The organism is Aporhodopirellula rubra (assembly GCF_014192335.1).
Taxonomy (GTDB): domain Bacteria; phylum Planctomycetota; class Planctomycetia; order Pirellulales; family Pirellulaceae; genus Rhodopirellula; species Rhodopirellula rubra.
In genome coordinates, this window is sequence record NZ_JACHXU010000022.1 from 57,672 (window position 1) to 142,730 (window position 85,059).

Consider the following 85,059-nt stretch of genomic DNA (forward strand, 5'->3'; position numbering starts at 1 on the left):
CTGCACGCGATCGACTCGCCTTCTTGAACGGTTTGAGGTTGCGAGACGCCGCCGCTGCTCTCGCGTTCGACCGAGACGCTGCCGTCGAACACCGACAGATCGACATCGCCGTTGACTTTGGCCGTCAGCCCGAAAGCGGTTCCACGGTCACGCACGGTCGTCCCGCCGCTGTGCACCACCAATGTGCTGTCTGCGGTAGGCATTCGAGCGGCAAGCTTGCCCATTTCGAGTTCAATTTCATCGGGCCCGATCCCGGTAAACGAAGCTGGGCCGGCGAGAGAAATGATCGCCCCGCTGTCCATCGACAAACGCACCGCCCCTGATGACAACCGGTAGGTCACCCGCTTATTTAAAGGGATGGAGGTTAGCGTTGCGTTCGGGATTTGGCCGTCCCATTTCGCGTGACTCGCATAGGTGATCGTTGCAAAGGTGTTACCCTCTGAACCGACGTTTGGATCGGGTGAGCCAGGTGGCGTGAGATGAGCAACCGTGGCATTCTCACCGCGAGGCTTCGGCGTCAACAACGCAATCGCGATCGATGCAGCCACGGCCACAGCGGCCGCCAACATCCAAACGCTGCGGGGTGTCCGTGGGGTAGTCGTGACGGGCGGAGATGGTGAGTGCGGAGAACCCATCGAGAACGCCGCGGTGCGAAACCGTTCACTGATCGCGGCACTTCGCACCTGCATCTCGGCAAACAAACGACGACGCTGTGGGTCGTCGAGCAGTTCTCGTTCGAATCGTGCCAACTCGGATTCGCTCAGGCCACCGTCTTGGTAAGCGGCTACCTGCTGGAAAAAAACGTCGAGTTCCTTTTCTGTCATCACTTAGAAACCTCAAATTGTTGGCGAACGCATTCACGCAGTGCTTTGTGAATCCTCGCGATGGCTTGATACGCGGAACCGATTTTTGCACCGATCGAATCGGCGATTTCGCGGCCAGACCGATTTTCGAAATAACGCATTTTTACAATCTCACGACTGCGAGGACTTAACGAGTCGAGGCATTTCGCCAACGCCTCACCGCGGTCGTCGCGTGAATACAAGTCCTCATCTTCCCATTCCTGTTCAAGTGCTTCCATCGCTTCCTCGCCCAATCCGACGTAGCGACCTTCTCGGGCTCGGATGATGTCAATCGCCCGATTCCGAGCGCTGACGCGAAACCATCTTCTCAGATGCACATCGGACTCGAAAAAATCGATCTGTCCGATCGCCTTCACACAAACTTCCTGGAAAACGTCCTCTGCCAAGTGATAGTTTCGCGTGACGCAGGCGATGTATGCCGTTAGCGCGAGCCGATCCTCGAGGAGGCGTTCAGTCGTTTGGGCGGTCGTCAGTTTTGTCATTACGCCATCAATACGGACGGGCGAGGCCGGATCTCGACACGCAGGTGTCTCTTTTTCGGACAATGTCATGGGGAAGCGACGTCCGTTGCACAGGGGGAGACTCAAATCGGCTCGGCGTACCAACGCCTGATTAGAGCAAATCACGGAGACGCCGGAGTGGCAGACGCCTCGCGCTGCGAGATTTCGAATCGGGCCACCAGTCGGTTGCCTGCCGAAAAAGTTGCTGGCGCCGGTAAGATGGGTTAGTTTCTTCCACCCTCGCCCTTCGCTAACCGGACGCAATCATCCGCGGCGGCTGATCCCAACCTGCCCCCGTTCAACCTTCCTTCGGATCCCCCCATGTCCCGAATCACCAATTTGGCAATCTGTGTTGCCGCGTTTGCGATCACGCTCGGCTCACCGCGTCTTTTGACCGTCGCTTCGGCCGCCGACGACCCGCCGCCGAACGTGTTAGTGATCCTAACCGACGACCAAGGATGGGGGGATTTGAGTTTGCACGGGAATCCCAATCTGCAAACACCGAACATTGATTCACTCGCTCGGGACGGTGCCAACATCAAGAACTTTTACGTCTGCGCGGTATGCTCGCCCACCCGTGCCGAATTCTTGACCGGTCGCTATCACACCCGCATGGGCGTCTACAGCACATCGCAGGGCGGCGAACGATTTGATCTCGCTGAACGCACGATCGGGCAGGCATTTAGCGACGCGGGATATCAAACCGCCGCATACGGCAAATGGCACTCGGGAATGCAAGCTCCCTACCATCCGAACTCACGTGGTTTCGGAGACTTCTACGGGTTCTGCAGCGGACACTGGGGTAACTACTTTTCGCCCATTCTCGAACACAACGGAAAGACCGTTCATGGGAATGGGTTTATCACCAACGATCTCACCGATCATGCGATTGAGTTCATTCGCGGCCATCGCGAAGCTCCGTTCTTCGTTTACCTGCCGCTGAACACTCCACACGCGCCGATGCAGGTTCCCGACGAAGATTGGAAACCGTTCTCCGACAAAGAACTCGTTCCTGACCCGCGTCCTGAGAACGCGAAGCGACAAAAGCTCGACCACACGCGTGCAGCATTAGCTCTGTGCGAGAACATCGATCGCAATGTCGGTCGAATTTTGGAAACGCTCGATTCACTTGCCATCGCCGATGAAACGATCGTCGTGTTCTTTTGTGATAACGGTCCCAACGGCTACCGTTTCAACGGCGGACTGCGGGGCGTCAAAGGTTCTGTGTTCGAGGGAGGCCTGCGCTCGCCATGTCTTGTTCGCTGGCCTGCACAAATTCCCGCCGGCACGGAAGTGGAATCCGTTGCCGGTGCGGTTGATTTGTTGCCGACGCTGACGCAACTCGCAGGAGTTGAAATCAGTGCGACTGCCGGGCCTCTCGACGGTGTCTCATTTGCCGACCAACTGAGCGATGAATCACAGGAAACAAACGAAGCCTCACCGACGAAGCGTTTGCTCTTTTCGTCATGGAAAGGTCGGTCGTCGGTGCGATCGCAACGATTTCGATACCACCTCAACGGAACGATGTACGAAATCGCGAGCGACCCGGGCGAGCAGATTGATGTATCGAAAAAGTATCCCAACGTTGCTGCCCGTTTGAAGAATCAACTCGAGCGATGGCGAGACGAAACCAACGCGGGTGCCTCACCGTCGGAAAGCGAACCCGTCTTTGCCGTCGGACACCCCGATGCACAGTGGACGCAATTGCCCGTTCGCGACGCGACGTCGTCCGGCAGCATTCGCCGAAGCAGCCGACATCCCAACAGCACTTACTTCTTCGATTGGACTGACTCGAAAGATACGATCGATTGGAATGTCGACGTCGTCGCAGGCGGAACGTTCGAGGTTCAACTGTGGTACGCGTGCGATGAAACCGCCCTTGGTACCGAGTTGGAATTGTCGTTTGAAGCCGATGGGCATTTGATTGGCGAACCAACAAAGGCGCGAGTCAGCCAAGTCACTCCATCGGGATTTGTCGCCGTCGAGTTTGACCGAGCACCACGCACCGAGGGGTACGAGAAAGATTGGCGACCGATGTCACTCGGCACGATTCGATTACCCGAGGCGGGCGGCACGCTGCGGCTGCGTGCGCCCGATATCCAAGGTGAGACGGGCGTCGAAGTGCGATTGATGGTTTTGCGTCGCGACTCGTAACAGACGTGATCGACGAAGGGATAATCAGTCGCTACGCGTCGCTCGATAAATCCAAGCCGCCGCCTTGCGGACGCGGTTTCACGCTGCCTCCGTAACCCGCAGCGGCGCGACGAGCTCCGTCACCCCTGACGAGTTGTTCGCCGATCTCATCGCGACTCGTCGTCAGTGTTTCCTGACACTTCGCTTCGCGAGCGAGCAACTCCTGATGCATCGAGTTACAGGCTTCGTTTCGCTCTCGATACACATCAGAGAACGAGGGCCGGGTCGCGAACGAATCAAAGTCCCGTTTGAATTGATCGGACAACGAAACGAACTCTTCGATCAAACGTTGTTTGACCCCGAGGATTCGCATCAGCTCGTTCATGTGTCCCTGTTCGATCGTCGCTTCTTGCTGGGTCGTCAGTTCGAGCAGCACCGTCAATTGCTGGTGTCGGGTGTCGATCGTTTGCTCTAGCTCTGCGATGGTTGCCATCGTTTGGCTCTCCAGAAATGCGTGATCACGACGAGGGTGTGGACGGCAGGATAACGCCTCGCCGCCTCAGACCTCAATACGCTTCGGGCTGTTTCCAGAAAACAAGCATTGTTCGGGCGAGGATCCGGAGATCGAGCAACAACGACCACGTGCGGATGTACTGATGATCGAATTCGACGCGCTTTTGCATCTTATCGAGCGTTTCGGTTTCGCCACGACAACCGCTGACTTGGGCCAATCCGGTGATTCCCGGTTTGACTTTGTGACGCATCATGTAGCCGCGGATCAGTCCCCGGTATTGCTCATTGTGGGCACTCGCGTGGGGCCGTGGGCCGACGAGGCTCATTGTTCCTTCAATAACGTTGAACAATTGGGGTAGTTCATCCAAACTCGTCCGACGCAAGATTCCGCCCACACGGGTGATGCGTGGATCGTTAGCTGTGGCCTGTTTGACCACAGGACCGTCATCGCAGACTCGCATCGACCGGAACTTCCAAACACGAATTTCTTGACCATCCAAACCGTATCGTCGTTGACGGAAAAAGACGGGGCCCGGGGACGTGACCTTGACCAACAAAGCGATCAAGCAGAACGGAATCGAAATCACGATCAATCCGGAAATCGCGATCACTAAATCGGCCACCCGTTTGGCCGCACCATCGATTCCGAATAACGGATTCTCAAACACGCTGACCGCCGGTAGTCCGCCAACCTGAGTCCAACGCGAATGCAACAACTCGAATACAAAGAAGTCGGGAACGATGTAGACCGACGCCGTTGAATCACTGAGTTCGTCGAGCAGAAACCGAATCCGTTTTTCGGCACGCATTGGCAGGGTGATCAACACGGTTTCGACTTCGCCAGAGCGTGCCGCGGCAACGAGATCATTCAAACTGCCATGCAACAACGCCGGTGACGACTCGTCGAGTTCCTCGGCGCCGGGGGCTCCCTCGATATCCGCGATCAGACGGTCGGAACTGCGGTCGTCATAAAAGCCTGCGAATTGCAATCCGAGCGCCGGTTCGTTTTCCACGTTCAGTTTCGTTTGCTGACCGAGTTGATTCCAGCCCGCGATCGCGACGCGACGCGATCCGATCCCGCGGCGCAGCAATCCGACTTGGACGATACGCAAACACATCCGCGTCAGTCCGATCAGGGCGGGGCTCGTCATCACCCATGCAAACATCACGCTGCGCGCAAACTGCTCACCGTAACGAGTCACAAACGCGGCCACCGCGAGTACAAAAACGGTCAGCGCCCACGTCGTCATGATGCTGACGATTTCGCCATCGACCGTGATCTGTTGGTCGGGACGTTGCAAACCGGTCAGTTTGCTGCTCAGGAAGAAAACAATAATAGCGAGCAAGCCCATCGCCCAGGCTGCGTCGTCGACGTAACCTCGCGCGAACATTTTCACCGCGATCAATGCGGCCATGATCGATGCGGCGTCAAGAAGTGGTTGCAAAAACTCGAACCAGTGGCGTCCTCCCATGATCGATGTGGAGGGACGCGAACCCACCGACGGGGATAGCGATGGGGTGGCCGTAGGAGTCGAAGCCATGGTGAACAAAAAGCAATGCGTGCGGGAACAGTTTGATGGACTGCACTACCCTAGGTCGTAAAACCCTCCGTCCAATCCATTCCCAAGTCCAGTGAGGTGGCTTGGTGCGTCAATGCTCCACTGCTGATTCGGTCCACACCGGTCGCAGCAACGGTAGCGATCGTGTCGATATTGATGTTCCCGGACGCCTCCAGTTCGACGCTCACGCCCGCGGCGTCCCGAGCGGCCACGGCGGTTCGTAAATCGTCGAGCGAGAAGTTATCCAGCAGGATGATGTCGATGCCCGTATAGAGAACTTGCTCGAACTGCCCCAACCCGTCGACTTCGATTTCAACAATCGACGGTGCGACCAACTGGTTCATCAATCCGCCCCGCATCGCCACCGCCCTCTGGGCTGCTTCCGCCGCGGTGAGTCGGTTACCCACGACCGGTTTGCTTGTTGTTGGGTCGCTCGTCATTGCGTCGCTTGTCGTTTGGTCACTCGTTTGTTGAGATCGGCCGAGCGCGAGATGGTTGTCTTTGATCAGGAAACCGTCGAACAGTCCGGTCCGGTGGTTGTGCCCGCCGCCGCATCGGACCGCGTACTTTTCCAAACGTCGCATCCCCGGCGTCGTTTTTCGCGTGTCATAAAGACGAGCGGACGTGCCCGCGATCAGATCGACATACCGACGTGTCATCGTCGCGATGCCGCACAATCGCGACAGCAGATTCAACGTCACCCGTTCGCTCGTCAATAGATCGCGAGCCGAACCCGACAGACGAACCAGCGGTGTCCCCGGTGAAAACGTCTCGCTCTCTCTGACGAGCACCTCGACGTTGAGGTCTGCATCGAATTCGTCGATAATCCACGGTACCAATGCCACCCCAGCGGCGATTCCATGCGCCCGCGAAACGATTTGGCACGCGCCGCGTCGGTCGGCGTCAATCATTGCAACCGTGGTCCAGTCGACCGCGACGTCGAGATCTTCGGAAATCGCCAGACGCACCAATTGCCGGAGATCGTTCTCCAATTGATCGTTCATCTCGACTGGCGCCCAATCGCGACGTGCGTTCTCGGAATCGGGTGTGTTGCTATTTTCGGGTTGGTTTTCAGCGTTCAACGTCTATCTTTCATTCGGAGAGAGAGATTTGGTAGTAATGTAGCAGGCCCGCTGCAGTCTTCCTGCCACCCCTGTGTTTGGACATCCGATGATAGGCGAATACAAAATCAGTCGCACCACACGCCGTTGCAGCGTTGGTAACCGGCCGCTCGAACCGGGCGAATATTACTATTCCGTGGTCACCGAAGGCGACGAAGAATTTCGGCGCGTCGACATTTCCGCCGACGCCTGGACGGGCCCGCCGGAGGGATGCATCGGACACTGGAAAAACCGTGTTCCGCTGCCCGAAGAAAAGAAACGCGAACTCGCACCGCCTGAGGTCCTCATCGAATTGCTGCGGTCGATGGCCGATCAGCCCGCGCAGGCGAAGATGCGGTATCTCCTCGCGCTCATGCTGTTGCGAAAACGCAGTCTCAAACCACACGAATCCGCCACCCTGATCCAGAGCGAATCGTCGAAAGAGTCGTCCGGGGCCGACGTTCAGGACGAGAACGACGAAGGAACAGACGCGGGAGACTCGCCCGAAAATGCGTTCGACGCGAGCGAGGATGGAACCTCGGAAACGCCCACCGCACGCCCGCCGAAGACGTCTCCCGCGGATTGGTTGCAATTGGAATCCAATATCGACGGCACCATTTTGTCGATCGAAATATGTGACATTGCCGCGGGCGAAGCAGAAAGCCTACAAGATCAGCTCGTCGACCTTTTGTACCGCGACGTGGAATAAACAGAACGCAGTGGCAGGGAGCCCGTTTTCGCAATGCATGACGCACGCACCGGCATGATCTACGCACTGGGATTTATCCTCTGTGCCGGATGTGCTCGGACCGTCACGGTCTCCAACACGCCACCGCCACCGGTTGTTTTCCAAGAAACGCCAGACATCAACGGCCTCGCCGCCGCGATCAACCGATCCGACGCCATCCGAGAGCTTTCGACCAACTCGGCCAAAGTCGACGTGCTCAGCATGTCCGCCGTGCCGACGTTGTCTGCGACCATGCATCTTCAGCGTGAGCGCAATTTTCGCTTGAAAGCGAGCGTGCCGATCATCATGGGCACCGGCATCGATCTCGGCAGCAATTCGCAAGAGTTCTGGTTCGAAGTCCCCGAGGGCATGACGCAAACGCTTTACCACGCCAACCACGATCAATACTCACGAAACCTCGATCGAGCGATCTTGCCGGTCGACCCGAGTTGGATGATGGAAGCCATCGGTCTGGCGAGGTTGGATCCCCACACCGTTATCTCAGGCCCCGTCACCCGAACCGACGGCCTGATCGAAGTTCGCACGGCCGTCCCGAGTGCCGTCGGAACGTACCAACGCGTCTGCTTCATCGAACCTTCGGCCGGGTATATCACGCATCTGTTCCTTTATTCGCCTGATCAGCGTCTCGTTGCGAAGAGTTTTGCGAGCGAGCATGAATACTTCAGCGAAGTCGACACGGTGCTGCCGCATCAAATCAAGATTGAACTTTTCCCCGCGAGCGGTCCACCGCTTGCGTTGCAGTTGAGCGTCGCGTCCTACAGCATCAATCAATTACTGTCCGGCGACCCACAACTCTTTGCGATGCCCACCACGACTAATCGGGTTGACTTGATGCAGCTCGCCGGTGGGCAAACACCGTTTGGCAACGCGACCATTGCTGGCGTCCCCGCGTCGTCGCCGGTCCGCGGAACCTCCGCGTGGGCCAGCCCCACGACGACCGCCGCAGGAACGCCGAGCACCTACAGTGCAACGGCCCCCACCGGTCCCCCGCTTCGCGGCATCCGCTACGAATGAGCCCGCTGGGTTAATCTCTCGCTGGCCAGTGAATTTAGCTAGCGAATTCGGTTAGCGAACTCGGCCAGCCGGTGGAGTCGAGCTCGGACGATCGTGTGGAAGCGATATCGGCTGCGACGAGCTTCTACCTTGGAAATCGGTCGGGATGGAGCCACTTGCTCGTTGGCCTCGCGAAGCCCCCATCCAGTCGATGCAAGTTGACTGAGCAAGCGAAACACGGGGATTTGTCGTGTTTTGCGAACGCCTGGGGACATTTCTTTTGGAAAACGGCTAAGAAATCACAGGCGCGGGCGTCTATCCTTTTGAGAGGATGAACGCGTCTTGATCCACAACGGCCAATCCCATCGATTTGAACTCATGTTGCAACAGACTCCTCGAGTCAATCGTTCTGACGAAGCGGGGCTGAGTGAACTCAGCCTTCGGGAGTTGTTCGACGCCGAGGAAACGACGCTGTTGCGATATGCGTTTTCGCTGACCGGGCGACGGGCAGTGGCGGAGGAGATTGTGCAGGATGTGTTTCTTCAACTGCACATTCATTGGGAAAACGTCGAGTCCCCTCGGGCTTGGCTGGTCCGAGGGGTGCGAAACCGCGCGTTCGATCTTCTCAAGAAGCACCAACGAGAGGTTCTCGACGGCGTTTCGCATGAACCGGACTCCGGCGCAGGCAATGAGTCGCCTGAGTCGATGTTGTCACGGATTGAGTTGACCGCGGCGCTGCGAAATCTCGTTGCACAACTCGATGAAACGGATCGCCAATTGGTGACGTTGAAGTATTTCGAGAATCTGTCGTATCGCGAAATCAGCGAAAACACCGGCTTGAGTGTTGGCAATGTTGGCTACCGACTGCACCACATTCTGAAAGACCTTGGTGTCAAAATGCGTCCTTTGGGAATCGACAATCTGTCATGAATGATCCTTCTCACCTTCCGCCGATTGACCCCGAACTCGAAGCACGAATCGTTGCGTTCGTTTTGGGTGAAGCGTCTGATTTCGAACGTGAGCAGCTCGTTTCTCTGATCGAGCAACGTCCCGAGCTGAAGGCGTTTCTAAACGAAATGGAGTCGCTGCATGGATTGATGCATGGCGCCGCTTCGCAGGAACCCGATCCAGCCGAAGAGGACTGGCAACTGCCGAATCAAAAGCGTGCTGCCGTTCTCGACGTCATCGAAGGCACCGCCGCGAGTGATGACGTGGTTGTTTTTAAACCAGTAAGGGGATCATGGCTTCTCGAGCCAAGCGTGATTCGGAAGTTCTGCGCCGTCGCCGCAGCTGTCTTGATCGTTGGATGCATGGGCACGTTTGCGTACATGTCGGTTCGCGAGCCGTTCGCGATGCATGCTGGCGCAGATATGAGCGTTGCATTGGATGCTGCCGCTGTGACCGCAGTACCGCTCGAGAACGCAGAGCATCAATCGGCCGCGTCACAATCGGCATCGGATCACTTCTATTTGGAGGAGCGTGAAACCGCTTTACCGATGGTCGCAAACTCGCGTGAGGAACGATTGTCGGAGATGCCAAGCAACCGCCCCGATCTGCTTGAAAGCGCGGTCGTCCCAGGAAACGCGATTACGATGGATTCGATACGACGCCCGCGAGAGGTGTGGCTGGAACTCGGCGAAGAGTCGGCAGGCGGCTTTGCGGGAGGAGCGTTGTCCGATGACGACGTCGATGCCAAAGACATGTCCATGTTTGGCGACGGTGTTCCTGGCGGCAGTGTTTTTGGCGACGATGATCAGTACTTTGATGATGAGATCGCACTCGGCGTCACGGAAGGATTGAGCCTCGAGATGGAGCCCGCTGCGGAGCGACAAAGCAAGGTGTCCGAAGACGATCAAAGAGCCCTGTATTTCGGTCGGTCCTCACGCGACAAGTCGGCGGCGGATTTGCAGCGTCAGATTCAGAGCGGTCAATCCGGAAGGCTTGCAGGAGGTGGTGAAGCCGACTTTGGGATGTCCGATAGTGCAAATGACGCGAACGGGCGTGGCGACAATGGTCTGTTGCGTTTTTCTATTCCGCAAATTGCGGAAGCCGGAAAACCGGTTCAAACGCGTGGTCTCCGAGTTCAAAGCGAAGATCGGTTTTACTCGGGTGCGGACGCTAACGTTCGTCGCGATTGGATGTATGACGACACACCGAATGCCTCTCTTCAAGATTCGTTGGGACGATCGATCGAAGGTAAGGCAGAAGCCAGCAAAAAGACTGCGGAGACAAAAGCCGACTCTCGATTTGATTTTCGGGCGGGGCAGCCAACCGAGGAATTTGGGGACGTTCTACATGACCGAGCGAGCGTTGGTTTTGAGATTGAGGAACTGGAGACCGATGGCATCGCCAGCATCGAGATTTCCGATGAAGTGCTCAAAAAGGACATTGTCGCCGCTGGGATCGTTCCGACACGGTTGCCATCGTCAGGCCTCGTCGATATACGAGCGGCGAAGCAACGTGAATTGTTACGAAGGTCTCGCTCGCGAATTGATTTGAACGAAAAGATCGCCGCGAATGAGCCGTTCTCTACCTTCTCGCTGCACGTCAGCGACGTGTCGTTCAAGCTCGCCCGCAATGCTCTCGCCAATGGCCAATGGCCTGACGCCGAGAAGGTACGTGTTGAGGAGTTCGTCAACGCGTTCAGTTACGGGGATCCGATGCCGACGCCCGACGAGAAGGTCGCCTGCCAAATTGAGCAGTCGATCCACCCGTTTGTGCAGCAACGCAACCTATTGCGAATTTCGATGCGAACGGCTGCGGCGGGGCGTGCTGCGGAAACGCCGTTGCGATTGACGTGCTTGTTAGACAATTCAGGTTCGATGGAACGCCTCGACCGACAAGAAACGGTTCGCCGGGCGTTCGCATTGTTGGCCGGTCAGTTGAAACCGATCGACGAGATCACCCTAATCAGTTTTGCTCGACAACCGCGATTGTTGGCGGACAAGGTCGCCGGCGATAAGGCGGACGGGTTGGTCGCGTTGATCGATGAATTGCCGAGCGAAGGCGGCACGAATCTCGAGGCGGCGTTGCAGTTGGCGTTCGAGAAGGCGAGCGAGCGACGCAGCGACAACGCTCAAAGCCGAATCGTGTTGCTGACCGACGGTGCGGTCAATCTCGGCGATGCCGATCCGAGCAATCTATCGCGGATGATCACGTCAATTCGTGATTCCGGGATCGCGTTTGACGCGGCGGGAATCATCGCCGACGGTTTGAACGACGAGGTGCTTGAGTCGATGACCCGACAAGGGGACGGGCGTTATTATTTGCTCGACTCGATCGAATCAACCGACGATTCGTTTGTAAAACAAATCGCCGGGGCGCTACGTCCGTCGGCGAAGAACGTCAAAGTGCAGGTCGAATTCAATTCGAATCGTGTCGGCCGTTACCGGTTGCTCGGGTTTGAAAAGCATCGACTCAATCGAGAGGACTTTCGCAACGACGCGGTCGATGCTGCCGAAATGGCGGCGGAAGAAGCAGGCGTCGCGGTTTACGAGTTTGAAGCGATGCCAGGCGGCGAAGGCGACGTGGGATCCGTTTCGGTTCGTTTCCAAGATCTCTCGACGGGTCGAATGATCGAAAATCGATGGCCGATCCCGTACCAAGCCGACGCGCCACGATTGGCTGAGTCGCAAACGTCGATGCAGATTGCCGCATCGGCCGCGTTTCTGGCCACGAAACTGCGTGGTGAGCCACAGGCGGAGACGGTCGAACTGAGTGACCTCTACCAAATGATGTCATCCTTGCCGGAGCGGTCGCGTCAATCGTCTCGCGTCGGTGAACTTCAACAAATGATCCAACAGGCCCAGCAACTCGAACGCTAGAGCATTTCAATCGACGACGTGCCCGTTAACCGTAGCGAGATGTCGCCGAATTCCAGACCCCAGTGTCTGGAGACATCCTTGTCAGGAAACGCTTCAACAGGAACAGAACCTCATGCCCCACTCTTCTTTGCCGATGTTACCAAACGTTTCCCGATCGCCATGGATCGCTGTGCCGCTGTTGCTGACGTGTTTCGCGATCAACCTTACCATGACGACGTCGTCAACGTTCGCGGACGATTCCGAAGCGGCCGCGGGGTCCGGCATGTCGATCGGAGGCGAACGCACAGGTGTGATTGTGATCGAGGCACGCGATCCGAGACGCGCACCACCTCTGCTGCATACCGGACAATCCGAGGCAACGGTTCGTTTGAACGCCAAAGGAATCGCTCAGAAGATTGTGCTGAACGTGAAAGTCGTCCAAGGAAAAGCCGAGACGTTGAGTTATGGACTGAACGGATCCGGCGAGGTGACCGCCGTTGAAGGGGAAAACCTTGAATCATGGTCCATTCGCCGAGTCGGTGAGGATCGGTTTCTCGATTTGAGGATCAAGGAGAACGCTGAATCGTTGACGGCAACGGTCCACCTGGAAACGAGCCTCGAAACGCTCCCCGCGTCGATCGATTTAGCCCATCTGAGCCAAGGCGACGCGATCGGTTTTGACTCGATGGTGACGATCCAAGAATCGTCCGATGTGAAAGTGTCGGTGTTATCCGTTGAGGGATTCGTCCCGTTAGAGTCCGCCGACCGCACTCCTCGCTTTCGAACTTCCTCGGGTGGTCTGATTCGATTGAAGATCAGTCGAGCCGGCGCTGCACCAGCGGCAATCGAATGGGGACAAACGAGTTTAACCGGGACCGTGAATTCGGATGGTCGATCGGCACGCTTTCAGTTTCGCGGCACCGCTCACGTTAACGAGGATGACGCCGACGTCACGATTTTGTCGGGCGACGCAGCGGTCAGTCAAATGCCTTCGGATCCGAACTTCCGTTTGCGACTGAGTTCGCAGGGTAAGAAAAACGTGTACCAGTTGGTGTTCCCCGAGACAGGAACCTATCCGGTTGCGATCGAATTCGTCGCCCGTCTGAACGTGGCGGGCGACAACCTTCACACGATGGACTTTACCGTCGCCGGTGGGGCAGTCGTGCCGATCGAGGTAACGGGGCTCGGCGAAAATTTGGAGTTCCAGCGAGACCAACATACCGTCGTGCCGCAGCGGTCCGATGAACGTTGGATCGGTTTTCTCCCTGCGACGGGACGGGCCCATCTGCGATGGAAAACGGCCCGACAAACGGGCGAGGGAAAACTGTTCTTCACTACCTCGGGGCATGTCGAGGCGACAGTCGGCGCGGGATTGTTGCGTCAGGATCATCAAATCGACTTTCAGATTTTGCAAGGCGAGTTGAAGTCGATTCAGATGCGATTGAAAGGCCCCGGCGAGATTCTAGACGTTCAGGGTAATGATCTCGTTTCCTGGAAAGTGACCGGTGAGTCGGGCGACCGGATCCTCGACGCGACGCTGAGCCAGCCGATTACGGCGTCAAGCCGAATCAACATTCGCAGCCAAACGGCACTCAGCGCGTTTCCTATACGTGTCGAAGGAATGTGTTTGCAACCGGTTGGGGCGATTCGGCACTCGGGTTATGTACGTTTATCGAATTCCGGTTCAGTGCGGATTGAACCGACCGAACTGACGGGGCTGACGCAACTGTCTCCGGATCAATATCCCGGTAGCCCGCTCGAAGCGAGGCAAGTGTTTGTGTACCGCTTTCCCGCCGCCGATCACGCGTTCACGATCATTGCTGATCGGATTCAACCGGAAATCAGCGTTTCCGAAGCGGTCCAGTACCACCTCGCGGAGACCGATCGCACGATCATGGCTGACATAGAGTTAGACATCCGTGAAGCGGCGATTCGGGATTGGGATTTGGAAGTCCCCTCGGACTATTCCGTCGTCGCGGTTACCGGAGCGAGCGTGGCGGATTACATCGCATCGACGGCGGCCGAGAATCAATATCGCAACTTGAAAGTAATCTTTGGCCAGGATGTCATTGGGCGTCAGCTCGTGACGCTGCATTTGGAGAAAAACCAAGCCGCGATCGCCGGACCGTGGTCTCTGCCTGCGATTCGATATCCCGAGGTCAAGTCGGTTCGCGGGGATATCGGAGTCGTGGCATCACCAGGCTTCCGAACCGTGGTGGAGCAGTCGCAGCTGTTGGTTGAAAAGCCGCTGTCGTACTTCCCCAAACCCAATGCGAACTTGCAGCATGCCTTTCGTATTCGTGAACCGGGTTGGTCTGCGGTGATGCAGATTGAACCGCTGGATCGTAACGTGCAATCGGACGCCTTCCACCTCTATTCGCTGAGCCAGGGCACGATCTATGGGAGTGCGTTGATCAACTACTTCGTCACCGGTGCCCCGGTTTCGCAGTGGCGTCTCACAGTTCCGGAGTCATTAGGCAACGTGATGGTGGATGGACAAGACATTCGCACATGGCAACGCGAGGGCGACACACTCATCGTGTCGCTGCATCAACCCGTCATGGGCGCGTTCACGTTACTGGTCACGTTCGAAGAACAGCCGGACCAGGACGAGAGCAATTTCAGCGCGGGCCGCGTAACGCCGTTGGAGGTACAAAGCGAACGTGGATTTGTCCAAGTCGTCAGTCCGATGCAGGTCGAAATCACGACTCGCGCAATGAATGACGGGATGCTGATTCTCGATCCGCTGGAACTGCCCGCGGAGTTTCGCTTGCTCAGCACGTCGCCTTCATTGGGAACGTGGCAGTACACCGAACGACCGTTTCAATTGGATTTGCGAGTCAAATGGTTTGAACCGGGGACCATGGTCACGCAAGTGGTCGAGTTTGCCGAAGCGAACAGTCGGGTTTCGAAAGACGGAGAGTTGGTCACCGATGTGGTGTACTTTGTGAAATCACGCGGGCGGCGAACGTTGCAAATCAAGTTGCCTGGAGAGCCCGTTCGGTTGTGGGCGGTGTCGGTTAACGGTCGCCCGGTCACGGCGAGACAATCGGAGGAAGCGACGCTGATCCCGTTGCCCGGTGGAACGGATCCCAATGAACCGGTGAAGGTCAATCTGCGATTGGGCAAGCCTGCCGTGAGCGCGTCGTCGGCACAACTCGCGTTGCCGACCGTGATGGCGCCGGTCCTGAAAACTCAGTGGAAGGTTGTCGGTGACGAGAAATCGGTGCTCGTGCCCAAAGGCGGCACCGTGGAGCCGACGACTCCCGTGTTGCGTCCGACGGGATTCCATTGGGTGGCGAAATATGGACTGGTTTCGCTCGCGCTGATCGTCGGCCTGACCGGGTTGGGAATGTGGGTTTCGGGGCGCGGCGGATTTTGGACCGGCGCAGATATGGTCAGTTTTGTGATCGCTATCGTTGTGGCGGTGTTCACGTCGCTGGCGGCGGTACTCAGTGCGGGCGGAACCTCAATCCTGCAGTTGAGCGTGCCAATCCTGGCAGCGGGCGAATCGGTCGTGTTGGATGTCGACAACATTCCCGTTTGGCGCATCGACTTCTCGTTGCTAGGTCTTTTGATTGGTTTGCTCGGTGTTGCCTCCGTGATCGCGTCGCGGTTCTTTTCCGATGCGAATTGGATTCGCCCGGCCGCACGGGTTGCCGGTGGAGTTCTAATCGGGATCGGCGTGCTGTTCCAAGGTGCGAGTGCCGCGGTGTTTTATGCGTTACTCGCGTTGTCAATCTTCGCGTTGTTGTTCATCCCGCAAGCTCGAGATTCGTATCGACGAGTGAGTCACAAATGGCGGCGGTGGAGACAATCACGAGCCAAGTCGAATGCGGACACGACGCCCGAAAACGCGTCGGGAATCACAACTTCGATGATCGTCGGGATCGCATTGACGGTTTCGTCCTTCACCTCGCACGTGATCGCCAACGAGGCCGACACGCCCCGCTTCGTCGCTGCCGATTCGATTCAACAAGAGTGGCAGATTGCGCATGACGATGAACGTCTTCGTGCGACGGGAACGATTACCCTGGCAGGTCGTCCGGGAGATCAGTTCTTGCTGTTGAAAGCTCCGGCCACGTTGACTGAGTTCGCCAGCGATGCCCTGCGGTTGACCAAAACGAGTGTCCCGGGAATCGGTCTGTCTTACGTGATTAGCATTCCCATTGTGGAAGAAGACGCGGGATCGGAGTCGAATGTCGATGCTGAGGAGGAGGAGGCAGAAGACGACGAGAACGCGGACGACGAAACAGTGGACGCGACCGAACGCGATGCTGAAGATGATGGCGAATCGGGATACGCCATGCGGCAATACAAAGCGACGTTTGAATATCAAATCGAATCCGTCTCCACATTGAAGGGAATCCCCGTCTTGACCGGTGGCGCCTCAGTCGCCGAATTGCAAGTGCGATACGACGAGGCGGGGTGGGAGGTGTCCTGTCCCGCGGCCGTTTTGATCGAAAAGAATGGAGACGAAAATTCCGAGGGCACTTCCGCGAATGTCCTGCTCGGCCCGGGTGATGCGACCGTGCTATTGAAGCCAAAGGCACGCGACGTCGCGTCCGAGCAGACTCGGTTCTTTATCGAATCGTCGAATCTCTATCGTCCCGGTCCCGGTGTTGTCGATGGTCGCCACCGGATTCATGTCCGCCCCTCACAAGGACAGGTCAATGAGCTAAACGTGTCTGTCCCCGAAGGCTTGACGGTCAGCGATGTCACGGGCTCGGTCGGATCGTGGCAATTCGATGCCGATCAAGGACGCTTGCATTTGCAGATTGAGCCGACGCAGTCGTCTGCGTTTTACGTCAACGTCAACACGCAAAGGAGCCTCGGAAAGCTGCCTGCTGAATTCGAACTGGAACCGCTGCGGGTCGCTGACGCGGGCGGCGAAGTGGGATTGTTGGCGATCGCATTCGGGCCTGACGCTCAACCGGAGAAGGCGGAACCCGAAACGATGTCGGCGGTGAACCTTGGTGACTTCGACAGCAAGATGATGTTTCAAGAATCCGACGTGTTGCATCGGGTTTATCGCTATGGTGCCGAAGGTGGCACTGTAAGACTTCGCGTCGTGCCGGTGGAACCGGAGGTGCGCGTTGCAAGCCAACAGGCGTTGTCGCTCGGTGACGAACGGGTTGTTTTGAACATCAACTGCATCGCCGATATCACCCGAGCGGGTCTGTTTCAGTTGAGCTTTCCCTTGCCCGCGGGGCTCGAAGTGGAATCGATTTCGGGGTCGGCCCTGCATCACTGGTCAGAGTCGAACGAGAACGATGGTCGCGTGATTGTCCTTCATCTCAATGGTAAAACGATCGGCACGCAAAACTTTGCGATCGTATTGTCCGGTGCGTCACCGTCTGCGGAACGCGAATGGGAAATCCCTCGGTTTGCGTTCACCGAAGCGAATCGGCAAACTGGCGAACTGGTCGTACGTCCGACGACGGGCATTCGATTGCGAACCGTGACGCGGCAGAACGTTTCGGAGACTGATCCGCGTGCGATTAAGGATCAAGTACGAGGCAGCGTCTCCGGTGGACTGGCGTTTCGCCTCTTGCAGCGTGATTGGAAACTGACGTTGGGCATCGACCAACTCGCCCCGTGGGTGACGGGGCAGGTGCTGCATGAGATCACGATGCGAGAAGGTCAGACACGATCAACGCTGATCGCAAATTTCAAAGTTGAGAACGCCTCGATTCGGCAAATGCAAGTCGTGCTGCCGATCGACGATGAAAGCGAAATCAAGACGTTACGGGCGAACGGAAAAATTGTCAGCGATCTCGTCCGGACGCAACCCAATTCCAATATCTGGGAAGTCCAGTTCAAGCGCCGAGTCCTCGGGAAGATTGACTTCCGGATTGAGTACGAGCGACGAGGTGACCGCGACAACGACACCGAATCGCTGGTCCCCGTTCAGTTTCCTCAGGCGAGGCAGCTTTCTTATTACTACGGCATTCGCGCCGGAGGTCGACTCGAGATTGATCACGAGGAGTTGACGCAGGGATGGCAGCGTGTTGATTGGAACACGATCCCATCGACGCTGCGTAATGCGGAAAACCACAGCGTCCCGTCGTTGACCTTGCGAGCGGTCTCGCCTGAGTCGCCGTTACCGATTCGAGCCAACCGGCACTCGCTCGCGAACGCATTGAAGTTGCGAGTCGCCGACGGAACGCTCGCTACGATTCTTTCGCCGACCGGCGATCAATTGACGGCCGTCGACTTAACCGTCGAGGTGATCCAGCGAAGTAGCCTGAGCGTGGGACTGCCCCAGGGCAGCGAGTTGTTTAACGTCTTCGTCAACGGCGAAAGCGTGCACTCGATCCGTCAGGGCGGAAACGTTAACGCGTGGCAGTTCTACATCCTGCCGGGGATCGATGACCGCACCGCGAAAGTTCGGTTTGTGTATTCGGTTCCAGGCGACCGGATCAAACGCATCCATTTGCAAAGCCCGGTGCTGAACGTTCCGCTGGAAAACATTCGATGGAATGTGCTCGCGCCGGAGGGATTCCGAATGGTTGACTCGGATGGCAATTTGGAATTGATTGAACAAGCCAACCGGGACGTTTACGATCGCGCGTCATATCTTTCCAAAATGAAGGGCAAACGTCAGAACCAAGCTCAGGAGGCAGCGAGTTTGCTCGAACAGGCTAACGAGCTATTGCAGGCCGGCGAGCAAACGAAAGCGAAGTGGGCGTTCAACAGCGTCGCGAATCAATATGGTCTCGACGCGGCCTCAAACGAAGATGCTCGGGTGCAGCTAGAAAACCTGCAAACGCAGCAAGCGATCGTTGGCCTCAACACACGGCGTCAACGTCTCTACATGGACAATTACAAAAACGATGCCGTGCCACTGGGTGACGAACAATTGAGGCAAGCGGCGGCGGACAATCCGATCTTGCAACAGGAAGAACTGAATTTTCGGCCGCAACAACTCAGTGAATTGCTGCGTGGTAACACGACGGAGGACAACGCGGTATTGCAGGCAATCGCATATCGCCTCGTTCAACATCAGCGGGCAACCGAAACTGCTCCACAAGCGATTCAGATTAGTTTGCCGGAGGAGGGCACGATGTATTCGTTCAGCCGAACGGTGCAGGTGACCGAGAACGCACCGTTGGACCTCGATCTCAAGTTCGAGTCTCGCTATCGGATTCCGTTCTGGCAATCAGGATTGCTGGTACTTTTGCTGGCGTTGACCGCCGCGGTGCTAACGTACGCCAGCACGGTCCCGTGGCGTAAAGAGTTTGTGCCACCATCGGCGGACGCGGCATGAGTCGGGCGGCGTTGCTAATGCGTGGGCGGTTACAATTGCCTGACACGTGACGCAAATTGTTATGATGCTGACGCATTTCGGGCTCGTTTCGCCTGCCGATTGATCGACAGTGTATTTGGACTTGCGAATTCAACAAATCCAATTCACGAGATTGAGCAGATGAAACGTAACGACCTTCTGCATTCCATCGCGTTTGCGGCGATCGCGGTGGCACTTTCGTGCCTGCCAACTCAGGCAGATGATTTTGAGCGTCAGCGGCAGCAGGTCTTGGATCTCGGCAAGCTGACAGGACAACCTAAGACGCATGTTTATGACGAAGTCCTTGCCCAACAGGGCGACGGAAACTTGCGTGCGATCTACTTTGACGGTTTGCCGTGGAAGGGAACGCCAACCCGCGTTTTCGCTTGGTTAGGCATGCCCGCCTCGAAATCCGGCGAGGCCCTCGCCGGATCAGGAGAGAGGGTTCCTGGCGTGGTGCTGGTGCATGGCGGGGGCGGCAGCGCGTTCAAGGAATGGGTGCAGAAATGGAACAGCCATGGTTTCGCAGCTATCTCGATCGCTGTCGAAGGGCAAACGGACCAACGATCGCCCGGTGGCAAAGGTTGGCAACGACACGAGTGGGGCGGCCCACAACGTGATGGGATTTATGGCGACTCGTCGAATCCGCTCGAGGACCAGTGGATGTTCCACGCCGTCGCTGACACAATTCTCGCCAATTCGCTGTTACGTTCGCTTCCGAACGTCGACGCGGACAATGTCGGATTGGCAGGAATCTCGTGGGGCGGCGTGATCACGAGCACCGTGATCGGAATTGATTCGCGGTTCCGGTTCGCTATCCCGACGTATGGATGCGGGCATTTGTTTGACGCTGAAAATCAGTACGGTCGTGCGTTGGGCCACAACGAACTTTACAAGCAAGTTTGGGATCCGTTCGTGCGGATGGGGCGCGTGCGAATGCCTGTGCAATGGCTCTCATGGCCGGGTGACAAGCACTTTCCGCTCGACTGCCAAGCCAAGTGCTATCACGCCGCGAAAGGTCTTCACCTTCTGACACTTATTCCCGGAATGCGTCACGGGCACGGCGCCGGATGGAATCCGCCGGACAGTTACGCGTTCGCAAGGAGCGTCGTCGACGAGGGACAACCGTGGTGCCGGCAACTGTCCGCGTCGTCCGCCAGCAACAACGTTAGCGTCGTATTCGAATCGTCAAAAACAATAGACTACGCCACACTCGTGTGGACGTCCGATTCCGGAATTACCGGCGAACGAAAATGGAACCTGTCACCGGCAACCTTCGCGGCGTCTAACGATGATTGGAAATTGTCGGCGACGCTGCCCAATGATGCGACCGCGTGGTTTCTCAACGCCCACAGCGGTAAACTGATTGCCAGTTCGGACTATTCTGAACGCCCCTGATTTCGATGCGAGTCCAACGTATAGAGTTGGGTCGCTATTCCAATTCGCATTTCACGCCAACCCTCCCTCCTTCAATCCCTCCGTTAAGCAGTTTCTCTATGCAAACGATCTACCGCGTCACGCGGATCCCCGCGTTCGTACTTCTCGCTGTGTTCAGCAGTCAATTATTTGCCGAAGATCGTGAACCCAAAACGAAGACCGGTGTTGTTAGGTCAACCAAGACCAAACCGATTTCTTGGGAGACCATACCTGATCCGAAGCTACCGAACGTGTTAATCCTTGGTGATTCGATTTCGATCGGCTACGGGCTCCCGTTGAAACGAAAGCTCGAAGGCATCGCGAACGTCTACCGCCCGATGGCCACGAAAACAAAACCGCAAAACTGCGGTGGAACCACACGCGGCGTTGAGCAGATCGACGCATGGCTCGCTGAAACCGAATGGGACGTCATTCATTTCAATTGGGGATTGCACGATCTCAAGCACGTTACGGAGCCCGGTGGTTCGAGTGTATCGAAAAAGGAGAGTGACCCAGTTCAGGCGACCGTTGAACAGTATGGCAAGAATTTGGAATTGATTGTTGGAAAGTTAAAGGCAACGGGGGCAAAACTTATTTTTGCGACAACGACGCCCGTCGTCGCCAATAGCAGCGGCCCGCTTCGTGAGGTCGAAGCGCCGGCGCAGTACAATGAGGCCGCTCTCGAAATCATGAAGAAACATGATGTCGAAGTGAATGATCTCTACGCCGCATGTTTTGACAAGTTAGATCAGTTGCAGCTTCCCAAGAACGTTCACTTCAAAAAGGAAGGTTCCGAGTTCTTGGCCGACGTGGTCGCGTCAAAGATTGAAGCCGCCTTGCAATAAGCTCCGCCCACATCAGCAGGCTTGTATCCGTCCCCTCCGGATTTCCGACCGTGAAATCCTCCTCTCCACGAACGATAATCAATGAATCAGATCAAATCGGAACACTGTGCCACTCGTTTGCTCGCGGCGATATTCGCCCTCGCGCTGTTGAACCGTGCACCGGTTGCACAAGCTCAAGTAGAGCGCCAATCGCGTCCGAACATCATTTTTGTGTTGACGGACGACCAGGGCTACGGCGATCTCGGCTGCCATGGGCATCCATTTCTGCAAACGCCCAACCTCGACAAACTGTACGAGCAAAGCACACGGTTCACCGATTTTCACGCCAGCCCCACTTGTGCGCCTACGCGGTCGGCGTTGATGTCGGGGAAGGCGCCGTTCAAGAACGGTGTCACCCACACCATTTTAGAACGAGACCGGATGGCACTCAGCTCGACGACGATTGCGGAAGTGCTGCGTTCGGCGGGCTACACGACGGGCATCTTTGGAAAGTGGCACTTAGGTGACGAAGATCCTTACCAGCCACAGAACCGTGGGTTTGACAAAACGTTCATTCACGGTGCGGGCGGGATCGGGCAAAACTTTGCCGGTTCCCAAAGCGACGCTCCCGGCACCAGCTATTTCAACCCAATCATCAAACAAGACAATCGCTTCGTTCAAACACAAGGCTATTGCACGGACGTGTTTTTTCAGGAGGCATTGGGTTGGATGAAGGAGCAGAAAGACGGCGAAAAACCGTTCTTCGCGTACTTGGCCACCAACGCGCCGCACGCTCCTCGCAAGGTTGATGCGAAATACTCTGATCTCTACAAAGACAAATGCAACGCAAACGCGGCAGCCTTCTTTGGAATGGTCACCAATATCGATGAAAACATGGGCGTTCTCATGGAGAAACTCGATCAATGGCAGATCGCCAACAACACGCTTTTGATTTTCATGACCGACAACGGTTCCGCCGAAGGCAGTTTCAATTGCGGCATGAAAGGCAAGAAGGGTTCACCGCATGAGGGCGGTTCTCGCGTTCCGCTGTTCATGCGAATGCCGGGAACCACGACGGCCGGTGTCGATATTGATCGTCTCACGCGGCACTACGACCTATTTCCAACACTCGCCGAAATTGCGGGAGCGTCGGTGCCTAAGGATGTGGAGCTAGACGGGCGTAGCTTGCTACCATTGCTCAAGGATACAAACGCATCGTGGCCAGATCGTAATCTCGTCTTCCACGGCGGTCGTTGGAACAAAGCGGGTGCACCGAGACGTTGGGGCCAAGGAGAAACGGGGCCCGAGTCGGGGAAATACGTCAATTTCGCCGTCCGCAATGAGCGTTGGCGTTTAGTGGGTTCGGAGTTGTATGACATCGAAAACGATCCCGGTGAGACAACCGACGTCGCGAAAACACATCCGGAAGTCGCGTCGAAAATGCTGGACGTTTTCAACGCATGGTGGGACGAAGTGCGCCCCATGATGGTCAACGAAGATGCTCCGTTGGACGTCGAGAAACCCTTTCAAACTCAATTCAACAAACAAAAAGAGAGCGACGGCATCCCGGATTGGGTCGCCCCAGTCTTGTAGTTCGCGTCCTATCGAAGTCTCGCCCACACGTCGTCTCGGAGTTTTTAGATGAAATCAAGTTTGTTTGTTGTAATGCTCGGTTTATGCGTGCTCATTCAGATTACGGCTGCTGTCCCGACCGGCGCCGCGAGTCCTGAGGATGCACGACCGAACATCGTCTTTTTGCTTGCCGACGATCAATCGACCTATTCGGTTGGCTGTTACGGTAACCCCGACGTGAAGACGCCCAACATGGATCAGTTGGCTCGCGACGGAGTTCTGTTTGACAATCATTACAACACGACTGCGATTTGTATGGCGAGTCGTGCGAACATTTTCACCGGCATGTATGAGTACAAGACCGGCTGCAACTTCATGCACGGCGACATGCGGCAGGACGTATGGAATCAGAGTTATCCGGTCGCGTTGCGCAAGGCGGGATATTTAACCGCTTTCGCCGGCAAATTTGGACTCGTCGTCGATGGCAAAGGACTGTGCGAGGAAGATTTTGATTTTTGGGGAGGTGCACCAGGGCAAACGAGCTTCGACACCGCCAAAAACAAGTCGATGAAGAAGTATGCGGAGGAGTTTCCGCACTCCACGTTGTCGTATGCGGCGTTCGCGACAGACGTAATTCACGAATCGGTGCAACGCGAACAGCCGTTTTGCCTTTCAATCAGTTTCAAGGCGCCTCACAAACCGGCGATTGCGGATCCTCGGTTTGAACACGTTTACGATGGGAAAACGTTTACCAAGCCAGCTAACTTTGGTCGCGAATACAGCGAACATCTGTCACCTCAGAGCAAGATGGGACGCCAGTACCCTCGCTTCCACGATTGGAAATACGACACCGATTATGACGGTGAAATGCGAAAGTACCATCAGCAGATCTACGGCATCGATGTGGCTCTCGGAATGATTCGCGATACCTTGGCTGCCGAAGGCGTTGCCGACAACACGGTTGTGATATACACCAGCGACAACGGATACATTTGCGGATCGCACGGATATGGATCCAAGGTTTTACCCATGGAGGAATCAGCTCGCGTGCCAATGATCATGTACGACCCTCGCAGTCCGCTCAATGGGAAACAGATTCGTTGTCAAGCATTGACCGGCAACATCGACTTCTCCCCATCAATTCTCGAACTCGCGGGGCTAGCTCCAACAGAGAATGTCGACGGACTGAGTTTGTTGAGTCTCCTTCAGGATCCGACCGATGGCGGACATGAGCAGTTGGCGTTCATCAACACTTGGGGGCCGCAGGCGACGACCAGCATGACCTGTTTGACCAAGCAGTTCAAATACACGTATTGGTGGTTCGGTGATAAGAATGTCAAACCGGTCGAAGAATTGTTCGACACCGAAAACGATCCGCTGGAACTGAACAACCTCGCTGCGAACCCTGAGTACAGCAACGTGCTCGAGGCGATGAGAGGACGTTACGATCACGAGCTCGACCATTGGAAATCAGAGTCGGTCGACTACAACGACTATCAACGGTACGGAACGCTTTTTGACCGCACCATTGAGTTGAACGAGAAAGCCTCGCTGATGGGCAACAAACCACCGGAGAACAACGCAAGCCAGGCCAAGGACCCGAACCCGGCCAAAGAAAATCGAAGAGCACGCAGGAATTCTGCCAAGTCCTAATCGCCCATCGTTTCAATCGCTCCGTCTAAGACTACAGCGCGCAGATGCGGTTAAGCTCGGCAAACGAGCTGTGAGTGCTCCCTTCGTTCCTCTGATTCACGCGTACGCGTGTGTCGGAGCCCAGTTTATCTCCTCTTTTGCGGGATAAACGACCGTGAATTTGCTGTCGCAGGCCGCGAGCGAATGGTGGGCAGACGCACCACAGCGAAGCGTGACGCAGTAATCCTGAACTTTCTTCTGTTTTCCGACTCCAGATTCTCACCCGCCTTCACGTTACCTTTACAGACACGTGAATTGAACGGTTTTTAAACGAGAGGAGAGGCGGAAACAATGGACTCACGACAACAGCAAGCTGAGTTCGTTCGTCTCCTGTCGGCGAATCACCGGCGAATCCAGTCCTTCATTTTGACGCTGTTGCCCGACCAGGATCTCGCTCAAGACGCGATGCAGAATACGTCCGTCGTCATGTGGCAGAAGTTTCAGCAATTCGAAGCGGGCACCGACTTCAGCGCATGGGCGTTTCGCATCGCACGTTATGAAGTGATGGCACTGACGCGAATTCGTGGAAAAGTGCGAATGATCTTCGACGAATCGCTCTGCGAGAGCATCGCCGATGACGTCGAGCGACACGGTACCAACGTGGACGTCCGAATGCAAATTCTGAACGAGTGTCTTTCGATGTTGAGCGCGAAGGACAGCGAGTTGCTGACACGTCGTTACGAGGAAGGTGCCACGATCAAATCGGTCGCCGAGGCGGTCGGACGTCCTGTCGAAGGCATGTACAAGGCGATGTCTCGTATCCACCGTGCGTTGTTTGAATGCACACGTCGCAAATTGGCAACTTCGGAATGAACGCTCGCGAAATGAATAACGTGGTGAATCAGCACGGTTCTAGCAAATTTTTGAGTATCAGATGATGGATCAACAACGACGCACTGAGCTATACGAATTGTGTGAGGCGGTGCGGGAACAGACCGTGACCGACTCACAATGGACGCGATTGCAAGAACTCGTCGCTGATGATGAGAGTCGCGAGTTTTGCGTTGACTACATGATGATGGCCTCACACCTCGGCGAGGTGCTGGAGGGACATGACGCCACGTCCAAAGAATACACGAGCGCGGCCGGGCAGCAGACATTGGATGCCCTATTCCAGCGAGCAAATGCAGGGCACGGAGAAACGATTGTTCGGTCGAAGCAACGCTCTTGGTCAACGGTTCTCGTCTACGCGACCGCAATGTCGCTCGTGTTGGCAGGATTCTGGTGGGGTGGTTTTTCTAGCCGCAGATCCGTTTCGAATGCCTTCGCAACCGTCACGAATTTGTCGCACTGCAAATGGGGAACGAGCACATTGCCGACCCATCCCGGTGCTCGTTTGACGGGAGGTGAACTGGAACTGCTCGAAGGTCTTGCCAAGATCGAACTGGACAACGGCGTGAAATTGTCGCTCGAAGGTCCGGTGTCACTTCGACTGGTCTCACCGACGCAGTGCGAGGTCGCGACGGGATTGTTGTTGGCCGTGGTGCCAGGACCTGAAATCGGCTTCACGGTTCTCACCCCAACGAGTGAAGTCTTAGACCTGGGGACGGAATTTTCGGTGCGAGTCGAAGAGAGTGGTCGCACGGGAGTGCGTGTTTTGTCCGGTGAGGTGGATGTTACCAACCGGTCATCCGGAGCGTCGCAACGACTCATTGAGAATCAGATAGTCAGTGTCAACGCGACGCAACTCGATCGATCCGACGAAGCCATGGAAGTATCTATTTCCTCGCAAGATCCGCGGGTTGAACCGTTGCAAGAGTCCACGACCCGATTGATAACGACGGCCCAAGGTCGCGGGCAAGATGCATTTGTTTGGCGGGAACGTAGCAGTGGTTATGAGTCCGATCAGATGTTGTTGCTAAAGCACTGCGTATCGCATCGTCCCGAGTGGGATCGCAAGGTTTATGTTTCGTTCGACGTGAGCTCTGCCAAAGATCTCGAAATCAACTCTGCTGAACTGCGTTTCACCCTCGTCCCCAGTGAACTCGGGTACGTGACACGGCAAAAAAATGCGGTTTGTCGTGTTTATGGAATCATCGACGAGTCACTCGACGATTGGAACGAACTATCGATCAATTGGCGAAACGCCCCCGCGAATGCTTACGCGGCAGACGCGGTTGATCCAAACCTAACTCGCGCGCTGGGATCGTTTGTAATCCCACAAGGCGTTCAAACCGGATCCGTGGGACTGAAGAGCGATTCGATTCGCGAGTTCATCGAATCAGACACCAACGGCGTCATCACGCTCATCATCGTTCGGCAGACCCGCGAAGACCACTGGGATGGTGGTGGGTTGGTACACGCATTCGCAAGTAAAGAACATCCCACCGCATTCCCTCCTGCCATTCGTTTGGTAGGTCGTCAATCGAGCTCAACGGCTGAGTAGCCATTGTTTTTTAGTGTTGTCTTTCTGTTTTTTGTCCCTTATTGGTATCGGAGTAATCCTATGAAGCGAAGAGCGTTTACGTTAGTCGAGTTGTTGGTGGTGATCGCCATCATCGGCGTCCTGGTTGGCCTGCTGTTACCCGCCGTTCAAGCGGCCCGAGAAGCGGCTCGTCGTATGTCATGCAGCAATAATTTCAAGCAGCTCGGGTTGGCAATGCACAACTATCATTCTGCTTACGATCGCCTCCCGTCCAACGGAACGGGCACTGGTATCGAGTCCTCGGGACTCGTTAATCAGCGACGTCTCGGAGCGATGGCGGGCTTTCTGCCGTTTTTCGAACAGCAGGCAATTTGGGAACAATTGTCGAATCCGCATCAACCGGAGGCGGGAGAAACGCCCGCTCAGCCGACTATTTTGACCGCCAACGGATCGTGGCCTGCCTTCGGCCCACGGGTTTGGGAAGATCTGGATATTTACGATCCTTGGCAAACCGAAATCCCAACGCTGCGTTGCCCCAGTGACCCGGGAACCTTACCGACCGGTAACGGCATGACGAACTACGCGTTCTGCCATGGCGATGCGATTCTGCGGGTTGGTTACAACTCCACCAACGCGTTCTTAGACCGAGGTGCATTTCGAGGCATGTTCCGTCCGCAAGTCGCAGGACGTTTTCGTGACGTGCTCGACGGGTTGGCAAACACGGTCGCGATGGGTGAAATCGCAACCGATCTCGGCGATCGCCAAATCAACGGTTCAGTCGTCAACAAGTCTCATCTCGGAAACAGCGCCGCGTTAGGAACCAGCGGAAAACTCTGTCTCGACGTTGCCGATCCACAACGTCCACAGTTTGTCGATGATTCGGTGCCGTTGTGGAACACCGGTGGTGCATCTCGAGGTGCCCGGTGGTTCGATAGCTTCTTGATGATTAACGGTTTTACGACCGTCCTGCCGCCCAACTCGCCTACCTGCCCGTTGGACTGGGGCGTGGCATGGCAATCAGGGATCTACAGTGCCGGCAGCCGGCACCAAGGCGGTGCTCATATCTTAATGGCAGACGGCAGCGTCACGTTCATCACAGACTCAATCGAAGCGGGCAACACCGAGGCAGACAGCATCTCGAAGAACTACAACAACGTTGGGCAGCAAAGTCCGTACGGTGTTTGGGGGGCTCTCGGAACGCAAGCAGCCAAAGAGACCGTTTCTCTCCCATAGTTCCGCATCTGATACGAGTCGTTACGAACGCCTCGATAGAAATGACCGCCGCCGGTACGCGCCCTCGTATCGGAGGCGAATGGATCGATTTCCGAATCGGATCATCGTTTCGACCGACTCAAATGGTCGGAATCCGGGTCGTGCATGGATTCTCCGATGCACCTCCGAACAAAAACATCTCTATCCCGACTGACGCAGCGAGTTCCTCACCAAAAAACTTCCTCCACAAAACGCAAGCAGTTCCTGAAAATGTTTAACCGAAATCGCACCATTACCATCATCGCCGGCTGTCTCGTGCTTTGCGTTCTGTCCGTCCACACGGGATGCTCGCGTGATACCACCGCTCGCAAGCTCGATACACCCGAAGGTGTTGATTGGGACGCCATTAAAGCTCAAAACGAATCTGATAACGCCGGCGCAGCGAAGGCGACCGAGTAATCTCTACGACCTTTTAGAGTGTTTCAGCCAATGACGAAGGTTATCAATAGTAGCTACGTTCGCCAGAGCGTGATCCACCGTCGGGCGACGGTGGCTACAACCAATAGGAAATGCTCTAACCCCACATCCCTCTGCCCCTCAATCGTTTGGACGGATCCCATTCCGATTAGCCCTCCAAAATCGCATCTCCATGAAATACCTATCCCTCTCCATCATTCTCACCTGCCTGACGATGCTCTCAGTCGTCAAGGCAACTGTTGCAGTTGGCGAAAGTGACCGACCGAACATCGTGTTCATCTTGACCGACGACCATCGTGCGGACGGTTGGAGCGCAGCAGGAAATGAATTGTTGTCGACTCCGAATCTCGATCGAATCGCGAGTCGCGGAACACGATTCGAAAACGCGTTTGTCACGCTGGCGATTTGTTCGCCTAGCCGTGCGGCCTGTTTGACGGGGCGTTACGGCAGCAAGAACGGCGTCACCGCGGTTGGAATCGTAACGATCAACGATGGCGCGGCGACCTTCGCTGACGCACTTCGTGATTCGGGTTACGCAACCGGCGTGACAGGGAAATGGCACCTGAAGACGAAGCCGGAACAATGCGGCTTCGAGTTCATTTCGACATGTTGGGCCAATGGACCTTGGTACGATCGCCAGTTCAATATTGATGGCGAATCCAAGAAGATGCCTGGGTTTGTCGATGATGTGACGGCGGCCGAATCGATTCGGTTTATGCAACGGTCCGTGGTGGACGAAAAGCCGTTCGCCCTCTGGATGTGCACGCAGGTTCCACACATGGACCACAAGCACACGTGGCCGGCGGAACAGAAGTATCTTGACGCTCACGACGCAGAAGCGATGCCGCTGCCGAAGACCTGGAATGATGACTTGTCCGGGAAGCCGGAGTATCTCAAAACGTCTCGCAATCGAACCCAAGCGTTGCATTACGGATACGATTCGCCGGAGAAGATTCAGGGACACACTCGCGATTACTACGCCAGTGTCGAACAAATGGACCGGGCGATCGGCCGCGTTCTCGATGAAATCGACCGACTCGGCGTGCAGGACGACACTTGGATCCTCTTCGTAGGCGACAACGGATGGCTGTTGGGTGAACACGGCATGACCAGCAAAGTGCTGCCGTACGAAGAATCGATGCATGTGCCGATGGCGATCGCGGGACCACGAACCATGGCCAAGGTCAGCGATGCGTTGGTGCTGAACATCGATCTCACGGCAACGATTTATGAACTCGCGGGCTTGCCGGTTCCAAAATCGATGGACGGTAAGAGCCTTTTGCCGATTGTCGAGAACGACTCGCCGTCGGATTGGCGAACGAGCTTCCTGTACGAAGCCCCCACGCCTCAATTAGGCAGCCAGCCATTGTGGGCCGTCCGCGATGATCGATGGAAATATGTCGAAACGCATCCCGACGGTAGTGCCGACGGCGTGTTCAAGGAACTGTACGATTTGCAATCCGATGCAATCGAACAGACGAACCTCGCTGAGAATCCCGAATACAGCGAAAAGGTTCAGGCACTCTCCAAGCAATTGCAGCAACAACGTGCTGGGCTCGAATCGAACGCGGTTCAGTTGACTGCCCGGAATCGTATGAAAGCACCTTCGGAATCGGGCGACATTCGCACTGATATCCTTCTCAGCGGCGTTTACCCACACCTGACCACCTATGGAATCTACAGTCAAAACGGCGGTCATTACAAATCAGGGCACAACGAATGTGGCATCGGTGCGATCGTTCCCTGGGCGGGCAAACTATGGATGGTCAATTATGCACCGCATCAGCCCAAAGGTAGCGAGCACAAACTATTTTCGGTTGACCCGGATCTCACGCAACCGTTGACGATTCATCCCGAAAGCGTTGGCGGGACGCCTGCCGGTCGAATGATCCATGAGGAGTCGAACCAGCTCCTGATTGCTCACCACTTGATCGATGCTGAAGGGAATGTTCGCACAATTTCGCCTAATGACATGCCGATGAGAGTCACCGCGATCGCGCGACACCTGAAAGATCCTGAAAATATGGTTTACTACATCGATATGGAAGGATCCATCTGGGAAGCCAACGTTCATACACTCGCGGTGTCGCGGTTATTTAAAAAGCCAGTGCCGGGATGGCATGGAAAGGGTGGATACACCTCACAGGGTCGGCTCGTTGTATCGAACAACGGCGAGTTGCACGTGGGAGATTACGGGGATGTCTTGGTTGGCGGGAAAGCTCGCAACGAGGAAGAACGTGGCGTGCTGGCGGAGTACGACGGCGAGAACTGGAACATCGTCGAGCGCCGTCAATTCACGGAGGTCACCGGGCCACGCGGTATCACCGGTGGTAGCGATGGCGACGATCCGATTTGGACGATGGGATGGGACCGTCGATCGGTACGTCTGAAGGTTCTCGACCAAGGTAAATGGCACACTTACCTGCTCCCCAAGGCCGCGTACTGCAACGACGCTCGCCATGGATGGTACACGGAATGGCCGCGGATCCGCGAAATCACCGATGGCCGTTGGATGATGGACATGCACGGGATGTTCTACGAATTCCCTAAAACGTTTTCCTCTCAGAACTCGGCCGGCATCAAACCGATCGGCAGTCACCTCCGATACGTTCCAGACTTCTGCGAATGGAATGGCAAGCTCGTATTGGCGAGTGACGAGACCAGCATTCAGGGCAACCCTCTCGCCGGACAACCGCAGAGCAATTTATGGTTTGGCGAATTTGACGATCTGAAATCATGGGGCCCCGCGTCGGCCTACGGTGGTCCGTGGATTGAGGACTCGGTAGCAGCGAATACTCCATCGGATCCGTTTCTCGTCTCCGGTTTCGATCGACGTGTTTTGCACTTGGCGGTCGGTAAATTGTCACCGGTCACTGCGCAAATTTTGCGTGCATCGGACGAGCAGACGATTCACGGGTTACCACCCGAACTCGCGAAACTCCCCCGCGTCTCGATTCCGCGCGGAAATTGGCGTGAGCCCGCACCGGGGTTCGAGTTCAACGTCGATATCGCTGTGAATGTTTATCTCGCAGTGGACAAACGAGGTGATCCAAAGCTGCCTTCGTCGTGGCGTCTCACCGATCTCGACGTGACCTGGGGCAGCAACCATGACGACCGAGTCTACGTGCGACAGTTCTCCGCTGGAACGGTTTCCATTCCCGCTAACGACATCGAACACAGCAAAGGTGCGTATGGCATGCCCCACCTCGCGTTTGTTCAGTCGCCCGATGGTGAAACCGTTTCGATCACGGCAGAGGGGCTGGCCACCGTCTCGGAACCAGCAACGCAGGAACCGAAATCGGAAACATCAACCGATCCCGTCGTATTCACCTTGCAGGTCGATCGTGACGGCAACGGCGAGTGGACAAGCCTCGGCGAGGTTCGCGTCGGCGACGACGGCTACGTTGCTCATCCACTACCAAACGATCTCGATGCAGTGTGGCTCCGGTTAGTGACGAATCGTGACTGCATCGCGACCGCGTTCCTGCACCAGACAACGAGTCGCTTTGTCGATGGAGCATCGGCCGAGAACCAAGCGTTGTTCGCGGGATTGGCCGATGTCGAAGATGTGAACGCGACATCAGCCCTAATCTACCCGGCCCAACGCAATCGAAACCTTCGAGTCATCGCCGACGACAAGATTGAGCTCGAATTTACGAAGGAAGGGTTCGATTTCGTTGCGACCGAACCGGACACGAATTTGCAACGTCGGTTGCACGTCGAGCCGGAATTCACGGTCGACGACGCTTCGGTAATTGTGTCGCATCACGGGAAGAAATTTCGGTTACCGAAGGGACACGTCGCGTACGACCGCCCATTCCGATCGGGAAGCCCACGCGATCTCCGCGAGGTCGAGTCAGAGCGTATCCTGGCCAATATTCACGGTACGTTCTACGAGTTGCCGTTGGTAACCAATGGAGCCCCGCCGGCATGGAATCAAGTTCGCCCGGTGTCGAGCCACTCCAAGCAGATCACGGACTACTGTTCGTGGAACGGGTTGCTCGTCCTCGCCGGTGTGAAGCAAGACGTATCGGATGACGAACACGTCTTCGCCGCGGCCGATGGCACCGCTTCGTTGTGGTTCGGCGGCGTTGACGATCTTTGGAAGCTCGGCAAACCCGTCGGTCAAGGCGGTCCGTGGAAAGACTCCGATGTTCAAAACGGCAAGCCTTCGGATGCCTATTTGATGACCGGCTACGATCGCAAATCGCTAACACTGCAACACGATCGCACGGAGCCAGTTGGCTTTACCATCGAAGTTGACATCAATGGCGACGGACTCTGGTGCCCGCTAGACCACGTCGAAGTCAAGCCCAGCGAAACGTTGCAGTATTCGTTTGCCGATGGTTTCTCCGCGAGCTGGGTGCGTTTGGTTTCCGACGCAAATTGCCAAGCGACTGCAACGTTCACGTACGAATGAGAGATAACCGAATCATTGTCCTCGGTTCCGCTGAGGGCAAACGGGTAAGGCAACCACCGGGCGAAATGGTTTTGTTCGGTGGGAGCCAGCCTGACTCACGGTATCATTCTTCGATACTCGTTATCGGCTCAGCTTTGAGAAGCCGACGATCAGCTCACCACCCCGTGTCTCACCGATCAGTTTGCCGGCGAAATTTTGCTCGGTGAGACCGGCGGACTCTCCTTCGAAGACGAGTACCAGACCTTGATCGTGTTTTTCCGTCGTTACGACCAGACTTCCTCGGCCAAAGTCGACCTCCTCCGCAGCGCCATATCGAAGGCTGCCAAAGTTCATGTCCGTCTGAGCGTCGAAGCCTTCCTCTGAGTGCACCAGAATTCGTATTTCAGCAGTTTGAGATGATATCGGTGAATCGTTCTGGACGCTGAGACGTTTGTGGACGACCAATGGAATGATCAAATTCTTCGAGCTGTGTTGGTCGTTGGCGTAATCCTGTCGCTTGACCGTATCGATCGCCGCGAGCGAAAGATGCGTGGCACGACCGAATTCATCTTGCAGGACGTGTGGTCGCTCGAGCTTATGCCAACGCGTGCGGGTGCCGTCTTCGTACGTAGTACAATCGGGCGTGTATGCCAATCCCGTGTCGCACTTCCAGTGTATCCCGTCGGGTGACCTGAGATAGATCGCACGGTAGTTTAAAAAGGCATTGATGATTTGATGGAACTGAACCTCATCCCGCCACATGACAGGATCTTCATAATTGGAATGGCGGTATCGATCGGGAATCGATTTGTTGTTTTGCACCACGTCGCTGAGGACTTGGTAGGGGCCGAGCAATCCGTTGGTGCTGTGAATCATGCGTCCAAATTTCGATACAAACAACATGCTGCCGTCGTCGAGTTGCACACCTGATAAATTGCGTTGCACCTGATACTCACGGTTGTCGCCAAGAGACTCGGCGTCGTACTCGACACTCATTTCACCCACTACCTCCCACGGACCACGCATGGATTTCGAACTCAGTAACGTAGGTTTCCAGTGGATGAGCGAGTAAAGCAGGTAGGTGCCGTCGTTGAGTCGAACGACATCGGCGTTATGTCCGTGCCCGTCCTGATACGCGTAGGCGGTTTCCCCGGTCGGGCGGTACGGGCCCGTTGGTTCGTCCGCAACGGCATGAACCACGGTGGACGCCACCCATTCCCAGTGACCTCGCAGCGCGGCTTCGGGCCAGCGTACGACGAGCATGTGATACTTTCCATCGTCATCCTTAACGGGACGCCCACCCCAGTAGGACCACTCTGGATGTTCGATTCCGTTATTGGGATCACGTGGCAAAACTTCCTCGGCCCCCCACAGGTCTCTGCGTAATTCCGTGTGAATCGGCATCGGCAAAATTAGATCGCTGAAGGACGCACCACGCATCGCTCGGACTCGCCCTGACGCGGTGTTTGATGGTTCGCTCTCGTTTCCGCTGTGGTCGATTGCGCGAACAAAGTACGTGTTCCGTTCGCCTTTAACAGGGGTGATGTCAGTGAACGTGTTTTTGGTAACTCCCGTGGCCAACGCAATTGAATCAAGTTCGTCGTTCGTTTTTCGATAAACGGAGAAGGAGGCGACATCCTCATCATCGCATTCCCACGCCAATTCGATTTCCGCATCCAATGACACCGCATCGAACAGTCGAGGGGCGGGTGGTGGTTGCGAATCGAGACGTCTCGCGGTCGCCAACGGGGACGCGGCAGACTCAACGCCATCCAATACGCGGGTGACGATGTAGCTGTACTGAATGCCGTTGACGATCGATTCATCGAGAAACCGGTGCGTTTTGTTCGCCGAACCAAGCAGCGTGAACTTCTTTGCGTCGGACGATCGTCGGTAGACTCGATGTTCGGCATCCGCGAAATTTCCGCGCGGTGACCATGTTAACGTGATGCCGGATTCATCCGCTGTAGCGTTTAACGCGGACGGTCCCGCGCTTGCCCTATCGAGAACACGGAGGTTAACGTCATCCAGGGAAACAGAAATCGGTGCGGTGGTTCGCAGGCTAATACGAACAAACGGCATTCCCTGATCTGCATCATCGGCGGTTACTTTGTAATCACCTGAATAGAAATCCGCCGGCGCCGCACCGCCGTTAACCGGAACATCGTCCGCCAATAATCGAACGTGATCACCGAACACCAAACTGAACGATACGAACGCGGGGATCTCGTATCGAGCATGTGCGGTGAAGCGATACTCGAAAACATCGCCCACGAGCGGTTTCGAATAGGTGGGAATGTTGTCGAGTTTGCGTGACTCGACAACCGTGATCTCATTGCCGGCACTTCGGAATTCTCCCAACGCAACCCCCGCGATGTGGTTCCCCTTCGTCAATTCAGCGTTGACGGTCCAGCATGGAGAAGAATGCGTTTGCCATCCTGGAACCAAATCAAAGTTCCCATCGTTCACATTTTCGTTGGGCGGATTCTCTCCGAGCAAAACAATGTCCGCATGGGTGGATGAGATGCTGAAAACGAACGCGGCAACGATACTAAGAAATGATCGAATGGCGGGGCGGCGAATGGAGCTAGGACACATTGGAATTCGTCGTGATTGCTGTCGAGTAAAAATGCACACTTCGCTCCGAGCGGAGCGGCCAATCGTTGTCGTGAGACGCCGCTCACCTGATGGCGAACGCACCAGACGAGCATCTCTACCGTTGATCACGCTGATCGGCCGAGGATTGGAATCGCGATCGGACGCCAGAGAATACAGTATTCGCGACAGACGACTTACTTACGCACGAGAATGTAGGAACGAACCCAATCGTAGAGCGTGCTGCTTTGATTTTCGTCGTTGAGCATTTCATCCGTTGGCTGTCCTGGTTCCCAATCGTAGGTTTCGGTAACCAAGTGCATGTACATCGGGCGGGCGAAGGGCAGCGGGTTGTAATCCGTTGCCGGTTTAACGGTGAACAGGTATTTGCCGTCGTAGTAGAAACGCATTGTGTTCGGATCGATCCACCAAACGCCGTAGGTGTAAAAAAAATCCGCGGTGTTTTCAATTTTTGCCCGCTCATCACGAGGAGCGCCCACGCTCACGTTCGGCGGATCGCTGCGGCGACTGACGTTCACCTGATAATGCGTATTGGCATGGAACTCTCGGTTCCAACTCGGCGTTTTGGTTGGCGCACCGATAGTCTCGATGATGTCGAGTTCTTGTCGATGACTTTCATTCACCATTGATCCGTCTTCTTTGATGTAGCGGACGGACTGTGGAAGGTTTTTCAACCAAAACGTCGACGACATCGGAGTACGCGACGCTTTCATTCGGGTCTCGTAGTAGCCATACCAAGCTTGATCGCTTTTCGACGCGACGGCGCCACCGGCGAGTGTGTATTTGTCGCCCGGTTTTCCGTCATTGCCTTCCGACGGAATCAACCGACGATTTCGAATCCGCAAAAAACCTTCTCGCACCGAAACGGTGTCCGCTTTGAACGTTGCCGGTGGCCGTCCGTTCTGCCAATAGGGACTCTTGTCGTACCACTTGCGTTGATCGAGTGAATCCCCCTCAAACTCGTCAGTAAACGTGGGATTCACCGCCCACTGGAATCCCTCGGGCGGCGCGGGCAATGTCTTCATGTGTTCGATTGCCAACTCGTACGGCGAACCGTCGGAAGTCTGATTGCGAATATTCGCATTGACGACAGCCATCAAGAGCAGTGGCAGCATCGTGAGGTGAGACAGAATCATGGAACTGGGGCTCTCAGAGTGGGGATTGATGGAGTTGGCATAAACGTTGTATCCGTGCTGCTTTGTTCGATGGACTCGGCGTTGATGCCGAGTTGGTGCGTCAGCGAATCGCTAGGCTTCGATCTCGTATCCTTCTCGGTACGGTCGGCTCATCATGCTGGCGGCCAAATCGTCACCAACAATCATCTCGGTTGATTGATCCCAGTGGATCGTTCGGCCTAGACGGCAACAGATGCCGGCGAGATGGCAAACATTGAGCATCTTCATGTGCGAGTGCACATCCGAAATCGGCAACGTCCGGTGCTCGATCGAATGAACGAAGTTCGCCCAGTGTGCCGGTCGATCGTTTCCGACAATTGGCATGCCGCGATAGACTTTGTTGATCGCATCTTCGGGCAACGGATTGTCCGCGAGTTCCTCAATCGGTGCCCCGACGAGTTTCCCACGGTTGACAAAAATCCGTCCGCGTTCGCCGTCAAAGAGGATCCCGTTATCGACATCGTGCCGCACATTCATTGTGACGTCACCATCGGCAAACGCGACATTGAGGTCGAACGCGCGGGCGGTGTTGTATCGGTTGTGTTGAACGGGCATGCCGTCTTTAAATTCGACGTCGTGATGGGCTGTTCCGCCAACCGAGACGGGGTCGTTGTTCTGCCCTGCCGCTGCGATGCCCAACATCGCGATATCGATGTGGTGTGCGCCCCAGTCGGTCAGCTTGCCACCAGAATGCTCATACCACCAACGAAAATGGGTGTGCCCGTTGGTGTACTTTCGATCGACGCCGGGTTTCGGGTCGGCCATGTAGCGATATTCCATCACGGGAGTCGGCCCCAACCATCGGTCCCAATCGAGTTCCTTTGGAACCGCTGCGACGGGAATCTCAGGGCTCCAACCGCCCGCGTCGATACCGACGATGATCCGCTTCAGTTTGCCGAGTCGTCCATCCGCAATCACAGCAAGGGCTTTGTTGAACAAGTTGAAACTGCTGCGTTGCTGTGTTCCGACTTGCACGACGCGTCCCGTTTCCTTCTGCACTTTTCGAATCAATTTGCCTTCGTCGATCGTGAGCGTCAAAGGTTTTTCGCAATACGCGTCTTTCCCGGCACGCATTGCCTCAATAAGGATTTTGGTGTGCCAATGGTCCGGCGTGGAAATCTGCACCACGTCGATATCGTCACGTGCGAGTACCTCACGGTAGTCGCTGTAGAGATCCGCCTTACCGTCGCAAAGCAAATCGTTTCCGTACGCTAAGTGCGAAGAGTCGACGTCACAGAGCGCGACCAAGTCGGCGAACTCTTTGCCGACGGGGGCGGTACGTGTTCCGTTGCCTCCGACACCGATCAACGCGAATCGCAACCGTTCGCTTTTTGATTGTGCCGATGCACGACGTGCCGTGAACGTGTAGGGAACGGTGACTGCCGCGGCGGCCGCGCTCGCATAAGTAAGAAATTGGCGCCGATTGCCGGTCACGCGTTTTACGCTTTTCATCAGGAGACTCCTCCGCTGAGCGTGACAACCAAGGGTCAACGCGGTGCGGGAACTGAGGTGGGATGTGGGGAAGGTTCGTGGCGAGACCGCAAAGTCTTCACGTGCGTTTCCCTAGTCTCTGCTAGAACTGTCAAAAGATCAATGATTGATCGTTAACAAGATTGCAGTTGAGTTCTGTTGCGAGGTCTATTGAGCTAGCGAATGTTTGTCTGTCATCTCGCTCCAGCGGTCTATGGATTAAGCAAGCAACATATGCATGGCGCGTCAGACATGGTGGCCGTTTAGGAATACGATTTCGCCTATGATCGAAGTGGTAACGTAGAAACCAATCTACGATTGGACTCGATCACCTTTGAAGAACCGTTATGCGTCCATCTGACGCAGCCCTAAAATTCCTCACGAATCATATTAGGATCCATCGCATGCAACACATGCAAAGCATTCGCGAAGAATGAGTTGCACGCCAGATGACTCATTCGATGCCCGTTGTTTGGTCCTATGCTGTTTAGCCGAATACTCCTGTCTCTGATTCCCCACCCGTTTTGTCTTCGAGAATTCTTATGATGCGTCTTGTCGTCGGATTGTTATCGTCCACGCTGTTTTGCGTCGTTGCCGCCTCGGCCGCGGAAAAGCCAAACATCATTCTGTTGTTCGCGGACGACATCAGTGCGCGGGAGTTGCCGCCTTATGGCTCCTCCGTATGGAGTCCGCCCGAAGGTGGCGATACCAGCGACATGAAGTACCGTGCGAAAACGCCCGTGCTGAATCGGCTCGCCGAGGAAGGATGTTGGGTGACGACTGCTTGGGCGACGACGGTCTGTTCGCCGAGTCGTGCCATGATGATGACGGGCCGGTATGCCCATCGTCACAAATGGTGGACCAACGGTGATATCGGCGAAGTGCAACGACGCGACGGCGTTTATGAGAAGTGGCCGTTGTACGAGAGTTCGCCGCTGCAAATCGGACACATCGCCCGACAAGCGGGCTATGGGACCTACTGGGCAGGAAAGACGCAGATGGTCGGCGACTTGCAAAAGTTTGGATTCGACGAAGGCTGCTTCACGCCCGGCAATCTGTCCGACAAAGACAACCCGTACACTGATTTCAAACACACGTATGTCAATCGAGAGGGGCAACGGGTCCTGCTCAATGTCGACACAGGCGAACCAGCGGACACGTACATGCAACACGGTTGGTACTGGTATCCGCACGTTAGGTTGATGAATCACCCTGACTCAGATCAAACGTTTCAGTGGTGGCCCAACACGCCGGAATCACGCGAGAGTTTTGGACCGCACACATACGGGCCCGACGTCGAGTTGGAGTTCGTGTTCGACTATATGGATCGGCAACATGCCGCGGACGCACCATTTTTCATCTATCACTGCTCGCACCTCGGCCACGACGCATTTGATTGGTTCCATCCAGACGTCAACACAAAGTGGCCGGGGGCGCCGATCGTAAAATGGGACGGTAGTGCGTACGAGCGTGTGGAGCCCCAGATTTCGGGCGACGAGGGTGTGTATGACACGCACGGCACCGTTTCGGAACCGGGGATTCACAACCACGTGAACTATCTCGATTATCAGATGTGGTTGTATCGAAAGAAGCTCGACGAACTTGGGATCGCCGACAACACCATTGTCATTTTCTGCGCCGACAACGGCACCAGCGGTTACGGGAAGCATCAATCCGATCGCCAAAAGGGCACTCACGTTCCGCTGATTATCTACGCCCCGGGGATGACGAAGCAGGGGCGGCAAGACATTCTCGTTAATCTCGCGGACTTTTTGCCAACAATTGCGGAGATCGTCGGCGTTGAGATTCCCGCAGATTATCCAATCGATGGCGAATCGCTTTGGCCCTTCTTGACGACCGATAAGACGACGCACCGCGACTGGATCTACGCCTACCGCGGTGCTGATCAACTCATCCGTAGTCAATACCTGATGCGTGACGGTTGGGGACGTTGGTGGGACGTGCGTGAACAACCCGAAGACTTGATCAGTTATCCCCAAATCGATGACTGGAACGATGCTCTCGAACTTCATCGCAGCGAGCGCGAGCGGCTGATGAAAATCATGGCACCGTTTGATATGCATGCCACCGAGCACGATGCTCCCGGAACACCGCCCAATCCGAACGCTGTCCGAGGCAAAAAATCCAAGTCGAAAAAGACGAACAAGTCGGTTAAATAGCGTACGCGTTAACCGTAACGGGACGACGTGGTACGCCAGCGAAGGCTCCTTGGTGTGATGCGACACGCGTCCTGATTTATGAACTCTTGTGTTCGCGTCGCCGTCGCTAGGGATGGCGACGCGTTCGAGTTGGGGTATAAACTGCCTCCCACGCTAGGAACGAGATATATTCGATTGCTAGCGTTTTCCCTATAGATTTGACACAGCGGTCAGTAGCTACGAGTATTTCCCCGTTCGGTTTGGAATCGAAACATGAGGAAAGGGTGGCGGGCAGCGTCACCAACCACGCTCGTTCCGTTACGAATGGTCGGCGTATTTACGCGTCTGTTTGCCAACGCGAATGAAGCCGGTCCGTCGCTTTCCTATTCCTGCCCCACCTGCTCCGCTCCCACCTTTGAACTTCAAGAGCCCCTCGATGCGCGTCATTGCACCTTTCCAAATTTCTTCGTTGCGGATTGCCCGCGTTGCCCTCAGCGGACTCCTCGTGGGTTCGATCGCTTCGGTAGTAAACGCCCATGAAGGGCATGATCACTCGGCATCGCAGCTCACCGCGACTACCAATGCAGCGGAAGCAGCCACCTCGAGCACATTCCAAGTTGGCGACAAAACGTACCGCTGGGAACACCGCGAAGACTTGGGCAAGATGTCCGACAAAATGATCGCCGCAGCCAAAGGCGGTCTGCACAACAACGCCGACCAAGACCAAAAAACTAACGAGATGGTCACCGTGGTCAGCCGCTACGGTTTGGTTGCTCTGGATCCAGAGATGAAAGAGTGGAAATTGGTCGACGACCAGGATCCCAAATTTGCTTCGGGGATGAACTCGCACGGTGCCGATTGCTTCCTGTTCAACGGTGAATCGCTGTGGGCGTTCTCATCGACGAATACGGGCGAAGTCGTGATCTCAAAACGTGGTGAAATTTTGGCGTCGTTGACCTCTCCCAAAGGTGGCGAGTTTGATGACGAAAAAATTAACGAGTACTACCGAAAGGGTGGCAAATTTGCTCCCTGCGACGTTGTCTTCGCGCCCGAAGCTCAATCGTTGATCGTCGTGACCGGCTATGCACCCGGCGATTATGCGTTGACGGCCAAAAACGTCGACGGCACATGGAAATGGAGCGGCGCGGCTTGGGGCGGAAAGACGAATCAAGGTGGACCGTTTTCGACCGCTCACGGCGTCGAAGTGACAAAGATCGACGGAAACGAAGTCGTCGAAGTCGCATCGCGTGCTCACGGTCGCATTTATGGTTTCACCGCAAGTGGCGAGATGATTCAAATGCCAGGTGCTTTCGACGAGAAGTTCATCCAACTGCCCGCACGATCGAATCCCTGCAACCTGTCGCTGCACGGCAACGAAATGTTCTTGCCTTTGTTGAATCCATTGGCAGATAGCAACGGAGTGGCTCCCGTGCTGATCGTTTCGGACGGAAAACCCGTCGGACGATTGGTGCCCGCCGAGTATGAAGGTCTGAACTACATGCACCACATGCACGGTTTTTGTGCCGTTGAACGTGATGGGAAATTGTTCGGCATCGCGCTGTCGTGGCCGAATGGTGGCGAGAACAATAACGGCAAACGCAACGACGGACGAATCGCAATCTTCGAAGCCGTTGCGGCAGAGTAGTCCGCCGCACGTACGGTTATTTCGAGAGCGACGCGGCCGATCGCGGGGTCTGAATCCGAAAGAATTCAGACCGTCCAAACCAGGCGAGATCGGCTGTCGTCGTTTGCATCGTTTCCGCAAATGAAATTGCGCTGAGGAAGTAACTGCGTTAGCCAGAACGCGGCCCATCTCCGCACTGCTGTCGCCGTCACGATTCTCTCGCCTCTTCGATTCAATCGTGAGCGAGATCGACCATCTTTGGAAGCATCCTTTTTAATCTTCGCCAGATCGATGCTGGACTCGTCCAAGATGAAGTGTTCTTTCCGGTTGCTGCAAACCTAGCGTTGGCAGTAGCCGCTCACGCCGAGAACAGAACAGAACTGTCGACACGACTGTTTGAGGGACGGTGGAGCACAACCGAGGGAAGAACATCCTGGTATGCTACTGATAAACGTGCTTCTCACATGACTCGAAAGACGGCTCTCGCATCGCTATTTGACAGATAGCTGCTTTTCGAGTCGCCGTGCAGGTTGCCTCCATCCCCACGAATGTTCGCCATGAAAATCCTCGTCGCATCCATCGTTCTTTCTGTTTCAATTGCGTGTGTTGGTTCAGCTGAAGATCGTCCCAATATCGTTGTCATCATGGCGGATGACATGGGATACGCGGACACCGGATTCACGGGCGCGACGGACATCCAAACGCCGCATCTCGACGCACTCGCTGCATCGGGCGTTGTTTTCACGAGCGGCTATGTGACGCATCCGTATTGTGGTCCGAGTCGTGCGGGATTGTTGACGGGCCGCTACCAACAACGCTTTGGATTCGAAACGAATCCCGCCTACGATCCGGCGAACCCGTATATGGGACTCGATGTCAACGAACAACTCTTTCCCAAGCGTCTGCAAAAGGTGGGGTACCGTACCGGGGCGATCGGCAAATGGCATCTCGGCGCGGCCGCGCCGTTTCATCCGAACAACCGAGGGTTTAATTACTTCTACGGGTTCCTTGGCGGTGGTCACGACTACTTTACGATCGACCTTCGAAAGCCCGTCAAGGAAGGCTACACCGAAGCACTCGAACGCAACGGAAAGCCTGCCGTTTTCGATGGCTATCTCACGACCGCGTTGAGCGAGGACGCGGTCGATTTTGTCGAATCCAACAAAGCATCGCCGTTCTTTCTCTACGTCGCCTACAACGCACCCCATGCCCCTTTGCAGGCGCCCGATGAAGCGATCGCAAAGTATGCAGACATTGAGGACTCAAAGCGACGACGGTATGCCGCAATGGTTGATGTCATGGACGCCGGAATCGGAAAGATTCTCGACGCACTCGAAGAACATGGACTCCGTGACAACACGTTGGTGTTCTTCCTCAGCGACAACGGAGGTCCCCAATCGACCAAGAGCCAGCCCTCGAAATGGAACGGGTCGTCCAACGGTGATTTCCGCGGCGGAAAGGGCAATCTGTACGACGGAGGTGTTCACGTACCGTTCATCGCGTCGTGGCCGAAACGAATCGCGAAAGGTTCGGTCTACGAAATGCCTGTTATCTCGCTGGATATCGCCGCAACGGCCGTATCGATCGCCAGTGGTTCCGATCAACCGCCTACGGATCTCGAAGGCGTTAACTTGATGGGACTACTCTCAAACGCCAATCAAACATCAACTCAGCGATTCCTCTACTGGCGTGATGGCGGGGTGCGTTGGTCCATTTTGGATTCGAATCGGAACAAACATATTCTCGATAATCCCGGTCGCACGCCTGAGCTGTTTCATTTGTCGACTGACATTTCCGAACAAAATGACCGGATGAACGCAGAGCCTGAGTTAGCCGAGCAACTGCGACGCGAATGGTTGTCATGGAATCACAGCAACGTGGCCGGCCGTTTGGAACCCTACAAGAACTACCACAAAGAGCGTGACCAGTTCTTCCTGGATTCCATACCTGAAGGTGCGAAATCGGAAGGCTATCCGGCCACGCCCGTTCCCACGTTCAAATAGAACAACCGAATGGACATCTGACGCGAGTTCCGCGGGTCATTCGAGTCTCAACGAAATCGATTCATTGGGAGCTTGATACGATGTCACCCAAACGTGCGGTGTAATCTCGGCACTGCCACCGGCTAGCCCCAACACGACGACATCAATCTTCTTGCCACGCATGTCGTCGGTGATCGGGAAATAGTGAGTGTCATTGCTCGCTTGGCTTCGCCCCGGATACTCCCACGCAACGCATGGGAACGAAGGCGCCCGTTGTGATGCACCGATCCATTTCCCGTCGACCCGCAAGGCCGCGTACGCTTTGTTGGCTCCATGTTTGCCATCAAGGGCAACACACAAATAGCTGCTCTCGGCGACGTTGTCCGCGATCTCCGTTTCAGCTTGCCAGGCCGCCACGGGAGCTGCCGCACTGAACGGAGCAAAAAGATTGGTCGCGTGCCACTCGGACGCCGCAATCTTCTCGTCTGCGTTCCACGCTTCAAACTCGGCGACCCGTTCGGGTGCATTCGGAATTCTGACATATCGGAATCGCATTGCTTCGGGCAGCGTCGCCTCCCACGTGAGGACGTTGGCATCCATCAATTCGCAGGTGCCACCGTTCTGTCCGATGTCCGCGACTCGAGCCGTTCGCGTTGGCCGGTCAGCTTTCTCAAGCGTGATTGATTTCCACGTGACCAAGTCATCCGACACGTCCGCATTGAGCATTGACGCGGGTTGGTTCATATCGGTTGACGGAAACAACGCATCGATCGACAGTCGGTCCACCGCTTCGAGTTTGCCCATATCGACGCGAAGCGATCCGCCGTCGAGACGTTTGTCGCGACCGTAATGCAATACGCTGAAGAAGGTTTCCGGATTGCCATCGAACAGGTACTTGTCCCAAATCCCCCGCCGCCAAAAAAGTTCTTGATCAAAGAACGCGTCACGTGCCGCTTGAACTTGCGGGATCGATGTCGGGCCTGAACGGTGCAGTGACTGAACCTCCAGTGCGTTGTTTTCTGCGCTGAAGCAGGTGGCTTCATACAACTGTTGTGCGTCGGACGGGACGTCCACCGGCTCGAGTTTTGTCATCAGTTTGTGCCAGGGCATCGCAATGGGCTCGCCTGGGAATTTCAGCGTTACCTCACCGCGGAGGAGATCTTTCGATTCCTCTTCGCCGAGAAACGCACTGCCGAACGAGCGGTGTCCAGGCTTGAGCGAAACGGTTGTCTCGGCACCGGGCATTCCGAGCAGTTTGATCAAGATCGGTTTGTCCTGTGTGTCTCGGACGACTTCGTAGTCACAGCCGACAACTCCAACTTCTTCACACGGTTTCGTCGTCGCCATCATCAGATACGAACGAAAAGGTGGAACCTCCACCGCCACGCTCTGGCCGTGATCGAACGTGCCTAGGATTCGTTCCGAGGGATGGTAACGCCGCACCTCAACAGGTCCGTCATCGGTGAGACCGATCTCCTCATCGAGTTTGACCTTGTAGGTCACTGGGCTCCACGAAAGGTTTCGCAGCGTGATGAAGCGAGTCGACTCATCACCCCGTGCGACCGCATTGCTTCCATATGTTTCGGGGAGCACCATGCCGTTGACCAAGATCTCTCGGTTACGGAAATGAAGGTTGAAGATACGGCTCAGCTTCGCGAATTCGTCATCTCGGAGGAGCCATGGGTTTCCGTAGATTTCGGGAGCGAGGATCAGGCTGCGGTTGAATCCCTGCAGCACGAGATCGTCTTCCCAAAAATCGAGACACGACGAGATACAGACACCATGGTCCTCGGTGAGACGTTGAAGCCCGGGTGGCAATCCGCGTGACAATGCACCGGCTCGGTTATGCGGTGCGGTCGTCTGATTTCGCATGTGGACGTCGATGTAGGTTTCCGCACCGCCCCAAAGAAACGTCGTCGCATGCGGTTTTGCCACACCGAGATTGAGCCGGTGGTTGAGAACAACGAGATCCGGTGCGTACTTCCGGCATTCGGTCATCGCTTTGGCAAAACTCGTCTGTTTCTCGTCTCGCAATTGCGTGCAAACGGCATCAAATTTGAAAAGCTGTAGACCGTAGTCACGACAAAGGCTCACTAAGAGATCAATGCGTGCCTGTTCCTCTTCGGGGGTGTTTCCGAATCCATCAGGACCGCCCCAAAGTCCAAGGCGGCAAGAGAATGATTTCGCGAGACCGCCGATTTCGTCCCAGCCGTTTGGAAACTGACGGTTGAACCTGTCGCTCTGCATGTTCCCGTAGTAGTTGGCGCTGTCGATGTTGCCCGCATCCCAGGCATAGATGCCGAGGTTCATGCCGTATTCATCATGCAACCACTTAAAGAACTCCAAATTGGTAAGAGTCTGTGACTCGGTCGATCCTTCGTTGGTGTTATTGATCCACGAAAAGTACTGCGGGATCGATGGAGTCTTTTCAGTAATCGTTCCGTAGACGGATGCGTCTTTGGCCGCGTCGCCTGCGTTGCGAGTTCCATCGACGGGGCTCTCTGCACGAGCCGGTCCTATCACCATCATCATGGCTACGTAAGTGAAAATGAATCTCTTCAGAAGTTTCATGGAATGCTATGTGGGATGGTGAAAGGGGGCGAACGATCGAGTCACATCCCGACAGAGTAGCACGTCGAAGAGCGGCTGAAATACCATTGCCGCCACGTTCGTTCAAAAGACTTTGGCGCTGTGCGCAGACACGCACCAGCGTTGACATCGAGGCACAACCGAGTGAGAAGCTTGCACAAACAACCACTCGCGCGAGTGTCGTGGCAGACTCGGTTTGTTTCAATGCGAGATGGAACGTGTTCCGGCTAAGGAACGGCCACAACGTGAAGTGCATAGACGGGCTGGATTCGGAGGCGGCAAACGCGTCGGTTCAATCGACGCGATGGAAGTATGTTCCGACCTCAAAGGCGTTGTCACCACCAAATGAATACGCCTCGCCCCAGATAGATCGTCCGGCCCCTTATTCTGCCAGCACCCCGAAAATTCTCCCCCTTGTTCTCGCATTGTGATGAGCGAACGAGCACGTCGCATCTAATGCAACATGCGTATCCGAGCGAGAACGACAACGCCCCGATGACCGGTTCACGTGTTAGGATTTTCTGCCTTGAGCGATTCGGCATCGTGCCGTGCCGCGATCAACTTCATCGCATGTTGCTCACCCCAATCCTTGAGCGCGTGCAGGATCGGTTCGAGTGATCTGCCTTCCTCGGTGAGTTCGTATTCGACGCGCGGTGGCACCTCGGCATAAACAATTCGATTCACCAGCCCACCTGCCTCCAGGTCCCGCAGTTGCTTGGTCAGCATTCGCTGAGTCACGCAACCGACAAGGCGTTTCAATTCGCTAAACCGGACCCGGCCGTCGAGCAGATAGAACAAGATGATGCCTTTCCATTTCGCGCCGATCAGCTCGAGCGTCGCCTCGACGGGACACGCGGGTAACTCATAGTTGACGTGGCGAGCCGCTTTCGGCGTCTTTTCTTCATTAGTATCCATTGTGTGCCTACGTGTCTTTGTTGTGCGTACTTGCTCGATGGCGTTGTATGCATAGTATCTCAGCGGGCAAAGTGTTTTGCAATGCCGACGCTCGCGAGGCGATGACTGAGATAGCGATTTACTCAGCATTCAATCTGCCGATCTACCGAAAATTTCCTGCGGTTGTTTCCACGACGAACGAGCATCCTCGTCGCAACCGGTTGACGAAACACTCGACGCCAATTCGGATGTCGTCGTCTCGATAACTGACGATGCACTCTGCAGGAAAATGATCGAATGTCAAAACTCACCATCATCGCAAACATCACCGCCAAAGAAGACAAAATCGATTTTGTGAAGTCGGAACTGGAAAAGCTGATCTCGCCTACCCGAGCGGAGAACGGCTGCATTCGATACGACTTGCATCACGACAATGAAAGCCCGGCACATTTCCTGTTCTATGAAAATTGGGAGAACCGAGAGCTTTGGTTGGCACATACCGAGACTCAACACTTCCACGACTTTGTTGCGGCAACGGAAGGCTCCATCGAAACGATCACCGTTAACGAAATGACGTTGATCGCATAAGCACTCTCCGAACGCATGGGACGGGATACCGCGACGATCAAGTCCAACTAATTCGGTTCTGTTCGAACAGGCATTCCGCCCGGACGAACCGTTCCATCACGCCAAAGAGTTCACAATGAAAAAGCGAATCCTGATTACCGGCGCCACATCGGGCATTGGATTTGAAACCGCGAAGTCACTTTTGTCTCTCGGTCACCATGTGATGTTGCATGGGAGGAATGCCGAGAAACTCGCCAACGCGGTGAGCGACATCGGAACGCCCTCTTACGGTGGCAGCGTCGAAACGATCGCGGCCGATCTTTCTCGATTGGCTGACGTTGACAAACTGGCCGTGGACGTGCTGGAACGATGCGACCATCTCGATGTGCTGATCAACAACGCTGGAATTTACAAAACATCACAAACGATCGCGTCGGATGGAATCGACGTCCGCTTTGTCGTTAACACGATTGCTCCGTATTGGTTAACACGGCGACTGCTCCCACTCATGAACGGAGACGGGCGTGTGGTCAATGTTTCGTCGGCTGCGCAGGCTCCCGTTAATCTCGCGGCATTTTCGGAGCCCGTGCCACTCGATCACAACGCAGCGTACGCCCAAAGTAAACTCGCGTTAATGATGTGGTCACGTGAACTGGCCACGACGCTGGGAGAGAATCAGCCGCTGGTGGTTTCCGTGAACCCCGGATCTTTGTTGGCTACCAAGATGGTCAACGAAACATTCGGAATCCCGGGCAGCGATGTGATGATCGGGGCGGACATTCTGACGCGAGCAGCGGTTTCCGATGAGTTCGCCGACGCGTCAGGAAAATATTATGACAACGACAGCAAGCGTTTCGGGACACCCCATCCCGATGGCTTGGATTCGCATTTGAGCCGTCAAGTCATCGAAGCCATGGACGCGTTTCTGGCGAGCAAAGGAATCGCGATTGCAAAGGTATCGGCATAAGCATCGCGACCGAAACCGCGAAGACTCGGAAATAAAACCTCGTCTCCGCCGTTGAACCTGCAACGCGCAGGCGGACTATTCGCTGCTCGTTGGATTGACATTTTTCAGGAATTTGAAAATATCACTGTCCGTGGTCATGACCATCGTACTGTCGCCGCCGAGCATTTCCTGATACGTCTCCATCGTCTTAATGAACGCATAGAAATTTACTGATTCTTCGCTCTGGTTATACGCCGATGCGTAGATTTCCGTCGCCTTGGCGTCCGCGGCCCCTTGGACTTGCTGCACGCGTTTGTAGGCCTGTGATTCAATCTCGAGCAGATCACGTTCTTTCTTACCGATGATCTTGGCCGCTTCGCCTTCGCCTTCGGAGCGGAAGCGTTCAGCGATCTGTTGGCGTTCGCTGATCATTCGATCGTAAATGCGTTGTTGAACGCTCTCGTTGTAGTTGATCCGTTTGAAACGCACGTCGAGCAGTTCGATTCCAAAATCGGTGAGCTTCACCGCGGCTTTGTCAAAGATCTCTTGCTCGATACGAGCGCGTCCTTTGGAAATCGGATACAACACACCGACGTTACCCGGAGCGTCGACGAGAACCGCATCGCGGGCCGGTTCACGATCTTTGGTCGTTCGGATGACTTCGATCAGTTTGTGCTTTGCGATCGCGTTACGTGTTTCGCTGCCGAGAATGTCATCGAGCCGTGACTGGGCGCTCCGTTCATCCCGCAAACGTAAGAAGAACTGCTTCGCGTCGTTGATCCGCCAACGGCCGAACGTATCGACCACGATATACGTTTTATCTTTGGTCGGCATTTCATTGGGACGACCATCCCATTCGAGGATCCGCTTTTCAATGCTGGTTACCTCTTGGATGAACGGGGTTTTGAAATGCAGCCCGGCTTCGCCGATCGGATCACCGACGGGTTTCCCGAACTGCGTGATGATGACTTGCTCGGTTTCGTTAACCGTGTAGGACGCGTTGTAAAGTAAAAACAATGCAAGCACGCCCGCCGCAATCAGTGCGGGGAGGGGAAGATTTTTCATGTTTATTTCTTTGAAGAGGCGGCAGACATTTGCAGCATTGGAAGGAGTTGGCTGGCGTCTTCGTCAAGAATGATTTTCTTGCCGAGGTTGGGAACGATCTGACGCATGGTCTCGATGTAGATCCGTTGTTTCGTCACTTCGGGTGCTTTTAGATATTCCGCGAAGACGGCGTTGAATCGTGCGACGTCACCCTCGGCTTCGTTCACACGCTTGAGAGCGTAACCCTCCGCCGCCTGAATCATCTGTTCGGCTTCACCACTGGCACGCGGAACAACCTTGTTGTATTCACCGTTGGCAACGTTGATGAGTTGTTCGCGTTCCTGCTGGGCTTGGTTGACTTCGTTGAACGAACGCTGCACCGCCTGGGGAGGATTCACGTTCTTCAACTGGACTTGGTCGATGCTTAGACCGAGTTCGAATTTGTCGACGAGTTCTTGAAGTTGAATTAGCGCGTCGGCTTCGATCTCTTGTCGCCCAACGGTGATGACTTCATCGACCGTACGATCACCGACGACGGTTCGCATGACGGATTCGGAAATGTCACGCAGCGTGTTGTCTGGGTTGCGGACTTTGAACAGATACAATTCTGGTTCGCGGACGCGGTACTGGATAATCCATTCGACCGTCGCGGCATTCAGGTCACCGGTGACCATGCCTCGTTCGAGTTTTTGTTCGGACGAATACTGCGTCGGGTTGGTGGAACCCGGGGTGCCGAAGCCGAACTCTTGTTTGAGTTGCCGTTTGACGGGCACCATCTCGACCTTCTCCATATTGAACGGCAGTTTGAACCGCAGTCCCGGTTCGGCGTTGCGGACGTATTTTCCAAATCGCAGCACGACGCCCTGCGATTCCGCCTGGACGGTATACACGCTGGTGAAGACAGCGATCCCCAGAAGGAGAATCGGAACCAGCCAAAGTACGGGCAGTCGTCCAAAGTCGATATTGCGCCAATCGATGTCGCGCCAGTCATCAGGGTCGAATTTCATGAGATCGTGATTTCGTGTTGATTGTACGGGTATTCGGGAAAATGCCCGCTGGGTCGGTCTCGGAAGGTTCCGGACCTGGGAAGTATAGCTTGCTGGTAGGGCATGTTTCCGAACCAAACGAGGCGCTTTCCATGATGAAAACACGATGATTCCCGCCACCGCGTTGCCGAGGGTGTAGAGTTCTCAGACGCTGGTACGCAACGCGACGCATCTCACGACAGCGTCAAAAGACGCCCCGAGCCTCTCGTTCAACCCGAATGCGGTCATAAGTTATGATGTGAGCGTGAATTACGACGGCTAATATTCGCCCCACTCCCCTTTTGACTTCGCCAGCGGTGGGAGTCATACTGACCGCCCCGCCTTCCTTTCCCACCCGCCACTCTCGGCACCCAATCGACATGAAGTTTTTGGTCAACACTCTCTTTCGAGTGCTCCTTCCCATTGGCATTTTGGCCGCTGGAGGATACGGGTTTGCTGTTATGTCAGTGGAACCCGCCGATAAAGACAGCGAACCGCCACGGGAGCAGGTTCTGCGAAGTCGAGTGAGTTCGCTGAGCATCTGCGACTATCCGGTACGAATCGAGACGCACGGCGTCGTTGGGCCACACAACCGCGTGACGTTGAGCGCCGAAGTCACCGGCGTGATCCGATCAACCCAGCGTGCGTTTGAGGCGGGATCTTTCTTCAAAAAGGGCGAGTTGTTGGTCGAAATCGACGACCGCGATTATCAAACCGCGTTGAAGATTGCCAAAGAACAACATCAGCTCGCGAAGGCGACGTTGGCACTCGCCGAAAACGCCCATGAGCGGATGAAACAACTCGCTCGCCAACGCAGCGCCTCCTCGTCGGAGGTCGACGGCACGTACGCGTCGCTCGTTCAAGCGGAGTCGGAAGTCGAAATTACGGCGTCCTCGATCGAAATCGCCGAGCGAGATTTGGCTCGGACCAAAATCTACGCTCCTTTCGATGGCCGCGTTGTCGCCAAATCAATCGGAATGGGACAATTGGTCAGTCCCGGAACGATCCTCGGGGATGTTTTTGCCGTCGACTATGCCGAGGTGCGGTTGCCAATCGCGGGACGAGACTTGAGACATTTGCAGTTACCGGAGATGGAGGGAGATCCGCCGGTCGAAGTGGAACTACGCGATGCGATCGATTCGTCCGAGGGTGCGGTATGGAAAGCGAACATCGTTCGAACCGAAGGCACACTCGACGCCGACTCTTTAGAGTTGTTTGCGATCGCCCGGATCGACGACCCGTTTGCGTTGCAACGTGAGAATCCGGTGCTGCGAATCGGGCAACCGGTCGTTGCCACTATCTTTGGCGAAACGCTTAATGACATCGTCGTCATCCCGCGTGCAGCCGTGCGACGATTGGATCGAGTGTATTTGATCGACGAAGACAAGCTGACGCTGCGATCGCTGACGATCGACCCGCTGTGGTCGGATTCGGACAACGTAGTCGTCTCGGGGCATTCCATCTTGGACAACGAGTTGCTCGCGACGACGATGTTGGTCTACGCCCCCGAAGGCAGTCCGGTTGAAATCATTCCGGAGGATTACCCCGCATCGTCTCTCGCTGGCGAGCCACCGGAATTGGAAGCCACGCCGTGATTCGTTGGTTTACGGTCAACGGGATTGCTGCCAACTTTTTGATGTTGGCAATCATTGTCGCGGGGGGATACGTCGCGATCAATCACGTGCCCTTGGAAGTCACGCCAGCGCTCAGTTGGAACACCGTGATGATTCAAATGGATTACCGGGGAGCCACAGCAAAAGATGTCGAGCGTGCGATCTTGATTCCGGTGGAAGCGGCGCTGGAGGGCGTTGACGGAATCGAATCACTCAACGCCGACGGATATCGTGGCGGGGCCAGGTTCTTTCTGCGAGCGAGTCGCGGAACGGACTTGCGGAATTTGATGGACGACGTCAAGGCACGCATCGACACGATCACAACGTTTCCCGATGAAACGGAACCGCCTCGCGTGTTGATCCCCGAATCAACGAACGTCTTTGACATCTTGCAAATCGCAGTGATGGGCGAGTTGTCACCACACGACATGCGCAAAGTCGCTCGACGGGTGCAGCAAGATCTACTGGAGATGCCAGGTATCAGCCGCGTCGATATCCGCGGCGAAAAGGTCTCCGAAGTCTCGATCGAGGCAAATGTTGAGAAACTACTTGCCTACAACCTGAGTTTTCAGGATCTCGCAGACGCGATCCGCGGTTTCTCGCTGGACCTGCCCGCCGGAGCGATCGATAGCGATAGCGGCACGTTTGTCGTTCGGACACGCGGTCAGGCTTATTCCGAAGACGAGTTTGAAGACATCCCGATCCGGTCGGCCGCTGGTGCCGAGGTGCGACTAGGCGAAGTCGCAACGATCCGAGACGGTTTCGTCGAAGGCGATCAGAAGATGTTCTTCAACGGGAAACCCGCGTTGTTCGTGCCGGTGATGCGGGTCGGCGATGAGAGTGCACTGGCGATCTCCAACCGAGTGCGTGAGTACATTCGGACGGTGCGGACGCGTTTTCCCGAAGGCATCGAATTGGAGATCTGGGACGACGAGTCGCTGGCAATACGCCATCGTTTGAGCACGCTGGCGTGGTCGTTGTTGCAGGGCGGGCTCTTTGTCCTGTTGATTTTGGGCTTGTTCATCCGACCCGCACTGGCGTTTTGGATTGTGATCGGAATTCCGGTCAGCTTTGCCGGGGCGGCCCTTTTCATGCCTTGGTTCGATCTGACCGCGAACGTGATGAGTCTGTTTGGATTCATTATCGTGACAGGCATTGTTGTCGACGATGCGATCGTCACGGGCGAAAACGTGTACTCCAAAATCAGGGAAGGCGTCGATCCGCTCGAGGCGGCAGTCGAGGGCACACGAGAGGTCGCCACGCCCGTCACGTTCGGCGCTTTAACGACCATGGTCGCGTTTCTTCCGCTGATGTTTTTCGACGGAACGTGGGGCGACTACGCTCGGCAAGTTCCGCCTGTCGTTGCACCGGTTCTATTGTTCTCGCTGGTCGAATCCAAACTGATCCTACCCGCCCACCTCAAACACATTCGGCGTGCCAGCGGAACTGGATTCTTCAATCGCTTCCAGGCAGCGGTCGCAACCGGATTGGAAACATTTGTCGCTTCGGTTTACCAACCATCGCTTCGACTCGCGGTCAAAAATCGATTGTCGGTGATCGCAGGATTTCTGGCGTTAGCTCTGTTGATGGCGGGATACTGCGTTGGCGGAAGAATGGGATTCGTTGCGTTCCCCTCGGTCGATAACACCCGGATCAGTGCCCAGCTGGATTTGCCCGACGACACGCCACTGGAAGTGACGGAAATCTACGTTGATCGCATTTCTGACGCCTTGGACCAATTGAAAACGGAATTTGTCGATCCCGGTACGGGCGAGTCGTTGGTGCAAAATGTTGTTCGTGTGACCGGCGCCAAACGCCCCGGGTCGCATTTCGACAAGTCTCGCGGTTATCTCGCGTTCGAGGTCATGCCACCTGAAAAGCGATCCGTACCGGGACCAAAGAACAGCGAATTGGCGACGCGGTGGTCGGAGTTGGTTGGCGAGATTCCCGAAGCTCGACGCTTTGAAACTCGCTCCGAGTCATCGATCGTTCGCGAAAGCGAGTATTCGGACGAAGACCTGAACATTGAATTGCGTGGGCCCAATTCACCCGAGAAGCGACAAGTGGCGCGTGACATCAAGGCCTTACTCGACGAATACGGCGAACTGAAGGATCAATGGGCGAAGGTCACCGAAGGGCAAGACGAACTCGAGTTAAGTCTCAAACCGCGTGCCGCTGAGCTCGGCCTCACGCAATCAGCCTTGGCGAGTCAGGTGCGGCAGGCGTTCTTCGGCGAAGAAGCTCAACGGTTACAACGCGGTGTCGATGACATTCGCGTCATGGTCCGCTTGCCCTTGGAAGCTCGTCAATCGTTGCACACCCTCGACCGGATGAAGATCCGCACGCCTCGTGGGGCGGAAGTCCCGTTGGACACCGTCGCCTCAATCAATCTGGTGAAGGCTCCGTCTTTTGTTGAACGAAACGACCGAGCCGAGATCATCCGTTTGGGTGCACAACCGATCGATGAAGCCGTCGATGTTGTCGGAATCTCGAAGGAGCTAGCTCCCAAAATCGAGGCGATGTGCATCGAGCACGGATTGTCGTATCAGTTCCTCGGCTACGTCGCTGAGGCGGAAGCGACCAAACGGCAAACGATTGTGGGTGCCACGTTGTTGATGCTGACGCTGTACGGGTTGCTCGCGATCGCATTGAAATCGATGACGCAGCCCATCTACGTTCTGCTGGCGGTTCCCTTCGCGATTATTGGCGCGTTGGTCGGTCACATTTTATTAGACCTAACGCCGTCGTACCTTTCGATATTCGGGATGCTGGCGTTAGCGGGGATCGCGGTGAACGACACGTTGGTGATGGTTGATTTCATCAATCGCCGCTGTGCCGCGGGGGCTTCCTTGACAGATGCCGCCTTGGAAGCGGGCGGAAAACGTTTTCGGCCGATCTTCCTTACCTCGATCACGACGTTTGTGGGCCTGTTGCCGTTGATGCTGGACGAATCGATCCAAGCTCAATTCTTGATCCCGATGGCGGTATCGCTGGCGTTTGGAGTTCTTTTCGCGACAGCGATCACGCTCTACATGGTCCCCTGTGCCGTATTGATGGGCGCCGATTTCGCGAGAGCGTTGAGCGCCGCCGCGCGGTGGTACTGGAATCCGTTGGGCAAGGAGTCAAAATCGACGGATCAAATCGACGGCACGGAAGAAACCGCCTAAGCCGAAATTCTGAGTCGGATTCACGATCCCGATTACCGATTGCTTCTTCGCTTACCCGGTTGATGTCACTCCCAAGGCGTGCCGATACGCACGGATCTATTTGCGTGAGTGTGCATTCATGACACAAGTTCACGGAACAATCGATGGCATCATGGATGCATTCGCACATGCGTTTGCGAATCGTTTTGCAATCCGTGTCGCGGAACGTTGGATATTAAGTACTGCCGCCAATGACGGGTATGCGACTTGCATCCCCGCAAGACGTTTTTGGTTGTAACGCCGCTTGATTGGACGGCGAACGAAGTTGGTGCGATGTCAATTTCGCCAACCAATTGCATTGCGACAACTCGTCTCGGGGTGTTTTCGCCGCGAGGCTGGCCTGCCAGGATTTGTTTTACGGTCGTTCTCACAGACGCCGTGTTCGCTACGCTGAACTAGTGACCTCAGGACGAAAGGACACATTCGAGAGTGTGTTCCCTTTGCGTGCAGTCATTTGGTTCGGCGAGCGGGATCATCGGTTGGATGTCGTTGAACAAGAAACGCGATCGAAGAGTCGATCTGGCGGTCTCTCAAGATGAGAGCGACCGAGATTGGTGACGACCGTCGCAGGCCCTCAATATCCCCGCAGCAGGAAACCGAACGATGAGCGATCGATTCGCGATGATGGATGGCAATGAAGCTGCGGCGCGGATCGCGCACGCAACCAACGAGGTGATTGCGATCTACCCGATCACGCCTGCCTCGCCGATGGGCGAGTTGTCTGACGCGTGGTCCGCGGCGGGGCGCAAGAATATCTTTGGCGTCGTTCCGGAAGTAATCGAAATGCAAAGTGAGGGCGGAGCGGCTGGAGCGGTCCACGGTTCGTTGCAAGCCGGCGCTTTGACGACCACCTTCACGGCGTCGCAGGGATTGTTGCTGATGATCCCGAACATGTTCAAAATCGCTGGCGAATTGACGCCGACGGTCTTCCACATTGCGGCGAGATCACTGGCCACTCATGCACTTTCGATCTTTGGCGATCACAGCGATGTGATGTCAACTCGTTCGACCGGTTGGGCGATGTTGGCATCGAACAACGTGCAAGAGGTTCACGACATGGCGATGATCGCACATGCGGCGACGCTGGAGTCGCGAATCCCGTTTTTGCACTTCTTCGATGGTTTTCGCACCTCGCACGAAGTCAACAAGATCGAGTTGATTCCTGACGACGTTGTCACATCGATGATCAATGTCGAACGCATTCAAGAACATCGCCAGCGGGCGCTCGATCCAGAACGCCCTGTTCTTCGGGGAACGGCACAGAACCCGGACGTGTTCTTTCAAGCGCGTGAAGCAATCAACCCGTACTACAACGAATGCCCCTCGGTAGTGCAGAAAACGATGGATCTCTTTGCGAGCAAGACAGGACGGCAGTACCACTTGTTTGACTACGTGGGTGCGGACGATGCCGATCGCGTCATTGTGATGATCGGGTCCGGGTGTGGGGCAGCCGAAGAGGCCGTCGAACGACTGATAGACAGCGGTGAGAAAGTAGGGCTATTAAAGGTCCGGCTCTTCCGACCGTTCTCGGTGTCTGACTTCCTCTCCGCCCTGCCCGCGACGACACGACAAATTGCCGTGCTCGATCGAACCAAAGAGCCAGGAGCGATCGCGGAGCCGTTGCATCAGGACGTTTCGATGGCGTTGGCTGAATCGTGGAGCGACATTCACCCCGGCGCGCCGACACCTCATGTCATCGGTGGACGCTATGGACTGTCATCCAAAGAGTTCACTCCGGCGATGGTCAAATCGGTTTTTGACGAACTTGCTCGAGAAGACAGCAAGAAACGTTTCACCGTCGGGATTATCGACGACGTCACCCATTTGAGTATCAAGTGGGACGACGCGTTTTCAACCGAACCAGATGACGTCACGCGCGCAGTCTTCTATGGGCTCGGCAGCGACGGAACCGTCAGTGCGAACAAGAGTTCGGTTAAGATCATTGGCGAAATGACGCCCATGTACGCACAGGGCTACTTCGTCTACGACTCGAAGAAGTCCGGTTCGATCACCGTCAGCCACTTGCGGTTCGGGCCTCGTCCCATTCATTCGACGTACCTCGTCAAACGAGCCAATTTTGTCGCCTGTCATCAATTTCAATTCCTGAAGAGCATTGACGTTCTCGAGATGGCCGAACCAGGGGCCACGTTCCTGCTGAACAGCCCCTACGGTGCGGACGAGGTTTGGGAGAAGCTGCCGTTTGAGTTACAACAGGAGATCATCGATAAAGGATTGCGAGTCTTTGTCATCGACGCACTCTCAGTCGCTCGCGAAGCAGGTTTGGGAAATCGCATCAACACGGTGATGCAAACTTGCTTCTTCGCTCTGACGGGAATCCTGCCACGTGACGAAGCGATCAGTCACATCAAGAAGATGATCCAAAAGTCGTACAGTAAGGCGGGACAATCCGTAATCGATCGCAATTTCGACGCGGTCGAAAAATCGTTTGATGCTGCGAGCGAAGTCACCGTCCCAACGAACGCGGACGCGACGAACCATCGACAATCTCCGATTCCAGACTCGAGTCCTGATTTCGTCAAACGCGTCACAGCAATGATGATCGCGGGCAAAGGCGACCTGTTGCCCGTCAGTGCTCTGCCTGTGGACGGAACGTTCCCGACCGCAACGTCGAAGTATGAACGCCGCAGCATTGCTCACGAAATTCCGATCTGGGATGCCGACATATGCATTGAATGCGGGCTCTGCGCGATGGTTTGTCCTCACGCTGCCATCCGTACGAAAGCCTATCCTGCATCGTCGCTCAACGGCATTCCCGACGGATTCCAATCGAAACCGTGGACGGGTAAGGAACTCGATGAGCATTCGCTGACGATCCAAGTCGCACCGGATGATTGCACTGGATGTGGTGTTTGCGTCGACGTCTGTCCGGCAAAGAGCAAAGAGGTTGCCCGCCACAAAGCCATCAACATGACGCCCAAGGACGATCACCTTGTCGCCGAACGTGAAAACTTTGAATACTTCAAATCGTTACCCGAAGTCGATCGACGACAGACGAAGATCGAAACCGTGAAGGGATCGCAGTTATTGTTGCCGTTGTTTGAATACTCCGGCGCCTGTTCCGGTTGTGGCGAGACGCCGTACCTGAAACTGTTGACGCAGCTCTTCGGTGACCGCATCGTGGTGGCGAACGCGACCGGGTGCTCTTCCATCTACGGAGGAAATTTGCCGACAACTCCATGGGCGGTCGACTGCAACGGGCGCGGCCCAGCGTGGAATAATTCTCTCTTTGAAGACAATGCCGAATTTGGTCTGGGCATGCGTTTGGCGGTAGACCAAAAGGAAGAGACCGCTCGGGAGTTACTCGTTCGATTGGCACCGCAAGTTGGTGACACTCTCGTCCGCGCGTTGCTCGAAACAGGCACCAACGATGAAGAAGCGATCGCGGCCCAACGTGAGCGGGTTGCGGAACTCAAACGAATTCTGATATCGCACGATACCCCTGACGCGAAACTGTTGCTGACACTTGCCGACATGCTCGTGCCTCGGAGCGTGTGGATCATCGGTGGTGATGGCTGGGCCTATGATATCGGTTTCGGCGGGCTCGATCATGTGCTCGCGTCGGACCGAAACGTCAACATCTTGGTGCTCGACACGGAGGTTTACTCAAACACCGGCGGACAAGCGTCCAAGGCGACACCGCGTGCTGCGGTTGCCAAGTTCGCGGCGAGCGGAAAGTCGATCGGACGCAAAGATTTGGGCATGCTCGCCGTTGCGTACGGGAATGTGTTCGTTGCTCAAATCGCGATGGGAGCTCAACCTCTGCAAACGTTGAAGGCGTTCCGCGAAGCCGAGTCTTACCAAGGTCCGTCATTGATCTTGGCTTACAGCCCTTGCATTGCACACGGGATTGACATGTCGAAATCGATGTCGCACCAGAAAGATTTGGTCAAATCCGGCTTCTGGCCACTATACCGATACGATCCCCGGACGGCTCACGATCACGGACATCCGTTCCACTTGGACAGTCGCAAACCGACCGTTTCGTTCCGTGACATCGCGATGAGAGAAGCACGGTTCGCGATGTTGACTCGCACAAACCCGGAACGTGCGGCTCACCTGTTTGATTTGGCGCAGCGTGAGATCTACGACCGCTGGCAATACTACGAACAGATGGCAGGTGTTGAACGCGAAGCCGTTGAATCGGACGAAGGAGCAAAACGATGAGTGTGAATTTGACAACACGGTATCTCGGATTGTCGCTAAAGAATCCGTTGGTCGTTTCCGCATGTCCTTTATCCGGCAACATCGAAACGCTCCGTCAACTTGAAGATTGCGGTGCGTCCGCCGCGGTGCTCCCATCACTTTTCGAGGAACAGATCGAGCACTTAGACAGCGAACTCGCTCATCTGTATGACTTCAGTGCCAACTCAGGTGCCGAGTCACAGAACTATTTCCCGGAAATGGAAAACTACAACGCCGGACCTGATGGATACATCGATCACCTGAAGGCCGCCAAGGCCGCCGTCGACATGCCGATCATCGCGAGTCTCAACGGCACGACGGTCGGCGGATGGATCCGGTATGCAAAAATGATCGAAGACGCGGGAGCCGATGCTCTCGAACTCAACATCTTCTTCGTTCCGACCGAACGTAACCTTTCGGGCGAGCAAGTCGAGCAGCGTTATGTCGATCTCGTTTCGACAATTCGGGGGGCCATCTCGATTCCGCTGGCCGTTAAGATCGGACCTCACTTCAGTTCGCCCGCCGACATGGCATTACGATTGGTTAACGCGGGTGCAGACGGATTGGTTCTCTTCAATCGATACCTGGAACCTGATATCGATCTCGACACACTCGAGGTGGTTCCGCGACTCGTGCTCAGTACCGAACAGAAGGATCGCCTTCCGCTGCGATGGATTGCGGTCCTGCGAAGTCGCGTGATCGCGTCGTTAGCCGCCAACTCGGGCATTCACGAACGCGACGATGTCATCAAAGTGCTGCTCGCCGGTGCCGACGTGGCGATGATGGCGTCCGCTCTACTGAAGTACGGGCCGACTCACATCACCAAATTACTCGAACAATTGCAATCATGGCTTGAGGAGCACGAATACGAATCGGTGAAGCAGATGAAGGGAAGCGTCAGTCAAGCTAACTGCATCGATCCGTCCGCATACGAACGAGCCAACTACACACGTGCCCTCGTTTCGTATCAATCGAAATTCGTATAACCGCACGAGAGCATATCGATCGTTAGACCTGCGCACCCACGGCATCCATTGGGGGAGAGATGAAAGTCTAGCCATTCATGGCAAATTGAGTGATTTTCTCCCCGTTGAGCATTCCCGAATGCCGAGAAAACTCTCTGCCATTCTTAAACAGAATGATGGTGGGAATGCCAGTGATCGCAAACTGGGACGCCGTCGAAGGCTCGGACTCGGTATTAAGTTTCGCCAGAATGACATCGGGCGACAACGAGGCGGCAGCCTCTTCAAATGCGGGGGCCATCATCCGACAGGGGCCACACCATGGCGCCCAGAAGTCGACCAAAATCGGCGTTTGCGTCTTCGCAATGAACTTAGCGAACGACGTGTCTGTCAGTTCGACGGGATGATTCGGCAGGAGTGATTGCTTGCACTTTCCGCAGACCGGTTTGTCGTGACGTTTGGAATCGGGCACACGATTGACGGCGCCGCATTGTGAGCAAACAAGAATCATGATGCGAGTCCCAAAAATAGAGTTTCTATGAAGCTTAGCAAACGTTCGCGCCGCCGTTGACCACTCAGGCTTCGCGATTCCCGGTCAACTTCTCTCGTTCGTCAGCTTGGGCTTCCTCGACGCCCGCGAGGATAAACGGCAGCTCGATCAACAGAGTCATTAAGAGAAACGCAACCGCAGCGATTGCAACAGCAGCCGCGTCGAAATACATCGTCGCAATAACGAACGTTCCCAACGCCAGCACGCCGAAAACCTTGACGATGGTCATGATGGCGACCATCTGCAAATCGGCCGCCATTTCGTCCTTCGCGACCGAGTCTTGGTCACCATGCCTCAATTCAGAGGCGGTCGTTGACACTTCCATGGCTTTGGCAACTCCACGTCCGAGCATTAGGAACGGAATTGGGATAACCGCCAGATACGTGTAGGAAGGCGCGAGGAACAGCAACGCAATGGTTGCCAACGTAAACCCAATTAGCAGTAACAGCAGTGCTGTTTGAAGGTGCCGCGAAACGACGTGTGCGTCTGGTTCCGCTCCTCGCGCGGCGGACGAAAACGTAGTCGAAGTCGCGGTGTGCGTTGTCGAAGAGGGGGCTGATGCGTTCATGGGACTTTTCCTTGGGAAGTAGATCGCCGAGTTGTCATGAACTCGAAAGCAGCAAGTCCGATGCCAGATCCCAGTCCGATGGAATCAGTGCATCAATATGAGAAGGGAATGGAAAACCGCGGAAGACTAATTGGTGGTTGCATTCGGCGGAACGTCGGTCACGCTCCGGCTACAACCGCAACTGCAGGTATCGAATTCCCGTGATCTCGGCAATAACTACGTCAGAAACCTTCCCGCGTTGTGCATGAATCGCACGGTGGTCGGTCAGACTGCGCGTTGGTGCCCACTCGAGAACGGTCACTCGGAAACATTGTCTAATCCCGAGCCTGGCAGCGGAATTGACCGGGCGTGACCCCAAACGTTTTTCGAAACTGAGCGGACATGTAGGGTGTGTTCCGGAATCCGCTGTGCGCGGCAACCACATCGAGTTTCAAATCAGTTTCGATAAGAAACTGCTTCACGCGAGTCATCCGCACGTGTCTGATCTCCGCTAACGGCGAACGCCCAACCTGCTCGCGGAAACGACGCTCAAACGTACGACGAGACAGGGGCACCCGGTCAACGACATCGTTCACTTCAATTCCGTCGCACGCGTGACGTCGAATGAACGCGACCGCCGCAGCAATGTCACGGTCTTCGATTGCCAACGTTTCGGTCGAACGCCGTGTCTTGACTCCCGTCGGCGCGACGATGACCGATGGTGAAACGGTTTCGCCTCTCATTAGCTTGTCTAGCATGGCGGCGGCTTCGAACCCGATCTGTTTCGTATCGTGCATCACACTCGACAAAGGCGGTTGACTGACCTCGCACAGCACCTCGTCGTTGTCCACGCCGATGACCGCCACGTCTTCGGGAACCGAAATGGACTGTCCTTCACAGACCTCCAAGACGATACGCGCCATCACGTCGTAACAGCACATCACACCGATGGGTTTCGGGAGGCTAACGATCCAATCTTCGAGTTGATCTCGAATCGGTTCCCACGTCTTGATCCGTCGATCCTTTCCATTGGGCTCGATTACGGAACAATCATAACCGGCATCGCGAACAAACCGCACGAACGCATCGCGACGTCGATCGGACCAAACGTATCCCGCCATTCCGACGAACCCGAAGTGTCGGAAGTTGCGTTCCACCAAATGCTCCGCGGCCAGTTCCGAACAAGTCGTTTCGTCGCATCCAACGGCAAACGCTCCAGGTGGGTTCTCTTCACCGACACATACCGTAGGGATCGAAGTCTGTAGAACCGCTCGCATTTGGCTCTGCAAACGCGTACGCAAGATGATGCCATCGTACTGCTCCGACGTGAGGCCATCGGGCAACGGATCGTCGAGACCGCGTTCTTCAAACGAAAGCGCCCAACGGCCGTGCAGGTGCGCATATCGACTAATGCTTTGCAGCAACCCCCGGCCGAACGCCTTGGAAGTCTCGATCACCAACGCGACCCTCTTCGAGTTTTTCATGGAACGATGCCGATACGCATTTGTGAACCCTCCGAAGAGCCGAAGCTGATTCGAGACGCAAAACTATGCACTTCAGTGTAAGCGGCCTGACGCAAATGTGATAGAGATTGGCGGGAACGTGAATTGAACGGTCTCTGGTAAACGCTAAAACGGAACCCATCAACCACGAGCAAATTGCTCAACGCTGTTCTCTTCTAGGAGTCAGGAATGACGTACTGCAAGTCGACCGAAGATTGGAAAGAGATCTTACCGCAGCGATTGAGTTTGCTCGGTCATCGCAATTGGATCGTGATTGCGGACGCGGCGTATCCCGCGCAAACGTCACCCGGAATCGAAACCCGTTGCACCGACGCGGATCAGGTCGAAGTGTTGCGTGAGACGTTGAAGGAGATCGAATCGTCATCGCACGTTCGCCCCATCGTCTATCTCGACGGCGAACTGCCGTTCCTTACCGAAAAATTTGCACCCGGTATTGATCGGTATCGCGAGCAGTTGAACGAAGCGCTAGTAGACACGCCAGTGCAATCTCTACCCCACGACGAGATCATCGCAATATTGGATGAAGCTGGCAAAGCGTTTCGGGTGTTGTTGCTAAAGACAACGATGACGTTGCCCTACACGTCCGTGTTCATCCAGCTCGACTGTGGTTACTGGGATGACGAAGCCGAGCACGATCTGCGTGATCGCATCAACGCCTAGAAATATTTTTAGCGCACCGCTGCGTTGTTGCAATCGACCAACGCTTCGATGCCCAATCTCACCCTTCCCATCATTTTCACGAGGTTATCACCGATGTCCGCAAGCTCCCCTTCATTTTGTGTCGCAAACGACTCTGTCGAGCCCGCCGCCGTGCCAAACCATGTCCTCCCTTCGGGCGACAAAATGCCATCGATCGGTTTGGGAACGTTCGGAAGTGACCATGCCGATCACCAACTCGTCGCCGAAGCAGTCGTGACGGCAGCATCCGTCGGATACCGGCACTTCGATTGTGCCGCCGTTTATGGAAACGAGGCGTATATCGGCGAATCGATCAAAGCGATCACCGACGGTGGCGTCGCTCGCGAGGAGTTGTGGATTAACTCGAAACTGTGGAACGATAAGCATGCCGAAGAGGACGTGATTCCTGCTTGCGAGCAAACTCTTAAAGACCTGCAACTCGATTACCTTGATCTGTATTTCGTTCACTGGCCGTTCCCAAACTTTCACGCCCCCGGTTGTGACATCACTTCGCGAAGCCCCGACGCGAAGCCGTACATCCATGACAACTTCATGAAGACATGGCGACAGATGGAACGACTCGTTGAAATGGGGTTGGTGCGCAACATCGGCACGTCCAACATGACGATTCCGAAGCTGAAACTCGTGCTCCGTGATGCAAAGATCAAACCGGCCGTCAACGAGATGGAACTACACCCACACTTCCAACAACCGGAATTGTTTCAATTCAATATCGACAACGGGATCGTTCCGGTCGGTTTCTCACCCATCGGATCACCCGCCCGCCCGGAAAGGGATCGAACGGCCGCCGATACCGTGGACATCGAAGATCCTGTGATTGTCAAGATTGCCACAGATCATGACGTGCATCCCGCAGTTGTGTGCTTGAAATGGGCGGTCCAACGCGGCCAGATCCCGATCCCGATGTCCACGAAACGGCGGAACATCCTCGCAAACCTCAAAGCCGTGACGGAAGATCCGCTGAGCGATGCTGAGATGCAAGCGATCTCCCAAATCGACAAAAACTGCCGACTAATCAAAGGTCAGGTCTTTCTGTGGAAAGCGGACCAACACTGGGAAGATCTCTGGGACGTCAACGGCGAAGTGACCACGGCGTAGTTTGCTGCCAATCTTTCCATTTCGAAATTTCGATCATCCACCTGCTAAGGAATCCCCACATGTCTGCTATCCCCGAACAAATGACCGGCGTCGTGTTGCCTGGAAACAGCACTGTTGAGATGCGCGAGTACGACGTTCCCGAGCCCGGGAACGGGCAAGTGCTGTTGAAAATGAAAGCCTCGTCTATTTGCGGCAGCGACATTCGCGCGATCTACCGCGAGCACCTCGGCAAGGGGCCCGAAGCGTATCAGGGTGTCATCGCCGGCCACGAACCGAGCGGACAAGTCGTCAAGGTTGGCCCGGGTTGCCGGCAACGCAAGGTTGGCGATCGCGTCGTGATGTATCACATCTCCGGATGCGGCGTTTGCGACGATTGCATGCACGGATATCAAATCAGTTGCAGCAGCGAACAGTATCGCCGTGCTTATGGATGGCAACGCGACGGGGGACACGCCGAATACCTTCTCGCCGATGAACCGGACTGCATTCCGCTACCCGATGAATTGAGCTACGTCGACGGAGCATTCATGGCGTGCGGATTTGGAACCGCATGGGAATGTCTCGATCGCATGAAAGTTTGCGGGAAAGATCGTCTGTTGATTACCGGGCTCGGTCCCGTCGGACTCGCCGCCGCCCAACTCGGGCGTGCTCTTGGTGCTTACGAAATCATCGGACTCGACTTGGCAGACGGACGTTTGAATCTCGCCAAGGACTTGGAATATAAATCGGGTGTCCCCCTCGTCGATCACGTCTTGAAATCGGATGACTCTGCGCTCGACATCATCAAAGACCTGACCGGAGGCAAAGGTGCGGAGGTGTCGATTGACTGCTCTGGTGCCGCGCCCGCTCGCCTGCTCGCACTGCAGGCGACACGCCAGTGGGGACGTTGCGGTTTCGTTGGGGAAGGTGGCAAAGTCGAATTCGACGTCTCGCCGTATCTCATTCACGAACAAATCACTCTTTTCGGTTCGTGGGTGACGTCGCGCAAACACCTTTCAGATTTGGCCCAATTGCTCGCTGTTCGCGGCGTGCACCCGGAATCTACTTGTGGACGCAAACTGCCCATTTCCGAAGCCGCGAAAGCGTACGAGTTGTCCGATCAAGGCCAGGAAGGCAAAGTCTGCATTGTGATGGACTGATTTGCACGCGTGGAATCACTGTAACGATCTTCCCGCTTGCAGCAAACCGAGCGGTTCGGCTCGCCCCGTTTTGATCGCTGGCCAGAGGCCTGCGAGTAGGCACAGCATCAAGGTGAGTGCGAACCCGAACGACAAATGCATCCACGGGATTCGGAACGATGGCGGGCCTGCGAACCAGCCTCCGAATTGGGCCATGCCGACGCCGCACCAGCCCGCGATCAAACCAAACAGGAGGCTGAGCACGCACGCGGCGATGCCGATGAGGATCGTCTCCGCAATCACCAGGCGAACGAGTTGACCGCGAGTGACGCCGACCGAACGCATCACCCCAAATTCCCACGTGCGGGACCTCACCGAAGCAATGATTGTGTTGGCGACCGCGAGAGACATCACGATGAGTGTGATCAATGGCAGATAACTCATGCCCCAAATCATGTCGTCGGCTCGAAGTTGGATCGCTTTTTTGACATTCTCGGTCGTGGTCATTCGCGCGAACGGGCGATACGTTTGCACTTCTCCAACGCCCGCCGCGGTGAACGTACCACCAGCGTGACGCTCGGCAATCGACTGAAACTCGGCTTCAATCTGCTCGTGATCCGCCGTCGGTTGGAAGTTCACCCAGAAAAACTCGGTGCGTGGCAAGTGAAAGTCCTTCTGCACGTCCGATCGGTTGGCAAAGAGCATTGTGCCGGTGCGTACGAAATGGCGTCGAACCCCCGAGAACTTGGACACCCATTGCCATCCGGGTAACGCGACAACGCCAGCGATTTTGTATTCGACTCGCTCGTCGTCTGCTGACGGAGGAATGAAGGTCAGCGAGTCACCGACGCCTAGCCCGGTTGCCATCGCATAGTCCTCCGCGATCACGCAGGCTCCGCCGCCGGCGAGCGATTCGATCGCCGACTCGCGAGTTCCCTCGACGAAGGTCACCGGCAGCATTCCGGACGTGTCCGAAAATGCAAATTGCGGATCAAGACCGCAGATAATAGCGTTGTCTGCCCCGGTACGAAGACGCGATGGTTCACCGGCGACGCCCCAATCCACTTTCGCTTGCTCAATGGCCAGCGGCATTACTTCATCGGAATTGACGCCATCGACCTCACTGATCAGGGATTCGACTTCGGGAGCGATTCCAACGGGATGGAAGGCCACGAGTGCATCAGGCAGCCAATTGCCGGGGGTGAACGGCACCAACATCGAATAGCCCCACGTTTGCGTCGACGCGTACAGTCCTAGCCCAACCGACAGCGCCAACGTCGCGCCGACGGATCGCCACAGGTTGCTCGACAATTGCGTCTTCATCATTCGTGGATCGAGTCGCAAAACGTTCGTCACGATGGGAGCAAACAACCGTTCGCCAAGGACAACGATCGCGGGAGCTAACAAGATCATTCCAACCAACAACATGGGATAGGTGATGAATGAATAGCACCACTTTCTTACGTCGTCATCCATCGGCAATGCAAAGACGACGATCGGAGTCGACACGACGAGAGCCAAACCGATAACCCCGAACATCGCCCAGGAATTCAAACGTCGCGTTGTCGCACGATCCGACATCGCATCGAGTGGGCGTATTCGCATCGCTCGCCAAGCAGGCAACACCGCAGCACCGATCGCGCCGACCATGACCGTCACGCCCGTCAACAGGACACAGCTCCAACCAAGTACTGCGCCGGAGCTAAACAATCCTGGGAGCATACGGCCACCGACGAGCACCATGAGCCATCCGGCAAACAAACCGCCCGTCCAGCCAATCAACGCAAACGCGATGCTCTCGATCGCAATGATGCTCGCGATTTGAGTTCGCGTCAGCGCGATCGCCCGCAGCATGGCGAACTCACGAATGCGTTCGGTCACTCCCATGCTGAGCGTTGAGAAGATGATGGCGATCGCAGCCAACGAAGCCATCCCCGTTGCTGCCCACGCCTGGGATTGCTGCCCGTAGACGCTGCGAGTCGATTCCAACCCCTTTCGAACGGCAAAATAGTCAACCAATTGCATCGGCGGATTGTAGGCGGCGAGTTTCGCTTGCCAAATGTCACGAAACTGGTCAATCGTGACCGTGTCGCGAATCGCAATTTGCAATACCTGCGGTTTGGCGGTGTAGCCGTTGATTTTGCTCGCGACGTCCGGTCGAACGTAGATCGCACTCGCGGCAACGCCCTGGATCATCCCGCTCGGTAAGCTGATATTGACTTGTGCCTTGTCTGTAAGTGTTTGCGGTCTTGGCTCGCGACGCGGCAACAAATCATCGCGTGGCTTTTCGCGGTGTCCGCCTTCCTCGCTTGCGGCTCCTTGACTCCTCCCGCCTCCGCGTCTCCCGCCCCCTGCGCCCCCACGCAGCGACGGCGCTTCTGGGGCCTGTTCGACGATGCCCACCACCGAAAGCCGTAGGCGGTTACCGAACGTGGTGACCTGCAACTCATCTCCGACGTTGACCTGCATCTCTTTCGCGACGTTTTCACCGAGTACGGCCGACATCGATCCCGCGTCATCGTCTAGCCACCTCCCCTCAACCAACTCATAGGGTGCCTCCAGTGCAGGAGTACTGACCAGCGTTGGACCGACCGGTGGTGCTCCGTTGACAGGCGGCCGATCGCCGACGAGCAGCCCGAGCGACGACTCCGACTCGTCCTCGCCCTTGTCGCGTCTGACTTTTGTCGCCGACACGCGAGCGTTGCTAACCGGATTGACTTCCAACACTCCCGCGTCTTGCGACAAGATCGCGATCAGTGAGTCGTCGATTGTCGGAGTCGGAGTACCAGGAGGCCCACCGATGGGCATGATCAAGGCGTCGTATCGTCCCAGGTACTTTCCCGCATTCTCATCGAACTGCGAAACCAAGGCGTCATACCCGCTGACAACCCAAACCACGGCACAGGTCGAAGCGACGATGCCCAACGTGGTGACGATCGCGCGTCCCGGATGCATACGCAATTGTGAGAAGACAAGTCGAGCGAGAAAGCGAAGTTGGTTCATAGGTGGTGGTGCAATGCCAATGAGGAGGCGAGGACGGTAGTGCTGCGAGATGTCGGGACTAATTACGAAAAGCATGCGTGTTTGCTCGCTACGCGCTTCGCGACATGTCGCCGATTGCGATCAAAGATCGTTGGTGTGTTGGGCAGTTCGATTGACGAGTCCGGCGGGTCGATTCGCAAAGGGCTGTGTGAATTCCACTGAAATGGTGATTCACCAACGCGGCTTCGCGGTTGCTGGGAACGCCGATTGCAATAGCTATGCCAACGTCCGATTTGTCAACAACGTTCGGCAAATCAAAGGTGCTCGCTCATGGGAGCGACGCAAGTTCCGCCGTCGATGACGGGAATCCCGTCACGTCGCATTCATGCTGCCGTACCAGTTCGCCGAATCTTTGGCGGCTCTCAACGAAAGTTGAACACTCGACGGCCAAATGTTTGTATCGATCGACAATTCGCTTCGCTGAACCCGTCCCACCTGATTACCTGCTTCCGCCCTCTTGAGAAATTCGCCCGCCGTGCAACGCTTCGACACAACGACACCACTTGTGGTTGACAATGCCCTTAAGACCTACAAACAGGGTGCTTCCACAATCCACGCCCTCGACGGCGTTTCCTTGTCCATCGCCTCCGGTGAATTTGTTGCCGTGATGGGTGCGAGCGGTTCTGGAAAGAGCACTCTGCTGCATGCGATGGCAGGTCTGATCGACATCGATGACGGGCGTGTCGTAATCGCCGGACAGGATTTATCAGAACTCTCCGATGGGGCACTGACTCGATTTCGACGCGATAATCTCGGTATCGTCTTTCAGTCTTACAACCTCATTCCCAGTCTTTCCGCGGAAGACAACATCCGGTTACCCGTTCCTGCTGGGAAAAAGAGTGAACTCGACACCACCGTCAACGACTTACTCGAGCGCCTCGGCATGTCCGCACGTCGCCATCATAAACCCGGTGCTTTGTCAGGAGGCGAGCAACAGCGAATTGCGATTGCCCGTGCATTGATTTGCAACCCTGCGATTCTGCTAGCAGATGAACCGACTGGGAGTCTGGATTCAGTTTCGGGGACGCAAATCTGTGAACTGCTCCGTGCGCTCGCGGACGAACAAGGCCGCTCGATCGTGATGGTGACCCACGAACCTCACGTCGCGATGTGGGCCGACCGCATTTGTGTGTTAAAAGACGGAAGCAATTTAGCCGAACTCAAAACGGATGGGCGTCGTGACCCACAAACCGTCGCCCGGAATTACCAAGAAGCTCTCGGCGCGGAGGCGGTAGCGTGAGCAAGGTTCTCAAACTCGCAATCGCCTTCTTGCGTGAGCGAAAAACACGCACGGTGCTGACCGTCGTGGCAACATCGGCCGCCGTCAGCATGGTGATCTGGGTCACCAGCAGCTACGAAGCACTGCACAAAACGTACGACGAGTACGCGAACCTAGCACTCGGCCGCTATGAACTCGCAATCGCGCCGATCAGCGGTGAGCCTACTGACTATGTGCCACACGAAGCGGTCAATTCGCTAAGAGAGGACGCTGCCGTGAATGCGGTCGATCCGATGTGGGCTGGCCGAATCCCGGTGGTCGAACTCCAAGACGCGCCACTACCGATCGAGCAAACCGCACGTGGGCGAGACTCCGGTTCGGGGTCTCACAGCCCGCTGCCATCACTGATGTTCATCGCCACGGACGCCCCCGAACCGCCGTTTGAAATGGCCGAAGGAGATTGGGTCGGCGGCGAATCGGACGAAGCCCCCAATTCGGAAGACGTTGTCCCCAACATCGTCGTTCGGGCTGATGTTGCCACGCGACGTGGAATTTCACTCGGTGATCAGTTGACGTTGGAATTACCTCGTCCTAACGCATCGGGCGAAACAACGCTCGCCGTCAACGTCGGCGGCATTGTTAACGCGCCGACGTTGCATGGTGCGGGTTCAGCAGGTATCCCGATGCTGACACCGAGTTCTGGTGAAGCGTTCTTGTCCGTGCCACTGATCGAGCGCATCACTGGCGAGCCATTTCAAATCAGCCTACTCGGCGTGGCCGTCGATCCGAAAGCGGACATAACGAAGTTTCGCTTCAGTTGGGGGCCGCGGTTAAGTGACTATTCTGTGCCGTTGCAGTTTCAACAGGCGTTCGAGATTGAAGAGGCTCTCGATCAAGCCTCGGCGGCTCAGAACGTTCGGATGCAGTCTTACGCTGCGACGGGAGTAGCGATGTTGGTTGCGATGCTGGTCATCTTCTGTTCACTCAGCATGGGAGTGACCGAACGGATTCGGCAGTACGCGATCCTCCGTGCCGTCGTGTTAACTCGCAGCCAAGTCGGCTCGTTAATCGTTATCGAAGGGCTCGTTCTCGGAATCGTCGGCTTGGTTGCCGGCATCGCTTTAGGGTGGGGCCTGCTAAAGTTCGTTGAAAGCCTATTCGGCAGTTTGCTGTACCATGGGGTTGGATTCGGCACCAGCAGTTTGGTCCTTGCGACAATCGCGGCGATCGGCGGTGCGTTGTTGGCGTCGATCATTCCGGCGTACCAAGCCACGCGAGTAAAACCGGTTGACGCGATGGCTCCGCGACAAGCCGCCTCCGGCTCTACCTCCCTAACGTGGCCGAGCCTGATCGTGGGGACGATCCTACTTGCGATCGGGCCGCTTCTGTCGTTCGTTTTTCCGCCGAACGAGGAGAAGATTTGGTTTGCCATGGCAGCCAGTTTCGCGAGCATCGCGATTGGATTCGTCGTTCTCGCACCTTCCATTGTTGTCTTGGTCGATCGCTTGTTCGGGCCGTTGTTAGCTCGTGTCTTTAGCGTCGACCCAAAATTGCTCGCCAGCCAAGTCACCAGCAATATTTGGCGCACCGTGGGGGCTTCGGTTTCCATGGCGTTCGGATTGGGCCTATTCGTGGGCATTCAGGTTTGGGGATTCACCATGTTGGAGGCCTTCGTTCCGGGTGATTGGACGCCCGATGCGATCGCGATTCTGGAACCTGGTCTCCCGGTGGAAGAGGTCACCAAAATAGCGGCGTTGCCAGATGTGGATGAATCGCGATGCCTGCCTCTCGTTGTGGAACAACCGCGGCTTGTTGATGACATCACCGGCAGTGCGGCGCGACCGTCCGTCATCCGGCAAGACAACGTGATCATCGTGGGACTCGATCCCCGTGGGGCTTTTTCAGGTCACACACCTTTGCTGCAACTCGACTGGGTCGAAGGGAACGCTGACGAAGCGGTCGCGAAAATGCAGCAAGGACACGCCTGTGTCGTCCCCGATCATTTTCTGGCAGAAACCGGTTTGCGACTGGGTGATACGATCGCGGTTGATCCGCCTCGCAACGCGGGGGCGACGGCCGCTTACACGATCGTGGGTTCGGTCAAGTTGCCAGGTTGGCACTGGCAAACAAAACTGACCGGTTTGCGGCCGCGAACCCATCGCGCCGCGGCACTCATTTTTGCAGACTACGATTCCGTCGCGGATGATTTTGACTTGCCCGTTGCCTCTCACGTTTGGCTTTCGTACGCACACGATTCGGTTGATGACGAGAAGCTCGAGAATTCTATTGCGGGATTGGTTAAATCAGCGCATGGTCCGCGCGCGGCGAGCGACGAGGTGGGCGTCAAGGTCGTCTCGATTGAGAGCATTCGCGATCGACTGCTCAACGGAGCACGTCGATGGTTGTGGATGATTAGCGTGTTGCCGTTGGTGACATTACTGATCGCAAGCATCGGTGTACTGAACGTAATCTTAGCATCGGTTCGTGCGAGGCGATGGGAGTTCGGAGTCCTCCGATCCATTGGCTTCACCAGCAATGAACTCGCTCGAGCGATTCTGGTCGAAGGGTTAATGATTGCGTTGATGGCGGCGGTGCTGAGCATTGGATTTGGGATTTTGACCGGTTGGTGCGGAGCCGAGTTGGCTCAGTACGTCAGCTTCTTTGGTGGCCTTCATCCTCCAATGGTGATCCCTTGGATTCCGATAGTCGGTGGCGCCGTCTTCGTTGGGGTATTGGGCATGCTAACGGCAACCTGGCCCGCAGTTTCGATCCGCAGATCGCGTCCGATGAGTCTGCTGCAATCGGGCACTGATGCTATGTAGCGATCACCACGCTACCTCGACGCCCGCAAACCGCCGGTTTGCGACATTTACGCCCCATCTTGCGAACCACCATCACTACCGTTGACGCCTTGATCCCGTTGTTTTTTTGGGGAATCACCTCCGGCCCAATGCATCAGTCCGTTGGCGAATTCGCCAGACGCTAGAATTTTGCTTACAAGCTCAATCACTTAGGTCTTGGTGCCATGCTTCTACTGTATCCTCAAAGAACACCTTACCTTGTGTTCCGACTAAGCAACGTAGTCGCGGCGAAGTGAGATCATGGGCGTCTCACGAGGCGATACGATGGCGCCCGTTCGTTATTGAAGCAGGTGCATGATGCCATCGGCAAAGCTGTGCCTCCAATAGAAGTAACCGTGGCCGCCTACGAACTCACCGTATGTCACGTCATAACCTTTCGCCTGCAAGACGTCACGCAAGTGCTTGGTGCACTGTAGGATCCCGCTCGGTTCCTCAAATGTTCCCGCTTGCAAGTAGTACCGGACCGGTTGCGACGGCGCCGATACGTATTGGCGTGTCAGCCACTGCGACTCGCTTTCGCCTTTCGTTTCAAACCCGCCGGGTGCCCACCAAAGCGAACCCGATTGGCTAAAGACGTTGCCGAAGAGTTCAGGATGCTTCAGGCCAATAAATACTGAGCAAAGTCCGCCAAAGCTGGCTCCTGCGACGACGGTGCGTTCTCTCGATGCGGTGACGTTTTGTGTCTTTGCCCATGGCATCAACTCTTCGCCAATGAAGCGAGCAAAATCATTGTTGCACGGTAGTTCCGTCGAACGACTCTTCTGGCTCGGGTTGCTGATCATGATCGCGGCGGTGGGAGGAATCTTCCCGGCGGCGACGAGGTTGTCCATGATGATGGGAACACGGACTTCGTCGCGATATTGGTCTCCGTCAAAGGTGACTACGAAAGCCCTTTCCGGATCGTTTGCTTCGTATCCGGCAGACCGATAGACGTGGATATCGCGCGTGTTACCAAGAATCTTGCTCGTCAAACGATGCGTTTCGACGGTGCCTTTGGGGTGACTCGGATAGACCGTCGACCATACCGCTTTGGGTGCGTCGGGCAGTTCAACGATCGAGAACCCTTCATAGTCGTCGATCGGCTCATCGGGTTCGTGCAGCGGATTGAGGGGATCACGCTGCGCGGTCGCTAGGATCGCCCGACGTCGCTGTGTCGATGTGCCTGGGAAATCCGGTACATCGGGCGCCAGTCGGTAGTTGATGCGTGCCGTGTCGGGAACTCGATAACTGTGGTACCAGATGTTGCTGTCGCGGAGTTGTTTCAATTCGTCGTGATCGCCTGACGGGGCACCAAAGATTCGAACGTTCCGCTTGGCGCCGCGCCATAGAAACGTGACCAACACTTCGTCCTCGGGGAGCGACGGTTTGACGTTCGTCGTTTCAATCAACGGAGTACCTTGGGAAACGATTTCGCTCCAGCATTTCGAAATGTCCTCGCCAGCGTCAAGCCGCTTGCGCAGCTCTCTCAATTTCGGACTGGCGACTTCTTCGGCGATTGGCGTTTGATCGGCGAGTGCGAGAACACTATCGAGCTGCAACTTGTAGCCTGTCCCCCTTTGCCCACTCACCTTAAACGAGTACGGACCGCGATCGCTCGCCACAAACATAAAACTCTGCACCGTCCCAATGCTAGACGCCAAACGGCGCAGCTTGGACTGATCGCGGCCCAACAGCCACACCGTGATCTCCTCTCCACGAACGGATCCGCGCACAAAATCGCCGGGCGATAGGTCGATGCGAATGGATTGAGAATCCTCGGCTGAAGATAGCTCGCCGTCATACGCCGCCCCATCGATCGGCTGGATCACACTGACCTCATCCGCGCTACCCGCAAAGGGTGAACAGACGTGGCAAAGGAACAAGATGGCTAAAAGACGCTTCGTCACACTATTCTCCATTTTAAAAACACGAACGTGAGGCGTCGTTCATCTCAACACGCGGAATGCCTGATGCAAACCCCACGGTGGAAATTCAGTCACACGAGATGGGAACTTCGCCGTGGTGCTGCAGATGAGCAGGAACGTCGCGAGCATGTGAATTAGAAACTTCGTGTGTTTTGCCACCGAAATCACCCGCGAGTCAATCACTGAAAGCGCACGTGAAAGGACGCTGGCACAGGTTGTGCTAAGGGACGTGAGCAAATGAGATCGCTGAGATATTAACGAAACAGCCCGCGGGGAACTTGTCCCCTATCCACACTCCGAGTCCGCATCCCTTCATGACTGAATTCCCGCAACGCACGACATCGAAGCAACGCACGATGGCCGCCGTCAATCACGTATCGAAAGTCTATCGCCAAGGCGATCGATCGGTGGCCGCACTGCTGGACGTATGTTTGACCATCGCCGATGGCGAATTTGTGGCCGTTATGGGGGCGAGTGGTTCTGGCAAAAGCACGCTGATGCATTTGATGGCCGGACTGACCCGCCCAACCAACGGGGACGTGACGATCGACGGGCAGAAACTGGAGAGTCTTTCAGATCGCAAGCTCACTCACTTCCGTCGACAGCATGTCGGGCTCGTCTTCCAAGCGTTCAATTTGATCCCGTCACTGACGGCCCGCGACAATATTCTGTTTCCCCTCTTCGCGGCGGGACAAAAGAACATCGACGAGAGCGAACTCGATGACCTCGCCGACCGGCTCGGCATTCGAGACCGATTGACGCATCGTCCCGATTCGCTCAGTGGAGGCGAACAGCAACGGGTCGCGATTGCTCGAGCTCTGATCACCAACCCCGCAGTCATGTTTGCCGACGAACCCACCGGCAGTCTCGATTCCGTTACCGGACAATCCATCTGTGAGCTATCGCGACGGCTATGCGATAACGAGAAGCGGACCATCGTGATCGTAACCCACGAACCGAGCGTTGCCGCGTGGGCCGATCGCGTGATCGTTCTGAAAGACGGCAAAGTACTCAACGAATTCGCGACCGCGGACCACGGTGACGCTCAATCTCTCGCCACTCACTACCACCGCCTGGTCGGTCCTCGGGAACCGGCTATCGCCTAACCCGCCCCTGCTGTCGGTCTCCCCGCCGCCCCCGCAACAAACGCTCAAAACTCTACATTTTTTGACAAGCCACCCTTGTACCGGACCGCCTTCAATCGCATAATGCGAATGATTCTCAGCAGCAACAGTGCTGCATCGACGAAGCAAGCAACGGGTATTCACGCCCTCTAGCCAGCCACGCTCGGTCCGTCTCCCAGTTAGTTTTCGCCGCGTCGGCGAATGGACTGCTTTCTGGGACAGTTCCATTTCTCGTGTGCCATTTGGCTGGAAATACCCATGTCCTTTCTGTCTCGACCTCGACACGCCCATTCGGTTGCAGCGTGTCACTCTCTCGCTTCTCGTCGCTCGGTTTCGCCGACTCAACTTCGTCGCGGATTCACACTCGTTGAACTCCTCGTGGTGATCGCGATCATCGGTGTGCTCGTGGGACTGCTGTTACCGGCTGTTCAATCCGCCCGTGAGGCCGCTCGCTCGATGCAGTGCAGCAACAATCTGAAACAAATCGGATTGGCGTTACACAACTACGCATCGGCCTACAACGGTGCGTTCCCCAACAACGGCTACTCATGGCCTGGCGGTTACCCGAGCGACTATTCACCGTTTGCGAAGGTGCTGCCGTTTATTGAGCAAGCACAACTTCAAGACCTGATCGACTTTGATATCTACATGGGGCACCCCGCCCTCGCTGATCTTCCCGTCGGGTTGCACGAAGCCGCCAGTACCCGTGTTGCCGCCTACGAATGTCCGAGCGACATCAATGCCGCCTTGCACGGTCTAGAAATGCCATCGGGAGCGTCCATCCAAATCGCAGGGACAAGCTATGCAATGAACCAGGGCAGCGGCCTCGACGGCGTCTTCCACCCAGGAAACGGCACACCATCGGACGGACTCTGCTGGATCGGTGCCAAAGTCGGTTTCCGCGACGTGTTGGATGGAACGAGCAACACAATCGCGTTTGCAGAAACATTGATTGGTGGCGGGATTTCACAAGCAACCCCAACACCGACCATGGATCCAGCGTTTTACCGTGCAGCCTCAAGTACTGTGGACGACACCGTTGCCGCCCTCGCCGATACCGGAGACATCAACTCGGTCTCGACCTACATCACATCGTGGACCGGCGATCGCAACCACTACTGGTTGCGAGGCAGTGTGCCGAGCGGTCCGGTCATCAACGGCCGGATGACGCCCAACAATGCGATTCCCGACATGGTGCGTGGCTCGTCCAAGTTGTCTGCGGCCCGCAGTAATCACACGGGCCTCGTCAAAGTTTGCTTGGTTGACGGAAGCGTTCGTAACGTTACCGACTCGATCGATCGCGACGTCTGGCACGCCAGTTGGACACGCTACGGTCGCGAAGTCAAAACGGTATCGTCGGAATAACATCCGCTTCCCGCGACTCGCCCATGTCATCCAACCCATCCGATGAAGCACACGCCGCCGAGCGAGGTCCCCAAAGACCTCGCAAATGGGGGCGCCAACTCATTGCGTGGCATTGGATCAGTTCCGCGATCAGTCTCGTCGGCATGTTGCTGTTTGCGATCACCGGGATCACGCTGAATCACGCTTCGCAGATCGAGACCAAACCGGAAACTCGTACGATAATGGCTGAGATGCCATCAGAGTTACTCGAGATTCTCGGCCAGCACGTGCACGACGATGACGCACCGCTGCCGATCGAAGTGGCCAATTGGCTCACTGAGCAAACTTCATTTTCGATCGGCCAGCGTGATGCCGAATGGTCTGAGGACGAGGTCTATCTCTCGATGCCCGGGCCAGGACGCGACGCGTGGTTGGCTATTGATCGCGAAACCGGCGAATTCGAATTCGAAGAAACACAACGTGGGCTTATCTCCTATCTCAACGATCTACACAAAGGCCGCAACACCGGGCCAGCCTGGCGATGGACTCTTGACTTGTTCGCCATCGCCACGTTGGTGTTTTGTTTGACCGGGTTGTTGTTACTGATTCAACACGCTCGCCGTCGACGGATGACGTGGCCGCTCGTGGGACTGGGGTTCGTCGCTCCATTCCTCATTGCCATCCTACTGATTCACTAACTCAAAAGTTTCAAAACATGAACCATCTGTACCATCTCGTACTCGCGATCGTTAGCACGGCGTGGACGACCATCGCGTTCGCTGACAAACCGAACAAGTCGTTTCATGTCACGATCGAAATTCCGAAGATGAACGTTTCGGAATATCACCGCCCTTACGTGGCGTCCTGGATTCAAGATGAAAACCGCAAGGCCGTGGCGAACCTCGCCGTTTGGTACCAAATGAAGGACTCGAAAGAGGGCGCCGGTACGAAATGGTTGCCTGATCTGCGGCAATGGTGGCGACGTTCAGGACGTAGTCTCGAGATGCCCGTCGATGGCGTCTCCGGCGCGTCCCGTCCGGCCGGCAAACATTCACTTTCGTTCGCACTCAATGACCCACGTTTGGCTGACATGCCTTCGGGAAAATACATTCTTTTCGTCGAAGCGGCACGTGAAGTCGGTGGCCGAGAAGTTCTCGAGATCGCTTTTGAATGGCCTATCACGAAAGACTTCTCGACGAAGGTCGCCGGCGAAGAAGAACTCGGTGAAGTCTCACTGAAACTGCATCCCGCAGAATGAGACGAATTGTTTTGGCTCACGTTCTCTGTCAACCACTCAACCTCGATCTCAATCACGTTTCCCCCTAACAAAGAAGAAGTATCCCAATGAATCGCTATTTAGTTGTCACTTTGCTCGCTTGTCTTCTGACCCCCGTTACCGGGTTCGCACACAAAGTTTGGCTGCGCCCCTCGCAAACGGTCCTTTCCGGAGCCGAACCCTGGGTGACGGTCGACGCGGCAGTGTCGAATGACCTGTTCTACTTCAATCACTTTCCTCTCTCGATTGAGAACTTGCAAATCGTAGCGCCGAACGGAAGCCTCGTGGAAGCTCAGAATCAACACAAAGGCAAGTACCGCAGCGTATTCGACTTGCCACTGCAGCAACGCGGCACCTATCGCATCGCGGTGGTTAGCGATGGTGTCTTCGCGAGCTACGAAGCCGATGGTGAGCGTCGTCGTTGGCGAGGAAAGGCCGAGGACATCGCAACGGAAATCCCTTCCGACGCGACTAACTTGCAAGTGACCGAAAACATCATGCGAGTCGAGACTTTTGTCACCAACGGTGGCCCATCGACCGAATCGCTCGCACCAACGGGCAGGGGAATCGAATTGAAACCTGTCACCCACCCCAACGATCTTTACGCGGGTGAAACCGCTGAGTTTCAATTGATCGTCAACGGAAAGCCAGCCGCAGACATGAAGGTAGCAGTCATTCAAGGCGGAACTCGATATCGCAACACTCAAGATGAAACCGAAGTCGTCACAGATGCCGATGGCAAAATTTCAATTACCTGGAACTCGCCAGGAATGTACTGGATCTCGACCAGCACTTCGGACTCGGACACCAGTATTCCACAAGCAACGAGCCGACGGCTGAGCTACACAGCAACGCTTGAGGTGTTGCCGCAGTAGTGGCTATTGGTTCACGATTAGTGAGTTCGCAATCAATGACTTCCCAACGGAAACTCGACCTCGTAAGCGTGGTCACGATCGCTTGTCTGCTGATCGTGGCTGCGCTGCTGCTTTGGTGGACACCCGGCGATTGGTGGATTGCCACGCCACGGGCCAGCCATTGGGTCTCGGCGGTCATGACCATGGTTACGTATCTTGTTCTTTGCGTCTGGATCGCGTGGATTCCATCACGTGGTCCATCCGTGAAGCAAACAAGTTATGACGACAACGCGGCAAATTCATTGGAAGAGGATACGCCGAGCGATGTTCATAACGATGCCAAGGTTGTCGTGCTCTATGCCAGTCAAACGGGAACGGCGGAAGAGTTGGCGATTGAGACCGCGACGAGGTTAACCGAGAACAACATTCATAGTGAGATCACCGCGATCGACGAACTCCACGAACGTCGATGGTGCGGTGAAGAGACGTTTCTCATCATCGCGAGCACTGCGGGACAGGGGGAACCGCCGGATCACGCGTTTGAGTTTGCCGAGGAACTGATGAACCGTTCGATCGACATGACGTCGTTACGCTACGGAATCCTCGCGCTCGGTGACAGCGACTACGAAGAATACTGTGCATTTGGCCGCCAAATCAACGAATGGCTGACGAAGTGTGGAGCACAACCGCTCTTCGACATTATCGAAGTCGATGACGGCGACCGTGTCTCGATCGAGCAATGGGAATCGCAGGTCGATAAGATCACCATCGGACGCGGGGATATCCGCGAAACAACTCGGCTCAATGCCGTCGCAGGACCTCCGCTGCATGACATGCAGAGAAAGATGCGCGACAGCGTTTCACTCTAAAACCGAAGTCATCCGAATCCGTAATGACTTCGGCAATACAAAACGCCTTCGCCATTCAGTTCAACAGGCGCCGTGTTTAATTTGCGACCGAAGCGAGAAGCGGCAAACGCTCCTGGGTGGAAACCACCACACCGCCCGGTTTTTCGATCGTGATTGCAAACGCGGCCGGATCGAGCACTTTCAATTTGGCATCAATCGGCACGATCACTTCACCGGCCGCGGTGACGTCAAACACGCCGCCGTCGATCGGTTCATCATCTCGGGCCGGGTCAATGATCCACAACTGATATTGCTCTTTGGTCGGATCGTTGATCGGCATGTCAACGAAACGCATAAAGCCTTTCTGCTCCGTCGTGCTCCACACAACGTCTCCCGCAACAGGCGTTTCGAAGGGCGTCGTTCCCGGAGCCCATTGGACAGCGATATGATCTTCGGTCGCTTTCAGGTTCGCTCGTTCTTTGCCGAAATCCATCGCAACGATCGCGTCGCCCGGACCGTTGCCACCGCTTCTTTCGCGGAGAGCCCACGTGCCAAAGGCAAATAGGATCGAGGCTGCAGCGGCCAACCAAGCGACACGCTCACGCAGCGGAATGGTTGCATGCGGTTGCTGGTCGGACGCGAGTTCAACGCCTGCTGAATTGCTATTCGCGTCGGGGATATATTTCACCGCATCGAGTGCAACGCGGCGTCGGAGGTGATCCGGCATCGCGTCATCTTCAGCGCCGGCCAATGCTAAATCCAGTGCGGCCGCGGTACGCATCAACTCGGCGGATGAATCCGGACGACCGCTCGCAAACTCTTGGTCGAGCCGCTCGAGTTCGCTCGTGTCCAGATCACCGATTGCCTCACCGGCCAACAATTCTTCCCACTCCGACGGCGGTAACGATGATGAGTTCATGATCGACTCCCCGTGGGTGCAACGTTTGCCGATGGCCCGCTGGCAACAAGGCCGGCGGCATCGACCGCATCCGCACTAAGTCGCATGCAATCTCTGAGTTGGATGAGACCACGACGGGCATACGATTTAACCGTTCCCAGTGGCAGTGATAACTTGCCGGCGATCGATGCGTGCGATGCACCATGATGCACGGACAACGTGAGGACTTGTTGTTGAGTCGGGGACAACTTCCCAAGGCACTCTTTCGCCTGAGCGGCCTCTTCTCCACGTACCAAGATCTCCTCGGTACCATGATCCGCATTCGCGTCGACAGGTTCGACGCTGATCGTTTCCATCACGGGTGTTCTGGACTGTTTTCGTCTCCGATCGATCAATCTCCTACGAGCGATCATTGCGACAAACGTCGCCTCTCCGGCAACCGCCGGGTCAAAACGCCCGGCCTGTTGCCACAGTTCGACAAAGATGTCCTGAACCGCGTCCTCGGCGTCGTCCACGTTGCCGACCCATCGCTTCGCCAACGACCAAACCAAACCACCGTAGCGGTCTAAGCAGTCGTCGACAGCGGTGCGATCGCCAGAAGCGATACGCGTCAAAACCGATTCAGTCACAAGGTCATTTCCGGAGAGAGATCGAAAATCCAGTCGTTGCAGAACTCTACTTCGACGCCAACTGAGCGTACATCTGATCCATGCCGCGTCGCAGAGTCCACGCTCGTGTCGTGGGGCAATGCTGCGTCCGGGCATTTTCCATGACGCTGGTCAAGTGATGTTGGAGCGTCGGTTCGAGGTCCGCATCCATCAAGGTATGCATCGTCTGAGTATAGAGGTCTGCACAGGCCTCGTGGTGTCCCGCGTTGAACAACTGCGAACCTTGAGCAATCGCACCATGGATGATTCCCTGCGCGTTGGCTCCCTTGGCAGGCGGCATCAACACCGAGTCGATGACGTGAATCACGCCGTTTGAGCTGTCGATGTCCGTGGAGACCAGGCCGGCGTTATTGATCGTCGCACCGGAGTCACCGACGTTCACCGTCAGCGACGAACCTTGCAGCGTTTTGGCGGTCTTCGCAGCCACCGCGTCACTCGAATAGACCCGGCCCGACACGACGTGGTAGGTCAGGATGTCGATCAGCTTTTGTTTGTTCTCTGGCTTCAGGAGCGACTCAACCGTTCCCTCAGGCAGCTTCGCAAACGCCTCGTCGGTCGGTGCAAACACCGTGAACGGCCCATCGCCGGAGAGCGTTTCGACCAAACCAGCCGCCTTCACGGCAGCGACGAGGGTCTTGAACGATCCAGCTCCTACCGCCGTTTCGACAATGTTCTTGTCTGCCGGCAAGATCACTGAATCGATGACGTGAATGACTCCGTTGTCGCAGTCGATGTCCGTCTTCACAACCGTGGCTCCATCGATCATGACGGTCGATCCGTCGACTTTGACGTCGACTTGTTGTCCCTGGACCGTCTCGGCTCCCGTCACCGAAACCACGTCCGCAGCCATCACTTTGCCCGGCACGACGTGATAGGCCAAGATCCCCGCGAGCTTTGCTTTGTTCTCTGGTTTCAGCAGCGTTTCCACGGTGCCTTCAGGTAGTTTTGCGAACGCATCATCCGTTGGCGCGAAAACGGTCAGCGGTCCGTCACCCTTGAGCGTGTCGACCAATCCGGCGGCCTTCGCTGCAGCGACCAGGGTTTGAAATGATCCCGCGCCAACGGCCGTGTCGACGATATCGGCGGCGTGAGTGTTGACGACGGTCGCGGCGGCAATGGCTGCGGTCAAGCAGTAGCGTTTGAAAGTGTTCATGTTTCCGGTGCTCAATGTCTTTTGGTTAGATTCGAAATACGGTCCTTCGCTCTCGTGAACGAAGGGACTGGCCCAGTCGTGTACGTATTCGTGGACATGGAGCAAACGGATGCAAGATTTTGAAATCTTTTCTTGGAAACTCGTTTTCTCATCCGTGCAGATGCAATTTGCAAACGAAAGACGGACTTAAAACGGATAACCGACAATAGGATCGCCAATCGAGCCTTCGGCGGATGGGGTTTGCACCGACGGGTGCGCCGCCTTGCTCCAATTATCGTGAAAAAACCGAGGCATGATCGGCCGATGCATGGTCATCAAACTGCCTCGCCGCGTCTTCGCCCCAAGCCTCCTTACCGATGAGCCCCCCCTTCGATGAACACTTCAATCGAACTGCGTTTGCTCGGATCGGCTGAACTCGATTCAAAAACGCTGAATTCACTTACTGGAACGTCGCACTAGCAATCGCGAAGAAGCCCGCCCAAACGGTTGCGTCCTTCTTGACGAGTGATACAGGCTGCCTCATCGCTACTGTATGGGACGTCCCATGAAGACGCACGATTGTCGGCGCCCCCAAGTAATCCATTTCGTTGGCAGACATCCTTTTTGAATCTAGAGAGGCCAAAACGTTGGGCTCAGTGTCCTAGATTCGGCTACCTTCTTTAAGGAAGCAAAGCAACTTCGATAAGAAGCGAATCAATGCGTCTGGCACGAATGGCACAGTCATTGACATATCTACTTTGTTTCAAACAAGTTGTCTCCAGCAGCGAGTCTTGCTCGTAGGACCTCGCGGGGTTGCATCAT

General features: G+C 55.7%; 54 protein-coding genes and 2 pseudogenes (1 of these 56 cut by a window edge). 35 read left to right on the forward strand and 21 right to left on the reverse strand.

Annotation, left to right across the window (positions count from 1 at the left end):
* Both FHS27_RS23935 and FHS27_RS23940 read right to left on the reverse strand, forming a co-directional pair.
* Positions 1–827 carry the 5' portion of a FecR domain-containing protein gene (locus FHS27_RS23935; RefSeq protein ID WP_184307760.1) on the reverse strand. The gene continues 610 nt to the left of window position 1, outside the view, so only the first 827 of its 1,437 coding nucleotides appear in the window; the start codon lies at positions 825–827; its stop codon lies off the left edge, out of view.
* Positions 824–1,414, reverse strand: a complete 591-nt coding sequence (locus FHS27_RS23940) for an RNA polymerase sigma factor (protein WP_246420763.1) — start codon at positions 1,412–1,414, stop codon at positions 824–826. Before FHS27_RS23940 ends, FHS27_RS23935 begins: the two co-directional genes overlap by 4 nt.
* Positions 1,415–1,684: 270 nt before the next feature.
* On the opposite strand from FHS27_RS23940, the gene FHS27_RS23945 reads away from it, so the two are divergent.
* Complete coding sequence (locus tag FHS27_RS23945; RefSeq protein WP_184307762.1) at positions 1,685–3,517, forward strand: arylsulfatase; 1,833 nt, start codon at positions 1,685–1,687, stop codon at positions 3,515–3,517.
* A 31-nt stretch (positions 3,518–3,548) separates the two neighbouring features.
* On the opposite strand, the gene flgN is transcribed toward FHS27_RS23945, so the two are convergent.
* The 3 genes from flgN to FHS27_RS23960 form a co-directional block, all read right to left on the reverse strand.
* Positions 3,549–3,989 (reverse strand): flagellar export chaperone FlgN, encoded by a 441-nt coding sequence (flgN, locus tag FHS27_RS23950; protein WP_184307764.1) that lies wholly within the window; start codon positions 3,987–3,989, stop codon positions 3,549–3,551.
* Positions 3,990–4,062: 73 nt separating this feature from the next.
* Positions 4,063–5,481: an undecaprenyl-phosphate glucose phosphotransferase gene (locus tag FHS27_RS23955; protein WP_184307878.1), complete on the reverse strand. Its 1,419-nt coding sequence runs from the start codon at positions 5,479–5,481 to the stop codon at positions 4,063–4,065.
* Positions 5,482–5,600: 119 nt separating this feature from the next.
* The gene (locus FHS27_RS23960) at positions 5,601–6,572 is read right to left on the reverse strand and encodes a nicotinate-nucleotide diphosphorylase (RefSeq protein ID WP_184307880.1); all 972 of its coding nucleotides are present in this window, start codon (positions 6,570–6,572) and stop codon (positions 5,601–5,603) included.
* Between the two features lie 166 nt (positions 6,573–6,738).
* Here FHS27_RS23960 and FHS27_RS23965 point away from each other — a divergent pair, with 166 nt between their 5' ends.
* From FHS27_RS23965 to FHS27_RS24030, 14 genes are all read left to right on the forward strand, one after another.
* Complete coding sequence (locus tag FHS27_RS23965; RefSeq protein ID WP_184307766.1) at positions 6,739–7,377, forward strand: hypothetical protein; 639 nt, start codon at positions 6,739–6,741, stop codon at positions 7,375–7,377.
* Positions 7,378–7,410: 33 nt separating this feature from the next.
* A complete protein-coding gene (locus tag FHS27_RS23970; RefSeq protein ID WP_184307768.1) occupies positions 7,411–8,430 on the forward strand; it encodes a hypothetical protein in 1,020 nt (339 codons plus the stop codon).
* A gap of 357 nt (positions 8,431–8,787) precedes the next feature.
* A complete protein-coding gene (locus FHS27_RS23975; protein WP_246420767.1) occupies positions 8,788–9,339 on the forward strand; it encodes an RNA polymerase sigma factor in 552 nt (183 codons plus the stop codon).
* Positions 9,336–12,233, forward strand: a complete 2,898-nt coding sequence (locus tag FHS27_RS23980; protein WP_184307772.1) for a vWA domain-containing protein — start codon at positions 9,336–9,338, stop codon at positions 12,231–12,233. The genes FHS27_RS23975 and FHS27_RS23980 overlap by 4 nt, the downstream gene beginning before the upstream one ends.
* A 112-nt stretch (positions 12,234–12,345) precedes the next feature.
* Positions 12,346–19,482, forward strand: coding sequence for a hypothetical protein (locus tag FHS27_RS23985; protein ID WP_246420769.1), 7,137 nt, complete (start codon positions 12,346–12,348; stop codon positions 19,480–19,482).
* 159 nt (positions 19,483–19,641) lie between these two features.
* Positions 19,642–20,898, forward strand: coding sequence for an alpha/beta hydrolase family protein (locus tag FHS27_RS23990; RefSeq protein ID WP_184307774.1), 1,257 nt, complete (start codon positions 19,642–19,644; stop codon positions 20,896–20,898).
* Between the two features lie 98 nt (positions 20,899–20,996).
* Positions 20,997–21,761: an SGNH/GDSL hydrolase family protein gene (locus tag FHS27_RS23995; RefSeq protein ID WP_184307776.1), complete on the forward strand. Its 765-nt coding sequence runs from the start codon at positions 20,997–20,999 to the stop codon at positions 21,759–21,761.
* An 81-nt stretch (positions 21,762–21,842) separates the two neighbouring features.
* Positions 21,843–23,333, forward strand: coding sequence for an arylsulfatase (locus FHS27_RS24000; RefSeq protein WP_184307778.1), 1,491 nt, complete (start codon positions 21,843–21,845; stop codon positions 23,331–23,333).
* Positions 23,334–23,381: 48 nt separating this feature from the next.
* A complete protein-coding gene (locus FHS27_RS24005; RefSeq protein WP_184307780.1) occupies positions 23,382–24,965 on the forward strand; it encodes a sulfatase family protein in 1,584 nt (527 codons plus the stop codon).
* 330 nt (positions 24,966–25,295) lie between these two features.
* The gene (locus FHS27_RS24010) at positions 25,296–25,817 is read left to right on the forward strand and encodes a sigma-70 family RNA polymerase sigma factor (protein ID WP_184307782.1); all 522 of its coding nucleotides are present in this window, start codon (positions 25,296–25,298) and stop codon (positions 25,815–25,817) included.
* 61 nt (positions 25,818–25,878) lie between these two features.
* Positions 25,879–27,390: a DNRLRE domain-containing protein gene (locus FHS27_RS24015; protein ID WP_184307784.1), complete on the forward strand. Its 1,512-nt coding sequence runs from the start codon at positions 25,879–25,881 to the stop codon at positions 27,388–27,390.
* A gap of 60 nt (positions 27,391–27,450) precedes the next feature.
* Positions 27,451–28,602 carry a DUF1559 domain-containing protein gene (locus FHS27_RS24020; RefSeq protein ID WP_184307786.1) on the forward strand — a complete coding sequence of 384 codons (1,152 nt, stop codon included), beginning with the start codon at positions 27,451–27,453 and terminating at the stop codon, positions 28,600–28,602.
* A 249-nt stretch (positions 28,603–28,851) separates the two neighbouring features.
* A complete protein-coding gene (locus tag FHS27_RS24025; protein ID WP_184307788.1) occupies positions 28,852–29,040 on the forward strand; it encodes a hypothetical protein in 189 nt (62 codons plus the stop codon).
* Between the two features lie 190 nt (positions 29,041–29,230).
* On the forward strand, positions 29,231–33,478 hold the full coding sequence (locus FHS27_RS24030; RefSeq protein WP_390854418.1) for a sulfatase-like hydrolase/transferase: 4,248 nt from the start codon (positions 29,231–29,233) through the stop codon (positions 33,476–33,478).
* 120 nt (positions 33,479–33,598) lie between these two features.
* Here the strand turns inward: FHS27_RS24030 and FHS27_RS24035 are convergent, their stop codons facing one another.
* The 3 genes from FHS27_RS24035 to FHS27_RS24045 all read right to left on the reverse strand — a co-directional run bounded on the left by FHS27_RS24035 (position 33,599) and on the right by FHS27_RS24045 (position 38,700).
* On the reverse strand, positions 33,599–36,055 hold the full coding sequence (locus tag FHS27_RS24035) for a hypothetical protein (protein ID WP_184307791.1): 2,457 nt from the start codon (positions 36,053–36,055) through the stop codon (positions 33,599–33,601).
* Between the two features lie 194 nt (positions 36,056–36,249).
* Entirely contained in the window at positions 36,250–37,209 is a 960-nt protein-coding gene (locus tag FHS27_RS24040; protein WP_184307793.1) for a family 16 glycosylhydrolase, read from the reverse strand.
* 111 nt (positions 37,210–37,320) lie between these two features.
* Positions 37,321–38,700, reverse strand: a complete 1,380-nt coding sequence (locus FHS27_RS24045) for a Gfo/Idh/MocA family protein (protein ID WP_184307795.1) — start codon at positions 38,698–38,700, stop codon at positions 37,321–37,323.
* A gap of 560 nt (positions 38,701–39,260) precedes the next feature.
* Between FHS27_RS24045 and FHS27_RS24050 the strand changes: the two genes are divergently transcribed.
* The 3 genes from FHS27_RS24050 to FHS27_RS24060 all read left to right on the forward strand — a co-directional run bounded on the left by FHS27_RS24050 (position 39,261) and on the right by FHS27_RS24060 (position 44,504).
* Positions 39,261–40,898 carry a sulfatase-like hydrolase/transferase gene (locus tag FHS27_RS24050; RefSeq protein ID WP_184307797.1) on the forward strand — a complete coding sequence of 546 codons (1,638 nt, stop codon included), beginning with the start codon at positions 39,261–39,263 and terminating at the stop codon, positions 40,896–40,898.
* A gap of 415 nt (positions 40,899–41,313) precedes the next feature.
* Positions 41,314–42,522 carry a hypothetical protein gene (locus tag FHS27_RS24055; RefSeq protein WP_184307799.1) on the forward strand — a complete coding sequence of 403 codons (1,209 nt, stop codon included), beginning with the start codon at positions 41,314–41,316 and terminating at the stop codon, positions 42,520–42,522.
* Between the two features lie 536 nt (positions 42,523–43,058).
* Positions 43,059–44,504, forward strand: coding sequence for a sulfatase-like hydrolase/transferase (locus FHS27_RS24060; protein WP_184307801.1), 1,446 nt, complete (start codon positions 43,059–43,061; stop codon positions 44,502–44,504).
* Positions 44,505–44,540: 36 nt separating this feature from the next.
* Here FHS27_RS24060 and FHS27_RS24065 read toward each other — a convergent pair whose 3' ends face one another.
* Both FHS27_RS24065 and FHS27_RS24070 read right to left on the reverse strand, forming a co-directional pair.
* Positions 44,541–47,054: a hypothetical protein gene (locus FHS27_RS24065; protein WP_184307803.1), complete on the reverse strand. Its 2,514-nt coding sequence runs from the start codon at positions 47,052–47,054 to the stop codon at positions 44,541–44,543.
* Between the two features lie 522 nt (positions 47,055–47,576).
* Entirely contained in the window at positions 47,577–47,987 is a 411-nt protein-coding gene (locus tag FHS27_RS24070) for a winged helix-turn-helix transcriptional regulator (protein ID WP_246420771.1), read from the reverse strand.
* Positions 47,988–48,263: 276 nt separating this feature from the next.
* Here FHS27_RS24070 and FHS27_RS24075 point away from each other — a divergent pair, with 276 nt between their 5' ends.
* Both FHS27_RS24075 and FHS27_RS24080 read left to right on the forward strand, forming a co-directional pair.
* Entirely contained in the window at positions 48,264–48,554 is a 291-nt protein-coding gene (locus FHS27_RS24075) for a putative quinol monooxygenase (protein WP_184307805.1), read from the forward strand.
* 115 nt (positions 48,555–48,669) lie between these two features.
* Positions 48,670–49,500, forward strand: a complete 831-nt coding sequence (locus FHS27_RS24080; protein WP_184307807.1) for an SDR family NAD(P)-dependent oxidoreductase — start codon at positions 48,670–48,672, stop codon at positions 49,498–49,500.
* A gap of 75 nt (positions 49,501–49,575) precedes the next feature.
* Here the strand turns inward: FHS27_RS24080 and hflC are convergent, their stop codons facing one another.
* Both hflC and hflK read right to left on the reverse strand, forming a co-directional pair.
* Positions 49,576–50,544 carry a protease modulator HflC gene (gene hflC, locus FHS27_RS24085; RefSeq protein ID WP_184307809.1) on the reverse strand — a complete coding sequence of 323 codons (969 nt, stop codon included), beginning with the start codon at positions 50,542–50,544 and terminating at the stop codon, positions 49,576–49,578.
* Positions 50,545–50,546: 2 nt separating this feature from the next.
* The gene (hflK, locus tag FHS27_RS24090; protein WP_184307811.1) at positions 50,547–51,530 is read right to left on the reverse strand and encodes an FtsH protease activity modulator HflK; all 984 of its coding nucleotides are present in this window, start codon (positions 51,528–51,530) and stop codon (positions 50,547–50,549) included.
* A gap of 479 nt (positions 51,531–52,009) precedes the next feature.
* Between hflK and FHS27_RS24095 the strand changes: the two genes are divergently transcribed.
* From FHS27_RS24095 to FHS27_RS24110, 4 genes are all read left to right on the forward strand, one after another.
* Positions 52,010–53,143, forward strand: a complete 1,134-nt coding sequence (locus FHS27_RS24095) for an efflux RND transporter periplasmic adaptor subunit (protein ID WP_246420773.1) — start codon at positions 52,010–52,012, stop codon at positions 53,141–53,143.
* Positions 53,140–56,328 (forward strand): efflux RND transporter permease subunit, encoded by a 3,189-nt coding sequence (locus tag FHS27_RS24100; protein ID WP_184307816.1) that lies wholly within the window; start codon positions 53,140–53,142, stop codon positions 56,326–56,328. Before FHS27_RS24095 ends, FHS27_RS24100 begins: the two co-directional genes overlap by 4 nt.
* Before the next feature lie 642 nt (positions 56,329–56,970).
* On the forward strand, positions 56,971–60,552 hold the full coding sequence (nifJ, locus tag FHS27_RS24105) for a pyruvate:ferredoxin (flavodoxin) oxidoreductase (RefSeq protein ID WP_184307818.1): 3,582 nt from the start codon (positions 56,971–56,973) through the stop codon (positions 60,550–60,552).
* The gene (locus FHS27_RS24110) at positions 60,549–61,556 is read left to right on the forward strand and encodes a dihydroorotate dehydrogenase-like protein (protein ID WP_184307821.1); all 1,008 of its coding nucleotides are present in this window, start codon (positions 60,549–60,551) and stop codon (positions 61,554–61,556) included. The genes nifJ and FHS27_RS24110 overlap by 4 nt, the downstream gene beginning before the upstream one ends.
* Positions 61,557–61,623: 67 nt before the next feature.
* On the opposite strand, the gene trxC is transcribed toward FHS27_RS24110, so the two are convergent.
* The 3 genes from trxC to FHS27_RS24125 all read right to left on the reverse strand — a co-directional run bounded on the left by trxC (position 61,624) and on the right by FHS27_RS24125 (position 64,113).
* Complete coding sequence (trxC, locus tag FHS27_RS24115; protein WP_184307823.1) at positions 61,624–62,043, reverse strand: thioredoxin TrxC; 420 nt, start codon at positions 62,041–62,043, stop codon at positions 61,624–61,626.
* 64 nt (positions 62,044–62,107) lie between these two features.
* Positions 62,108–62,650 (reverse strand): hypothetical protein, encoded by a 543-nt coding sequence (locus tag FHS27_RS24120; RefSeq protein ID WP_184307825.1) that lies wholly within the window; start codon positions 62,648–62,650, stop codon positions 62,108–62,110.
* A 314-nt stretch (positions 62,651–62,964) separates the two neighbouring features.
* Positions 62,965–64,113, reverse strand: coding sequence for a XylR family transcriptional regulator (locus tag FHS27_RS24125; RefSeq protein WP_184307827.1), 1,149 nt, complete (start codon positions 64,111–64,113; stop codon positions 62,965–62,967).
* 207 nt (positions 64,114–64,320) lie between these two features.
* On the opposite strand from FHS27_RS24125, the gene FHS27_RS24130 reads away from it, so the two are divergent.
* From FHS27_RS24130 to FHS27_RS24140, 3 genes are all read left to right on the forward strand, one after another.
* Entirely contained in the window at positions 64,321–64,812 is a 492-nt protein-coding gene (locus tag FHS27_RS24130; RefSeq protein WP_184307830.1) for an RbsD/FucU domain-containing protein, read from the forward strand.
* A 93-nt stretch (positions 64,813–64,905) separates the two neighbouring features.
* Positions 64,906–65,949, forward strand: coding sequence for an aldo/keto reductase (locus FHS27_RS24135; RefSeq protein WP_246420775.1), 1,044 nt, complete (start codon positions 64,906–64,908; stop codon positions 65,947–65,949).
* Between the two features lie 59 nt (positions 65,950–66,008).
* Positions 66,009–67,088, forward strand: a complete 1,080-nt coding sequence (locus FHS27_RS24140; RefSeq protein WP_184307832.1) for a zinc-dependent alcohol dehydrogenase family protein — start codon at positions 66,009–66,011, stop codon at positions 67,086–67,088.
* A gap of 15 nt (positions 67,089–67,103) precedes the next feature.
* Here FHS27_RS24140 and FHS27_RS24145 read toward each other — a convergent pair whose 3' ends face one another.
* Entirely contained in the window at positions 67,104–70,070 is a 2,967-nt protein-coding gene (locus FHS27_RS24145) for an ABC transporter permease (protein ID WP_184307835.1), read from the reverse strand.
* 514 nt (positions 70,071–70,584) lie between these two features.
* Here FHS27_RS24145 and FHS27_RS24150 point away from each other — a divergent pair.
* Together FHS27_RS24150 and FHS27_RS24155 are read left to right on the forward strand one after the other, a co-directional pair.
* Complete coding sequence (locus tag FHS27_RS24150) at positions 70,585–71,349, forward strand: ABC transporter ATP-binding protein (RefSeq protein ID WP_184307837.1); 765 nt, start codon at positions 70,585–70,587, stop codon at positions 71,347–71,349.
* Positions 71,346–74,150, forward strand: coding sequence for an FtsX-like permease family protein (locus FHS27_RS24155; RefSeq protein ID WP_184307839.1), 2,805 nt, complete (start codon positions 71,346–71,348; stop codon positions 74,148–74,150). Before FHS27_RS24150 ends, FHS27_RS24155 begins: the two co-directional genes overlap by 4 nt.
* 317 nt (positions 74,151–74,467) lie before the next feature.
* Here FHS27_RS24155 and FHS27_RS24160 read toward each other — a convergent pair whose 3' ends face one another.
* Positions 74,468–76,075: an esterase family protein gene (locus FHS27_RS24160; protein WP_315854675.1), complete on the reverse strand. Its 1,608-nt coding sequence runs from the start codon at positions 76,073–76,075 to the stop codon at positions 74,468–74,470.
* A gap of 332 nt (positions 76,076–76,407) precedes the next feature.
* Here FHS27_RS24160 and FHS27_RS24165 point away from each other — a divergent pair, with 332 nt between their 5' ends.
* From FHS27_RS24165 to FHS27_RS24190, 6 genes are all read left to right on the forward strand, one after another.
* On the forward strand, positions 76,408–77,199 hold the full coding sequence (locus FHS27_RS24165) for an ABC transporter ATP-binding protein (protein WP_246420778.1): 792 nt from the start codon (positions 76,408–76,410) through the stop codon (positions 77,197–77,199).
* Positions 77,200–77,475: 276 nt separating this feature from the next.
* Entirely contained in the window at positions 77,476–78,582 is a 1,107-nt protein-coding gene (locus FHS27_RS24170) for a DUF1559 domain-containing protein (protein ID WP_184307842.1), read from the forward strand.
* A 23-nt stretch (positions 78,583–78,605) separates the two neighbouring features.
* Positions 78,606–79,259 (forward strand): PepSY-associated TM helix domain-containing protein, encoded by a 654-nt coding sequence (locus tag FHS27_RS24175; protein WP_184307844.1) that lies wholly within the window; start codon positions 78,606–78,608, stop codon positions 79,257–79,259.
* Positions 79,260–79,276: 17 nt separating this feature from the next.
* Positions 79,277–79,819, forward strand: a complete 543-nt coding sequence (locus FHS27_RS24180; protein WP_184307847.1) for a DUF2271 domain-containing protein — start codon at positions 79,277–79,279, stop codon at positions 79,817–79,819.
* Positions 79,820–79,905: 86 nt separating this feature from the next.
* Positions 79,906–80,712, forward strand: coding sequence for a DUF4198 domain-containing protein (locus FHS27_RS24185; RefSeq protein WP_184307850.1), 807 nt, complete (start codon positions 79,906–79,908; stop codon positions 80,710–80,712).
* Between the two features lie 35 nt (positions 80,713–80,747).
* Positions 80,748–81,560, forward strand: coding sequence for a flavodoxin domain-containing protein (locus FHS27_RS24190; protein ID WP_184307853.1), 813 nt, complete (start codon positions 80,748–80,750; stop codon positions 81,558–81,560).
* A 76-nt stretch (positions 81,561–81,636) separates the two neighbouring features.
* Here FHS27_RS24190 and FHS27_RS24195 read toward each other — a convergent pair whose 3' ends face one another.
* The 4 genes and pseudogenes from FHS27_RS24195 to FHS27_RS31730 all read right to left on the reverse strand — a co-directional run.
* A complete protein-coding gene (locus FHS27_RS24195) occupies positions 81,637–82,458 on the reverse strand; it encodes an anti-sigma factor (RefSeq protein WP_184307856.1) in 822 nt (273 codons plus the stop codon).
* Positions 82,455–83,066 carry an RNA polymerase sigma factor gene (locus FHS27_RS24200; RefSeq protein WP_184307858.1) on the reverse strand — a complete coding sequence of 204 codons (612 nt, stop codon included), beginning with the start codon at positions 83,064–83,066 and terminating at the stop codon, positions 82,455–82,457. The genes FHS27_RS24195 and FHS27_RS24200 overlap by 4 nt, the downstream gene beginning before the upstream one ends.
* 313 nt (positions 83,067–83,379) lie before the next feature.
* A pseudogene (locus tag FHS27_RS31725) lies at positions 83,380–83,817 on the reverse strand (fasciclin domain-containing protein); the annotation flags it as partial.
* A pseudogene (locus FHS27_RS31730) lies at positions 83,800–84,258 on the reverse strand (fasciclin domain-containing protein); the annotation flags it as partial. The pseudogenes FHS27_RS31730 and FHS27_RS31725, both read right to left, overlap by 18 nt.
* Between the last annotated feature and the right edge of the window lie 801 nt (positions 84,259–85,059).

What these genes read in the sequence shown, in the direction of transcription:
- FHS27_RS24010 (WP_184307782.1), top strand. Translation starts at nt 25,296, where the DNA reads ATGGACTCACGACAACAGCAAGCTGAGTTCGTTCGTCTCCTGTCGGCG.
- FHS27_RS24060 (WP_184307801.1), top strand. Translation starts at nt 43,059, where the DNA reads ATGAAAATCCTCGTCGCATCCATCGTTCTTTCTGTTTCAATTGCGTGT.
- FHS27_RS24080 (WP_184307807.1), top strand. Translation starts at nt 48,670, where the DNA reads ATGAAAAAGCGAATCCTGATTACCGGCGCCACATCGGGCATTGGATTT.
- FHS27_RS23990 (WP_184307774.1), top strand. Translation starts at nt 19,642, where the DNA reads ATGAAACGTAACGACCTTCTGCATTCCATCGCGTTTGCGGCGATCGCG.
- FHS27_RS24075 (WP_184307805.1), top strand. Translation starts at nt 48,264, where the DNA reads ATGTCAAAACTCACCATCATCGCAAACATCACCGCCAAAGAAGACAAA.
- FHS27_RS23970 (WP_184307768.1), top strand. Translation starts at nt 7,411, where the DNA reads ATGCATGACGCACGCACCGGCATGATCTACGCACTGGGATTTATCCTC.
- FHS27_RS24145 (WP_184307835.1), bottom strand. Translation starts at nt 70,070, where the DNA reads ATGAACCAACTTCGCTTTCTCGCTCGACTTGTCTTCTCACAATTGCGT.
- FHS27_RS24035 (WP_184307791.1), bottom strand. Translation starts at nt 36,055, where the DNA reads ATGTGTCCTAGCTCCATTCGCCGCCCCGCCATTCGATCATTTCTTAGT.
- FHS27_RS24110 (WP_184307821.1), top strand. Translation starts at nt 60,549, where the DNA reads ATGAGTGTGAATTTGACAACACGGTATCTCGGATTGTCGCTAAAGAAT.
- FHS27_RS24170 (WP_184307842.1), top strand. Translation starts at nt 77,476, where the DNA reads ATGTCCTTTCTGTCTCGACCTCGACACGCCCATTCGGTTGCAGCGTGT.
- FHS27_RS24095 (WP_246420773.1), top strand. Translation starts at nt 52,010, where the DNA reads ATGTCAGTGGAACCCGCCGATAAAGACAGCGAACCGCCACGGGAGCAG.
- FHS27_RS24140 (WP_184307832.1), top strand. Translation starts at nt 66,009, where the DNA reads ATGTCTGCTATCCCCGAACAAATGACCGGCGTCGTGTTGCCTGGAAAC.
- FHS27_RS24050 (WP_184307797.1), top strand. Translation starts at nt 39,261, where the DNA reads ATGATGCGTCTTGTCGTCGGATTGTTATCGTCCACGCTGTTTTGCGTC.
- FHS27_RS24055 (WP_184307799.1), top strand. Translation starts at nt 41,314, where the DNA reads ATGCGCGTCATTGCACCTTTCCAAATTTCTTCGTTGCGGATTGCCCGC.
- hflC (WP_184307809.1), bottom strand. Translation starts at nt 50,544, where the DNA reads ATGAAAAATCTTCCCCTCCCCGCACTGATTGCGGCGGGCGTGCTTGCA.
- FHS27_RS24175 (WP_184307844.1), top strand. Translation starts at nt 78,606, where the DNA reads ATGTCATCCAACCCATCCGATGAAGCACACGCCGCCGAGCGAGGTCCC.
- FHS27_RS24045 (WP_184307795.1), bottom strand. Translation starts at nt 38,700, where the DNA reads ATGAAAAGCGTAAAACGCGTGACCGGCAATCGGCGCCAATTTCTTACT.
- FHS27_RS24020 (WP_184307786.1), top strand. Translation starts at nt 27,451, where the DNA reads ATGAAGCGAAGAGCGTTTACGTTAGTCGAGTTGTTGGTGGTGATCGCC.
- FHS27_RS24005 (WP_184307780.1), top strand. Translation starts at nt 23,382, where the DNA reads ATGAAATCAAGTTTGTTTGTTGTAATGCTCGGTTTATGCGTGCTCATT.
- FHS27_RS23985 (WP_246420769.1), top strand. Translation starts at nt 12,346, where the DNA reads ATGCCCCACTCTTCTTTGCCGATGTTACCAAACGTTTCCCGATCGCCA.
- FHS27_RS23945 (WP_184307762.1), top strand. Translation starts at nt 1,685, where the DNA reads ATGTCCCGAATCACCAATTTGGCAATCTGTGTTGCCGCGTTTGCGATC.
- FHS27_RS23955 (WP_184307878.1), bottom strand. Translation starts at nt 5,481, where the DNA reads ATGGGAGGACGCCACTGGTTCGAGTTTTTGCAACCACTTCTTGACGCC.
- FHS27_RS24195 (WP_184307856.1), bottom strand. Translation starts at nt 82,458, where the DNA reads ATGAACTCATCATCGTTACCGCCGTCGGAGTGGGAAGAATTGTTGGCC.
- FHS27_RS24185 (WP_184307850.1), top strand. Translation starts at nt 79,906, where the DNA reads ATGAATCGCTATTTAGTTGTCACTTTGCTCGCTTGTCTTCTGACCCCC.
- FHS27_RS24065 (WP_184307803.1), bottom strand. Translation starts at nt 47,054, where the DNA reads ATGAAACTTCTGAAGAGATTCATTTTCACTTACGTAGCCATGATGATG.
- FHS27_RS23960 (WP_184307880.1), bottom strand. Translation starts at nt 6,572, where the DNA reads ATGAACGATCAATTGGAGAACGATCTCCGGCAATTGGTGCGTCTGGCG.
- FHS27_RS24000 (WP_184307778.1), top strand. Translation starts at nt 21,843, where the DNA reads ATGAATCAGATCAAATCGGAACACTGTGCCACTCGTTTGCTCGCGGCG.
- FHS27_RS24120 (WP_184307825.1), bottom strand. Translation starts at nt 62,650, where the DNA reads ATGAACGCATCAGCCCCCTCTTCGACAACGCACACCGCGACTTCGACT.
- trxC (WP_184307823.1), bottom strand. Translation starts at nt 62,043, where the DNA reads ATGATTCTTGTTTGCTCACAATGCGGCGCCGTCAATCGTGTGCCCGAT.
- FHS27_RS24015 (WP_184307784.1), top strand. Translation starts at nt 25,879, where the DNA reads ATGATGGATCAACAACGACGCACTGAGCTATACGAATTGTGTGAGGCG.
- FHS27_RS24030 (WP_390854418.1), top strand. Translation starts at nt 29,231, where the DNA reads ATGAAATACCTATCCCTCTCCATCATTCTCACCTGCCTGACGATGCTC.
- nifJ (WP_184307818.1), top strand. Translation starts at nt 56,971, where the DNA reads ATGAGCGATCGATTCGCGATGATGGATGGCAATGAAGCTGCGGCGCGG.
- FHS27_RS23940 (WP_246420763.1), bottom strand. Translation starts at nt 1,414, where the DNA reads ATGACATTGTCCGAAAAAGAGACACCTGCGTGTCGAGATCCGGCCTCG.
- FHS27_RS23995 (WP_184307776.1), top strand. Translation starts at nt 20,997, where the DNA reads ATGCAAACGATCTACCGCGTCACGCGGATCCCCGCGTTCGTACTTCTC.
- FHS27_RS24180 (WP_184307847.1), top strand. Translation starts at nt 79,277, where the DNA reads ATGAACCATCTGTACCATCTCGTACTCGCGATCGTTAGCACGGCGTGG.
- FHS27_RS23980 (WP_184307772.1), top strand. Translation starts at nt 9,336, where the DNA reads ATGAATGATCCTTCTCACCTTCCGCCGATTGACCCCGAACTCGAAGCA.
- FHS27_RS24190 (WP_184307853.1), top strand. Translation starts at nt 80,748, where the DNA reads ATGACTTCCCAACGGAAACTCGACCTCGTAAGCGTGGTCACGATCGCT.
- FHS27_RS23975 (WP_246420767.1), top strand. Translation starts at nt 8,788, where the DNA reads ATGTTGCAACAGACTCCTCGAGTCAATCGTTCTGACGAAGCGGGGCTG.
- flgN (WP_184307764.1), bottom strand. Translation starts at nt 3,989, where the DNA reads ATGGCAACCATCGCAGAGCTAGAGCAAACGATCGACACCCGACACCAG.
- FHS27_RS24025 (WP_184307788.1), top strand. Translation starts at nt 28,852, where the DNA reads ATGTTTAACCGAAATCGCACCATTACCATCATCGCCGGCTGTCTCGTG.
- FHS27_RS24130 (WP_184307830.1), top strand. Translation starts at nt 64,321, where the DNA reads ATGACGTACTGCAAGTCGACCGAAGATTGGAAAGAGATCTTACCGCAG.
- FHS27_RS24070 (WP_246420771.1), bottom strand. Translation starts at nt 47,987, where the DNA reads ATGGATACTAATGAAGAAAAGACGCCGAAAGCGGCTCGCCACGTCAAC.
- FHS27_RS24040 (WP_184307793.1), bottom strand. Translation starts at nt 37,209, where the DNA reads ATGATTCTGTCTCACCTCACGATGCTGCCACTGCTCTTGATGGCTGTC.
- hflK (WP_184307811.1), bottom strand. Translation starts at nt 51,530, where the DNA reads ATGAAATTCGACCCTGATGACTGGCGCGACATCGATTGGCGCAATATC.
- FHS27_RS24125 (WP_184307827.1), bottom strand. Translation starts at nt 64,113, where the DNA reads ATGAAAAACTCGAAGAGGGTCGCGTTGGTGATCGAGACTTCCAAGGCG.
- FHS27_RS24165 (WP_246420778.1), top strand. Translation starts at nt 76,408, where the DNA reads ATGACTGAATTCCCGCAACGCACGACATCGAAGCAACGCACGATGGCC.
- FHS27_RS24135 (WP_246420775.1), top strand. Translation starts at nt 64,906, where the DNA reads ATGTCCGCAAGCTCCCCTTCATTTTGTGTCGCAAACGACTCTGTCGAG.
- FHS27_RS23965 (WP_184307766.1), top strand. Translation starts at nt 6,739, where the DNA reads ATGATAGGCGAATACAAAATCAGTCGCACCACACGCCGTTGCAGCGTT.